Below are 87,046 nucleotides of genomic sequence, written 5' to 3' on the forward strand. Positions count from 1 at the left end.
CCGCCCCTGCACCGCCTCATTGCAGGATGGTAGAGCCCCACCGAAGCTATTACTTTGCCTCCAATACGGCGCTGAGGAACTGACGGGTTCGCTCGTTCTGCGGATCCCCGAAGAGCTGGTCGGGCGAGCCCTGCTCGGCGATCTTGCCGCCATAGAAGAAGCAGACACGATCGGAGAATTCCTTAGCAAAGCCCATCTGGTGCGTGACCATCAGCATGGTGAGGTCATACTCGGCGCCGAGCTTGCGGATGACGTTTAGCACCTCCCCGACCAGCTCTGGGTCGAGAGCCGAGGTCACCTCGTCGAACAGCATCACCTTGGGCCGCATGGCTAGCGCGCGGGCGATCGCCACGCGCTGCTTCTGACCGCCGGATAGCTGAATCGGAAAGTGATTTTTCTTCTCGCCGAGCCCCACCATGTCGAGCAGTTCCGCCGCTCGGGCCTCAGCCTCTGGCTTGGAAAGCCCAAGTACCGATACCGGCGCCTCCATGCAGTTCTGCAATGCCGTCATGTGAGGAAAGAGATTGAAGTGCTGGAACACCATGCCGATCTGGCCACGCACGCGCCTGAGGTGCCGATTGTTCGCCGGCACCATCCGACCGCTCCTTTGCATGTGCGTCAGTGGCTCGCCGTTTACCCAAATTACTCCATCGTTGATGCGTTCCAGCGTCATTAGCATGCGCAACACTGTGGTCTTCCCCGAGCCGGAGGGCCCTATAATCGACACCTTCTCGTTGCGCGAGATATCCAGATTGAGCTTGTCTAGCACGGTCAGCGCACCGTAGCGTTTGGTAACGTTCTCGAAGCGAACCATAGGTTGATTCATGATTTTCTCGTTTTGCGCCGTGGGGAAATTGGGCTGCCCCAGCACCGTCAGCGCATCGTAGTGCATTGCGGCATTTTGCAGACGAACCCTGGGCTCGTTCATCGAGATCTCCTACTGCAGATGGTAGCGGCGGTTGAGCCACAAGCTAACTGCTTGGACAATCGCTGAGGCGACCAGACTGAACACGAGGTAGAAAAAGCCAACCATGGTGATCGCCTCTATATAGCGATAGTTTTCCCCGCCGAAATTCTTTGCCCGCTGTAGCATCTCCGGGATGGCGATCGCTGCGAGTATCGGTGCATCCTTGAACATTCCGACGAAATAGTTGCCTAGAGCCGGTGTGATGGGGGGAATTGCTTGGGGCAAGATGATAGCTCGCCAGCTGCGCTGCGGCGAAAGGTTAAGCGCAGTGCAGGCCTCCCACTGACCGCCATCTACAGTTTCAATCCCCGCGCGGTAACATTCCGAACAGTAAGCGGCGTAGTGGACGCCGAGCATACCGACGCCGGCGATCCAAGCGGGGATATACATCCCGAATTCCGGTCCGACAAAATAGATGAAAAAAACCTGAAGCAGCAGCGGGGTCGAGCGTATGAATTCCACGACTTCCGCCATGGCTGTGGAGACATATCGATTCCGAGATTGGCGGATCAGCGCGAAAACCAGACCCAGGATCAATGCGATCGCGAAGCCGAATAGAGTAGCCTCAACGGTGACGATCGCGCCAAGATAAAGATGCGGCAATGCCTCCCAAACGTAAGACCAATCCCAAATAGTCATGCCATCGCCTCCCGCACGAACCCTGGCGAGAGGCGGCGCTCCAGCCAACGCACAAACGGCGTGATAAGTGCGCGCGCGATGATGTAGTATCCAAAAAGCGCCACAGCAAAGAAAAGCAGATAGTTGCCCGTCGTGTCAGCTGCCAGTTTGGCGGCTGAGGTGAACTCGGCGATGGTGATGAAGAAAGTGAGCGACGTTGCTTTAAGCAGTTCTATAAGCATGTTACCCCAGGAGGGCAGCAAGGCACGGATCGCCTGCGGCATTACGATGCGGCGCATCATAGTGAGCCGTGAAAAGTTGAGCGCAATGCTCGCTTCATACTGCCCACGGTCGACCGCCTGGATGGCGGCGCGCACCACCTCGGCCCCATAGCCGGACGCGCAGAGGCCGATTCCGAAGATGGCCACCGTCCATGGAGAAAGGGCGAGTCCGAAGATAGGCAACACGAAAAACCACCAATAGACCTGCACTAGCAACGATGTCCCACGGAAGAATTCGATATAGCCAATGGCGAGCCAACGAACCGGTTTGATAGGCGAGACTCTCATCAGGCCCACGATCAGCGCCAGTACGCTCGTTACCAGCGACGCCCCAAGAGTGACGATCAGAGTGACCAACATTCCCTTGACGAGCGCCGCCACGCCGAAGCTCAGCATGTATTCGCTTCCCTTCCTTGTGAGAATTCTCCTAATCCCCTTTTCGGGCAACCCGGAAAGGGGATTAGACGCCAAGTGTCGCTTTGTGGTCTTGCTTCAATCCTTGCAGAGATCGGCGGTTTTTTCGCCACCCGGCAATATCGACTTATCGTATCCGTAAGTGCTGACAGACGCCAGCATCTCATCGGAGCCGATATAAGCCTTCATCGCCGAGTTGAAGGCGTCGACCGCGGCCTGCTCATCGAGCGGGAAGGCGAAAGCGGGGGAGATGTGCCAGGCGGGGGTGTACGGATTTGCTAGCTCAAGCCTGTCATCATTGGCGATGGCTTTCTTCAAGGTCAAATATTCGGAGCCACCGGCATCGGCGCGGCCGACTTTCACTGCCTGGACGATCTCCGTATAGTCAGTGACCTGCAAGATCTTGTCTTCGGGAATTCCGACTTTCTTCGCGGTCGCCAAATCAACAAACCCAACGCCTGTGACGAACGTCGCACCCTTATCCCGAATATCGGCGTAGGAATGCAGCCCTTTCGGGTTGCCCTTTGGCACGACGAGTGCATCCCTGAGAGTGGCGATCAGATCGGTGAAGAGCACGTTTCGGCAACGTGCAGGGAGGACGCCCATGGCGTCGGCAATAATGTCGAAGCGGCCGGCCTGCAGGCCGGGAATGAGCGCCCCCCATTCAGCACTGACCGGCTCGACCTTGCCGGCCCCCATTTTCTTTAAGACGGCCAGCATAATCGTATTGCTTATGCCGAGCGGTTCATTGTTGGACCCGGAGTAAGCCCATGGAGCATCATTGGAATAGCCGATCCGGATCGGCTCTCCTTTTTTGATCTTATCGAGTAGCGAACCCGCCGAGGCTGAACCGGCCACCAAGCCGATTGCCAACGCCGCCGCACCCAAAGCAGCCATTCCGTTCAGAACCACGCACCTGAAGACGCGTGTTCTGCGCTCGAAAAAATGCCATTTGTTCATATGGTAACTCCTTCCATTTCGTTGGCCGCTTTTCACAGTGTAAAACGCCGTGAGATGACGCTGCATGCGTTTTTATTGACCGCCGCGGCAGTTCCCCATTTGGAGCGAGGCTATCGCACTCCCCATTGGACCTGTCGTCCAACCGGCAACGGATCACCACGCTCGCCTAGTGAATCTAGCAGCCGTAAGGCGCCGCTTTTGTGCGACTTTTGAATATTGACGCAGGAAGTCGGCTTTTCTGAAGGCCAAAGTGCTGCGCGGCGATCAAGTCGGGATGGCGCTGACAGGAAGCTGCAGCGACAACGAATGATGTGATGCAGTCCACCCATCGCCGTAGGGCTCCGCTAATGAGCCGGCCCTACCAGTTGTATCCAAAATCCAATCGGCGCGGAGAGGCGCAATAACTGCAGACATGCGTACATTGCTTGCCTTGCGCTTCGGGGTCTGACGATGGAAATGCCGCAGCAAGATGTTGGACGCGTCATTGACATCCAACACGACACGCTCCGAGCTGTGACGCCTTGCCTTGAACAAAGACCGGCCTTGAAATCTGCTCGAGCCGGACATCGCTTGGCGCAGCACCGCGCGCAAATCAAGCGGCCGAAGATGATGCGCCTTTTTGGGACCTCGTAACGAAAACTGCGGTGAGTATCAGTCCATTGGCAATGACGAACCGGCCGCGAAGCTCCCGCGCATGAACGTCGACCGGCGTGTGAAGAACGCGAGCACGAAATGTGCCATCATTCGGCACGATGGTGACCACGGCGTCCTCGAAGCCCAGCCATTCACGTGTGAGCGGGAACCATGCCTTAAAGATGCTTTCCTTAGCACTGAAGAGCAACCGGTCCCAATTGAGGTCCCCAGGTGCGTTGGCAAGCCAATATCGCTCCTCATCGACCGAAACGAGCTCCAACACACCAGACGGCAACTTCTCGTCGGCTTCTGCATCGATTCCAAGCGCAGCATAGTCCTCATGCTGAGCGACGGCGGCGGCATAGAATTCAGCAGTATGCGTTATGCTGCCGACGACACCAGATGGCCAAACTGGTTCCCGGTGGGGTCCACTTGGGATCGCGCACGGAGGGAAGCCGAGCTTGGACAATGCTGCCCTAGCACAGGCTCGCCCGATCGAGAATTCACGTCTTCTGCTCTCGACTGCAGTGGCGATTGCACTCTCTTCTTCGGCCATCACCAGGACCCGGCTGAGATCACTTGCCCGACAGGTTTGCACGGCAACATTAGGGGGGAGCAGCGTATCCAGATTTCCTCGCTCTCTCGGCCACGACGTGCTGCTGGGCGGTTCATGCACGCCGCGGCAACATCCGTCCTTTGCCCAGCGAGCACTACAAACAGAGCAACCAGCCCGGCCACAACTCCCAGCAAGAGTGCATAGCTGGCCAACAGTCCTTTAAAACCCCAAGGACCAGGAAATAGCAATATGCGGTATGAAAAGTATCCCTGCCTAGCGAGGGAAACGACTGCACTCAGACCTACTCCGCTCTGGCGAGAGCTGCGGCCCGGTCGGGTTCCTCCTCCGATACGCCAATCCGCTCGCCCCACGCTGCCTCCAAAAGACAGCTTTGCTGACCCGAATGAGCCCCCACCCTCCCAGTTGTCTCGCACTGGCGGTCTCTTTGGGCGTTTTCAGGTTTGTGACCCGGCTTTTCCTGGCTCTGGCTCCGCTGACCGTCCCTCCTATTTTGGCCGGCGGGCCAGATTTTGTAGCAAGCGATATTGCGAGGGTGTGCCGAGCGTCTCGGACCGTCGGGCGGCGCAGATTTCCGTTTCCGACCATCGAGGACGCGGGGTCGCAGCCATATGGAGGTGCTCGCGCGATCTGAAGGCGCTCGAAACCATTCGAAGAGGGCGGCGGGGGCATGATTTCGGGCAACGGCCGAAGGTTGTCGAGGCCGTCGTCGGTAAAGACGACGATAGGTACGCTTAACTCGGACGCGGGATAGTCGTCGTAGCGCTCAGTAAACCGTCTTCAGAGAACATCTCGATCGAGCAATCGCGCAAAAAGTCATCGTCCTCTTCGAGAATCCCGGCCACATATTTGAGGGTGTAAAGCACCGGGTTGCGATATCCTATCTGAAGGCCTCTTTTTTTGGCCCAGATCAGGCAGCTTTATCTGCTGCGACGTCAAGGGGCTCCAATTCCGGGGAAGCAAGTCCTCGAGCCGTGTGACCGGGCGTGTCGGCGATGCTGGAGAGAACATCGGCAAGCCAGGCTTGCGGATCAACGTCGTGGAGCTTTGCGGTGGTGATCCGCGTTGCCATGAAGGCGGCCCGATCCGCACCGCGGATCGGAGCCTGCAAACAACCAAGCTTTCCGGCCGAGAGCAAAACCACCCAGCGTTGGTGAGACAAATCCGACCATCGCCGAGGAAGGACGTGAACCCGTCCCAGCGCTTCAGCATATAGTCGATAGGCTCGGCGACCGGGGAGCTGCGGGATAACGCCTTGTTGAGCGAACGTGGAATCGCGAACCACGACCGATCTTTGTAGGCGTCCGCAACGAGCGCCTAACGCGTTTCGGAGCGACCCATATCGTGCGGCGAGCGGCCGCCAAGGCGGCGGCCATTAGGCCGGTCCTGAGCGACAAGCCCATATCACCACCCATTTTCCGGCACTCCCTCGCCATGAAGCTCCTTCAGTCCGGTCTGGATCTCTTGACGATTCAAGCCTGGCTCGGGCACGCGCAAGTCGCCCCACCCATCGCTATGCCGCCGCGGATGTCAAGATGATGCGCAATGGGCTCGAGAAGGGAGGCGTCGACGGCAATCGCGGCGTGCGCTTCCGACCGAACGATGTCGTTCTGCAACTGCTGAACAGCATCTAAATGTTATGTGGCGGAAGATTCCGGATTGGGCAGGCTAAGGCTGGCGCCAGGACAGCTCCGCAACTAATCTCGGCCGACACATAAGTGCGGATCGCGCTTCAATCCCTCCTGCACCATCAGCGAAAGACCCGGAAAGCCTTTGCGCATGTCCGTATAGCCAGTGGCGAGCCACACCTTCACACCGTTCGGGACCGGGGGGGATCATCGCCGCTCCAGAACATCGAGAATCCGGCCGAGCGCCTCGCTGTCGACGTCACTCTCGACCCGCAGGCGCCGGCCACCGCCAAGCTCGATCGTCACCATGCCGGGCTTGCGGCGCCGACGAAGAGTGGACATCGGCTTCGACTGTCGGGTCGGTGGCGGCTCCGCCGGCGTCGGCGGCGGTCGTAGCGCCGCGGCGACCTCCACGGGGACGAGCTGCGCGACGGAGGGCGCGAGATGCCGGCAGAGCTCGTTGCGCCACCGGAAAAGCTGGCTCACATGGATTCCGGCCGACTGCGCGATTCTCGGAAACGCTGGCCCCATACTCAAACGTCGCCGCGACCAGCCGCTCCTTCTCCTCGCGAGACCAGCGCCGACGCCGCTCATGAGCGGGGCGACGTCGCGGGCTGATGGGCGGCAGACCGAATGCCCGCGCCTTTGTCGAACTCGTCTTCGCGCAGCAGAAATCCAGGATGAACTGTTCGTGCGCACGATCGACATCGCGCGGGCCAGGATCAAGATCGGCATGGCCAACCTCGCCTACAACCTCAGCACAGCTCCATCCGGCCCTTCGCTCATTACCGCTTAGCCCGATCACCATTTGGATCGAAAAAAGCCCGCAGCGATGCGTCGGCCTCGTAGAGTTTCCCCGCGATCTCAATTTGCCATCGACTGTTCGCAATTAGCTCCTTGGTGACACCCGCCAAGTGATGAACATATCCCATTCCGATTGAGGTGCCGATCGTGAAACTTTTTACTCCCGACGAAATATAGCCCACAATCCGGCCGTCGCAGCGAATGAGCTCTTCATGAAAGAGCACCGGATTTGGGTCGTGCAGCTTAAACGATACCAGTCGTTTCTTTAACGGCAAATTGTTTTTCTGGACTGTCAAAGCCTCCTTTCCGATAAAGCCACCCTTGTTCCAGTCGATTGTAAATGCCAGTCCTGCCTCAAGCAGCGTATCAACAGGCGTAAGATCGAGTTGATATTCCCGGTAGGCGCGTTCGGAGCGTAAATGCTCCAGCGCATGGTATCCTGCAGCTCTGAGGCCAAGTGGCCGGCCGGCCTCCCAGACAATATCAAAGACATGCTGTGCCATTTCGGTCGGAATATGGAGCTCCCAACCAAGCTCTCCAACGTAAGTAAGTCTATTCGCGATTACCCGCGCATATCCTATGTCGATTTCCTGGCTTGTGGCGAATGGGAATGCCTCATTTCCTAGATTGGCGTCCGTAACCTGGGACAAGATCTCACGCGATCTCGGTCCTTGTAGTGATAAGACGGCATAAGCTGAAGTAACATCTGTCAGCGTAACACTCATCTCATCAGTGATATGACGCTCAATCCATGCCTTATCGCGCGGATGGACTGTCGCTGACGAGATGATTAGAAACTCCGTTTTCGAAAGACGATTGACCGTGATATCTGTTTCAATACCACCCTTTTGATTAAGCATGTGGGTATAGACAAGATTACCTACCGGTACATCTACGTTACCCGCACACAACCATTGGAGGAAACGGCATGCATCTCGACCTTGAATTAGATGTTTACCAAACGAACTTTGGTCTAATAGAATGGCATTGTTTCGAGCGGCATTGCATTCTTGGCTCGTATATTTGAACCAGTTTGGCTCATCGTAAGAATAGACGTTTTCCGTCGACTCTCCTAGCCCAGCAAACCACATAGGACGTTCCCAGCCCATGCCTTCGCCGAAGCTAGCGCCGAGTTTAGCCCACCGGTCGTGAAGTACGCTCTTTCGGACCCCGCGGGAAGTTTGAAGCTGGTGACTTGGCCAGTGCATCTTGTAATGAAGCCCCAAAACTTCCGGAGTTCTATCATGCAAATATTTTTTGTTGATTTGAAAAGGATGGAACCGGGCTACATCGACAAAACTAATGTCCATCTGTGGCGCCCCTCCGACGATCCATTCCGCCAAAGCTCGCCCAGCCCCTGCCCCGTATTCAATGCCTTCGGAGTTATAGCCAGCTGACACAAAAAGATTTTTCATCCCCGGCACCTCACCGATCATGAATAGTAGATCCGGCGTGAAGCTTTCTGGTCCATTGAAGAACTTAGTTATTCCGGCATTTGCCAGTGCCGGAACAATTTCTATCGCTTTGGTCATAGGTAACTCAAAATGATCCCAATCCTCTGCCAGCTCGATGAAAGCCGTTTCCTTTGGGAGCTTCTCCATGGGTAGTGCTTTACCCCAAGGCTCGAAAGCGCCTACCAATATTTTTCCGGCGTCTTCCTTCAAATACACGTGGCCATCCGTATCTCGTAGCACAGGTAGCGTGGGCTTCACAAAGTCGACGGTGTCAGTTACCACATAGAAGTGCTCTGCCGCATAAAGTGGTATCCTCGCACCTAGTCTGGCGGCTAAATCTCGGGTCCAGAGACCGCAAGCGAGTACGAGAACTTCGGCTTCGATGACGCCTTCGCCAGTGCGAACCTGATAGCAGCCATCTAACGTTCGCCAGAGGTCTGTGACCTCAGAATTCTCGAAGATTTTTACACCATTTTTCCTAGCGCCAGCTGCCAATGCCATACACGTGTCGACCGGGTTTGTTTGCCCATCTCCAGGGATATAGACCGCCCCTTCTATTATTGACGCGTTGAGGGCTGGGTATAGCTCCTTTGCGTCACTTGGCGAAATGATGTGCGCCTCGAGCCCGAAGCTTTTGGCAATTGATGCGTTCCGTGCAGTTTCGTAGAGTCGCTGTTTGGTTCGAGCGACACCGAGCGTACCATTTCGCTTGAATCCTGTCGCTTGCCCGGTCTCGGCTTCCAATGCGGCGTAAAGTTCCGCGTTATACTTGGCTATCTCGGTTAACGCGTGGGTCCCACGCGTTTGCATAATCAAACCGGCGGCATGCCATGTAGTACCCGAAGTAAGCGTATTTCGCTCCAAGACAGCGACATCATTTTTGCCATTTTTTGCCAAGTGAAAGGCTACGCTCGCTCCTGCGATTCCTCCACCGATGACGAGAACCTCGTGGGCGCGAACAGACAGTTCACGAGGACGGATGGGCGAGTTGGTAATCATGCGTCTCCTTATTCGGTTGCTCGCGTTGGCTTGTTAGGGCGGCGCGGGAACTGCTCTGAGTAAGAGTGTCGTTTTGGTGCTTCAGCCAGTTGAGGCCTCTGGCTTACCGCTGGCGCCGAACGTACGGGCGGCCGGTGGTTAACTCGACCAGCATCGCCCCGGTCCCCATGTGGCTGTACGATCGAGGGGACGGTTATCGTTGGTTGGCGCGGTTGAAGCCGCCGCCGTACACCCCTTTCAAGCGCAGTACTGCCGAGGGTATCTGGCGATATCTAATCCCCTCTATTCTCCACAGAGCTCGTCATCTTTGCTTCTTCAACCTCTCCGCCACACGCTCTGGCCAGCCGGGCATCAGGGCGCTCGCTCGGCGCTTCTCAGCGAGTCCTTCATGAATTGTTCCGCTGCGGGTCGGATCGGCCTGTCCTAGTCCACGACAATTAGGCGGCGATCGACATCGGTCAGCCGTTCACCGCCAGCCTCGGTGACGACGAATGACTCGGATATCGCCGCCCCAAAATCTTCGAGCCTGATCCCTGTTTGGAAATGAAAGCACATGCCGGCTTGAAGCACAGTGCGATCGCCCGATCGAATGCTAACGGTACGTTCGTTCCAATCCGGCGGATAGTTCAGACCAATGGAATAGCCGGACCGTCCTTTTTTTACATACCCGTTGCGTTTGAGTATATTCTGCCAGGCTGCATCAACCTCTTCGACAACTTCACCTGGCTTCGCGATTTCGAGTACAGCATCGACCCCCTCCACTATAACGTTCGCGAGACGCTTGACCTCTTCAGGCGGCTTGCCAATGTAGACAGTGCGCGCCAACGGCGCATGGTAGTGTCGTCGCGCTGCGGCAAGCTCCAAGAGAACCAAACCAGACTTTGGCAACGGTTTATCCGTCCAAGTGAGGTGCGGTGCGTTCGTGTTGTCGCCGAACTGAATCAACGGGCACGCACTGGTGTAGTCGCCATATTTTCCGTCAATGCCACGTATCTGTGAGCTATATACCTCGGCAGCGATCTGATATTGGGGCACCCCCGGTTTCAGGGTTGAAATGACCTCTAACATTGTGTTACTGACAATGCGGCCCGCTTCTCTCATGTAAACTATTTCTGCTTTGGATTTAACGAGTCTTGCCCAATTCACTAGACCACAACTGTCGAAGAATCTTGCATTCGGGAGTCCGTTGACAAGGTGCTGATGGCCGCGTGCAGTATAGTAATGCGCGTCCATCTCAACACCTATCCGAGCCGAGTGCCATCCTCGCGACTTGATCAGCTGACAGAGGTCATCGAAGGGGTGCAGCTCAGGATGATTAACTAGGTGATCAGAAAACGAGAATATGTTCTCTGGCGGCAAGTCCGTAGTAACAAAGGCGGAATTTACATCAACAAGTCTTCCCATCCAAATTGGAACATCTAACTCAAGATGCACCAAGACCGCCTGCGGGTACTGGAACGACCAAGCGTCATATCCAGTCAGCCAGCCCATATTTGCAGGGTCCTGGCAGACTAGGAGGTCCAGTCCCGCTCGCTCCATCCGCTGCTTGACGTCTTGAACACGGCGTCGAAACTCATCGGGAAGGAAGGGTTTGTCATACGTCATCTCTAGATCGTCCTCTTCGCCGGGGTTGCCTGGCCGGACCAAGCACGCCCACCTGCTGGCATCTTTGGAACAGCCTACCATGCCTAGGAACGTTACCCTGCGCTAAGTTGGCCCACCGCCGCAGAAAAGCTGCATGTTTTGGCTGTTTGCGCAGAGCTTGTCCCCGTTATCAGCCAAGGTCGTTTTGCTCGGAGTGTCACAGCAGCGTAGATCTTTTCCCAGCAGCGAAGCTGCTTGGCAGGAAGAGCTTCCCGACAAGCGCCTGGTCCGGCGGCTCCAGCGGTTGCTGGATCAGCTTTCAGCAGCGGCGGGCAAGCCGATCCCGGCCTGTGGGGACTGTGTAGCGGCGAAGGCGGGCTACCGCTTCTTTGACAACCCGCGTGTGACACAGCGTTCTCGCCGGCCATTTCGCTGCGATTGCGGCGTTGTAGCGAAAGAAGGTCCGCTCCTTATCTTGTAGGATGACTGAATTAATCTACAGCCGCGCGCCGCTGGCAAATTGGATTCACCAAGACCATCAACGCCGGGCGGCTACAGGGCTGGGCGGCCCAATGGCCTGCTGCCGGTTTTTCGGACACGAGGTTAAACTAGCACAGCCTGTTCCTCGAACTCGACTGGGCGAAGACAGCCGAGCGTCGGGCGCCTTCGCCGAGGGCTATAGAAGCGCTCGATGTAGTCCGCCCTCGCATCGTCCCTCGTCCTATAGACCTTGCGGACTGTCCGCTCGGTCTTGAGTGACGAGATCTCTCCATCGCAGCATTGTCCCGAACGTTGCCCGACCTGCTTGTTGAGCAGGTGATGCCGTGGTCGGCTATCAGTCGCTGGAACTCCTCGCTCGTATATTGCAATCCCTGGTTGGAGTGGCGCAGCAGGCTGTCGGGCCTACTCGGCGCAAGATCGCCATGATGACAGCGTGGAACTTCGCCAGCCTCTGGCGGTCCCGAGCCTCGGCTCCTCGGCACCGGCAGTCCAGCTCCGTCGGCACGCCAGCCAGACGCCGCGCCCCCTATCGTTATCGCCTTCGCCGAGACCACTGCGGCTGGTGCAGATCGACGCGTGTCCCGAAGCGACCGCGCCTCCGGCCTACACAGGCAATGTCAAACTGCGCCGCTTTGCCCGAAGGAGTCCCGTGGTGCCGAGATCGTGATCCCAACGTTTCTGGTCTGAACATAACCATCCAGCGCTTCTTGGCCCTTCTCCCTGCCATACCCAGACTGCTTTACTCCACCGAATGGCGTTTCTACGCCGCCGACATACCACCCATTCACGTAAACTTGCCCAGCCCACAGGCGATCGGCGGTCCAAAGTGCCCTGTCAATATTGCGAGTGAAAACGCCAGCAGCCAACCCCTGATCGGTGTCGTTTGCGAGGTCGACTGCCATCGCCGGATCATCGAACGTAGTGACGGCGAGAACAGGACCGAAGACTTCCTTTTTGAAAAGATTACTCTGTCGCTCGACATCAGCAAACACTGTCGCCGGCATGAAATAGCCACTCCGCTCAGCAAGAGCTGTTCCGCCGGTCACAACTTTAGCGCCCTGAGAGATGGCGGTCTGGCAGGCTCGCTCGACTCCCTGTCGCTGCTTTTGGGAGATCATGGGAGTAATGTGGCAATTATCGCGTCCTGGGCCAACAGAAAATCCGTCGACGCAAGCCTTAATTCTCTGTAGCAGCTCGCCTGCAATAGAGCGTTCCACAAGCAGGCGTGATAGGTTGTTACAGTTCTGGCCGGCATTTAGAAAGGACCCTATCCGAACCGCCTCAACAACGCTGTCGAGATCGGCATCCGAGTAAACAACCGCGGCCGACTTGCCGCCCAATTCCATGATGCAGGGCACGATACGCTCCGACGCGGCCTTGAGGACTGTTCGCCCGGTAGCTGCGGAGCCCGTAAAGACGATATGGCGAACGTCGGGATGCTCGATCAGCGCCTGGCCTACCGTTTGGCCATAACCAGTGAGAACGTTGACGGCCCCGGCAGGCACCCCAGCCGTCTCGCAGGCGCGTGCCATCTCAATTCCGGACAACGGGGCCAACTCTGGCGATTTTACCACCACTGAATTTCCTGTCGCGATCGCGCAGGCAAGCGACCGAGCCGTTAGTTCCAATGGACCATTCCACGGAACGATCTGGGCGGACACGCCGAACGGACTCCGGAGCGTGTAGTCGACCAGGTTGGCCCCGCGTGGGATGGAACGACCTTCGAGCTTATCGGCCAAGCCTCCGTAGTACCGCAGGTATCTAATGGCTGTTTGAACTTCGCCATAGGCCAGGTCCATTGCTTTGCCCGTCTCGACACAGTTGATAGTCGCAATCTCCTCGACTCGCGCGTCGAGGGCGTCAGCAATCCGAAACAGCATGCGTCCACGATCGTATGGATGCATGTCGATCAGAACGCGGTCTCGAAAGACTCGGTGAGCGGCGGCAACGGCGAGTTGGACCTCTTCGGGTCCAGCCTCTGCTACAACGGCTATAACTTCCCCATTTGACGGATCGTCTACCTCGATCCGTCCGCCGGACGAAGAATCCTGCCAACTTCCATCGATGTAATTTTTAATCACTTCAGTGCTGGCCATGTCGTTATTCTTTCAACAGTTTTCGTTATCTTCTCAGCTGCGGAATAGATCCGGCGACTACCTTAGGCGGACTGTTCGGCGTGCTCATACAAGAACACCTTGGCACTCCCTCGGGCGTCCATCTCAGCCTAAGCGGTCCAGCTGATCCACGTTGTCAACCGCGACTTTGCGAGGATCCTGCGGATGAATAACCTGTGCCTTAGCAATCGTGGGTAGGCATTCAGGAGCAAGCAACTGAGGAGGGGGCGCATCTCCGCAGAGAACGAGACCAAATCGCTCACATGCGCGAACCGCCTCATTCATAGTGGGCGAACTCCTTCGAAATGAACCCTTTCAATCACGTCAACATCTTCATGGCCGACAGTCGGAAGCCTTAGTGCACGGCTTACATTATTTCATTCGACGAGCCGCTTTAAGCGAACATTAGCTGCAAACGCAGAATCTCAACGCAATTCGACCGATGACGCAAAAAATCGGCGCTTTGCGGTCCAAACTGGGTGATGTTCACCCCATTTGGTGTATGGCGCGTAGCGCCAGACCCAACGGCCGATGTACGATCGCGTCGACTGGGGCTCTCCGATAGTTGGGGCAAACGACGCTGGCGGGAATGGGCCGGACGCAGAGACGGACAAGGATTTCAGAGCAGTTGCCGACTAGCTTGCATAATTCGCTTCTTCGTAGGGTAGAAGTCCATTTCAAGAGCCGGACTAAATGGGACGTGAATATCGGGCGCGCTTAGGCGCACGATAGGCCGCTTCAATAGATAGAACGCCTCTTCCGCCATCACAGCGGCGATTTCGCTTCCAACGTTGCAAACGCGGTGGGCATTATCGACAATTAAAAGTCGGCCTGTTTTTGCGACCGAGGTTTTAAATGCCTCATGATCAAGCGGCTTCAAGGTACGTGGGTCAATCACCTCGACCGAAATGCCTTCCTCACTGAGCGCATCGACAGCTTCCATCGTCGCCCGAATGGCGCCGGCTACGGCGATAAGGGTTATGTCTGTTCCCTCGCGCTTCACATCCGCTTTGCCAATCGGGATTATATGATCCGGATCTGTGGGAACATTGCCCCTGACGGTCCACAGCTGATTATCTTCGAAGATAAGTACGGGATCATCGTCGCGAATGGCCGACTTCATAAGACCCTTGATGTCGGCTGCACCGGTCGGGCTGACGATCTTGAGGCCCGGCACATTCATGAAAAACGGATATGGCCGGTCGGCATGCTGCGCTGCGTTGGACCCGACTGAATACATACAGCAACGAACCACGATCGGAATGTCGATTTGACCTCCAGTCATAAACCGCAGCTTCGAGGCCTGGTTGATTATCTGATCCGAAGCGAGATAGAGGAAACTGCCCACTGTTAGGTCCACGATCGGACGCAATCCATTGATGGCGGCCCCGATGCCCATTCCCGTAAAACTGCCTTCTGAGATCGGGGTGTTCCAGATCCGATTCTTGCCGAATTGCTCAAGGAGCTTCACGCCGCCGTAGACTGCGACGTCTTCTCCCACCAGAACAACTCGCTCATCACGCGCCATTTCCTCTACCTGCGCTTGCATGAGAGCATCAAAATAGGTCATCTCAATATGGGTGCCCGGCTTTGCGGCAAATTTCTTTACGTCAGTTTGCATTCGATTAAGACCTCTCCAGCTCAGCCGCGAAGCTCTGGCCAGGAAGGGAAGATTTGAACATGTAATCGGGCAAGGTTTCAGGCCGGGGCATCGGGCTGGCCAAAGCGAATTGTAAAGCCTGTTTGACGGCGTCGGTGACTTCGTCCTCTATTGCTATCAGGTTCTCTTCGTTTTCACCTTCTTCTAGTAGCACGTTTCGATATAGCAATATCGGGTCACGGTCGCGTTTGTGCCTCTCGACTTCTTCGGTCGATCGATATCCAAGTACCCGACTACTCGAGCGGAAACTGTGGTCATCGAATCTATAGGTCTCGGCTACTATAAGTGTGGGCCCCTCACCTACGCGCGCTCGGTTAACGGCCCGCGCCACGGCTTCATAGACGGCGCTCACGTCCTGCCCGTCAACCGTTAGGCCTGGCATTCCGTAGCCCGGCGCTCGCAGCGCGATGTCCGTCTGCCCGTGGCTTTGCGCCAACGAGGTGGTGAATGCATAGAGGTTGTTCTCACAAAGATAAATGACCGCAAGTTTCCATAGGGACGCCATGTTGAGACTCTCATGGAAGGCGCCCTGGTTCACCGCTCCATCGCCGAAAAAGCATAACGTGACCTGATCAACGCCCCGCACCTTGGCGCTGAAAGCACACCCCGTGGCAAGGGGAATGCCTCCTCCGACGATCGCCGATTCGGTGATAATCCCGACCGATTTGTCCGCAAAGTGCATCGACCCACCGCGTCCCTTGCAGATGCCGTCCTCCTTTCCCATCAGTTCGGCCATTAGCGCGTTTAGATGAGCGCCCTTCCCAATCGGATGGCCATGCGAACGATGCGTTCCGGTCATGGCGTCATTATCCCCAATAGCGAGACATGCCCCTACGATCGCTGCTTCTTGACCCACACTCGTGTGGAGGAATCCGGGGATTCTGCCACCTTTGAACTGGCGCATACTCTCTTCCTCGAATCGGCGGATACGAAGCATGCGCCGATAAGCCTCTAGTCTCCTGTCACCCTGCAATAGCATGATCTACGTTGCTCCATTCTTTAAGTAAAAGAGGCGGCCTTTGATAGAATGCAGGCCATGTAAATACATCGAGAAGAATTAACCATTTTCCTGTTTCTCTATTGGAATTGGCGACCTGAATGCCCATGTCGAGCGTGAATTCGTCTGAACCTCCGGGATGCGCCCGGCCTTGTGCAGCCCAGGATCCTCCCCCATGCATTCACGAAGGCATCGTGGACGGAGTGTCTCGGGCGCGCCTGGTAGGCTGCATCGTTCTGATGGCACAGGACCAGGGCGTCGATGATCACTACCTCGGGAAAGGTCATCGTGATCGGAAGTGACCGAGTGGAGAACAGGTCCAACCGAACAACCCTGATAGTAAGCCAAAGCCTTGCTTCGTTGGTGCATTGCGAGCGAGACGCCGACCTTGGATTGGTGACGCCTTGTTTGAACTCTTGGCACTAGTAGGTGCATGAAGGCCCTCAACTGCTAACTGGCGAGCGCTGCGCTTTGGCGCGTCGCCCTCAAACCATTCACGCGCGGAATAGGAGGCAAGCACGAGCCCCTTGAGTGGTCCATTTCTGAGTGGTCCATTTCCGCGGGGACGGCCTCTCGGGCGCGTATATCGAGCTTTGCTGCAGCAATGGCGTTATCCCTGCTCCAGGTGCTTTCTCGGCATCTTTGAGACTTGTAGCCAATCTCGTGCCAGTTGAATTAAAGCTGTGCAATCACACTCCTTTTCCACGACCGAGCGTGGCCCGAAGAAGTCCGTAGCCTTCCATTGTCCGAACCTGGACAACAATGTCGGAAGCGGGTCAAAAGCTGGGGGCCGGGTGACGCCACGGCGTGACCTGCCTCTGAATATCCTGGCTTTGAGGTCGGCCTGGGCTTCAGAACATGTTGCGCAAATTTCCTCATCCGGCGTATCGTCGGTGCTTCCCCGCTAACCGGCCGATGCGACGGCGAGGCTGGGTTAGCAGCGGTCACGATTCGCAGCCTTCGGCCTCGGCGTCCTGCAGGACATTTGAGAAACGATTTTTCCCGGGTGACGCCCAGCCGGGTTCGCAAATGGACACCGTACTCACCAGATCGTGTACCCTCCATCCACTGGAAGAACTGTGCCGGTCACGTAGCTGGATGCGTCGCTAGCGAGAAATTGAACTGCATTTGCAATCTCCTCCGTCCGGCCCAAGCGCCCTATCGGCGTAAGCTCGGCCCAGGTCGAAATGTTGTCGTTGGAGTCGTTGGTCATCTTCGTGGCCACATAGCCTGGAGCGACCGCGTTGACGCGAACGCCTGATTTTGCCCATTTGCAGGCATAGCTCTTTGTGAGCATGTGCACGCCAGCTTTGCTGGCGTTATAGGCTGGGTCGCTCTGCAGCTTTGCAACGATCGAGCCACAGATCGATCCAATATTGACAATGTTGCCCGACCCGCGCTCGGCCATCGCAGTGCCGATCGTGCTACAGCAATTGAACACTCCGTCCAGATTAACGGAGATGACGAAGCGCCAGTCATCGTCACTTGTATCTCTCGTCTTGCCCGGGACCCCGGCATTGTTAACGAGGATATCCGGGCAAGGCCCGATCGACGCGGCTAGGTCGCGCACAGACTGCGGATCGGCGACATCGCAGTGGAAGGCATCAACGTCAGGGCCCACTCCGGCTGCAGCCTTCCTAGCGGTGTCGAGGTCGAGATCGGCCAAGGTGAGCGAGGCGCCGGCCATCCTTAGCGTTCGCGCAATTTCCAGCCCGATGCCTTGTGCGCCGCCGGTTACTAGCGCCGAACGACCTGTAAGGTCAAAACGCTTCATGAGATCGGGATGCATCATGCTTGCTCCTTTGGGTTGGCATCTTGAATTCGTGAGGGTCCTTCGCTGGCGGCACTTCGATCAGAGAGATGCCAACCGAGACGATCGGGTACGAACAATGCCAATGATCGCCCCAAACGCTGCCCGTATGACCGTCTCAAAGCAGCGGGATGTAGTGACGGCTCTGGTCGGCGCCAATCTCGGCGACCTTTGCACCAAACTTACCGACCGGGTTGACCAGCAGGATGTTCCGATCTCGAGTCGCCTCGCAGGCCGGCTTCCCAAGTCGTCAGAGTTTACAGCGCACCCATGCCGGGCAAAGGCACGGATACGTACTCCGTCTTCCCCTCCTCTCGCTCTTGAGCGTGCCGCTGCAGATAGCCAGACGCAGCCGTGACAGACAGCATTGAATTAACAATTTGGCTCTTGCACTATTAACTCGGTTGCGCGGCGCATTACGGATAATACCGCGCAATATCTGTGCCAGATAAAAACTCGCCAGATTCAGGTGACTGGCTACACTGCCTAGGTCACATGTCTAACATCGTCATCGGAGGTACGCAATTTGCCTGGGATTGAAGATGAATTGTTACCGACCACAACCATCCGACGTGCGACACCGTGTTGGTAATGATCGGGGGCGAAGATGCCTTCGGCCACCTAGCCTGAAAAATTCCCGAGGGTTGGTGGATTGTCATGCAACCGAGCGTGCTGTTTCAGGCGAGCGAACTGAAGGGATCTGGGTTCCCGACGTGGCATGAGGCGGTGCGCGATCTGGTCGCGTTCGGAGCTCGGCGAGCGAGGATCTGCGCAAGAAGCGCCAGCGGCTTCTGTGGTTCATACTGCGCGATGGCCGGATCTTTAGTGAACGCAAGAATTGCGGCCAAGTGCATGCGCGCTGGCTGGCGGCACAAAAGTTCGACCATGCGCGGGAAGTCCATCTTTGGTAGTGCGTCAGAAACGACGTCGGACGCGTGGGCGCGTGGGCCGCAGCAGGGGAACAGCCCGCCCCCCACTGCGACAGCCAATGCCAGAGGCATTCTTGCAGGCAAAAAACATGCAGGCAGACCGGCCTCGGCGGTTTCCGTGGGCGGCCTAAGTTCCTCGCGGGCGTCAGCCCGCCGAATTCCGCGATTCAGCCTTCCCGTTCGCGACTTCCCGCGAGATCGGCTAAGGCTTGGCTTTGGCCTTCGCATGACGTTCGTCGGCGGCGCGCCGGAGGTTCCAGATTTAAACTTACCGAGCTCAAGCATGCACCTTATTCAACGAACTTGACGCTTGATGGATAATCACAAGTATTATTGTAACGATGCGTAATTTCCTCGTCGACGCCTATATCCTTTATAGCAATCATGCTTGCCCAGGCGCCCGCTTCTCCATCCCCCCAAACTGTCTTCGCATTTGGGCTCGCCGAGTGGTTTACTATAGATATGAAGCCGAATACAACGTACCCAGCTATACCGCTATCGCGTGGTCTTTTATCCGGTCTTACGAAATAATACTCGAGTAACCCTGTTTTTTTGAACAGTGCTGCTGAAGGCTCGTCAAATTCCCATGTCGGAGCTATATCAATTATATCACCAGATTTGAAGGGAATGTTGGCAAATAGACCACGGCCTTTGTATGGCACAGATTTGATATACACTGAGTTGCTTCGATCAAATATCTTATCGACCATTCTGGACCCCTCTCGTGCTAAGCATGAAACGCTTCCTGCATTGTGTCCGCTACGGACGGACCGCCATTTTGCTTCAGTGCCGTGCATCTCCGGTCGCGCTGCCCTCTAGGAAACGTAGGGAACGATCCGATCGGCAGACGGCCTAGATCGACCCTACTCGCTTACGAGGTTTTCGCCGTAAACCTCGCCCTTGGCGGGCTGCAGTCAAGGGCCGCCGAATCCAAGGAGGCAGCGCTCATTTTCTACCTGGGAGAAGTCAAGGACTCCATCTTTGACGAAAATAGCGTCCCTGGAGCGAACATAGGTTGCACTCGCCCTTGCGGCACCTGCCAAACGTGTAGCTGTTTTGCCGAGCGAGACGTATTGTGCTGCTGCGCTGGTTACGTGACACCTACTGCGGGCACCTCGACGGGGCGAGCCGGCTCCTGATGCGACTTGTCCGCGCGCACGACGATCGAGCAGCCTTCGGCCGGCAGGCAGCAGGGTTTGATCATCCCGTGCTCTACGCACGCGTGCCACGCGCCTCGATGGCCGCCGATGCTCCACTAGCAGCATGGCGGCTTCGGTCCGATCCAGGCGGCCGAGCGGATCAGACTGGTTCGTCAGCATTCTTTTCTTCCTGTCCTTCACTGGCGATATGTGCTGCAAGGTGCGGGCGCGCCGGGGTAGGCGTTTCTGCAGAGACTGCTTGCAGCGCCAAGTAAAGCCAAAAGCGACCATCAGCATCAGGAAGGCATCGCCCAACAGCTTCCTTTCGACGCGATCCCGACAGCGGCTGCAAGTCAGACCGTGGGCTTTGAACGCAAGCGAGTCAGGGAAGGCCCTGCACTGGCGTCTTGGCGGCTTTGATGCGTTGGGACAATTCGCTCCGCGTCAGCCAAAGAAGCCAATCATCCTCTTTGACGCCGCGGTCAGGCAAAGTCAAAATGGCCCCCTGCGCTTCTCTGTTAAGGTAGCCATACTGATCGGCGATTCCCTTCTCGATTATCCAACTAGGGACCAGAGCATAAATGAAATCAGGTGACCATTTCGCCCACGCCAGCCCAAACGCCATACTAGCAAGCGTACTAGGCAATCCGCGTCCCCTAAAATCCTCTCGGAGCCATACGTCGCCGTGATAAGCTACCATCCCGGACATGGTCTGGGCAGTCGGCGCAAGGCAAGCACAGGAGGAGCCGGCGCCGGCGCGACTCTTTGGATCCGCGTAGAAGGCTTTCAACGACTCGAGATGTCCAGCCAAATTGGTCGTCCGCAGATCGTCCAATCGAAGCGCCTGAACATGCGCCACGCTGCCTTTTTGGTCTTCTCCAACAATCCAAAACGCGCAGTCAGCTTCAAGCCGCGAGCAATCTGGCCGGAAGCTCGGATCCGTCGGCGATTTTCCAATCGTGCTTGATGTGACTTCAATGTATCGGTCGAAGTTTTCGCCCGTTCTGAGCCGCAGTCCGACGCTTAGTGCAGCATCGTTTACACACCGTATATATTTGAACACGTCGAACGAATTTCGGTTCACTTTGCCCACCTACTGTTATGCCGCGCACCTCCAGTGTACCGACCAGTGCCCATTGTCGATACCACCAGATTTTGTGGATTTCTGCGATTCAACTTCATGAACATTTCTTCCTGCTAAGTGGGGTGGCGCTAGGCACGACAGGACCTACATTCGCTGCCGGGATCTCGCCGCCTCGGCCGGGAATCAATCGCTCTGGGTAACGCTACGAAGTGCGGGCTGGACCGCGACGGCACAACACCGATCGGCGATGACGTAGACCGCCCTCCAAATAACAACCTTGAACTTGCGATTCATAGCCGTGTGACGGTTGCGTGCTTCCTCTCTGTCTCTCGGCCGGGACCGCCCCGGTCGTCGAACAACACCTTAGTTGCGGCGCTGAAAAAGCGACTCCACGGCGAATGCCTGGCCGACCTTAGTCCGTCCATCCTCGCGGCCGGGGCCGAAAAGGGGACCATTGGCGCGGAGACGACCGACGAGCGTCCTGGGCGAGCGCGGTTAGAGCGCAAGGTCCTGATAACGCCCGTGCAATCCCGGGACATCGCCAGGCGATTGCCTGAGCCGGAAAACTGAGAAGTCCGGCGGTCCATAGAATGGTATCGGAACAGTGCCGCGACGTTTCCAACTGCCGACCATCCCACAGACCTTCGGAACTCGCCAAACTCACTCAAGAGGTCTATCTCAGACTGGCCAAAGGTCGTTCAGCACTCTTGGAGTGGCGGCCTTCGCCTCTTGGATCTCTGCTACAGACATACGGTCCGCCAACTGGCCTAGTACCGAGCGGGCAACCTCTTCGGGATCTACGCCCGGGTCGCGGTGGACGCCTTCGTGGATCCGGTCGAGGAGCGATTTTCGGTTTCTCGCTTTGAAGCGACGGGCGGGGTGCCAACCCTCGTAGTAAAAGCCACGCAGCAACGCTGGCAGCTGCGCGCCGATGTACACGGCCTCATCGCGATCCAGGCAATCGCGCAGGGCGTGCAGCGTCGCAATCAGAGCCCGGTATACCCGCTCGCGTTCATGCCAGCGAAGTCTCCACACAAGATCGCTGATCCAATTCTGAGTTGCTTGCAGCGCATAGTCCGGATCGAGACTCACGTACATGAGCATTCTCCAGTCTGTAAGGTTGTCAGCATCAGATTACTCGTCGAGATGCATTTCGCCGGCGTTGAGGGTGGACCCACTTGGACAGTCGGGACTAGCGCTGCCAAGAGGATGAATAAAATCGGCCCGTTCGCGGCCTGCAGGATGAGACCGATGTCGATGCCAGATTCTGCAGTCGGCCTTCCGCTCGCGGCGTAGAGCCGAGAGGCAAGCCTGACCCTGGCAATTCGCGCGGCTCCGGGCGCGGACCGCAGTCCCAGAAAGACGGATCATCCCGACCGCTCCACTTCCCTTTTCCGAAATCATCACCTCAGCGCAGCGACACAGTGAAAAGCCGTGGCGCTGCAGCTTGCTTGAAAAAGTACCGCGTGGTTCTCGTGCAGCCACAATTCAAAAGTAGCATCAGCGCGCTTCTCCCGAGGCGCGTTGCAGGCCGCCCGTGGAGACGCGCGACGGCGGCTGGAATCTTCCAAGCGAACCAAACTGCGCCGCGTCATGCCATAGTCTGCGCACGTTAGAGAAACCGGACACTTACTGCAGTTCGCGCGCGCGCCCGGCACCATTCCCGGTTTCGATCGACGCCATGTTGCCTAGCATCATCTCCGCGACGCTGAAGGTGTGCCGCCTTTGCCGCGAAGTCAGGCTAGCGTCGATGTCGGGATAGATGAAGAAGGGTAGCGAAATTCGATCACTCAGACCATTGTGCGCGACCTGATGCGGCGTACTCTTGAAGCGGTCGTCGCTCAGGGCCTGGAACATATCGCCCAAGTTGACTACGAGACTGTCGGGCAGGCTCGGCACCGGTATCCAGCGCCCGCGCAACCACACCTGCAACGACCGGGTGGGCAGTTCCTCTTGCAGCAGCAGCGTGAAGAAGCCACCATCTGTGTGCTTGGCGCACGTGCCGCCGCGAGCTGGGTATCGAATCACACGTTGTCCCAGCGTCGGCGGGGTGAAATGGCGCCGGAACCAGCCTTGTTCCAAACCGATCAAGTCGGCAAGCTCGGTTCCGAGCTGCGGGATAACTCCGTGGAGCACGGTAGCCTGCAATGCAAGTAGGCTTCGAGCGAAACCAGGAGCCAAGGCCTCATCCGGAAACAGCGTGCTTCCTCCAAACGGACGGCGGTCGCCTTCGTTGTCGATTCCGAGATCGAACACTTCCTTCGGATCGCCGCCGGCGTCGGGATGCAGGATTTCCCCATGCAATGGACTGTATCCGCGGGCGATAGTGGGATAGATTCCTTGCGCGACGTGACCAAAGCGTTCCTTTATCGACTGCGGCAACGCGAAGAACCGCCGCGCGGCATCGATGGCTCGCGCGATCTGTTCCATTGGGATGCCATGCTGGACAAGGTAGAAGAACCCGTAATCCTTGCATGCCATGCGTAAGCGCTTGCGCTCTTCGGCTCGCGTTTTATCAGTTGCCAGATTTTCCAGTGATATTTGGGGTAGTGTGGTCATAATTGTTCATCCTTGGTCCATTGGCCTGTGAACTTCGTCGCAAGCACAGTATCTACCGGTATATCACGACGTATCTGCGGTCGATTCGACAGTGTCCGGCACAACGTGGTCACATCTTGGAGAGCGACACCGTCACGAACCGGCTCGCAATCCGGCCGGACGTCGCTGCGCGAAAGACACGTTCACCCGTCGTATTCCAGGCCGGTCTATCAGGCTCAGCTGACTTGGACATGGCGGTTTTGGCGGGTTTCCTTTCAGGCCCACTACGACAAAGCGTACTTCCATTGTTTTAAGTACATGATGACTTCCTCCATTCGTCGGAATGCACATGGGTGCGTTCGCATCCTTACCTATATAACCACCGAAAATCTGGCTATATCAATACAATATATGATAAGAATTTGTTGCAAAGCCATTAAATCCAGATCACCATTGCTTAACATTTCTCGTTTTGCAGTCCGATTTCAGAAGACAGCGGTAAGGGATCTTCCTGGTAATGATCAACGGTAGCCTGGCCGGTACCGACAATTAACCAGAACTCGCTAGTCTAGATGTCGTACCTTCCCAGGATCTGAGCATGGCAACCTCCGCGCCCACTTCATGCGAAGCGTGCTGGACGCTCCCGGCAACGATTTGGCGTAAGTAACCCTGCCACCACTTCTCGCGAAGCCTCACCGCCATGACCGACGATACCTTGCTGCCGCTCTCATTCCAGACGTTACGCGCGAGAAGATCACAGCTGCGTTTGATGGCGTACGCATCAACTCGGATGGCGGCGTTTCATGCTTTTGGCCGCGGCCGAGCCAGGGCTTGCAACTGGCCGACTGGCTGGCCGCTGCGATCCAGGATTCGCGCAATCCACAGCGGGTGACGCACGCCATGGCCGACGTTCTGCGCGCCCGCATCTTTGCGACCGCCTGCGGCTACGAGGATGCCAACGATCTCGATTAGCTGCGCACCGACCCGGCCTTCAAGCTCGCTTGCGGACGGCTGCCCGACAGCGGGATTGATCTGTGCTCGCAGCCGACCTTTCGCGCCTAGAGGACCTGCCAGACCTGCGCACCGTCATCCGGCTCGGGTGGGTGCTGGTCGATCTGTGGCTGTCGAGCTATGCCGCGCCGCCCAAAGCGTGACGTTCGACATTGCCGACAGTGCTTGATGTCGTTCAACGGCCATCAGCAGCTCTCGCCCTTCAACGCCCATATTACGACGAGCGCTGCTTCCTGCCGACCCACATCTGTGACGCCGCGACCGCCGTGATCCTGCCTCCTGGCAAGACCCCGCCCGGCAAGGAGATTCGCGGCCATCTGCGCCGCTTGTCAGCGCATCCGCGCGCGCTGGCCGGCCACCCAAACTCTGGTTCGCGGCGACGGCCACCTATTGCCGGGCGCAGGTCATGGCCGGTGCGATAACAACGCGCTCGACTACCTCATCGGATTGCCCGGCGACAAGGTTCTCCCGCGTCTCGCTGCGAAGCCGCCAACGATATCCCCAAGTGTAAGACTGCCGTTTCCCTTCCGTGATCTCGGTATAAAGATATTTTGCGTTTTCATATTGAACTATAATTCTACTATCCCGCGCTTTAGCACTTCTATGGCAGCGGTTATTCTGCTATTCGCGTCCATTTTTCCCATCACGTTTTTTATGTGGAAATTAACGGTATTTACAGATATCCCTAGAATCTTTCCTATTTCCCACGACGATTTCCCTTTCGCCGTCCATAGGATGCACTCTTTTTCTCTTGAAGAAAGGGTAGAGGTGCTCTCGACGCCTTTCGGATCAGCGAATTCCGCGACTCTCAGGTGAAAATGTAACGCCGCAAGTTGCAAGTACGCGATTGTTCTATTTCGGAATTCACCGTCCCCGGCCTGAGCAAAGTTCATGATCGCAAAGCTGCCGTCGGGGCCGTGCAATGGGACGCTAATGCCTGACCTTAAGCCAAAGGTGGCAGCCTCGTCCAAAACGCGACGCTCGTCTTCAGTCGTGCTTTCGTCGTTGTACACCTCGCTCCAACGAAAGGCTCCTATTCGCCTCCGACTTCTCTTGATAGTAGGGTCTACCTTGTCATAGCCCATTTCGAAATAGCGCTCCCGCCATCCATCAGGGTAATTCAGCATGACCGCCGGATCGCCTCGCACCGGCTTTAAGCCTTTTTGGTCTCGTGCAAGAGAGCCATAGGCAACCCACGGGCAATCAAAATTCAGGGCAAAAGCAGATAGCAGGTCGAACAACTGCTTAGGTTTTTCAATACCATAGGTGCGGTCGAGAAAACGGGCAACTTCGACCGCAAACGCCTCCCCGGCAGCCCCAGGGAAATTCATCCTGGGTAACAAAAAGAGCTGGTCGGACACTTTAGGCGAGAGCTCTCGAAATTCAGTGACAGCAGTTGTGCATCGGGGTTGCATAGGCTCAGCTCCGTAGCCATTCGTCTGGATGCTGCCCCTTTGGCGTCCACAGGTTCCGGCTGTGAGGCTAAGGCCACGTCCTCATCAGCAGGCCAACATCATCGGAACTCTAGCATCTCACTGCAATTGGTGGAGTTAATTTATTTTACAATAGTGCTTCGCTTTCGCGAACCGCGCGCAGCCAACAACACAAAACGTCGAGTCTCAATATGCATTTGCCACCTTCACATAATATAAATCGATAGGCGCCGCCTTTCGGATTACTCCCTGGAAGGCGCACAACCTTTCTTCCGAGAATAAAGGTCTCAAAACGGCGACCTCACATTGTCAATTCGTAGGTGGAAGGCCTTTGAGGGTCTTGAGGCGCTTCGAGAAATTCTGGCGCTGACAGAGTCAGCGAGATGGCGACGGAGTTCGAAGCGCTTGAGGATGGTGCGGTTTATGCGTTCGACTTTGGTCCAGGGATGCCTAACCTTTGTAAGGGGTGATCGATATCGTTGCGGCAATGGCTATCTCCGAGGCATGAGCGCGGAAGAGTTGCTTACGTTGTTGATTTCGGCATCGTTCCAACTCTCACCTTTTTCTGCACACTGTTGGGGAGGCGTTGTAACGGATTGCCACGGACCGTCGATGGTCTGATGGCCTTGGCGCGCACGGGTGTTGACGACGAGAGGGGCGGTGAGCGCAGCGCGGCGATGAGATCGGTCGGTGCCTTTAAACCGTTGCCTTTTAGGGGCCGCGCAAGGCGCGTGGTTTCCATTTCGTTGCTGAACACCAGCCGATGCGGCTCGAGCCGCATCCACGGCTGGCACCTCATAGGCCACTGCTGCCGCGCGTGCTGATGTCGAGATGAATGCTGGCCAGCAGCGTTTTTTCGAAGCGGTAGCCGCTCTAATGAGCCAATCGTGATCGAGGCGAGAGCGACCTGGACCTTTTGCAGCAGCAGTCAGTTCGGCAAGTTCCCGGCCGGTCTTTGGATCAGCCGAGGGCTGCGACTGACGGCCCCTCCGTTGGCGGCCGATGTGAGATATCGGTCAGTGGCTGCGACATTCATGTCAGGTCCACCAGAGGACGAGATCCGGCCGCGCAAATCCGAAAAAGCTGTTCAGCACCAGACGACGCTTTTTGCCTGCTTGACCAGTAACCCCGTGAACGAAACCGCCATCGATCAGGGCGATATCCCCGGCCTTGAGCTGGAACTCGCGACAAGGGACGGGCTCGAGATAAGCTGCCGAATAGGGATATCCTGTGGTCTCGACACCTTGCGACTTTCGATCCGCGACTGTCGGCTTGTGACTCCAGAGCCGCAGATTGCCACCTTCGTCGGACACGCTGGGGTAGAAGTTGAGCGCCGCGACAGTGTTGTGCGCCACCGCAGAAAGCTCGTAATCCTTCCCGGCACGTAACACTTGAGCGACATCGTCGTGAGGGTCCAAGGAAAACGTGCCGCTGCCAGACCAGCTGAGACCGCGGCAAACATTGGCCTTGCCATGTTCTGAACGGGCCAGCCGCAATTCAACGCCCTGTTTGTGAAGCTCGCGCTTCAACGCGTCGAATAGGGCTCGGACCGGGTCAACTAAATTGCCAAAAAGGGCGTCAACGTGCGGCCTCGCATTTTCCGCCTCCTTGAAATAGCTGGCTGCATCCTTCCTGTAGTGGGATGCGCCGACATATTGTCCGGGGACGCCATCTTTGCGCTCGTTGAGAGCGGGACTGCCAAAAAACTTCGTGGTGATCTCCTCGGCTACTTCGGTGCTGAAAGCTTGGCTGATATGCAGAGCCGTGATCTCACCTTTCAGAACTGAGATGATCTCCGCAGTGCTGATCGAGCCGGTTCGTTCTTTGATTGCAAGAGGCGAGATGGCCGGCGTTTGAGCTACTTGGTTAGTCGCCATTGGTTTTCTCCTGTAGTGCGTGATCGAGGATCGCAATGCCGTGATTGAGTTCGTCATCTGAGATGGTTATCGGCGGAAGGACTTTGATGACGTCGCGGTTTGGCCCCGAGGATTCGATCAGCAGGCCGTTTTCGAACGCGACATCGTGCACACGGCTAACAAAGGCCTGTGACCGGCACTTGAGGCCGGCCATCAGACCACGGCCTCGCTTTTGCTCGATGCACTTGGGGAATTTCGCAACGAGGCGATCAAGGTGTTCTTGAAGTTTGACGGCCGCCCGCTCGACGGCTGTAGTAAAGCGCCTATCGGACCACACTTTGCACATGGCCGCGGAAGTCACGAAGGCGAGATTATTGCCTCTGAAGGTCCCGCTATGTTCTCCCGGATTCCATATGTCCATGTCCGGGCGAATCAGAACTATGGACAGCGGATTACCTGAACCGCTTAGGGATTTGGAAAGGGTCACAATGTCGGGTTCAATTTTCGCGAACTCGAACGAGAAGAAATCGCCCGTTCGTCCCGAACCTGCCTGAATGTCATCCACGATGAAAACAACGTCGTGCTTACGGCAAATGCGCTGAATTTCTGAGAGCCAAGGTGCGGATGCGGTGTTCATGCCGCCTTCTGCCTGGATGGGCTCCAGGATGATTGCGGCCGGCTTTTCTATCCCGCTGCCTGGGTCGCCCAACACGTGATCAATGTAACTCGCGGAATCGAAAGTTTGGTTCGGATAGTTCTCGTAAGGGACACGGATCACATCGTGGCGAGCAACGCCGCCAAGCTGTCTGGTTGACGCTGAACCCGACACCGCTAAGGAGCCGAGCGACATGCCATGGTACGAATTTGTGAAGGCCATGACACTCGAGCGGCCGGTATATTTTCGCGCCAGCGCCAACGCCGCTTCGTTAGCGTTTGTCCCGGTCGGCCCAGGAAACTGTATCTTGTAAGAAAGGCCCCGGGGTTTCAGGATCGACTCGACAAACACTTCGATGAAATCACGCTTTGCGGCTGTATACATATCAAGCGACAAAACTATATTTTTATTGACGAGGTATTTAATTGCCGGCGCCACAATATCTGGATTGTTATGGCCGTAGTTGAGCGCACCGGACCCAACAATGAAATCAATAAAAGATTTGCCTGCCTCGTCCCAGATTGTCGCTCCCAGAGACTTAGTAAAGACTGTTGGAAAAGATCGTCCATAGCGACGAACATTAGACTCGTAAGCTTCGAAAATGTCAATATCCATCAAAGAGCCTCCCTATATGCGGCGCGTGATCAAAGCTTCGGGTTCTATATTTACGTATCCCAACTCATTGAGTCGGACAACTAGTCGCGGAAAATCTCGGCTCAAAGCGAACGTATCATTGTCAGCGGCTTGCATTCGCAAAGACTCTGTAAATTTGTTTGACGAATCTGTTGCAGCGCTTTGGTATCGATAGCGTGACAGTCAGTACCCGTCTTTGCGGCAACGCTATCGGCGGCGTTGTTGGCGGGGCAACCGGCACAATCGCACCGATTTTCCCAGTGAAACCTGGCGCAAAAAGGCGGTATCGGACAAATCGCCAGTGTCGCGCTTGCAGTCGCAGCAAACTTGCGCGGCGTGGGACGCAGATTCATGAAAGCCTGCCCGATACCCGCCACCTTTTCCGCCGACGACCAGAGGTCCAGTTGACAACTAAGCTTTCCTCAAACGAAAACCCGTTTGGCCCTTCGCCCAAGGCAGTTGCCGCACAATCGGCAGTCCGCTCGGCGAACCGTTATCCTAAACGCACCGACTGCCGAAGGTCTGGAATGTTGCGGCGGTGATCGTCTGCGTCTTCCAATCGAAACCCATCGTCAGTTTAAGCCCATCGCCGCAGGCGACGGCGACGACCTCGCCGGCCGCATTTGGGGTGTCCAAAACGCCGACATCGTTCGGGTTGATGAAATAGACCTTGTCGCTGAAGTGGCGACGTTGTCGGTGTCATACCGCATGGCGCCAGCATCATCAAAGCTGAATGAGCGGCTGAGTATCCACATGCGGTGGAAATCTTTCATCCCACTGTTCGCACGTCTCGGAGCAACCATCGCTCGAGCGATCGGTTGTTGATCGACCGCAATGCCGCGCTCGGCCATCTCCTCGAGATCGCGCCGGCTGAGCTTGGCGGCCAGGTTCCAGCGCATGCCGCGGATTAGTTGAACGGATCCCGCCAAGCTGACCGCAAAGCGCCGATCGCGGCGGGAAAGCTGTTGAACGACCGCGTCGTGCCGTTCTTCTGATGAGCATAGCATCACCACCGAGCCGAATGCAGACCGGCGGACGGGGTCGGTAGAAGACTCGTCAGCTTCTCGAAAGTTGAGCTCCCTAGCATTCGAACTTGGTCTCCAGATGCGGATGCCTCAGCTGGTGACGGACCCAGATACTCGCCAGACGGTCGATACGAGATCGTTGTTCCCGTAAAACAGAAGGAGAGCTTCATGGATTCCCCTCGGATAAACGGCACCGGATCGCTGCCCTCCCCGCCGAGGTACGTCGACAGACACGATGATGATCTATTTAGGCAAGCTTTAAACCAAGCCAGGTCATCGACTGTCGCACTTGTCTCGGCAAAAGCTCCGATTTGGAGGTCGAGCGCTCCATACGAAGACTTTTCACATGGAGGCTATTCCTGGAACAATGATATCTGGGGGGGAAAGGGCGCTGGGCCTCAGACAATTTCGGTGTATGCAGACAACCACTGGAGCGTGTGGTCGAACCAGCCTAATACTGGAGGTATCAAGAGCTATCCCCACCAGGCTTTCAATGTCGGGAAACCGCTCAGTTCAATTAAAACCCTGACTGGGAGCTTCAATCAGGATGTTCCTTCTGGCGGCGCCTGGGACACCGCCTACGACATCTGGGACAGCTCACATCAAAATGAGATAATGCTCTGGACAAACCACACCGGAAATCCAGACGGTAGCGGCAATGTTAAGCCTATCTCAAGTCATTATGACCCTTCCGGTGCGGCGATCCCGGTCTACCGCAATGTCAATGTAGGCGGGGCGAATTGGAACGTGTTTGAAGGCTCCAATGGCCAAAGGGTAATCTCGCTGGTGTGCACTTCGAAGACCGACAGCGGGACGGTGGACATCAAGGGTGTCCTGGATTGGCTCAAGTCTAAGGGTTACTTTGGCGACATAAATGTCGGCAGCGTTCAATACGGTGTCGAGATTACCGGGTCTCCCGGGGGAGCGAACTTCAACTTCAAGAACTGCTCCGTGACTTCGACGTGATATTTATACGGGCCGCGGATCGCCTGAAAGGGATGTCGGCCAAGTAGGTCGGCCGTCCCATCGCCTGTACGACCGAAAATGGACGTCCTGTCGAAGGCTATGACTGCCTGGCATCATGGATCGCTGTGACCGACGTCGATCGCCGCCGTCAGCGCCTTCAACTCGCTCGTTTGGGCAATTGCTGGCCACGTTCGACTACCATGCGCCAGGCTTCATCAGCGCCTTTTTGGGGACGGGTGCGTTCAGATCCAGGCATCGCACGAGCCGTCGCCGAGGCGATCAACATGCATGCGTTGACCGTAAGCCGGGTGACGTCGAACGAGTATATGCTCACGCCACGTGGTGTATTCGAACTGAAGAATTTCTTTACCGCCGCGATCGCTTCCTCCCAAGGCAGCACGGCGCACTCCGCTGAAGCCGTTCGCCACCAGATCAGGGCAATGCTATCGACGGAATCGCCGCCTGAGGTACTCACCGACGACGACATCGCCTTTAGGCTCAAGGAAATAGGCATCGATATTGCGCGTCGCACTGTCACGAAATGTCGCGAAGCGATGAACATTCCCTCCTCGGTACAGCGCCTCCGGCAAATGCGCGCGTCAGCGATCGGGGCCAACGGGCGCGGCCGGTGTGGTCGCCATGGAGTTGCTCTTGGATCAGATTCTTCGTGAGCTCCAGCGTCTGCCTTTCGAACAAGCGGCGATATACGCCGCCATCGAGACGCATGAGTGCGTCGTGGTCTCCTTCCTCGACGATCACGACCACGATCGAACACGAGCAGCCTGTCGAGCGTGCGCACGGTCGACAGCCGGTGAGCGATGACGAGCGTGGTGCGTCCGAGTGTCAGCCGATTCATCGCGTCCTGGATCAAGATCTCCGACTCTGAATCGAGGCTGGATGTCGCCTCGTCGAGGATCAAAATTGGCGCATTGGCCAGGAAGGCGCGAGCAATTGCCACGCGCTGTCGCTCGCCGCCGGAAAGTGTTGGAAGACGTGAAGCTGGTTCCCGGTGGCTGCGATCACCAAGTTAACCCAGAACGACGATGCTGGAATGGCCCAGCAAAAAGAAGAAGCCGACCGAAAACGGATGTTTGCCTTCGTGTGTGAGCTTGCGCACGGCATTGTCTGTTGCCGCAATATGGTCTGCGTCAAATGCATGTCGAAGGCCGAGCATGTGGGCCAGACGTAGCACCTACGAATGAGGTGCTCGCCCATATTGCACGGCGTAGGACAGGGTCCGGTCTGCCCTCAAGTCTTTCATTGGGCGTTTTCGGCGCTTCTAAATGCCGAAGGTTCCATCGCCGACCTGTTAGAAGCGGTAAGTGACGCCTGCACCTATCAACCAGGGGTCTAGCTTGGCCTTGCCCTTTAGATCGGCGCCGGCCACTTTGACGGTAAAATCTGGTTCCAGGAAAAGCTTCTTGACGTCGACATTGACCCCCCAGTGCCGATCCAGCATGTAGTCGAAGCCGACCTGCAGCGCGGCACCAAACGTGTTCTTCACATGGAGAGCATCGGCGCTGCCGACACTCTGATTGTAGAAGACGGTGTAGTTCAGGCCGGCGCCGACATAGGGTCGGAAGGCCCCGAAGTGGGTGATATGATACTGCAGCGTGAGCGTGGGTGGCAGTGTCCATACCTTGCCGACATTCCCCAGCGCGCCGATTGCTCCGGTGCCATCAACGTTGGCGTAGGTAGTGGCGAGTATGAGTTCGGCAGCGATGTTTTCGGTGAAGAAATAGGAGATGTCGAATTCCGGCGTCACGGTGTCTGAATAGGAGAGATTGGAACCGGCGATCCCGCCGACGTAACCTGAATCGTTGGTTTTCACTCCCAACGCGCGCACGCGGATCTGCCACGGGCTCGACGCCTCCAGTGTCCCCTGGTCCTGTGCGATGTAGCGTTGCGCAGGGTCTGCCGCCATAGCCTGCTGACCCACCCCCATAAGGACGATGAGCGCTATCGCACCTTGCGCCGCAACCATCCGCACTTTTGTCATCATGTTCTCTCCTGGTACTGATAACCGTAGACTCTGTCGTTTGTACGCGTGGGATGATTTCTCATCACTCGCCGGTACAGACGCTCTGCCAAGAGCACTGCATTTGTCGTGCCAACGAGAAGAACATTGGGAAACCGCAAGATTCGCTTCCGAGAGCTCGTGTCTCAGCGCTGATACTGTCGTGTTTCGAGCTGATATTGTCGTGTTTTGCACAAACGGACTAACGACCGAAAGCACGCGAGAGCTATATCTGACACATCGGCAGAGAATGAAGGAGACAATACCTCACGAGGTGATCGCGACGCTGGTCATGCGAGGCGGGCTCTTCCATCCACAACTTCGATGTCTCATGCGAGAGTGTTTGGCCTGCCAATCGGGCTTACGGTGATCGCAATCTCTCGCGTTAGCGCGCTATCGTGCGCGGCGAGCATGGTTATATCGAGCATGTCATCTTTCTCCAGCCGGTCACGGCGGCTGAAAACTCTCCTCGAACGCGATCGAGAAGATAAGGCCGCACGTCGAATTCAATGCAGTGGCTCTCTCCGGAGATCGCCCATGCAGCGAACTCTCCAGCACCGGCTGGCGCTGGATTTCTCACATGGCATTGAGCCGTGCGATCATCCACCTCGCACTCGGGCGATGGAAACTCGGAAATAAAATCGCATTCAGGGATGCCCTAGCCAGCGCTCTTCTTGCCTTCATGATCTCATCGGCAAACCCGCCGCGGCCGACGCGGGCGGAGCGGGACGGCAATAGGCCCGCTCGGGCCGAGTGACCGACGTCGAGCAACCGCCCAGATGCCGGGCCCAAAGCGGTCCTGGAATTTTGGGCACTGCCCGCCAGCGTCGCCAAGTGTTTGCGGTTCGTGGCGATATCAATAGGCGGCTGCGCCGACCGCTCCAGATGCACTAACTCCGGGCTCGGCAGCCGTCGCGGCGACTCCCAGCCGGGTCGCTGCTGACGCGGCCCGTACGGGTCGCTGCTGACGCGGCCCGTACGGGTCAGCCGTTTCGAAAGGTGTAACCGTAGCCGTTGATCGCCGGCGCACCGCCGAGATGCGTGAAAAGAACCCTCGATCCCTCGGCAAAAAAGCCTTTCTGGACCAGGTCGATCATTCCTTGCATCGATTTGCCTACGTAAACGGGATCGATGATCATACCTTCGAGCCGCGCGCACAGACGGATGGCATCCTTAGTTTCCCGGGACGGTATGCCATAACATGGGTAAGCGTACTCCTCGAGCAACACCACATCATCCTCGACCAGTTCTATTCCGAGATCGACGAGCTCCGCTGTATGTTGGGCAATATCCAGCACTTGCGCCTTGGTCTGCGAGGGAGTGGCGGAGGCATCGATACCGATGACGTTGCGATGTCGACCGTCATTGGCAAATCCGACGAGCATGCCGGCATGCGTCGAGCCCGTGACCGTGCAAACGAAGATGAAGTCAAATGCAAACCCAAGCTGTTTCTCCTGAGCGCGCAACTCCTCTGCGAACCCCACGTAGCCGAGACCACCATACGGGTGAACGGACGCGCCAGCTGGTATCGCATAGGGTCTCCCGCCCCTTGCCTTGACCTCGTAGAGCGCCTTTTCCCAACTGCGGCGGATGCCGATGTCAAAGCCCTCGTCGACCAGATGCACTTCTGCGCCCATGATGCGGCTTAAGAGAATGTTGCCCACCCGATCGTAGACGGCATCCTCATGTGGAACCCAACTCTCCTGAACTAGGAGGCATTTCATGCCGATTCTGGCCGCGACCGCGGCGACCATTCGCGTGTGATTGGACTGCACGCCGCCGATGGAGACAAGCGTATCGGCATCTGAGGCGATGGCGTCGGGGATGATGTATTCGAGCTTGCGCAGCTTGTTTCCGCCAAACGCGAGTCCGGAGTTGCAGTCCTCGCGTTTGGCGTAGATTTCCACCTTTCCACCTAGATGCTTGCTGAGCCGGTCGAGCTTCTCGATGTGCGTCGGTCCAAAGGTAAGCGGATAGCGTTCGAACTTTTCCAGCATGTTACTCTCCGGCGATGCGTGAATGAGCCGAGACTAGCTATGCACATCAGCTTAAGGGGCGTGTTTGGTCTGAGGGCAGCTGCGCTGTCCGACGTCTTAGAAGAGCTTCGTCACATTCCAGCGCCTCATTCGCCGTCCCGACACGCAACGGCCACGTCGGCGTCCCCACCAATGCCTGTCGCACCGAAAACTGCGTCGCCGGGATTGGAACGACGGAATGCGGTCGCCGTCGACGGTACCAAGCATAGCATTCCTTGAAAGATCCACCCGATGTTCACGGTTGAGCCGAAGTGGCGTGAATCTGACTTTGATCTCGTCATCGCGCCTCAGTGGAGCAGCGATATGCCGCCCATCGGAAAGACCGGAGGCACATTGGAAGATTTATTCCTCACCACCTCATCATCATCTGGCGGCTGACATTCCAACTGCGTCGCAACTCCGAAATGTTCAGCCCTTTGGCCAGGTCTGCTAGCCCAGCCAGACCGCCAGATCAGAAAGAGCACACTTGCGAAATAGGCTATTTGGAGGAGCAGCGAACAAGCCAGCGTTGTGACGACTACTGTGCGGATGGAATGAGAAGCAAAGTAGACAGCCAAAGCGTTGCTGCACAGGACCACCCAAAAAACGCGATAAAAGATTCTGAAGGGCAACGCCGTTCTCCTGGTTTTCTCGCCACATCATGCAGCGACCTTGTCGGCCGCAACATGGGTCTGGCAGTTCTTCGGGCAGACGCGGGCGCAGGCTCCGCAGCCGACGCAGCGGCCTGCATGGTCGACGACCATGATCATACGATTGAGCTCGCCATCGAAGTCGTCGTCTTCGTCGTTGCAGGGGCCGAGGATTTCGCCTGCGTCATCGACGCCGTAAAGGTGCATGACCTCGCGCGAGCAAACCTTAAAGCAGCGTCCGCAGCCTATGCAGGTCGTGCCGTCGATAGCGGTGAGATATTGCGGCATCCATTTGGAGCCGTCGCGGGTGACGAACGCGCTCGTCATCGCGCATTCTCCGATGCAGCGAGATCTCTCTTGGCAGCGTCCCACTCGGCAAAAACGGCGAACGTTCTCTCGGCAATCACCTTGATCTCGGTCCAGTTGACCGGGAGGTCTTCGGCAAGGTCGTGCAATTCCATCTTCGCGGTTCCAGCACGCGACTGCAGCTTGCGGACCTTCTTCTGCAGCTCTTCACGGTTTGACATTAATCCTTCCTCGAATACGGCTTCCATCACGCCAGCGCGACGTCGGGACTGACTTTGGTGTCTGCGGTTGCATCGTCCACCAGTTTCGTACCGGCCTCCGCCAGTTGTCGGAACGTCTCGAAGCCGAAGCGGTGGATGTCCGGACAGAACGACCCAACGCCTGGCACCGAAAAGCCCGCGCCCAGAGGCCTCACGGGTTTGGCCTCCACAATTGGCGATGTCGCCGGGTGGAAACGCTCAGCGATCGCAAGCCCGACGGCGCTGTAGAACATGTCGAGCCTCCACAGCGCGTGGGGATCGGGATAGCCCATGCCAGGGATCGCGCGGCCCTTCTTTCTGGTGACGATGAAGCCGGCCAGCAGCGCTGCGTCCGATTTGCCTTCCCATAAGCAGTAGGACTCCTCAGCACGGATCAGCCGCACGAGGCAATTGACGAACGGGGTGGCAAGGGCCGCCTCGTCCTCGTTAATAGCAGCGCAGATCGCGGCTTCGGCCAATTTCATATTCTCCCCAGTTCAGGCCTCTTCGTCGAATTTCCTTTTTCGGCAGCGCCTAGCTCGGGCGCACGTGCGCGGCCGATGCCCGGCTCGGAGCGGGCAATTCCAAGCAATTGACGTCCCGGTGAGCGTTCTTGGACGCGTCTTCGACCGCGAGGCCTTCCACCATGGCGAGAATTCGCGTCCAACATCACTTGCGCTGCTGCGCGGCCGCGGGTCATCGCAAAATTCGCGCTTTGAAACTGCCGCAAACGATCCACCCGGTGCTGCATAGGGCCTACTTGCTGCGGCCACGCCAGGCAAATGGACGAATTGGCCAGTAAACATTCAGATTGACGCCTCTTTTTATGTATTTTTTCGGCCGCTCGCGCTTTGGTGTCGGGGGGAAAATGTTTTGCGAACCCGCGAAGAGAGCGCTGCAACGGCCCTCCCAGCCTTGTAGCTGGCTAGGGTCTGCAGCAAATCCGGTAGAAGGTGCTGTTTCTGTGCGTCCGGAATAAGCTCCGGACCTTCAAGCGACTTCAGTGCCAACCTGAGCAACTCGATCGCGCGATCCTTGTTGCCGCTGTCGTAATAGTATCTAGCGACCGCCGGATAAGACCGGAACTTAGGGCCGTCGGCTTGCGGGGGATTGAGTGCCAAGATGTGTTCGGACAGCTTTTTGCCCATCGCGAAACGCTCAGCAGATGGAAAGTGCGAATGATCGTGCGCCGGACTGAAGAGCTGGCCTAGCGCTGCAAGCATCCAGTTCTGAGAGTTTCTGTCGATTGCGTCGCGAACCAATTGGCGCATGACGGGCATGCCTTTTTGCATGTCGTGCATTCTGTGAAGTAACAGATGCACATGAGCCAGGCGAAAACTGATATTGTCCGGCATCAAGGCGATGCCCTCTTCGATCGCCGAGAGCGCCGTCGTCCAATCCTCTATTTTTATCGCCGCCCAGAATCTGTCATTGATTGGCTTCTTCAAGCCCTGTTCGCGCGCTAGTGCGCCGCTTCTGGCGATCCGCGCCGTATCGGCGGTTTTCGCTTCATCGCTGGCGCGCCAGCTGCCGTTCAGCACCTTCGGCAAAACCTCGTCGAGTTGCCTCGGATGACCGATAAAGGCGATGTGGCCGTCCCGGTCGACCACGAACGAGGTCGGAATTCCGACCGAAAAGCTGGGCTCCCTCCAAAGCTTGTTCATTTCGCCTGTAGGGTCGAACGCGATCCGATAGTTCAGATCCGGGCACTTTTCGGCCAACCACGCGCCCAACTTGGCTCGGACCTCAACGGGCGAGGAAGCGTCTTCATCGGCCGCGACTCCGACGACCTCAAGTCCGACGTCCTTGTATTTCTCCTGCAGTTGCACCAGTTGGAGTGCCGCGGCCGCACATGGTCCGCACCAAGTCGCCCAAAACTCGACGACGTACACTTTGCCGGGCTGGAAACTCGCAAACGGCTCGCCACGCAGCCAGGTCTCGACCTTGATCGGAGGAGCCTGTGACTCCATCTGCAATGCCATGTTGCTCTCCAAGGCTATTGCCAAAGGTTGCGCGAGTTTACGCGCGAGCTTGTTTCCCACTAAGCGAGGGGCACACGGGTTCAAGGAAAGCGAGCATCACCCGTCTCGCGCGTCTGCGCGCAGTGAGCGTTTACTCAGTCTTGCCGGCATCCAGTGTTGCCGAATCTCCACTTGCAAAGGCTGTGCCAGTGCGCTCGGCGTGCAGTAAGGGGTGGTTTCGCTTGAAAACCCACCATGCGACGAAGATGGCCGGTTGTATTGAACCCGACATGTTTGCCGCCGTTGGCAGGTTTCGGACATGCATCACGCGCTGCGCCCCAAATCCTGGCACGGACCACTCAACATGTATGCCGACCATGGGATGAGCAGACGGACATCGTGACTGCGTCAGCTATCGCCAGGCTCGTCATCATCGTCCGCTTTGCGCCCATCGGGTTGAGCTGTGTGCCGTTGCGGTCCCTCAGGCGGTAGCGGAACTCGGCATTTGCGATTGCGAGGGGCCGCTCCATGCGCGTGTCGCTGTGCCCCCCGCCCGCCTTGCGATTGAATTTCCCGGCTGGGGAAATGGCGTCCTCCACGTCGACGCCGGTCCAGCTGCGGCCCGCCACTACCCCCATCGCCAATGCCGCCATTGTCATTACTATGACGATCGTGGCGGACTGGCCAGGAGTGCTGGTGCCGGCCGGTGAACTCTGCGGGATTCCTGCTTTGTGTCACCTTGTGTGTTTCCGGCGCCCGGGCGCTACAGCGCCCGCGCGGGTGCGAATGCGAGCATTGTCGGATTTGATCAGCCCAGGACCATTCGGCCGCCACGCGGATCCGGCCGGACCGACTGAATACACTGAAGATGCGGCGGTCCTCGCCGCTCTACCATCTCAGCCAATGACATTATGATTGATGCCATCGCTTGCCGCCCAATCAGGCAAGGGCCCGACTGTCCAGACTCGAAGTCGAGGGTCTTGGCCGCGGCACTATGATTGCGTTGTTCAGCCCCAAGCCAGTAGTGAGGGCGATCCGTGATTTCGCCCATACGGATGCCGATACGGGTCCGAACGGCGTGCCGCATCGAAAGGATTCTCTTTTTCCACCTGACGCCGACCTGCGAACCCTTGAGTTGACTGCATTGAGAAGCCCAGTACGTCGGCGTAAGTTACGCTCACGGATCTTCTCGGGCGAGCAGAAGCCATCCTAAGGGCACACTGGAGACGTGCGGGATGCCTCGGGCCGAGGCGCTTGTAAATTGTCTCGAGGCGCTCCGCGAAAACCTGCGCGTTTGCCGCGACCTTGGCCGACTTGGCATGAGGATAGGCGACCAGGGAAGCAGAGCTTCGAACAGCATATGGGCGTCTTCGGAACCGTCACCGCGCCAAAAACAGCGGCAATGGCGGCTTTGCTTCTATCCATCTCCTCACGCCACCGAAGAGCCGCTCGCGCAGCCGCCGGCTTCCATAAGCGCCCATGACAATCATGTTGGCAGACGTGTCGATTGCGTGCTGCGCGAGCACCGTTGCCGCCGGCTTGCCGGCGCTCGGCAGACGGTCGACCGATACCCGAGCACCATGCCGGGTGAGATAGGCAGCGACGTCGGCTCCCGGCTCGGTGCCGTTTCCGGTGCAGGTCACCTCCGGATCGACCAAGGTGAGCCGAACTTCCTCGGCTCCGGACAGCAAATCCAGCGCTTCCCGAACCGCACGGGACGCCTCGACGCGCGAATCCCAGCCGACCAGCACGCGCCGTGGCGACAGAGTCGCCTCGGCACCCTTCGGTACGACGAGCACCGGCTTTCCGGTATCGAACAAGCTGCCGTTGATAACAAGAGGTCCGAGATCGATGTCGTTGAGAAGTGCGGGGCCGACGATGGTCAGGTCACTGCAGAGCGCCCGCTGTCGCACCGCGTCGCCGACGCTGGCCTGGTCGCAGTATTCGGTATCGACGTCATAGCAAATCCACAGGGCTCCCAGCAGTTTTTGAATATCCCTGGACGTCTTTTCCAGAATGGCCATGTCGTGTGAAAATTTCTCGATTTGCCTATACCGCTTTTCCAGTCTGGCAATGGCCGCCGCACGTCGTTTTGGCCACTCGGGGATGGAACCGCATAGCGGCGGAGACGCCATAATAAGTACCGAAAGGTTCGCACCGCCCTCAGCACACAAGCCGGCAGCTATTGTGACGTCCTTATCGGAGTGATGAGCTCCCGTCACACTGAGTACGCTTTTGAAGGCCATGGACTGCTTCTTTTCGAGTATGTTGTACCTGCAGGCGTTTCGAAGCCGCTAGACTTGCCCTCGCGAGGGAGATGGGAAATGGCAAACCGGCTTGCCATTCAGCCATCCGGCTTCTCCAGCGAGTAACCGGCCGATCTGACGGTACGAATGACGCTGTCGGGCGAGGCCGCCTTCAGCGCCTTTCTGATCCGACTGATATGGACGTCGACGGTGCGTGCACCGATATGGATATTGTCGGGCCAGGCCGCGTCGATCAGCTCGTCTCGGCTAAAGACCTTGCCGGGAGCTTCAAGCAAATGGCGCAGCAGGTTGAACTCGAGCGGTCCGAGATGGATGTCATGGCCATTACCGCGAACTCGGTAGGCATCGAGCTTCATCTCGAGGCCGCCGCAGCAGAGCCAGCTGCCGTTTTCGGCCCCGTTTGAACCCGGCTTCGGCAGCGCCAGCTTCGTGCGCAGACAGTCAAGCAGCGTGGCCGGCGCAATCGGCCGCACAAAACTCTCGTCGATGCCTGCCTTCAACAGATCGAGGTGCTGGTTCTCGGCGCCGGGGGCAATCAGAGCAATAACGGGAAGGCCACCCGTCCGGGGCTCGCTCTTGAATGTTGCGCAGATTGTGGAGCCCGTTGCGCTTGCTGGCCCACAATCCAGTACCACCGCCTGGAGCTCTCGTTCATCGGCCGCTGCAATTGCTTCCTTCACGCCGCCGGCCGGCTCACTCGTGAAGCCGTCCACCCCGAGAATGTGACTGAGGAACAGATAGAACTCCGCATCTTGCGAACAGATCAGGACCAATGGCTTCATCGGCGCTACCCCAAGAAGCAAATCGGCCTCGACCGCCCCGGTTGGGTGGGCGGGCCATGGCATGTCTTCAACGCCTGGCATGATCCCCTTGCTCGAAAATCGCGTTCATCACGCCCGCGCCACATCGGGATAGGCTTCAATGGCCGCGATCGCGTCACCGGCCAGTTTCGTACCCGCCGCCGCAAGTTTCCAGAACGTCTCGAAGCCGAACCGGTGGACGTCGCGCAGGGTCTTCGACAGAACGACCAGCCGCCCGGCCGTGAAGAGCACGCGCCCGAAGCCCTCATGGCTCATCTCCATCATCGGCGATGCCATCAGGCCGGAACGCTCTTCGATCGCGAGCCCGACGGCGGTGTAAAACATGTCGAGCCTCCACAGGACGTCAGGATCGGGATCGCCGATAATCGGGATCGCACGGCGCTGTTCCTTTGTGATGATGAAGTCGCCCAGGAGCTCGACGTCCGATTTGCCTTCCCATGTTCCGTAGGAATCTTGAGCACGGATCAGCCGCACGAGGCATTTGACGAACGGGGTGGCAAGGGCCGCCTCGTCCTCGGCGACATCAGGGCTGACCACGGCGTCAAACATTTCGCCTATTCCTCATTTGAAGTCCTCGTCTTCGAAGCACGGCTTCTTTTCGGCAACGCCTGCCTCCGCCAGCACCTTGCGCAGCCAGGGTGGAGGAGCCTTCCTGAGCATCGTTTGCGTGCGCAACAGCACCTCTTGGAGGGTTTGGGGCTGCGGCACTTTGATCGGATGGATTTTCGCCGAAATAACCTTGGCTGCCGAAGGTCCGCCGATAGCCAGACAAAACAGGAGATGACAGCCCTTCAGCGCCTCCACCTTCGGAGTGATGCGATCATCGCCCTCGCTGCGATGCTTCCCGCTCTCGTCGGAAACGTCGTCGAAGGCCACGGCTTCCACAAGCTGCCACTCCTCGCGCGTCACGTCGTAGACAGCAAAGCGCTTGGCCGATCCGAAATGGGCATTGAGGTTCTTCATGTCTTGCGTAGCGATCGCCACGCGCAAAGCGCCGGCTTGCCGTAGCGGCATCGATGCGTGAACCTCGTCAGAGACGAGCGAGAGGCGACGAACTGAGCTCATCTGGCATTTCTCGGTGGCGGAATGGATCAAGTGCCTCAGGCGTCGGCGTATGTCGATTGGCCTGGAAGATGTTGGCAACCTCGAAGATCAGGTCGCGGGTCCCCTGATAGAGGACTGTGAGCTTGTGTTGGCTGCCGAGCCGGTCAAAGATTGGGAAGCCGACGCGCATGAGCGGGATGCCAAGCTGCTGCGCCGCCTGGCGGCCGTGGGAATGGGTGACGAGGAGATCAGCGCCAGCGCCAAGAGCCTCCAAATCGCCAAGATCGCCGATCTGAACCGAGTCCGCCGGTACTTTCTCCAGAATTTTCGACATATTGGTCGTGGTGACCGCCGCCGCGATTTCGGAGCCCATGCCGACGAAGAAAGTCGCGAGTTGGTAGAGTTGGTCTGGTTCGGCAGCGATCGCAATTTTCTTGCCTCCGAAATGGAAATGTCCGTCGAGCAACGCGTCCTGCAACTGCGCCCGACGCCGGCGCACCCCGGCCGGCACTGGCGCGCCCGAAATCGCTGACAGCAGCGAGACGAACCGGTCTGCGGCCTTCAATCCAGCCAGTGACTGGAACATCGTGTAAGGCACGCCGGTCAACCTGTGCAGCAGCTCGGCCGGGCGGCGCATATGCTCACCGATGACAATGCATTGCACGGCCGTGCCAAGCTCGCTGATGTCCTCGACGCTGGTACCGCCATAGGTGGTCGTGACCCAGCGGTCTGGCACTGTACCGTCGAGCGAGCCGGAGACGTCCGGCACAATCACCGGCTCGAGCCCAAAGCTTTCGACCATGTCACGCAAATGCTCGATATCGGCCACAGTGAGATTCCAGCCGGGCAGGATCGCGATCTTCTTCGATTGCCGCGCCTGCTCGCCGGGCCGCGTGATCCTTCCGATCATCGCCGTGACCGCCTTGGCCCAACCCTCTTCGATCGCCCCCTCGAAATCCGGCGTGTTGGCCAGCACGACCTCCGTACCTGCGAGTTCGTCCGCGCGCTTCTGCCTGATATTGGCGAGATCCCCTAAAAAATCCTCGCCTCGGGTTTCCGTTAGCGCGGTCGTGCAGACCCCGATCAACTTTGGCTTTGTGCGAGTCTTGAGATTGAGGATCGCCTCTTCCAGATGATCCGCCCCGCCAAGGATCGTCGCCACTTCGTCCATCGCGGTAGTCTGCAGGGGGATGGCTTCCTTGAAATGCCGCACGAAAAGCACGAGCGCGAAGCTGGTGCACCCCTGGCTACCGTGGAACAACGGCATCGCACCACCGATCCCAAGAAAGGCCAAGGCTGCACCCAGCGGCTGCGACGACTTCAGTGGATTGACGGCCGTGGCTTTTGTCTGGGGAAGGATGCGGACCATCGGCTTTCCTCAACACTCGCCGAAATCGTCGGCCGTCGTGCCGGCGAATTTCTTGAAACCCTGGACGGTCGCGGTCTCACCCTTCGTGCTCGGAGGTTCGTCCCCTGCGGGGAGCTGGCACTCCCACGGTGGTGGCTCCCGCACCTGGCGCCAGATCGGGTTGTGGATGGCGAGGTCGATTTGGCGCACGAGTTCCACCATGCCGTCATAGCCGGCATAGGGCTGGTGACGCTCCTGGTTGATATCGAGCCAGGGTACCTTGGCCTTCAGTGCGATAAACTGCGTGCGCCCCCCCGACAGCATGATGTCGGCCTCGTGTTTTGAGAGCATTGCGTAAAGCTCGCGCGGTGCCATGGTCTCAAACATGTGGTTCTCGTCCTTGAGTATCTTCTTGATGCGCTCCTTGTCTTCGACCGTTGATTTCTTGACCGAGGTGCCGACGATCTCGATGCCGATCTCCATGAGTGCGTGGACGACCGACCAGGACTTCACACCGCCAGTGTTGAGAAGCACGCGCTTGCCTTCGAGCCTCGGCCGGTAGGCCGCGAGCTTCTTCCAGGCAATCGCCTCCTCTTCAGCAATCAATGCCTCGGTGCGGCCGAGGATCTCCGGATCCGCACCCTTCTTCACGAGCAGTCTGGAGATCTGCCGGAGCGCTTCAGAGGTGTCGGTGATGCCGTAGAAGGAGCCTTCGAAAAACGGGATGTCCCAGCGCTGCTCCATCTTGCGGGCGAGATTGATGAGTGCGGTCGAGCACACGATCATGGTTGCCCGGGCGCGGTGCGATGATGCAACGTCGAGGTAGCGCGCGTCGCCCGGAATTGAGGCGCGCACCCGGATGCCGAGCCGATCAAAAAGCGGCTTCACTAGCCAAAATTCGCCCGAGAGGTTGAATTCGCCAAGGATATTGATGTCGTAAGGGCCGGCATCGTCGGGCTCCGCCGTGCCGATGACATGGTCGAGCAACGCCTCGCCGGCAAGCTTGTTGCCGAGATTCTTGGACCCGACGAAGCCCGGCGCATTGACCGGCACCACCGGCAGGTCGAACTTTTCGGCCGCGCGTTTGCACACGGCCTCGATGTCGTCGCCGATCAGCGCCGTCACACAGGTCGAATACACGAAGATCGCGGGCGGCGCGTAAGCTTCCTTGATCTCGCGGATCGCTTTGAAAAGCTTCCGCTCGCCCTGCCCCATCATCACGTCGAGTTCGGTGAGATCGGTCGTGAAGCTTGTGCGCCACAGCGTTGGCCCGGACGAAGCCGCGCCCCGGTTGTCCCAGGAATTGCCCTCGCAGGCGAGCGGTGCATGGACCAGATGCGCGACATCGGTGATCGGCTGCAGCACGATTTTTGCGCCGTCGAAGGCACAGCCGCCGGCTGCCGCCCCGGGGGTGAGCGGCTTGGAGCAGCCCTTTTTGCGCGCCTTGGCGTCCTTGCCGCGGTTGTTTTCGCAGGCAGGCTCGTTGAAGACATCTTGGATTTTGGCATTGAGCGAGGACATTGCGCCGGTCTCCAAAGTCAATCGAGAAGACGGACCGGCCCTAAAAGCCGGCCACCGCTCTTAGCGGGTGAGGTCATAAGAATAGTCCGTCACCCCCGTCTCGCTTGTCTCGCGATCGAGTTTGTCGAAGATCTTGTCGAGGATTGTCGTCAGTACGCGCAACCCACCTTGGTAGCCCATGAGCGCAAAGCGATGGTGGTGGTGCCGGTCGAAGATCGGAAACATCAGCCGGATCAGCGGCGTGCCGGTGTCGCGCTCCAGATACTTGCCATAGGAATTGCCGATCAACAGGTCCACGGGCTCGGTGAAGAGCAGCGATCGCATCGCCCACAGGTCCTTGCCCGCCCAGACTTGAGCCTCCTTGCCGAAGGGCGAGGATGCAAGCAGCTCCTTCATCTGGTCTTCCCACGCCTTCGTGCCGTTGGTGGCGAGGCAGTGAGTCGGCTCGCCGCCTGTCTCCATGATGAAGCGGGCCATGGCGTGGACAAAGTCCGGGTCGCCGTAGAGTGCGTATTTCTTGCCGTGCAACCAGGATTGGCTGTCCGCCATGGCGTCAACAAGTCGGCCACGCTCCAGTCGGATTGCCTCGGGGATTTCCTTGCCGGAGATCGCAGAGACCTCCACCAGGAATTCGTCGGTCGCCTGCACGCCAAGCGGGTAATGGAACGAGGCTGTGGCCTGGCCGACCTCCTCGCAATATTCCAGCGTCTTTCGGGTGTTGTAATGCTGTAGCGAGAGTGTCGCCTCGGCGTTGAGTGCGTTCCTCACGTCTTGGATTTTCGTGCCGCCGTCATACATGCGGTATTCGCCGTCCGATGGTGTGTCGAACTGGTCAGAGGCATCTTGGATGAACGTGTAGGACACGCCCATCAGATCGAGCAGGCGTTTGAGTTCCCGGTTGTTGCCAACGCAAAAGCCGTCGAAGCCCGGAATGATGTTGATCGTTCCTGGGGCTTCCGTTCGCTCCTGGCCTTTCCAGAAGTGCTCCAAAATGCCCTTGACCGTACCATCATAGCCGTCGATGTGGCTGCCGACGAAGGCCGGCGTGTGCGCGAAGGGCACGTCGAAGTCGCGCGGGACCGAGCCTTCTTCCTTGGCGTTCTCGATGAAGCTGTGCAGGTCGTCGCCAATGACCTCGGCCATACAAGTCGTCGATACGGCGATCATCTTCGGGTCATAAAGTTGATACGTGTTGGCGAGCCCGTCGACCATGTTCTTCAGGCCGCCGAACACTGCCGCGTCCTCGGTCATCGAGGAAGAAACCGCCGACGCAGGCTCCTTGAAGTGGCGCGACAGGTGCGAGCGGTAATAGGCCACGCAACCCTGACTACCGTGCACGAAGGGCATGGTTCGCTCGAAGCCCGTGGCCGCGAACACCGCGCCGAGCGGCTGGCAGGCCTTGGCGGGGTTGATGACAAGCGCTTCGCGAGCGAAGTTTCTTTCCCGGTATTCCCAGGTCTCGGTGAACTCGCGTTGATCGGTAACGACCTGATCCTGGTGCGGACATTCGAAATTCAGCTTCTTCTCGGCCAGCATCTGCCTGTATTCCGGCTCGCGGAAGAGGGGCGCATGGTCGAGAATTTTTTCGGCCGACTGCGGCATGGTGGTCACCTCTTTTTGTATCTGACCGCGCCATACGGCGCGACAGCAACATCAAACGTTTCTGGTCCGCGATCATGGGGTCGCGGGGGTTTATCGTCTCCTTGGGGAGACAAGCTAGGGGTCCGGCATTTATTCGGCAGCCATCGCCCGCCCACGGCTCGGACGTCTTTTCCAAGGCGCCTCGAATAGGCCCCAGACCGGGTTGTTGATGGCAAGATCCACATCACGGGCGAAAACGGCAAAGCCGTCATAGCCATGATAGGGCCCCGAATAATCCCAGGAGTGCATCTGACGGAACGGTATGCCCATCTTTTGCACGGGGTATTTTTCCTTGATCCCCGAGCCTACGAGATTAGGGCGAACCCCCTCGATGAACTTCTCCAACTCATAACCGGTCACGTCGTCATAGATCAGCGTGCCGTTCTTCACGTAGTGAGCAGTGCGTTGATAATCGTCGTTGTGGCCGAACTCGTAACCTGTGCCGACGATCACCATGCCGAGGTCCTCGTAGGCTGTGATGACGTGGCGGGGGCGCAGGCCGCCGACATAGAGCATCACCGTATTGCCTTCGAGGCGCGGTCGGTATTTGGCGATTACCTTTTCGACCAAGGGGCGGTACTTGGCGATCACCTTTTCGGTCTTCTCCTCGATTTTCGGCCCAAAATGCTTGGCAATCTTGCGCAGGGAGGCTTCGATCTGGGAGGGACCGAAGAAATTGTACTCCATCCAAGCGATGCCGTACTTTTCCTCCATGTGTCGACAGATGTAGTTCATCGACCTGTAGCAATGGATGAGATTGAGCTTGGCCTTCGGCGCGCGCTCTATCTCGGCGAGCGTGGCGTCGCCCGACCAGTTGCCGATCACGCGCAGGCCGATCTCCTCGAGCAGGATTCGCGAAGCCCAGGCGTCGCCGCCGATATTGTAGTCGCCGACCACGTTGACGTCGTACGGGCCACCCTCGAACTCGACGTCCCTCTTCTCGAACACCCAGTCGCGGATCGCATCATTGGCGATGTGGTGGCCGAGCGATTGCGAGACGCCGCGGAAGCCCTCGCAGCGCACCGGCACGATCGTCTTTTCGATCTCCTTGGCCTTCTTGCGCGAAACCGCTTCGGTGTCGTCGCCTATGAGGCCGATCGGGCACTCGGACTGCACGGTGATGCCCTTGTTCAACGGAAAAAGTTCTTCAATCTCGTCGATGATCTGTTCCAGCTTTTTGTCGCCGCCGAAAACAATGTCTTTCTCCTGGAAATCGGAGGTGAACTGCATTGTCCCGAACGTGTCGATGCCGGTGGTGCCGACATAGTAGTTGCGGCGCTGCGACCAGGAGTATTGCCCGCAGCCGACGGGGCCGTGCGAGATATGGACCATGTCCTTGACCGGACCCCACACCACGCCTTTTGAGCCGGCATAGGCGCAGCCGCGAATGGTCATCACGCCGGGAATGGACTTGATATTCGATTTGACGTCACATTCGGAAAGGACCTCCCCTTCCTCGCCGGCCTCGTCCCCGCTCTTTGCGACGTTGAGGTGCTTTTTGCGGCGCTTCGCCGTCTTGTCGGGATATTGCGACAACACCTCCTCGATAAGCTTCGTATGGAGAGCACCGTCATTTTCGTATTCCAGGCTCATGGGACCCCTTTCAAGGTTCGTGTGACGCCTCACCGGCGAGGCGCCGTTACAAAGGCGCGCTTGGTCAAGGCCGCACCTCAAGTCGACAACGCTCGTTACAGTGCGGCCGCCTTCGCCGTTTCCTTGGCTTGGAGTTCGGCAAGCATCTGCTCGTCTGTCTTCATGATGCCGAAGTCGAGCAGCATGTCCTCGAGCTCCTCCATGGTGATTGGGGTCGGGATGGTGCCCTGGCGCGAATTGGCATGGATCTTCTCGGCCAGCGCACGGTATTCCCCGGCCTGCTTTGAGTCCGGCGCATACTGGATCACCGACATCTTCCTGAGCTCGGCGTGCTGGACGATATTGTCGCGTGGCACGAAATGGATGAGCTTGGAATTGAGCTTGGAAGCCAGTGCTTCGGCGAGGTCGAGCTCGCGGTCGGTTTGGCGCTCGTTGCAGATCAGGCCGCCGAGCCGCACGCCGCCCGAATGGGCGTATTTCAAAATGCCCTTGGCGATGTTGTTGGCGGCATAGAGCGCCATCATCTCGCCGGACATGACGATGTAGATTTCCTGGGCCTTGTTCTCGCGGATCGGCATTGCAAAACCGCCGCACACCACGTCCCCGAGCACGTCGTAGGAAACATAGTCGACATCATCGTAGGCGCCGTTCTCCTCGAGGAAGTTGATCGAGGTGATGACGCCGCGGCCGGCGCAGCCTACACCCGGCTCGGGGCCGCCCGACTCCACGCACTTGATGCCTCTGTAGCCGATCTTGAGCACGTCTTCGAGTTCGAGGTCTTCCACCGAACCTTCCTTTGCAGCAAGGTGCAGCACGGTATCCTGCGCCTTCGAGTTCAGGATCAGGCGGGTGGAGTCGGCCTTGGGATCGCAGCCGACGATGAGTATCCTCTGCCCGAGATCGACAAGGGCGGCGAGCGTATTTTGGGAGGTGGTGGACTTGCCGATGCCGCCCTTGCCGTAAAAGGCGATCTGACGCAGACCTGACATGTAGCTTTCCTTCCTTCGTTCCATTCATCGCGGCTGCCCGCGACATGAATGCCGGTCGGCAGCTTTTTCGCCGCCTCGTAATGCAAGGTTCAAAACTCGTGCCAATTTTATTGACCGATCGAAGAAAGTTTTTTGTTCTTCCTTTTCAGTTATTTGACCTGAGCAAAATAAGGGAATGGCTAACCGAGCCCGTGTCGCGAACCTGACAAGACCAACGAAACCTGTCGGAGAGCGTAAATATGACAGCCATACCTCACGCCGGGACCGAAAGGCACAAACGCTGTCGTCCACTCCTCGTGAGTGGCACGCCTCCCCGGCCAATTTGCGCCGCCACAACTTCAATCCTGGATGACGCACCTGTCTTCTGGCAATAGTCGAGAACGCCACGGTTGCTGTCGTCGATCTGGCGGAAGTGAACCTTTAGTCAAGGTGCGCCCAGATATCTCCGTTGAACGCACCCTGATGGCGCAAGTCGAGTGATTTTGGGTCATTCGCGGATTATCGCTAACTATCGCTAACCCGCTCCACGTCACTGATTTCAAGAGAAGATATGTGTAACCCTCGCCCGCGCGAGAGAGTGGTGTCTCGATGCGCGTCGCATGGTCGGGGAGGGAATCTCGCCTGCGCAGGAGAAGCAGCGACAGAAGCGCCGCTTGAAGGAAGCCAAGAGTTTCGGTGAGTTCGGGGAGCGTTGGTTCAGGAAGCGCGTATGGCTGACAGTACACGCGCCATGCGCCGGGCGATCTTCGACCGCGACATTGTGCCGACCTGGAGAAACCGGCTCCTCAAGGAGATCTCGCCGGACGATCTCCGGGGGCTCTGCAAGAAAGTGAAGGATCGAGGAGCACCGGCAACGGCTATCCACGTCCGCGACATCGTCAAGCAGTTCTTCGCGTTCGTGATCCTGCATGGCGCGACGATCCGCTTGGGCCTGCGACTCATACTGCTGACCATGGTTCGAAAAAGCGAATTGCAGGATGCGGTCTGGGATGAAGTCGATTTGCCGTGTGGAGCATTCCCAAAGAGCGCATGAAGCGCTCCAAGCCTCATAATGTTTATCTGTCGCGCCAATCCGTCGATATCAGATCGCACTCAGGACATGCGCCGGGAAGTCACGCTATGTTCTTCCACGGCGCTACGATGCTGACGCGCCGATGTCTCGCGCCACGTTTACAGAGCGGTGAAAGGGCTGCTTGCCGACTTCCCCTCTCCGGTGTAATAGAATGTCGGAACTTACCTGTAATTGCCGACAGTTTGATACATGACCGGATCCCTTGAAACCTCTCAGCGCGACCTTGCCGTCAGTCTGATTGAGCACCACGGGATTATGCGCCTGTCGGATCTGAAACGCCGAGGCATCAATCCGGCTACACTTGCGCGTCTGGTAGACGAGGGCATCCTCCATCGCCCCTCACGTGGGCTCTACGAACGCGCGGATGCCGACGTCGACATTTCTCATTCCCTGGCCGAGATCGCAACCCGAGTTCCGAAAGGCGTGATCTGCCTCGTGTCGGCGCTCCAGTTTCATGAGATCACGCTGCAGCTTCCGCGCAGCGTCTGGATCGCAATCGGCTCCAAGGACCGCAAGCCGACGATCGACTATCCGCCGATCCGGGTTGCTCGCTTCGGCGAAAAGGCGCTCACCATTGGCGTCAAGACCTACACCATCGATTCGGTGCCTGTCCGGATCTTTGATCCGGCCAAGTCGATCGTGGACTGCTTCCGCTTCCGCAATGCCGTCGGCCTCGACGTTGCAATGGAAGCGCTCCGCATGGGCTGGCGGTCCAAAAAGGCCAGGCCCGACGACATTGCCCGATATGCGCAGGCGCTGCGCATCTGGAGTGTCGTTCGTCCTTATCTTGAAAGCACAGTTGCTGATGAAGGATAGGCCGGCGAATCTTCCAGCATCGATTCTTGCTCGGCTCCGCAACATCGCGCGGGACAAGCAGACGGACAATCAGCTCATCCTGAGAAGATACGCCATCGAGAGGCTGCTTTATCGGCTGAGCATCTCCCCGCATCGAGATCAGTTCATCCTGAAGGCGCGATGCTCTTCACAGCGTGGCTCAACGATCCGTTTCGCCCTACGCAGGACCTCGATCTTCTTGGATTCGGCAATCCAGCCGTAACGGCGATCCGATTCGTTTTCGAAACAATTTGCCGGATCGAGGCCGAAAGAGACGGACTGGTGTACGATGCGATCCGTGAAGGCCAGCAATATGGCGGCGTCAGGGTGCAGACGACAGCGTTTCTCGGGAGGACCCGGATCCCGGTACAAGTCGACATCGGCTTTGGTGACACTGTTACGCCGACGGCGCAGGAACTGGAGTTTCCTTCGCTTCTGTCGGCCGAGGGTCCTCGACTGAGAGCCTATCCCAGGGAAACCGTGGTTGCCGAAAAACTCCAGGCAATCGTCGTGCTTGGCCAGGCGAACAGTCGCACGAAGGATTTTTACGACCTGCTGGCGCTGTCGCGGCGGTTCGCGTTCGAAGGTGGGATCGCTGGTCCAGGCAATCCGAGCGACATTTGAACGCCGTGACACGCTACTGCCAACGGAGACTCCGCTTGGACTCAGTACCGCTTTTGCCGAGGACAGCGAGAAGGCAAGGCAATGGACGGCGTTCGTCGGAAGGGAACCGCTTCTCTTGCAGCCACCGAATCTCCCGGCCGCGATTGGCGAGTTCGTTTTTCCGCCGCTCCAGGCTGCAGCCTTAGGCGACGGTTTCGAGCGTCATTGGCCGGCCGGCGGCCCTTGGACATAAAGCTCGGACTTGCTTTGCTCCACGGGCGGATCACGGCTCTCGAAATCGTTACGGATCGATCGGCTGCCACGGCAGCGGATCAGCTTGGGGCGCGGAGGTGTCGACCTGTCGACATAGCACTTCGAAGTGCTTTTTTCGCTAGGCCGATGCTTTTATTTGCATTGCGGGATGACATTTGTGCGTTGCAATATCTGACGCGGAAGCTACTATGAGGGTGTCGGCCATCAACTCTCTCGATGCGATGCCGACCTGAATGCGGCACACCCCCTCTAGTGCCGTTTTCGAATCGGGCCCGTTGCCACCTCCTCCCGGCAGCGGGCCTTTTCTCTCCAAGGCTGCCTTACTAAACTCACTCAAGTCAACGATTTTGCGCCGTTGGCACATTAGTAATGTAAGACGCGACGATGAAATCGATCTCGCCTTCTGGGTAGATGAGTTTGAGGTAGTTTGCCGCCTCATCATATGCCTGATGATCCCAGATGCCTTCGCCACCCAATCGGGGCGAAAGGATCGACAAATACTGGGGGTCATCGATGAAAGCGTCGATGTCCTTGCTCAGGCGATGACCAGTGTGGACCATCAGAGCGGTACCGCCCCCGAGCAGGAGGAAGCCTACACGACCTTCTGCCAGTTCCGCTGCCAAAGACGAATGGCGAGCCCGTCTGCCCGCATTGCGGCCTTCTCGGCTGCTACGCGCTCCGCAGGCGCGCTTTCAAGTGCTCTGGCTGCCGCCGCGAGTTCTTACCGACGTGCCGAAAAGAGCGCAGAGTTCATTGACATGAACGAACTTATTTCGGCCCTTTCCCATTCGGCTACGCGCGGACGAAGCTGCGCTTCGGGTTCAGCATAAGTATCGTCTCCGTTCCACTACTTCTCCCTTCTCGCGGCCCAGCCCTGCCCTTGGTAGAGCTTCCGACATTTTCGTCCACCTTCCGACACAAGAAGGTCAGTCGAGTCGTCACGTGGAAACGCCTTGTATGTTTCCCGAGCATTAGCTGCCTGAGATGTTACAAGTTTAGCCCGATGAGATCGCCGTCTTAGACGGAAGCCTTTCCTCCATGGCGACCCCGAAAGCAGGTCCCTCTACTCAAGGTAAAAGTCGCTTCCATCCCTGCTGCAAGTCAGATGGCACGGCATTTGCGACAGCTCATTAGAACCATCGAACCACAAACAAAGCGACGAGTGAATCATTGGTGACTCCGTACAAGCGCTTGAGGCGACGGTGACTATCGCGGACAAACATCGGGAGGTCGTCCCCTCCAGGCGTCAGTGCTCGCTAGCTTTTCTGCGCAGGTGTGGTCGGAGGCCGACATCCAACAGCGCGGCATGCGCCCAATTGCTGCTTGCCGGTCCTCATCAGCATGTGAATGCCGAAGCACTGCATCGAGGGGTCACTCCAACCGACGTCGGCGCGCCACTGGCAACCATCTACAATACGCAGAACCACTTTCGTGAAGCGAGACTCTTGCGCGACCTCAACGTTGCGGCGCCACACGGCTATTTCGAGATTGACACTGTCGATCACCACCACTTTCTCCTCGACGGCAAGCAGCCAGTCATCCACATCCCTTCCGGCGCCACTTGCCGCAAAAGGGTTGCTCTATCCCGCCCAAATCACTCATATTGGCCAGGCCATTCGGATGACGAAGAGGGTGGGCCCAGGGCCTTCCCGTACCACCGGATGGAAGAGCGATTTGGAAGCCGCGAAGGCCTTCATCTCATGTCCGGCATGCCTGCCGAGTCGACGTTGCGTCGGCCCAAACCGAGAAGCCATGCCAGGTTTCTTCTAAAAGGAGCAACTTGATGACCATCACGAAGAAGGTCCCCTTCGTTACTTTCCGCACGCGTGTTCGCGATGAGTCCGTCGAGGGGCCAAATCCATACCGGTGGCAAGACAAGACATCCGACGACTATTTCGATGGCAAGCGCGTCATCCTGTTCTCGCTGCCTGGCGCCTTCACCCCGACCTGCTCGACCTACCAACTGCCCAATTTCGAAAAGCTCTATGACGAGTTCAGGAAGGAAGGAATTGACGCAATCTACTGCATCTCCGTCAACGATGCCTTCGTCATGAATGCGTGGGGCAAGTCCTTGGGGCTGCAGAAGGTCGAGCTTATCCCGGACGGCTCAGGCGAGTTCACGCGCAAAATGGGTATGCTGGTTGCGAAGGACAATCTCGGCTTCGGAATGCGCTCCTGGCGCTACGCCGCCCTGATCAACGACGGTGCGGTGGAGCAATGGTTCGAGGAAGAAGGATTCTCCGACAACTGCGAGACCGATCCCTATGCCGTCTCGTCCCCGCAGAACGTTCTTGAAACACTGCAGGCCGCCGCATGATTAAGTGAGCGTCTGGCAATCCCATTAACGCACGGCCAAGAGCCTCCTCGATCGGAGTTTCGCGTTCAACATGCTGTCCTCGGCAAGGCTGCTTCAACGCCAGAAGCAATCTATGGTGGCATCGCCTCAGCTCATTGAGTCGATTCGCCTGTTGCAACTGGCTCGCGCCGAACTGCATCAATTCGTGGAGCAGGAACTTGAGAAAAATCCGCTTTTGGAGCCAGCTTCAAACGACGGTGAGGCTCTTGGCGACGTGCCGATTTCGGCAGACCAGTCCACCGGCGCACGCGAAAAAGACACGGATAGGCCGACGAACGCGGCGGCGGCCGAGCGACCGGGGGAATGGAAATCGCTGCGCAATACGACGAATACCCCTGCGGATAGTCGCCCTGCCCTGGACGAGTTTGCCGCCTGCACCGAAACCTTGCACGACCGCGTCGCTGGTCAGATCGCGCTCACTGCATTCACACCACAGGAGCGGCTGATTGCCGGCGAGCTCGCAGCCCATCTGGAAGATACGGGCTATCTTCGGGTGGACCTTGTGGAACTGGCCGGCAAACTGAACGCCCGCGAGGCGGATGTGGAACGGGTTCTCGCAACCTTGCAGCAGTTTGATCCACCTGGAATTTTTGCTCGTACTCTCAGCGAATGTCTCGAGATCCAGTTGCGTCAGCGAGACCGGTTCGACCCGGCGATGGCCGCGTTGGTTTCGAACCTTGAGATGGTTGCCAGACGCGATTTTCAGGCGTTGAAGCAGCACTGCTGCGTCGATGAAGAAGACCTTCTCGAGATGTTGCATGAAATCCGTGCGCTCGATCCCAAGCCTGGCAACCGATTCCAATCCGGAGCGCCCGAATCCATCATACCCGACGTCTGGGTCACGCCCTCGCCCGGAGGTGGATGGCAGATCGAGCTTGATCCGGACGCATTGCCCAAGGTTTTGATCAACCAAACCTATTTCGCCGAAATCTCGCGACACGCCGTCCAGAATCCGAAAGATCAAGCGTTTCTGAACGAATGCCTGCAGAACGCGAATTGGTTAATCCGCAGCCTGGATCAGCGTGCCAAGACGATTCTTAAGGTTGCGACTGAAATCGTGCGCCAACAGGATGCCTTTTTCCAACATGGCGTGGCCCATCTGCGGCCTCTCAATCTCAGGACTGTCGCTGAGGCGATCAACGTGCATGAATCGACGGTGAGCCGGGTGACCTCGAACAAGTATATGCTTACCCCGCGCGGGGTGTTCGAACTGAAGTATTTTTTCACCGTCGCGATTGCCTCCTGCCAAGGCGGCGACGCGCACTCCGCCGAAGCTGTCCGCCATCGGATAAAAGCGATAATTGCTCAAGAATCGCCCGGTGACGTGCTTTCCGACGACGAGATCGCCGTCCGGCTGAAGGAAACCGGTATCAATGTTGCGCGCCGCACCGTCACAAAATATCGCGAGGCGATGAACATCCCCTCCTCCGTGGGACGGCGCCGGGAAAAGCGGCTATGGCTCATTGGCGATCAAAGTTGAAGCAGGCGTCTGGCCCCTTCTCGGCGTCTATTAGCCGCCCTCGCAGGATTATGCGGTCACGGCGCCGGCCGAGGTGTCGTCGCGACGCTCGGCGGCAAGGTTGGATAGGTTACCTTCGGCTGGTCCCCGGTGAGCGCCTGTAGGAAAGCGGTGATCTTGTCGACTTCCTCAGGGCTCAGCTGCGTACCAAGCTGGGTCGTGCCCATCACCGCCACGGCTTGCTCTAGATCCCATGCATGGCCGCTGTGAAAATAGGGGGCGGTGAGTGCGACGTTCCTCAAGGTAGGGATCTTGAAGACATAGTCGTCATCCACCTTCCGTGTCACCTCGACGCGTCCCTTGTCGTCAGGCGGCAGGAAGTCCCAGCCGGGCTTTTCGACCACCCCAAAAGGAGCGTACATGCTCCCACCGAGGTTGATGCCGTTGTGGCAAGACGAGCATCCTTTGTCGGTGAAAAGCCTGAGCCCCTCCTTCTGTTCAGTGGTGAGTGCGTTTTCGTTACCTTCGAGATACCTGTCGAAGGGTGCGTTAGGCGTGATCAGCGTCGCCTCGAACACAGCGATGGCTCTCGCGATGTTGTCATATCTGAGGGGATCGACTTCATCAGGGAAGGCTTTGCCGAACGCCTCAACGTACCCAGGAATGCCCTTGAGCTCTTCGACGGCGTGCCCGGGAGTGGTCCCCATCTCCGTCGGGTTGGAGATCGGGCCGCCGGCCTGCTCCGTCAGATCCGCTGCCCGTCCGTCCCAAAACTGAGCGATGTTGAACACAGCGTTGAATACAGTTGGCGCATTCCGGCCGCCGCGCTGCCAGTTATGGCCAATAGAGGTGGAACGGCCATCGCCGCCAGCACGGCCGATTTGATGGCAGGTGTTGCAGCTGATGTTGTGAGCTTGCGAGAGCCGCGGTTCGAAATAGAGCATCTTGCCCAACTCGAGCTTCTCTAAGGTCGCCGGATTGCCGTCCAGGTCTGCAGCACGCTTGGGAATGGGGCGAAACAGCGATCTCGCAACATCCAGCAGGTTGTCCTGCCCCATGGCTGTGGAGGCAAGCAGGCAGCCTGTGAGTGCAGCACATAGAAACGCCAATCCCGCCGCCAAGCGGAAGAAGGAGACAATAAATGTCTTCACGAAGCCCATCGACGTAAGTACCCACTATTGCCTTGATGAAGCTTTCTAGGGATTCAAGCGAACTACCGCAGCGCCCGGACCGCGTCTTCGCAACTAGAGTTGGAAGTCATTCCTGAATTGCATGAATGCCCAAGACGGGGACTCTCCGGGCGAAGCCCTCGCGCCCCTTAAGGCGAATCTGAGGCTGACCAAAGATTGAGTCTCTTCCGGTCGTATCATCCTTTTCTCCATTTGGGTTTTGCGAGCGGACCCGTCGCGTTTCTTGCCCGCGGCGATCACATCGAATGGAAAACAACAAGGATCATGCCATTTCAGGCCAACCGAGATTTTTCTCAAACTTGCAGCGGTTACGCTCGAAGAGCCTGTCTCGGTCGAGCTACAGTTGTCGCCAATCCGACAAAATCGACAGCGGAAAAGTCGGGAGTTTGTGCGGCGACCGGCGCTCCTAATCACGGCGGGCGCGGGTGTCTATTCATCAGCCGCGTCGAACTCTAAGTCTGCCGCCTGGGGCTGCGGAGTTATCTGTACACTCGGTTACGACGTCGATGGCGGCGAGGACCGGAGCCGCTGCCGCAATACCGCCTCGGCTTCGTCTTGAAAGCCCTCCCCGGCAATTTTATCTGGACTTCGCCTGCGAAATCGAAGCGGTCTTCAAGGCCGCGCAGACCTTCCAAGGAACCCCTGCGAGAGAGTTCGCGTCTCAGTCGAGCCTAGCGATCTGGCCGCGCAGCTCAAGCAGCCAGGCAGCCGCTGTGACGCGATCGGCCGCGATTGCACAGGACCAGCCGGCGATCACTTAGCCGTAGCAGGACTTGCTACGAAAGGATTGCCGGCGTCCTTGTCGCCTCCGAGTTTGCTTCGGCTGTGCGCAGGGCTATGTCGGATTTGAAGGCCATACAGGTTTGGCCGGTCAATTCCACCGTATGGCGCATCGACCTGGGGGAGGCATTGCGCCCACTACCTAGATTTGCGTGCCGCCGACTTCCTTTCGGGATTGCTGACAGCCTTGTGGCCGAGACCGCTCGACTTCGCCAGCGCCGACCGTTGGGCCGCATAGTTCGGCGCCACCATGGGGTAGTCGGACTTCAATCCCCATTTCTCGCGATATTCGTTGGGCGTCAGGCCGTAGTGGACGTTGAGATGACGCTTAAGCGATTTGAATTTCTTGCCGTCCTCTAGGCAGATGATGTGGTCGGGAAACACCGACCGCTTCGGATTAACCGCAGGCGCTTGGGCTGGCTTCTCTGGCTCGACCGCCTGCCCAAGATTCGACAATGACGAATTCACGCTTGCGATAAGCTCTGGCAGTGACGCGGGGGGAACGGCGTTTTTGCTGACATAGGCAGATACAATATCTGCCGTAAGTTCAATCAACAGGCCTCGGCTATTTGCGGTGTCCTCGTGCATTCAATTACTCCTATTGGGTGACAACACGGGGAACTCTTTTACCGGCTTTGTCGGGGAAGGCCAGCATGATCTGCTTATGTCGGCGTTAGTCCACCACTTCTGGCTATCGCAGCAGAAGATTCATTGAAGGCTTGAATGATCCGATAAAACTGCATTTGCAGCAGCCGACCAGTTTGGCAATTCCTGCTGGGCCGAGGCCGTCGGCAAGCAGTACCATGATAATCCCTGTCAAGCCGCTGTTGCCACCTTATAGGTGCTGTTATGTTGTTCGATTTCCGTCGCGCCCGCGTTCCGTGATAAACCGCAACCTCAATTTGAACGACCATGGCAACGACGGTGAGCACGAAGTGAACCATATCGGCCCTCGTTAAAAGATGAGGATCGAGCACCGCGACAAACGCGCCATTCTGATGTGCTTATGCGCAGTGAATGGCTCACCATCGCGCGTTCAACAAAAAGGGCTGGGCCGTCGTCAAGCAACTACACGAATGCTTTGCACCTCCAGACCTTTCTTGCCCTGCGCGCACTCGATAAAGACCTTTTGTCCCTCCACGAGCTCGCTCACTCCACAGCGGGCCAACGTTGAGGCGTGGACGAATACGTCCTTTCCGCCGGCTTCAGGAGCAATGAAGCCAAAGCCTTTCTCGGCGTTATACCATTTGACGGTGCCGGCGCTTTCCGGCGCGGATGTCGAAGTGTTGGCCATCTCCCGTGCAATCTCCAGAACTTGCGCGACCTGATGGCCTTTTCGCGTCTCCTCCAAGGTGACCTTGAGCCGCGCTCCCTCTGGGACACTGCTCCTTCCAACCGCTTCCAATGCCCGAATATGCAGGTAGGCGTCCCTTCCGTCCGAGACTCTGACGAAGCCAAAACCTTTGCTTGCGTTGAACCACTTGACCTCTGCGTCTACCGGCTTTGCCGTCGCAGGTGACGTTTGATGAAAGAAGCTTGGGACGAGGTCCTCTTCTGGAAAAGGAAACGGGCCGTCGTCATCTCGACGCCGACGGGGCTTGCGGTAATCCTTGTATCTGCTCATGTCATCTCAGGGGAAGGAAATGGTGCTGGCCACCAAAAAGGTTGGCACGGATGGGCGGTCGCTTGGGGCTTCGGTCGCAAGTGTCAGCTCTTCAAAAGCGCCATCCATCTTTGATCAGCGACAAGCTAGAATTGTCAGCCGGACAGCAGGGCGCGGTTCAATCAACCAGACTCCGCAGAGGGCTCTCACTTGCTTTGGGCCTCGCTTTCTAACCACTGGATATCCTTCTTTGCAATATCGTCGCGAATGCGTCGCCACGGCGCTTCTATTCCGGGACCGATCCGCCATGGTTGAGACGCGTTCCGCTCGACTATTGGGAGTTGCCGCTCTTCGCCCGACCGCATCATTGCTACAGTCCTCCGTCACCCGGTCAACCCCCGTTGCCGGCCGGGCGCGTCATTGACCGCTCACCAGATCAGGGTGGTGCACATTCCCCTCCTCCCGTGTGACGCCGGGAAAATCGCCTACGGCTCGATGGCGATCAAGATTGGCCGCCTCATACTGGTGACGAAGACGGATCTTAGTCCAACGCGATCCCATTCTTGATCCTTGCGAGGCTGCATTTGCCTTCCTCCGAGCCGGTTGCGGCCAAAACGACGAGTCCATCACCGAATGACTATGGGCGTTTCTTCGCGTCTCCAAAGGACTTGTTGAAACTCGGTCAGTCACGGCGTTTTTCTCCGTGTGACGGCAACGAGACCCGCGGCGTGATCCCTATGCGACGAGCCGAGACCTCAGGCGAACCCTTCAAGAGCCTGGGCCGCAAAGCCGGCATTCCGAAGGAGACTCCCGACCGCTGGCAAAACAACTCGAAGCCGTCAGCACGAAACACGACGACCGCTGGAACGAATGGCAGAGAATCGTGGTGACAGCGGTGGGAAATTCCTCGTCCTCGACTCGTCGGGAATTCTTTGCCGTTGCGCGCGCCAAACGGCGCGCGACCCGCGAAATCACCTTAAACACCTGCCAGCGGGGACTTCCAGGCAGCGATTGAATGCCCCCTTCAATTCGCTAACGAGCTGCTCGACAAAAGCTCCCCAAGCAAAGTTATCGATCTCGCCCTGATCGAGCGTAGGCATTTTTCGGGATGCCCGCGCCCCCTAGCTCGTCTATGGACTTCGGTATCGAGAAACATACGTCTCGTGAGGAGGGCCAACCGGCCGCGGAGCATGTGTTCTCGACATCAACGCATGCCTAAGAAACGATGGTAATGCCTGCGCGCATGCCGAAAGCTCGGATCTCGAGCAACAGGTCCGCGTCGGCGCCGACCTCGATGCTGTCGTGAACCTCGAAATCTCCCTCGCTGACACGATCCTCGAATAATATTACGCATCGGTCCGGGTCGCACTGTCGAGATGTCCAAAGCAGGCCGTCAACGTCCGCTCTGGCGCTGTGAATCGCTTGAGCCCAAAGAACAGTCTGACGGTAGGTCGATTTCGGCGTCTCGACGAGATCGCCGCGGCTTATGCCCCACACCTTGAGATCCGGCGCGAACAGGCCGGCCAGGAGCAGATCGCGCTTCGGTGCAATGCGGCTTACGCTGCGCGATTCGATGACGTCGAGGCGGACTGTCTTGAAGACGGCAGTAGGCTCGATGTCGTGAAAGATCGACTCGAAAGCCGCTGCCTCCCGCGATGTCGCCGCGTAGAGCGTCGGTACGCATGCGCCTGCGGCGTCTGGAAAAGGAGCGAATCGCGTCGGCTGACCCATGCATGGGTTGAACTGCGCCGGCCGGAAGCTGGAGCCGTGCGTGCGATGGAGGACAATGCCTTTCGTGACCTTTTGGGTGTTAATGCTCGGAAAGGAAGAAGGCGGCGGGCGTACGCTTGAAACGCTCACCCAACCACCTCTTGGCCCTCTCGTTCAGCGGCTGCGATGATTGACTGCGGACTGTCGAGCATATCGGCGGGTGCCTTGTCGGCCAGCCAGCCATTCGTCGACATGAACCAGAAGGCACGTTGCCACGCAGACAGCCGGGGAGGGAGTGCCCCGAGCGCCTTCTTGATCGTCGGGTGCGGCCGTCCCTCGCGGAACTGGAAAGCCGGGAAATACTCTTTGCCTCGGTGCTGGACCGAGAAGATGTTGCCAGCCTTTTTCCAGCGCGCTGCGGTCGCATAGGGGTTCTTGGTCTTCAGCCCCGCCTGCGCTCCGATCTCGGCGCTCGTGAGCTGAGGAACCTCCGAGACGAATCGATCACGGAGCTCGAGGTTGTCCGAGGCCAATGCTCCGCGCGCATCGGCGAGCTCATCGGGCAGGAGGACCTCCGCGAGCTTGCTGATCGCCGACTCGAGGCGTGTTTCGTCAAGCGTGGCACTCACGCGGACGACTATTTCAAGGAAGGAGCGCACCGCGCTTCGGCGTCCTTGGTCTAGGTCGGGCTTGAGTTGAAGGACGACGGAGTGCCCCAGGGCGATGTCGGCGGCCGCGGCAGCGAGATCCACGAATCCTGTCGAGGTCGCAGTTGCTGGCGCCGCCAACGCGGGCGCTGTTTCTTGAAGCGCGCGACGGATCGCCCCGACAAGAAGCTCGCGATCGTCGGAGACGGTGCGGCTAGGGCGCTCCTGCGCCCTAGCGCCGCCCGACGTGCGCCGTCCGCCGATCGGCGCATGCGGTCGATCGACCATGAGGAAAGATGAGAAGAGAGCGTCGGACAAGACATCACGTGAGATTGCGTATGAGCACACTCATATCACGTATGTCACGCGACGTCCAATGCAAGAGTGTGCCGCGACGGCTTCTTGTCAAACGCATGGGAGAGATTACCGAGGGGATTTCGGGGCCTACCCTGGTGGCACTCGCTATCCTACGGCCCCGTCGCATCCCGACATACAGATCGCAATCTGGACGACGTGCGGAGTGATCGGAACACGGCTTGCTGCGCGCCTCCGTTGTGCGGTATCCAGCTCTTTATCCTTGCAATCTTAAAACGCGACTTTTAATTTGCATGGATGATAGGCCGTCGTGTGCTACCTCAAGTTCGTCAGGCGCTTGCCCGTCAAGCTGCTGTGGCCCTCATCGGCCCACGCCAGGTCGGCAAGACAACGCTCGCCTTGCAGATTGGTGAAGACCTGGATGCACTCTATCTCGATCTGGAGTCCCGCGAGGACAGGAACAAGTTGTCGGATCCAGCACTGTTCCTGCGCGCCTACGAGGACCGTCTGGTCATCCTGGACGAGATCCATCGAATGCCAGAGTTGTTCCAGGAGCTTCGAGGGTTGATCGACGCCGGACGCCGGCGCGGACGCCGCACCGGTCGTTTCCTGCTTCTGGGATCAGCCTCGATGGATCTGCTGCGTCAAACGGGCGAAAGCCTGGCCGGCCGCATCGAATATGTCGAGATGACACCGCTGGACGCGCTCGAGATCGCTTCTGAAAAGCTGTCGGTTGAAAGTCTCTGGCTGCGTGGCGGGTTCCCGGACAGTTTTCTTGCACATTCGGAAGCCAACAGCTTCGCGTATCGACGCAATTTCATCCGCACTTATCTCGAGCGCGACGTGCCGCAATTCGGCCCGCGGATTCCGGCGCAAACCCTCGAACGGCTGTGGACCATGCTTGCCCACAATCAGGCGGGCCTGCTGAATGCGTCACGCCTGGCGGCCAACCTTTCGGTCAGCGCGCCGACCATTTCGTCCTATGTTGATCTGCTTGTGGACCTGCTGTTGATCCGTCGGCTGCCGCCGTTGCACGCCAATACGGGCAAACGCCTCGTCAAAACACCGAAAGTGTACGTCCGCGACAGCGGGCTCGTACATGCCCTGCTTGGCATAGAGACGGCCGACAGCCTCGCCGGCCACCCGGTCGTCGGCGCGAGTTGGGAAGGCTTCGTTCTGGAGAATCTTGTATCGGTGGCGCCCGAAGGGACCCTCGCAAGCTTCTTCCGCACCGCGGCCGGAGCCGAGATCGATCTTGTCCTCCAGCTTCCAGCCAATCGCGGCGTCTGGGCAATCGAAATAAAACGCAGCCTGTCTCCTTCGCTGGGAAAGGGTCTGCATATGGCCTTGGAAGATGTTCAGCCCGACCGCACTTTCGTCGTGTACGCCGGAACCGAGTCCTATCCGATGGCCCCGAAAATAGAAGCTGTCGGGCTCACACAACTGGCATCGCTGCTAGGCGAACAGTCATAGTCGTATATCAGCAAGGCCTCAGACGAACCGGCTGAAAGGTCGAACAGGCCGGCCGAGCGGCCATTCTGGGTCAAGGACCTGATCGACCGCACGCTCTCCGTTCCGAGCTCATTGCCAATGGCGGCATCGGCGATCCAGCCCGGGACATCATCACCAGCCCTTTTTCTTCATGCTGTCGCGCAGCGCGTCGCTGATATCCAGCGAGCTGCCCCACGGCACCCGCCGCGCTCCTGCGCTGCTGAGGATTCCTCCGCACCTTTTCCGGCAGCAGCCTTCTCCAGCGCCCCGACTCTGGCGTTGAGCAACGCGGTGACCATGGGCCACACAGAGAATTTCTGCGCCCGCGCTTTTTCCGTGAGATCCCGCAGATAGCCGCGACAACTGCGGATGCGTTCGGCCCGTTGCAGGATCGCAGCCAGGGTAATCGACGCATTCTGTGAACCCATGACCTCCGCCGCCTCCGGCCAGGCGCCTGGGCTGACCCCAATAGTCGGCCGCGCCCTGTCCGCAACGGCTGCAAGTCCCGCCAAGTCCGGATTTGCGCCCCCTTCGTGTAATTTGCGATGGGCAGGCGCCCAGCACCAACGGCACGTCCCGTTGTGGCAGGCTGCGCACGTTGTCGTCATGCTCGGCGTCGCGGCCGGCTCCTTGTGGAGACAGGCCGTCCTTAGGTCTGTGATTCTATGGGGTGCTAATGTCTCTAAGAGACTAGATGTGACCCGATAGTGCTAGGAACAGGTCATGCGCCCGTTCGTTTGGTTAGTCAAATATGATCGCCCCTGCTTCCGAAACAAGAAGATCTCGACCCGAGTCGAATCGACCATCGCTCACCGCGATCATGCGATGAAGGTCCCCTCCTCCCGTGTAACGTCGCCGGGAAAAGTGCCTACGGCTCGATGGCGATCAAGGTTGGCTGCCTCATAACACTGACGAAAGCGGCTCTTAATCCAATGCAAATCCATTTTTGATTCGTGCAAGGCGATTTTCCCCTTCCTCCGGACCGAAGCAGCCTGCGAAATCATTGCATTCCCGGCAACTGGGCGCGGTGCATAGCGAAAACCCTTCGGCCTCACAGAGCTTGCGGTAAAAGTACTTCTTCCATTTCATGTTTTGGGTGTTGCCGGCCGCCAGCGTCGGAAAATGCATGGCAAGCAGGCGGCTAAGCTCGGTGCGATTGAAAAGGCCAAGGTCCTGCCAGAGATGGTCATTGCGCATGGCGCGCCGGGCGATGATCTTGGCAAACCGGGCGCTTGCCGGGTCGCCCGGCAGGGCATGGGCCAGGAGCAGCTCGCGCAAAAGTTCTTCCTCCGGGTCCGGCTCGGGCTCGCCCATCTCTTCCAGGGCGAAGGCCTTGAAGGGGAAAGTGGGGAAGCTGCTGGCCAGGACATCGCGCAGCTCGGCGCGCGAAAGACCGGTTGCCTCCGTCGCCGTCGCCTCGCCGGCCTCGACTTCCTCGAGTGCACACGAAAGCACGCAGGTAAGCACATGCCGATCAAACTCCAGCTTGAACCGCGGCGATTGGCCGGCGCAGAGGCAGCCACATTGGTGGGCGAGCATGGGTGCCATTCTCTTGGTTTTGTCCCATCAACCGCCCTGATGAGCGAGCGACTTGTTCACCGCCGGGATGATCTTGTCTCCCCAGAGCTCGATCTGGCGCAGCATCGTCTTTTGGTCGAAATCCCCCAACTGGGTCTGAATTGCGATCTGGTTGGGTTTTAAGATATCGATCTCTTCCAACAGGCGATCGACCACTCGATTCACGCTGCCGATCGGCAGGTTCCGGCGCATCGTCGCGAATGACAAATCTTGCTGCGTTGGCGTTTCTTTCAGCAGATAGCCGTCCAGGCTCTGCTGGCGACGCTGATGCAGTGCTTCAGACAGCCGGCGCTGGAAGCGGGCGTTGTCGAGATAACTATTGATCTCTGCCTCGTCGTCGCTGGCATAGCAGCAACGTAGCAAAGATATCTTGGCGTCCGTGACATTCTTGCCTTCGGCAGCCGCGGCCTTCTCGATGGCTTCGCGCAGGACGCGCAAAGTTTCTAATCCGTTATGGAATGCCGTCACAAAAAGATTGTGTCCCTCACGATAGGCCCGGCCCAGGCGGGCCGTCCCGGCGGCGATCCAGATCGGCGGGGTCGGCTTCTGGACGGTGCGCACCGAAATCGCCGTGGGGGGTATGTTCCCATACTGACCGTCGTGCTCGAAGATGTTCTGGTTGAGGCCCTTTTGAAGGATGTCCAAGTATTCCGAAAAGACCGCCGGCGCCTCATCGATATTGACGCCGAAGCGCTCGAACTCGAATTGCTGGTATCCCGAGCCGACGCCAAGCTCGAGGCGGCCATTCGCAACAGTGTCGGCGAAGCCGATCTCGGAAAGCAGGCGCTGCGGTTGATAGAGCGGCAGCACGCACACGGCAGTGCCAAGGCGAATGGTACTCGTCACGCCGGCGCAGTGCGCCACCATCATCAAGGGCGAGGGAATGAGGCTATAATTGTTGAAGTGGTGCTCCGCGAACCACGCGGTATCGAAGCCGGCCTGCTCCGAAACGACGGCCTGTTCGATGGAGTTGCGGATAACGCTCTCGCACGATTGGTGATATCCGCGCTGGGCGGCCAGGATAAAGGTTGCGAATTCCATGGTGTTTCCCTGTTTACAGAACGGAGCTAGCCGACAGGGAGATGCGCAGGGTGCGCACAAGGCGCCTTGGCCGCGGTCTCGATCTCGCCCTTGGCGGCGGCGTGGTCAGGCCGCAAGCCGTTCGGCGGTTGAAGGCGCATCGAGCGGTTGCAACGGCTTCGACAGCGATGAGGACGGACGTTTCGTCTCGCCGAGGATAACATCTTCGGTCACGGTAGTGCGGGCGCGGCGCCCGACCGGACCATGAACCCTTGGACGAACTCGGCTTCGCTGAGCAGCGGCCTGTGGCGAATAGTCGACGATCAACACGCGGCCTCCGCAAAATACTCGTTATCGAGTTCACTGGCGTTTCCCGCATCACCGAAAGAGGTCCAGCCGCCGTCCACGTACAGGATGGAGCCGTTGACGTACGAGGCGGCGGATGAAGCCAGGAAGAACGCTGCGTCAGCCACGTCTTTCGGCTGTCCCAGCCTGCCCATAGGGATGCGTCGTGCGATCGTTTTCATATCGATGCGGCCGACCTTCGCCAACTGAGCAACGCCAGGCGTGCAAATGAAGCCAGGAGCGACGGTGGCCGTCCGTATGCCGACCGGCCCGAGTTCGGCCGCCAGGCATCGGGTCAGAATGTCCAGCCCCGCCTGGGAGGCACCGTAGGCATGGCGCGGCGCGAACGGCAGAAAGCTGTTGATCGATCCGATGTTGAGGATCACGCCGCCAGCGCGCATCGCCTTGATCGCTTCGCGAGCGCAGGTGAAGGCCCCGGTAAGATTGACATCCAGGACGTGTTGGATGTGTTCCGGTATTTGTTCGATTCCCAACGACAAAGTGTCGGCACCAGCAGCACCGTTGACGAGCACATCGATGCGCCCGAAGCTCGCCCGCATCTCTTCGAATAGCGCAACCACCTCGCTCTCGACGGCCACATCCACGCATCTGGCCGGGTTCTTGCCGCGGAGCCACGCAGCGAGTTCTGCCGCTGCAGCGCCATCTCTATCAGCAATCACAACGGTATCGCCGTTTGCTGCAAAGCGGCGAACCACGGCCGCGCCGATGCCGTTCGCGCCGCCGGTGACGAGCACGATACGCGCGTCGGTGCGTTCGGCCGGACAGCACAGTTCGGCTTGGGGTATCCCATCCACCTGCGGGTGTGCATCCCCCGGCTGGTTGAATGACATCCAGCCTCCGTCGACCGCCAGCACTGAACCGGTGATGTAGCGCGCCTGCGAGCTGGTCAGAAAACGCACGGCGAGAGCGATCTCGTCCGGATGCGCCAAACGCCCCAGCGGCACGCGGCGGCGCACGGCCGCTAGGTCCACTTTGCCCGCGCGTTCCAGTTCTGCCACCATCGGCGTGCGCACGTAGCCGGGCGCTACCGCCGTCACGCGAATGCCGCGAGAAGCCCACTCACATGCAAGCGACTTCGTCAACGAGATCAGGCCCGCCTTCGAGGCCGCGTAGGCGTTGCGTTTGGGATTGCCTACGACGCCCGCCATCGAAGCGACGTTGACGATCGCACCGCCCCGCCTCATGCGCCTCGCCGCTTCGCGGGCCATGACGAACGGTCCAATCAAGTTTACTGCCAGGGCGAGGCGGAAGGCGTCGACACCAGTGTCGACGCTCGCAGCCATGGTGGGTCCCATCGCGGCGTTGTTGATGAGGACGCTGATCTGGGCGAACTGTGCTTCGACCCGACCGTAAAGCGCGAGCACATCCTCCTCCCGCGAGACGTCGCACTCAAGGCCAAGATGCGGGTGGCCGAGACCACGGGCCAGTTCAACGACGCCACTGCCAGGAAGGTCTACCGCAACGACAGTGTCTCCATCCCTGGCAAGAACTTCGACCAGGGCACGGCCGATCCCACCCGCGGCGCCCGTAATGATGACGATGCGTCCTGTCTGCATGTTGAGGACTTCCTTCGGCGATTTCATCCAATCAATTTTGAGCGGCAAAAGATGCGTCGCGCTAAAGCAGCGCGTCCTGGCGATGGCCAGTTGCGGACCCGGAAAGACGACGCAGCGATCCGGCAGCGATCCAACTTCCGATTTGGTAGCCGAGGCTGCTGAGGGACCGGCCAAGGACAGGAGCTTGCCGTGATGATCGGCGCTGCCAAGGACCCGTACATTTGGGCACAACCAGTGTCGTCGGCGGGCTCGTGGGACAGAGCCGATCGCTCACGCCGTCGCGGGCAGAAAGGCATTCCAATTTGGCGCACCTTCACCGGGCTGTCTTTCGCCGGGATCGCTGTAGCATCGCAAAGTTGTCATGACCTTGATTCTCCTCGGCCGATGCGGCTGTGTCTTTCGAAGCCTCCGAAGAGTCATGGCGAGAAGGAATGCGACGCTTTCCGAGCTTGTAGACCGGATCGTCCGGATGCGGTGCTCCGATCGGCCGGCGCGGGCCGAACCGTTCTGCCTCAACGATCGCTGGTGGGATCTGCTCCTCTATCCAATCGTAGACAACTGTCCGTTCGGCAATCCGCCACTCCCCTTCCCTCTTGTGAAACAGATCGCAGTAACGGCCGCACAGGAGCGTCTGGCGTACGTCTCCGTCTTTGTCCGGTGCGCGTTGCAGCGCGGTGAAATAGCTCTCGACCGCAGCCTCTGCCGAGCTGATGAACTCGATCAGGATGTTGGTGATCTGGTGGATGTTACGGGGTCCGGTCTTGAAGACACCGAGTGCAAACTCGATGAACCCCTCTGCAGGGCCGCAATAGGCGCCGTGATTGTCATGCGCATCGGGCCAGTATGCGCTGCGTAGCGCCGCTTCATCGGCGCGGTCGATCCCGCGGCTGTACCGATAGAGGCAGTCCCGGATCGCCTCACGGTCGATTAGTTGGGCAATTTTCGTCTGTTCCATCGGCTCTGCCACAAATTCTGTGATCGGAAGAGGTGTTTCGCGAACCGCACCTTGGCGTTTGCGCATCCTGGGGGGCTTCTCGATGCCGCAGGTGCCCCTGCGCAGTTGGACGAGGACGGTGGTGGAACAGAAGGCGCGTGCCTCAGTTCCCGTATGGGCCACTTGGTCGATCCCTTTCATGCCCGCCGGACTCTCGGTGGAATGACGTCCGGTTCACTCGTGCTGCAGGGTTGACGGTCGAGTTTAAGTGCACGTTCGGGACAGGATCGCGCACCTCGCGATGCAGTCAGTTCCTCCCCTTCCGCAACTTCGATGTTACCGGCCAGGATGTAACCGGCGTCATCGAGCTTGAAGATGTGTGGCGCGTGCGCCGCGCATCGCGCGTGACCCTGGCATTTGGCATTTTGGACGATGATGCGCATGGCGCTGCCTCCATTGTCTTTGCACCTCGGCACGGGGGCGGGGCTTGGTCAGGACCAGTCTAGGATCAGATTTTCGATCCCGAACACATGGCCGCCAGAGGTGATGGGTGCCGTACCCTTCTTGATCCGGAAGGCGGGGATGCGCGCCAACCACTCCTCCAGGCCAATGACGATCTCGCGCCGGGCAAGATGTGAGCCAAGGCAACGGTGGGGACCATAGCCAAAGGTGGCATGGCGGTTGTCCTCTCGCGCCAGATCGACCGTGTTGGGGCATTCGAATTCCGCCGGGTCGCGGTTGGCGATCATCGTGGCGCAGGAAACATAATCTCCCTTGCGGATCGGCGCGCCTTCGAAGTCGATATCTTTCGTTGCCACGCGGATCAACTGAACGGTCGGATAGGCGCGCAACAATTCTTCGGCCGCGGCCACGATCCGGCCTGGTTCGCCGCGCAGCAATTCCTGATCCTTGAGGTTGCGTGCGAGATAGGCCAGGTCAAAGCCTATGGCTGCTGCAACAGTGTCGAGCCCGGCAACGAAGACAAGCACGCCGACGCCGCGTACTTCCTGTTTCGTCAGGCGGCGGCCCTCGACCTGTGCCTGCACGATGAACGTCATGAAATCATCAACCAGGTCCTTGCGGCGGACGGCTGCAAGTTCATCAATGAACGATACGATCGTCCGGGCCGCGGCCGGCCGTTTCACATCGTCGCCGTGGAGCAGATCTCTCCCCCATCCGACAAATGTGTCGATTCGGTCATCCGGTAGCCCTAGGAGATGAAGGAAGATGTTTACCGTGAACGGAAATGCGAAATCCTTCATGACGTCGCAGCTTGTACCCGATGCGGCGATCCCGTCGATGAGCCTGATTGCCCGCTCGCGGACAGCCGGCTCCAATGCCGCCACCCGCTTTGGCGAAAACAGGGGATTGAGCAATGAGCGAAAGGCGCCATGGGCAGGGGGATCAAGTTCAAGTGGGATCATCGGCCAGCTTTCGCCCAACGCGGAGGCAAAGATGCTGCGATGGCTGGAAAAAGTTTCGCTGTCCTGCAGCACCCGGCGCTGGTCGCTGGCGCGGGTGATCACCCAGGTGCCCCTGCCGTCGCGTGTGTTGAGGGGTGAATAAAAGATAGGCGGGCCGGAATGGACGCAAGCGACTGCCGCGTGGGGATCCCCGTTGGGAGTCGGTGACATGCCGGGCGAAGTGAACAGGCTGAACTCCCTCACCATTTCGGGCGGGACATGATCTGGAACCGGATTTGTCGCCATTTGGCCTCTTCTCCTGAACGCCAGGCGTTCATGCGCTCGATTGAGATTGCCGGCCGATCTCAAGGTCGATTGGCCAGCACCCGGTAAGTCCCAGCTCTAGCGTGTCGTGATTGTGTTGCGCGATGCAGCCAAACTGCGCACCAGCGCAAGAGATCGGTCGCGCATTCAAGCAGCAGAGGCATCTGCTTCGTGCTGCGGTTCTAAAGCGTAACCCACTGGTTATCCCCATTGAAGTTTGTGAGACTGGTCAATCATCGCTGAGCTCCGTGACGCACAGCTGCTGGCGCCCCGAAATCTTCTAAGCAAGTTGCGTGCCGGATCGACCGTATCGATGGTGCTGAACCGATCTATGCTCAGCCACCACCGGGACCGCCGCTCATTGGATGACCACATGTCCTCCCGGCAAAACGTCCGACAACCGACACCTGCGGTCAGCTTTGTCGCGTCCGCGACACGGGGACTGTTCGGCTTGGCTCCTGCCAAACCTTGGTTCAGACCAATTGAACAGTATGCAGGACTCTCTTTCTGAGGCTTTTCTGCCAACTTGGCATAATGTTGAGAGTCTTTGGTGGCCGATGCGCCAAGCATTGCGGTCGTCGCCGAGTACCGCAGCCATTCGGCTTTCTCCCTCGCAGACCGACGGGATGCTCGAGGCCTTGATTGAATGGCCGATCGAGGACGATTGGCTATAGGTGTGGATGTGCGCGAACTATCTGAAGGTGCGCCGCAGCGGCCGCGTCGTCTCGGTCGCGGTGATTGTCGCCGTCGGCGTCGACCATTGCCGCGAGGTGCTTGGCATGAGGTCGGCATCTCCGTGGCCAAGCCGACCTGGACGGAGCTCCTGCGCAAACTGACGCGCCGCGGCTTCGGAGACGTCAAGCTTGTCGTCTCCGACGCGTCTCGGTCGCGGTGAGTATCGCCCTCGGCGAAAGCGGCGGTGTATCTACGCGGTAGCGCATCTCGTCCTATCCGATCCAAAGTTCCCGCGGATCAGACGAAGGTAAAGTCCCACGCGCTCAACCCAAGCCCGGCCAGATCCGCGACGCTGTGGACATTACCGAGATGAGCAAAATCGTCGGCATGGTTATCGGAGGTGACATAGGCCAGATTCCCTGACTGGGTTAACGGATTATAGTAAGCGATAATGTCGCCGATATGCTCATTGGAGATCGCATCCGCAGCCTGGGAGCCGTTGCTGAACGAGTTGGTGAGCACGACGACATGCTCGCCGTTCGCGCCCGCGGCGTCGCCGCTGTAGAAGGTGTCAACTGGATGGCCAGACCGTGAGCTGGCGTGGTTGACGAAGTTGGCGCCAAAGCCGTCGCCACCGAGGCCAACCGCATCGAAGGCCAAAGTGTCATCCGCCGGGTTGAAATCCAAGATCGAGGTATTATCCGGGTCCGGCCCGAAACGCGGGTCATATCCAGGGATCGGGTTGTGGAATTGGAACACGAACGTGTCGTTGCCTGTCCCCCCGGTCAGATAATCCCTGCCGTCACCAACAAAGAGGGTGTCGTTACCCGGACCCCCATAGAGCTTGTCATTATCCTCAGCAGTGATGCGCGGTCCGTCTCGCCCGCTGTCGCCGTAGAGGTAGTCATTGCCCTCCTCGCCAAAGACATGATCATTACCTGTGCCACCGAAGACTCGGTCATTGCCGGGCCCCGCCGAAATGGAATCGTTACCGGCAAGAGCGTCAATCCAGTCATTACCGTCGGGATCTGTGATCACATTCTCATCGTTGGTGCCGAAGAGGGCGTTGTCGCGCGGACTACCATGGATAGCCATCAGAGACACTCCTTATCCTGCGTCCCCACGCCACCTGAACCTTTTCATATCTCTCTTCAGATTATTGGCAAAATTGATTGTTCCGATTCAACATATTTACGCGATGGATGTGTGTCATCCTCGGGTGCGCCATGAGCGCCTCCGGGTCGTGCGCGCAATGACGGGAGGCGCGGATGCCGGAAGAACACGCGCGGCCTGCGGGCGTCCTGCTCTCCCGGTCGCGAGTGGATGTCTAACGCTTTGATATCGGAGAAACGTGATTGGAAAATTGCTTTCCAGGAATACGGTCATTGAGTAGGACCATATTGAAGCCGGAGCCTCCCGCGGTGGAAGCAGGGGCAGAATGATCGTTGGTCCTTGCTTGCCGTTTGTTTGACGCAAGGTGGTTGAATGCCTGAGCAAAGCAATCCGGCGCGGCACTCCTGAGCGCGCGGCAAGCGGCCGGGGCATTTCGATTCGCGGCAGAGGTCACCTCCATCTGCCCACGGGTGCTGTCGCCAGATTAAGAGTTGTTCCGCCTGCGGATCAGATCACAAGCAAGCAATGCCCAACGAAGGATCTTAGTACTTTGAGGACGGCTACTTGAAGGAAGCATGGGCCTCGTTTTGGAGCACGGCCGCAAAGTTGGACTGACTGACCGACAAAACAACCTTCGCCGACAGCTGACGCATGTGGCCGACATCGGTCAACCTTCAGCGGAATTCGGGTAGTAGCTCGTCGAATTTCGAGCGGTGAGATGTCTTTCCTCGCCAAGCGCGCAGGCGATTGCGACGATCGAGCGATCCGTGACAGCACGGGAAGCAATAGCTAGGCGCTCACTCGCTCCGCAGGCAAAGCGATGGCCAGCAGAATGCTGAGCCCCGGCGACGGGTGCCGAGCGAAACCGGAAAACAACATGCAATTGGTCTCGCCTCATGCAGCGGTCGGACCGGGAATGCGTGGCAGGGTCTCGGCCAGAAACCGCCAGTCCTCGCGCTCGCCCTCGCCTTCGCGGCGCTTGCCAAAGAACTGGATGATCATCTTGCCATCGGCGCCGTAGGCTTCGAGCGAGGTGACGTGACCCTCCTTGGTCGGCTTGCGCACGGCCCAGACCTCGCGGATGTGGTGGGTCCCGAGATGCAGGTGGAAGGTCTCGTCGAGCACATTGATCCACGGCCCGATTGTTTTGACCCACTTGATCGGACCGGAATGGATTTGGATGCAGCCACGATTTCCTACAAAGCACATGATCGGCATTTCGTCTTCGGCCGCCTGTTGAAACATGGCGCCGATGGCGTCCTTTTCGAGCGCCCAAGCGTAAACCTCGCCGACCATACGCACCGCCTCGCGGCGGCTGAGCTTCAGTCTCTTCAACATGTCGAAGAACTGATGCACGTCCGTCAGTTGGCTCCAGCACTCGCGTAGATCCTCCACCGTGGCGGCTTGTTCAGGAACCTCTGCGTCATCGTTGGCTCCGCTCGCCTTGAATACTAGGATCGGCTCCTGGTTCGAGGATTCCAGCTCAGCCACCAGCTTCTGATAAGCATCGAGATTTGAGGCGGGCCCGAGTTGCACCTTGTGCATCGCCTTGCCGGCGGCATCAAAGAATTGCAGGCTATGGCTAATGTCCTTGCCATCGCGCTTCTCGACAGCAAATCCATGCGCCCAAACCTTCGGGAAGATGCGCAAGTCGATGTCGTCGCCAAGTACCAGAGCATGCCTGTTGCCGGTGACCACCTTGTCGTAGACGCCGATCTTTTCGTGCACAGCACTTTCATTGCGGGTATGCGCCACCACCTCGCCGACCGCTTCGAGGCCGGTCAGCAGATCATTGACGCGCGGCTCGACGCGAATCGCGCCCAGACCGCAATGCGCGGCGACCAGTTCCGCTTCCGAAATGCCCAGTCGGGCGGCGAGATCGTGCTCACGGATCTTTGGATTGTCTTGCTGCGCCCGACGGATTTCTTGCGGCGATGGTCTCTCGCGCTGGTCCATGTATTAACGACCTTCATCTGCTTGTTGAGGATCAGCTGCCCTGCCGGGTGGTCGGTCGACTGAGCGCAGCGTGGTGCTCGATGCCGACCTCCTGCTCGTCCAGGAACAGGGTGCTGCTGGCGAGAGTGCGTGATCGCCATCGAAACCGGCGTGTCGTCTGAGCGGCGAGGAGCCGATTCCACCCGCGCAGAGCGGTTCTGACCCAACCCTGACATGTTGCCCAGCCCTGACATGTGGCTTGCTCCATTCCATCGATCGCGAGGGCACTCGCAGCATGATTTTTGTCTCGGCGGTTCTTGCCGCATCGCCAATGGGCGTTTCAAAAGTCGTGCCAATTCGCCTGAACAAGCGCAAAAAAATGTTCCGCACACTCATCAATGATTTATGTGAGAGTTCAGTGGGAACCGAGGCCGGACACTTTGTGTCACGTACTCGACAAACCCGACAGTGCGTGTCGGGTGCCCGACGTCTTTTCAGCAATGGCCAACAAGATTGATAGCGCCTCTAGGGGGATCGCGCCGTGTTGAAACGGTTTTTTCCTCTTTTGGCACGGTCCCTGCATCGTGATCCGCAAAGACGTCACGGATTGAGGAGAAATCTTGCCATGATCACGCTCACCGACAATGCTGTTGCCGCCGTCAAGACCGCTCTTTCCAGCGCCAGCGAGCAAGCGGAGGGCTTTCGCATTATGGTCCAGACCGGCGGCTGCGCCGGGTTCAAATACATAATGGGCCTGGAGAGCGTTTCGCGCCAGGGCGATGTGATTACGGAGACAGATGGGATCAAGCTGTTTGTGGACGCAGACTCCCAACCCCATGTCGCCGGCATGACCGTCGACTTCGTCACCGGGCTCGACTCTTCCGGCTTTGTCTTCGACAACCCCAACGCGCGGGACAAGTGCGGCTGCGGCAAGTCCTTCAGTTAACTGAGGACTGTTCGTATGAGGCCTGTCTACCTCGACAACAACGCAACGACACGGGTCGATCCTGACGTTGTGCGAGCGATGTTGCCGTACTTCACGGATCAATTCGGCAACCCTTCGTCGACGCACGCTTTTGGCGCCTCAGTCGGTGCGGCGATAAAGAAGGCGCGGCGGCAGTTGCAGGCGCTGATCGGCGCGCAGTTCGACGATGAGATCACCTTCACCTCGGGTGGAACAGAAGGCGACAATGCAGCGATCCTTTCGGCGCTCGAGCTCACGCCCGACCGAACCGAGATCGTGACGTCCGCGGTCGAGCATCCCGCCGTATTGACGCTGTGCGCGCATCTTGAGCAGGTTCGTCGCGTCAAGGTCCACACGATCCCCGTGGATCGTCGTGGCCGGCTTGACCTCGACGCCTACAAGGCAGCCCTCTCGCCCCGTGTGGCAGTCGTCTCGGTAATGTGGGCGAACAACGAGACCGGTACGATCTTTCCCGTGGCCAAGCTCGCCGAGTTGGCCAAGGAAATTGGCGCCCTTTTTCATACCGATGCAGTGCAGGCGGTTGGCAAGCTTCCGATGGACCTGAAATCGACCGCTATCGACATGCTGTCGCTCTCCGGCCACAAGCTTCATGGCCCCAAAGGGATCGGTGCACTTTGGATAAAGCGTGGCGTGCACTTCCGCTCGATGATCAAGGGAGGGCACCAACAGCACGGCCGGCGTGCCGGTACCGAGAACACGCCCGGCATAGTCGGGCTCGGCACGGCGGCCGAACTCGCCTTGAAATTCATGGACGACGCGACCACACGGGTAAAGTCGCTGCGCGACCGCCTGGAGGATGGGATCCTCCAGCGCATCCCAAACACCAGTGTCACTGGCGATCCGATGGAGCGGTTGCCAAACACCGCAAACATCTCCTTTGAACATACCGAAAGCGATGGAATCCCACATCTGCTGAGCCGCGTAGGCATCGCCTGTTCCTCCGGCTCCGCCTGCACCTCCGGCTCAATGGAACCCAGCCATGTCCTGAGCGCGATGAAGATGCCACACGGGGCAGTCCGCTTCTCGTTTGCGCGCGACAACAACGAAGAAGACGTCGAGCGGGTGCTTGAGGTCATGCCGGCAATCGTTGAGAAGCTGCGTGACTCTCCCGGTTCTGGGCCGCGTGGGCGAAGTCCCGAAGACGTTCGATCCGGTCCATACCTGGGCGGAAGCAGAACAGGCTGCCGTTCATGAGCCGTGATGTCTTCCTCAACGACACGACCTTGCGCGACGGCGAGCAGGCGCCCGGTGTCGCCTTTACGACGGCGGAAAAGCTGGAGCTCGCCGAGTCTCTTGTGGCCGCCGGCGTCCCAGAGATCGAGATCGGCACGCCGATCATGGGCGCCGACGAGATCGAAACAATTCGCGCCGCGGTCGCGCGGCGTCTCCCGGTTCGGCTCATGGCCTGGTGCCGGATGAAGGCGAGGGATCTCGACGCAGCGATCGAGAGCGGCGTCGGCGCCGTCAATCTGTCGCTGCCTGCATCCGACATCCAACTTGCCGCCAAGCTCGGCCTCGATCAGGCGGGAGCGCTGCAGGTCATCGAGGATATGGTCAGGCGCGCAGCCGCTGCCGGCTTCTTCGTCGCTGTGGGCTGCGAGGATGCCTCGCGGGCTGATGGGGATCATCTTGCCCGCGTCATCGAAACGGCTGCGCGCGCCGGCGCAAGCCGCGTCAGGCTGGCCGACACGGTCGGCATTCTCGACCCCTTTTCGACTTTCGAACTTGTCGCCCAGCTCATGGCGAAGTCTGAAATCGACCTCGAATTTCACGCGCACAACGATCTCGGCCTTGCGGCCGCCAACACGCTGGCCGCGATCCGTGCAGGCGCGCGCCATGCGTCCGTCACCGTCCTCGGGCTCGGCGAGCGTGCGGGTAATGCCGCGCTGGAAGAAGTGGCGGCCGCGATGGCCGTCATCGACGGCGCGGATACCGGCATCGAGCTGACCGCATTGCCCGACCTCGCCGCCCAGGTGGCTTGCGCCGCCCGCCGGCAGACGGCGACTATTAAGCCGGTCGTCGGCGCCGATGTTTTCACCCACGAATCCGGCACTCACGTCGCAGGGCTGCTGAAGGACACGCGCGCCTACCAGGGGCTCGACCCGGCACTCGTGGGCCGCTGCCGGCGTATCGTCATCGGTAAGCATTCCGGCGCCACCTCGATTGCCCGCGTGCTGAGCGAAAGCGGTCGCGATCTCGACCCGGATTTGGCAGCCGCGATGGTGGCCCGCGTCCGCCGCAAGGCGGCCGAGACAAAGTCGACCATTACTGCGGCTCAACTGGTCGAGATCTACGATGGAATGTGCAGCGAGGCACGCTTCGCGGATGTCGCCGGTCCAGGCCAGCTGGGCGACGAACACAGCGACACCACAGTTGCCCGACCAGGGAGAATGCGATGAATTGTTCCGCTGACGGCCGCCCCATCGATGTTACCGACATCCTCGCGCGACTGAAGGGCCTGTCGGCCGCGGAGGAGTTCTTCGCGGTCCTTGGGGTCTCTTATGACCCAAAGGTGCTGAATGTCTCACGGCTTCATATCATGAAGCGCGTGGGCCAATACCTTGCCGAAGAAGATCTATCCGATTTGCCCGACCAGGTGGTCGCCGCGCGGGTGCGCGCAACGCTGCTACGCGCTTACGAGGACTTCACGACTTCCTCGCCGCTTAAGTACCGGATCTTCAAGGTGCTCAAAGACTACGATCCCAACAAGCCTGCCACGCCGGGCCGCACCTTCGTCCCGCTCGAGTCCGTCCTGAAGCGGTTCGCAAAAGAATGAGCGCGACATGGTTGCGACGCGACAATGTCGGGAAGCCGACAAATCGTGTCATCACGAACGCGCCCCTGGAAGGAACCAACGGAGTCTCGAGGAATATGAGCTCGCAAAACAGTTGGCACGAATGATGCTGCCAAAGATCTACTGCCAAGCCCGCATCCGTATAGAAGCCCAAAGAGACCGCCAATGCACATCGTAGTCTGCATCAAGCAGGTGCCGGACTCGGCACAGATACGGGTCCATCCCGTTACGAACACGATCATGCGTCAGGGTGTGCCTACCATCATCAATCCTTACGACATATTCGCCCTCGAAGAGGCTCTTAGACTGCGCGACACTTACGGCGGCGAGGTCACCGTGCTCACTATGGGTCCGCCCATGGCGGAGGACGCGTTGCGCAAGACGCTCGGTTACGGCGCCGACCGCGCGGTGCTGTTGACGGATCGCTATTTTGCGGGCTCTGACACGCTGGCGACCTCCTTCGCTCTTTCCCAGGCAATCGCGAAGGTTGGCGAGACGTTCGGCACGCCAGACATCGTCTTCACTGGCAAGCAGACGATCGATGGCGACACCGCCCAGGTCGGGCCCGGCATCGCCAAGCGCCTCGATCTCATGCAACTCACCTATGTTGCGAAGATCCCCTCCGTTGACCTCGCTGCGCGCGAGATCAAGGTCGAGCGCCGCTGTGAAGGCGGCACGCAGATGCTGAAGAGCAGGCTCCCTTGTCTCATCACCATGCTGGAAGGCACAAATGAGATCCGTCGGGGCTCGCTCGAGGACGCCCTGTACGCCGCGCGTAGCCAGGTCCTGAAGTGGAGTGCGGCCGACGCCGGCATTGATGACCTCACCAGATGCGGGCTGCGCGGCTCGCCGACGGTCGTCAAGCGCGTTTTCGCCCCTACAGCGCGGGCGGAAAAGGCGGCACTTATCGACACCCCCGAGAGGAATTTGCGTGATCTCGCTGACGAACTTATCGCCGCAATCTTAACCCGCGGGCCAGCGCTGGAACAGGAACTCGCCTTCAACGGCGGCGAATGACGGCAAGGAGAGACGATGTCGAGCGCGAATCGAGAAGCCCCTCGCCCTGCCTCCGGCCGTGCCGGCACAAAGAAGGAGCTGCCCGACCATTTCAAGGACTATCGCCACGTCTGGGTGTTTATCGAGCTCGAGCGCGGCCAGGTCCACCCGGTATCGTTCGAACTACTCGGTGAAGGCCGCAAGCTCGCCGACAAGCTTGGCGTCGAGCTCGCGGGAATCGTGCTCGGACCGCCAGGAGAGACCACCCAGTCTGCGGTAACCGAGGCCTTCGCTTATGGCGCCGATCTTGTCTACAACGTCGAGGCGCCGCTGCTTGCCGACTATCGCAATGAGCCTTTCACCAAGGCGATGACGGATCTGGTCGATGCCCATAAACCCGAGATCCTGCTTCTCGGGGCGACCACACTCGGCAGGGATCTTGCTGGTTCGGTCGCAACCACCTTGAAGACAGGGCTCACGGCCGACTGCACCGAACTCGACGTCGATACCGACGGTTCGCTCGCTGCGACCCGTCCAACTTTCGGCGGTTCCTTGTTGTGCACGATCTACACGCTCAATTACCGGCCGCAGATGGCGACAGTGCGACCAAGGGTCATGCCCATGCCGCGGCGGATGGATAAGCCGGTCGGGCGTGTCATCCGGCACCAGCTATCGGTAGCCGAGGATGACATCGTCACCAAAGTCCTCGGCTTCCTGCCGGATAGCCAGTCTGGAAAGGCCAATCTTGCCTATGCCGACGTTGTGGTTGCGGGAGGCCTCGGTCTAGGCGCGGCGGAGAACCTGCAGCTTGTGAAGGATCTCGCACGAGCAATCGGCGCCGAGCATGGCTGTTCGCGCCCGTTGGTCCAAAAGGGCTGGCTGTCGGCTGATCGGCAGATTGGCCAAACAGGCAAGACCATCCGGCCGAAGCTTTACATAGCGGCAGGAATTTCCGGCGCCATCCAGCACCGGGTTGGCGTCGAAGGAGCGGATCTCATCGTGGCTATCAACACCGACCCGAAGGCGCCGATTTTCGATTTCGCCCACCTCGGGATCGTTACCGATGCGATCCGCTTCCTGCCCGCACTGACGGAGGCCTTCACCCGGCGGCTGTCGCCCCACAGTCGCGATAAGCTTGCGAGCTAGGGAGATGGACATGATCGAGGAAAAATTCGACGCCATTGTTGTTGGGGCCGGCATGTCCGGAAACGCTGCTGCGTACACCATGGCAAGCCACGGCCTGAAGGTGCTGCAGTTGGAGCGAGGTGAATATCCGGGCTCCAAGAATGTTCAGGGTGCAATCATGTACGCGAACATGCTGGAGAAGATCATCCCGGATTTCCGGGATGATGCGCCTCTCGAGCGCCATTTGGTTGAACAGCGGCTTTGGGCCATGGACGACACTTCCCACACCGGGATTCACTATCGGTCGGACGACTTCAACGAGGCGAAGCCCAACCGCTATACGATCATCCGCGCCCAGTTCGACAAATGGTTTTCGCGTAAGGTGCGCGAGGCCGGGGCGACGGTTCTGTGCGAGACGACCGTGACGGAACTCGTCCGCGATGCCAAGGACAAGGTGGTCGGCGTCCGCACCGACCGGGTCGGCGGAGAGATTTTCGCGGACGTTGTCGTTCTCGCAGAAGGTGTCTCCGGACTACTTGGCACGCGCGCCGGGCTTCGCGAGATGCCGAGGCCAAAATCCGTGGCGCTCGCCGTCAAGGAAATGCATTTCCTGCCTGAAGAAGTCATAGAGCAGCGGTTCGGCCTCAAGGCCGGTGAAGGCTGCGTGATCGAGGCAGTGGGTACAATCTCCCGCAGCATGGCCGGGCTCGGCTTCCTTTACACCAACAAGGAATCGATCTCACTGGGCATCGGCTGCCTCGTTTCGGATTTCGCTTCGATGATGGAGAGCCCATACGTCATACTCGATGCGTTAAAAAACCATCCTTCGATCCGGCCGCTGATCGCCGGCTCGGAGGTGAAAGAATATGCCGCGCATCTCATTCCCGAGGGTGGCTACAATGCGATTCCGCAGCTGTTTGGCGACGGCTGGGTGGTGGTCGGCGATGCTGCGCAGCTGAATAACGCCGTCCACCGGGAGGGTTCGAACCTCGCCATGACCTCCGGTCGCATCGCGGCTGAGGCAGTCATGCAGGTCAAGAGCCGCAAGCGGCCGATGACCAAACAGAACCTTGCGCTCTACAAGACCATGTTAAACAAGTCTTTCGTAATCAAAGACCTGAAGAAATACAAGGACATGCCGGCCCTGCTCCACACCAATTCCCAAAATTTCTTCACGACCTACCCGCAGTTGATGTCTCAGGCGGCTCAGAACTTTATGCGGGTCGACGGCACCCCGAAAATCGACAAGGAAAAGGCGACCACAGCTGCCTTCATCAAGGCGCGTTCGCGCTGGGGGCTGGTGAGCGACGTGGTCCGCCTGGCATTCGCCTGGCGGTAGGAGGACGAGATGACAATCGCAGTGCCACGCATTGAAGAGAAGCTTTACCAGAACCGGTATCTGGTCGATTCGGGGCGCCCACATATAAAAGTGCGACCGCACCAAAAGCCAAGCGCCAACCTGCTCGCGTTGACCCGCGTCTGCCCGGCCCAATGTTATGAATTGAACGACAAGGGCCAGGTGGAGATCACCGCCGACGGCTGCATGGAGTGCGGCACCTGTCGGGTACTGTGCGAGGCCAGTGGTGAGATCGAGTGGAATTATCCGCGCGGCGGCTTCGGTGTCCTCTTCAAGTTCGGATGACCCGCGCACGCGCGCGCCTTTGCCAGAGCCGATACCTGGAATTGTCGCGATTGCAACATGACAATTTGCAATTGAACAGGGGCTCGTGAATACTAGGATGTAGCGAGTCGAAGAAAGGCGCTTTGGGAGGGGCACCTTACAACCCCTGAGGCGTTTCCATGGGTCAAGTAATGCGGGATCGAGTGCACGAGGTAGGGGTTGGCGACGCACGGCCACCTATCAAAGCGATGCACGGGGCAAACATCCCGCTCAGGGGCCTCTACGAGATATCCGAGATCCTGACTGCCCCCACGCGGCTGCAGATCACGCTTGGCAATGTCGTGAACATTCTCTCCTCGTTTGTGCAAATGCGTCATGGAGAAATGGTCATCAAGGAGGCGGCCGGGGAGCTGGAGATTGCCGCAACTGCCGGCAACAAACACGCTCCTCAATCAGATTGGCGCCGCTTCACACCGCAGGCCGTGGTAGACCGTATCTGCGCTACGGGGAGGCCACTCGTCATACACGATGTCAGCAAGTCCGAACTATTTCAGGCTGATCTCCAAACGGCTTTGGGCGGCGCAACCACGCCAGTTACCTTTATCGGAGTGCCAATAGAGGCTGAGGATGAAATGCTCGGTACACTGTCGATCGACCGTATCCGGGACGGCGCCGCCAGCGTGCATTGCGACGAAGACGTGAGCTTGCTGACAATGGTCGCCAATCTTGTCGGCCGGACTATCCGCCTCCATCGCATCCTGAGCACAGATCGTCAGCGGCTCTTTGAGGAGGAAGGGAGAGCGGAGAACTCGCGCGACGAGAAGGAGGCCCGCCCTGCGCGCCATTCGCCTGTCAAAATCGACGGGATCATCGGGGAAAGTCTAGCACTCAAGCAGGTGCTTGAAACCGCCGCGGTCGTGGCAAGGACCAACTCCACCGTGCTTTTGCGGGGTGAAAGCGGCACCGGCAAGGAATTTTTTGCGCAGGCCATCCATAAGCTTTCGCCTCGCAGCAAGAAGGCTTTCGTCAAACTGAACTGCGCCGCACTGCCTGAAAGCGTTCTGGAATCGGAGTTGTTCGGGCATGAAAAGGGCGCCTTCACCGGGGCTGTCGCGCAGCGCGCCGGCCGTTTCGAATTAGCCAATGGCGGAACCCTGTTGCTTGACGAAATCGGCGAGATTTCGCCTGCCTTCCAGGCAAAGCTCTTGCGCGTCTTGCAGGAAGGCGAGTTGGAGCGCGTCGGCGGCACCAGGACGCTAACGGTCGACGTCCGGCTCATATGCGCCACCAACAAGGATCTCGAGACGGCTGTCGTGAATGGAGAGTTCAGGGCCGATCTTTACTACCGTATCAATGTGGTGCCAATCATGCTGCCACCGCTCAGAGAGCGACCCGGCGACATTCCACGCCTTGCGAAGGCCTTCCTCGATCGATTCAATAGCGAGAACCATCGCGAGCTCGCCTTCGCGCCGTCGGCGCTTGACCTGATCTCGCAATGCTACTTCCCTGGCAACGTCCGTGAGCTGGAAAACTGCGTGCGAAGGACGGCCACTCTTGCGCGTTCAAGCACTATCGCCACTTCAGATTTTGCCTGCCAGAATAGCCAGTGCCTGTCTTCCCTCCTCTGGAAAGGAGCCGACCGTGCAAATGACGGCAATGCCAGCGATGAGTTCGGCCGCAACAGGATGCCGGTTGAATCGCCGCTGGGAGCCAGGCGCACCGGCGCCTCCGACGGCGCGGCGGTGCCCGTCAACGCCCGCGGTCCGAGCCATCCTGCCTCGGGTGCAACAGGCATGCGTGTGACCGATGGCGACCGGCTGATCGACGCGATGCAGAAGGCCGGCTGGGTTCAGGCCAAGGCTGGTCGTATCCTCGGCCTGACGCCGCGGCAAGTCGGCTATGCCCTGCGTCGGCATGGTATCGAGGTAAAGAAGTTCTAAACGCCCTGCGAGGTCAAACGTCCTCGCGCTATGTGCGAGTGGTGCCTTTGAGACGCCACTCGACGCAGCGCATGTAGAATCGAGGCACTACGTCATCGGCTTCTCCTTCCCGGTGGTGCCGAAGGGCCAGGCGCATGTCGGCGGATCCAAGGAACAAAAGAATGTCCAACATGATGAAGGCGCTGGTGAAAGCCAAGGCCGAGCCGGGCATCTGGATGGAAGAGGTGCCGGTGCCCGGGATCGGCCCCAACGACGTGCTGATCAAGGTCAGGAAGACCGCGATCTGCGGCACCGACGTCCACATCTACAACTGGGACCAGTGGGCGCAAGAGACGGTGCCGGTGCCGATGGTGACCGGCCATGAATTCGTCGGCACGGTCGCCGATTTCGGCGCCGCGGTCACCGAGTACAAGGTCGGCCAGCGCGTCTCGGGCGAAGGCCATATCGTCTGCGGCCATTGCCGCAACTGCCGCGCCGGGCGAGGCCATCTCTGCCGCAACACGCTCGGCGTCGGCGTCAACCGCCCCGGCGCCTTCGGCGAATACATGGTGATCCCGCAACACAATGTCGTGCCGATCCCCGACGACGTGCCGGACGAGATCGCCGCCATCTTCGATCCGCTGGGCAATGCCGTTCACACCGCATTGTCCTTTGATCTCGTCGGCGAGGATGTGCTGGTCACCGGCGCCGGGCCGATCGGCATCATGGGCGCGCTGGTCGCGCAATGCGTCGGCGCGCGCAAAGTCGTCATCACCGACATCAACCCGGTTCGTCTCGATCTGGCGCGCAAGCTCGGCGTTCATCATGTGGTCGACGCCTCGAAGGAGAAGCTGCGCGACGTGATGCCGTCGATCGGCATGACAGAAGGTTTCGACGTCGGCCTGGAGATGTCAGGCGCGGCGCCTGCCTTCCGCGACATGATCGACACCATGAACAATGGCGGCAAGATCGCCATCCTCGGCATCGCGCCCACCGGCTTCGAGATCGACTGGAACAAGGTCATCTTCAAGATGCTGCACCTGAAAGGCATCTATGGCCGCGAGATGTTCGAGACCTGGTACAAGATGATCGCCTTGGTGCAGGGACCGCTGGATGTTTCCGGGCTGATCACGCATCGCATTGGGATCGATGATTATCAGGTCGGGTTCGATGCGATGCGGAGTGGGAGTTCGGGTAAGGTGGTGATGGATTGGTAGAGGTTATGCCTTCGTCAAGCCTTGGCGCTGCCAGCGCCACACACGTCAGACGTTCGTTTGGGATTGAATACTGGCGGATAGTGACGCTCGTCGAGCATTCGAGGAAGGGTGGTAGGTTCAACCCCGCCGTTCTGATGAACTCGTACTCCGCACAGGAGATCAAATGGACGCAGAGGATCCCAACGTCATTGTCAATGGTCAGCGCCTCGGCAATACGGTTGTCCGGCGCTATGATAGGGGTAAGAAACGGGAAAACTCGGAAATCCGATCCTGAGACCGGCGAACCAAAGCATTTCGATGCGGTAACCAAAACCCAACCATTTATTGTCGACAAAGGATACTCCGGCAGCCGTTTGAGATTGTTGATGATGTTCTGGTCACGAACACACCAGATTAGTTCCGCTCGCCGCTCGACGTCTCTCCTGCTGTTGACGGAGTGGCCATGCGCCGATCGCTCATTCCGTTGGTTAGAAGCACGAAGCACTGGCCTGCGGGATCGATGGTAAGCGCGAATTTCCCCGCGCGTCGCCGCCGCCCTTTCAACGACGGTCGCTTTCAAACGGACGCGTCCGGGCGGATCGAGCTGCAGCGGCTTTGGCGAAGTTGAAGGGGATCGCCGATATCGGTATCGACAGCGCGTTGAGGCAGTTCGGTGAGAACGTGGCGCAACCATGCGAGCGGCTCGACGAGTGAGGCGCGGCAGGTCAGCACCAAGCTGTAGACGATGGCGCTGGCCTTGGCTCCGTCGACGGTAGACCGATTTTCGATAGAAGTTGCTGGAGCTGCCGGATGACGGGTGGCCCTCCTGCGCGAAATCCCTTTGGAAGCCAAGCCATCCGTATGTCCAGTCCTGACTTCAACCCTTTAGCCCAAAATGATTAGCACCAACTGTGTCTTGTCCCAAACAGGCTTCGAGCGCCGCTACGCCCTTTACAATCGCCGCTCGCTCTTCCGCACTCAGCCTCTCCAGCAACTCCCTTTCAAACGTCTTCGCCAGCGGCACCATCTCGCGATAGGCGGTGAGCCCTGCTCTGGTCAGCGCCAGGTTCCCGACGCGGCGATCGTTCTCGTCGGGCGTTCGCCTCAGCTGGTGCAACACCCAAAGTTTTGTACCTACAAGCCAATGTTTGTACTTGGAGCGGCCAGACACCCCGGAAGTTCCGGCCCGGGCGATCCAAAGATGGGGAGCACCTCAAAAGGTGAACAGGGCTAACTTATAGGCGCGGACAAAACGGGGAGCAGGTCAGCGGGCCCCTGAATCAAATCTGGAACTGAAACTCATTACATTGGAAGCTTGACCTCTTCGTGGGAAGTTTAGCGATGGCGCGCAGCGGGCTCCGGGATCAGGCTGGGATTCCAGAACACCTCGGTCGGTATATCGCTTTTTGACCAGCAGAGGCCGACATCAGCCCCGCAGTCGGTTTTGCAGTGCCTGCCGATCAACGGCAAGATAGTCGAGGTGCAGCCTGGCTG

At 58.6% G+C, this 87,046-nt stretch carries 76 protein-coding genes and 11 pseudogenes; 25 read left to right on the forward strand and 62 right to left on the reverse strand.

All coding sequences use genetic code 11. The annotated features are described in order from the left end of the window. Window positions 1-49 precede the first annotated feature (49 nt). The 6 genes and pseudogenes from ehuA to RFM52_RS24765 all read right to left on the reverse strand — a co-directional run. Entirely contained in the window at window positions 50-826 is a 777-nt protein-coding gene (ehuA, locus tag RFM52_RS24740; RefSeq protein ID WP_320298665.1) for an ectoine/hydroxyectoine ABC transporter ATP-binding protein EhuA, read from the reverse strand. 111 nt (window positions 827-937) lie between these two features. After that, window positions 938-1,606, reverse strand: coding sequence for an ectoine/hydroxyectoine ABC transporter permease subunit EhuD (gene ehuD / locus RFM52_RS24745; RefSeq protein ID WP_320298622.1), 669 nt, complete (start codon window positions 1,604-1,606; stop codon window positions 938-940). Then, window positions 1,603-2,262 carry an ectoine/hydroxyectoine ABC transporter permease subunit EhuC gene (ehuC, locus tag RFM52_RS24750; RefSeq protein ID WP_320298621.1) on the reverse strand — a complete coding sequence of 220 codons (660 nt, stop codon included), beginning with the start codon at window positions 2,260-2,262 and terminating at the stop codon, window positions 1,603-1,605. The genes ehuD and ehuC overlap by 4 nt, the downstream gene beginning before the upstream one ends. Before the next feature lie 96 nt (window positions 2,263-2,358). Next, the gene (gene ehuB / locus RFM52_RS24755) at window positions 2,359-3,240 is read right to left on the reverse strand and encodes an ectoine/hydroxyectoine ABC transporter substrate-binding protein EhuB (RefSeq protein WP_320298620.1); all 882 of its coding nucleotides are present in this window, start codon (window positions 3,238-3,240) and stop codon (window positions 2,359-2,361) included. Between the two features lie 592 nt (window positions 3,241-3,832). Further along, window positions 3,833-4,429 (reverse strand): 4'-phosphopantetheinyl transferase family protein, encoded by a 597-nt coding sequence (locus tag RFM52_RS24760; protein WP_320298619.1) that lies wholly within the window; start codon window positions 4,427-4,429, stop codon window positions 3,833-3,835. A 954-nt stretch (window positions 4,430-5,383) separates the two neighbouring features. Next, window positions 5,384-5,701, reverse strand: a pseudogene (locus RFM52_RS24765) (transposase domain-containing protein); the annotation flags it as partial. An 87-nt stretch (window positions 5,702-5,788) separates the two neighbouring features. Between RFM52_RS24765 and RFM52_RS24770 the strand changes: the two are divergent. Continuing rightward, window positions 5,789-5,986 (forward strand): tyrosine-type recombinase/integrase, encoded by a 198-nt coding sequence (locus RFM52_RS24770; RefSeq protein ID WP_347349928.1) that lies wholly within the window; start codon window positions 5,789-5,791, stop codon window positions 5,984-5,986. 158 nt (window positions 5,987-6,144) lie between these two features. Here the strand turns inward: RFM52_RS24770 and tnpB are convergent, their stop codons facing one another. Together tnpB and RFM52_RS24780 are read right to left on the reverse strand one after the other, a co-directional pair. Continuing rightward, window positions 6,145-6,261: an IS66 family insertion sequence element accessory protein TnpB gene (tnpB, locus tag RFM52_RS24775; protein WP_320327878.1), complete on the reverse strand. Its 117-nt coding sequence runs from the start codon at window positions 6,259-6,261 to the stop codon at window positions 6,145-6,147. Between the two features lie 21 nt (window positions 6,262-6,282). Next, window positions 6,283-6,561 (reverse strand): hypothetical protein, encoded by a 279-nt coding sequence (locus RFM52_RS24780; RefSeq protein ID WP_320298616.1) that lies wholly within the window; start codon window positions 6,559-6,561, stop codon window positions 6,283-6,285. 106 nt (window positions 6,562-6,667) lie between these two features. Between RFM52_RS24780 and RFM52_RS24785 the strand changes: the two genes are divergently transcribed. Then, complete coding sequence (locus RFM52_RS24785; protein WP_320298615.1) at window positions 6,668-6,871, forward strand: hypothetical protein; 204 nt, start codon at window positions 6,668-6,670, stop codon at window positions 6,869-6,871. Here RFM52_RS24785 and RFM52_RS24790 read toward each other — a convergent pair. Beyond that, on the reverse strand, window positions 6,861-9,332 hold the full coding sequence (locus RFM52_RS24790; protein WP_320298614.1) for a GcvT family protein: 2,472 nt from the start codon (window positions 9,330-9,332) through the stop codon (window positions 6,861-6,863). The two genes, RFM52_RS24785 and RFM52_RS24790, sit on opposite strands and share 11 nt — an antisense overlap. Before the next feature lie 423 nt (window positions 9,333-9,755). Next, complete coding sequence (locus RFM52_RS24795; protein ID WP_320298613.1) at window positions 9,756-10,937, reverse strand: M24 family metallopeptidase; 1,182 nt, start codon at window positions 10,935-10,937, stop codon at window positions 9,756-9,758. A 133-nt stretch (window positions 10,938-11,070) separates the two neighbouring features. Between RFM52_RS24795 and RFM52_RS32870 the strand changes: the two genes are divergently transcribed. Beyond that, entirely contained in the window at window positions 11,071-11,397 is a 327-nt protein-coding gene (locus RFM52_RS32870; protein WP_430699308.1) for an IS4/Tn5 family transposase DNA-binding protein, read from the forward strand. A 122-nt stretch (window positions 11,398-11,519) separates the two neighbouring features. Here the strand turns inward: RFM52_RS32870 and RFM52_RS24800 are convergent. The 9 genes and pseudogenes from RFM52_RS24800 to RFM52_RS24840 form a co-directional block, all read right to left on the reverse strand. Next, window positions 11,520-11,850 (reverse strand): annotated as a pseudogene (locus RFM52_RS24800) (IS3 family transposase); the annotation flags it as partial. Window positions 11,851-12,034: 184 nt separating this feature from the next. Then, window positions 12,035-13,513, reverse strand: coding sequence for an aldehyde dehydrogenase family protein (locus RFM52_RS24805; protein ID WP_320298612.1), 1,479 nt, complete (start codon window positions 13,511-13,513; stop codon window positions 12,035-12,037). A gap of 637 nt (window positions 13,514-14,150) precedes the next feature. Further along, the gene (locus RFM52_RS24810) at window positions 14,151-15,152 is read right to left on the reverse strand and encodes an alpha-ketoacid dehydrogenase subunit beta (protein ID WP_320298611.1); all 1,002 of its coding nucleotides are present in this window, start codon (window positions 15,150-15,152) and stop codon (window positions 14,151-14,153) included. 4 nt (window positions 15,153-15,156) lie between these two features. Next, window positions 15,157-16,170: a thiamine pyrophosphate-dependent dehydrogenase E1 component subunit alpha gene (locus RFM52_RS24815; RefSeq protein WP_320327879.1), complete on the reverse strand. Its 1,014-nt coding sequence runs from the start codon at window positions 16,168-16,170 to the stop codon at window positions 15,157-15,159. Between the two features lie 1,060 nt (window positions 16,171-17,230). Further along, entirely contained in the window at window positions 17,231-17,980 is a 750-nt protein-coding gene (locus RFM52_RS24820; RefSeq protein ID WP_320298609.1) for an SDR family NAD(P)-dependent oxidoreductase, read from the reverse strand. Window positions 17,981-19,217: 1,237 nt separating this feature from the next. Next, window positions 19,218-19,637: an SET domain-containing protein-lysine N-methyltransferase gene (locus RFM52_RS24825; RefSeq protein WP_320298608.1), complete on the reverse strand. Its 420-nt coding sequence runs from the start codon at window positions 19,635-19,637 to the stop codon at window positions 19,218-19,220. An 811-nt stretch (window positions 19,638-20,448) separates the two neighbouring features. Further along, on the reverse strand, window positions 20,449-21,150 hold the full coding sequence (locus RFM52_RS24830) for a hypothetical protein (protein WP_320298607.1): 702 nt from the start codon (window positions 21,148-21,150) through the stop codon (window positions 20,449-20,451). 678 nt (window positions 21,151-21,828) lie between these two features. Beyond that, window positions 21,829-22,248, reverse strand: coding sequence for a DUF2267 domain-containing protein (locus tag RFM52_RS24835; protein ID WP_320298606.1), 420 nt, complete (start codon window positions 22,246-22,248; stop codon window positions 21,829-21,831). A gap of 531 nt (window positions 22,249-22,779) precedes the next feature. Further along, window positions 22,780-23,709, reverse strand: a complete 930-nt coding sequence (locus RFM52_RS24840) for a 2-oxoglutarate and iron-dependent oxygenase domain-containing protein (protein WP_320298605.1) — start codon at window positions 23,707-23,709, stop codon at window positions 22,780-22,782. Window positions 23,710-24,468: 759 nt separating this feature from the next. Here RFM52_RS24840 and RFM52_RS32875 point away from each other — a divergent pair. Continuing rightward, window positions 24,469-24,660, forward strand: a complete 192-nt coding sequence (locus RFM52_RS32875; RefSeq protein WP_430700524.1) for a transposase — start codon at window positions 24,469-24,471, stop codon at window positions 24,658-24,660. A 608-nt stretch (window positions 24,661-25,268) separates the two neighbouring features. On the opposite strand, the gene RFM52_RS24850 is transcribed toward RFM52_RS32875, so the two are convergent. The 7 genes and pseudogenes from RFM52_RS24850 to RFM52_RS24880 form a co-directional block, all read right to left on the reverse strand. After that, entirely contained in the window at window positions 25,269-26,060 is a 792-nt protein-coding gene (locus tag RFM52_RS24850; RefSeq protein ID WP_320298604.1) for a LuxR family transcriptional regulator, read from the reverse strand. Window positions 26,061-26,450: 390 nt separating this feature from the next. Next, a pseudogene (locus RFM52_RS24855) lies at window positions 26,451-26,596 on the reverse strand (IS481 family transposase); the annotation flags it as partial. A 59-nt stretch (window positions 26,597-26,655) separates the two neighbouring features. Next, entirely contained in the window at window positions 26,656-26,913 is a 258-nt protein-coding gene (locus tag RFM52_RS24860) for a hypothetical protein (protein ID WP_320298603.1), read from the reverse strand. A gap of 256 nt (window positions 26,914-27,169) precedes the next feature. Continuing rightward, window positions 27,170-28,009: a 2OG-Fe(II)-dependent halogenase WelO5 family protein gene (locus tag RFM52_RS24865; protein ID WP_320298602.1), complete on the reverse strand. Its 840-nt coding sequence runs from the start codon at window positions 28,007-28,009 to the stop codon at window positions 27,170-27,172. Continuing rightward, window positions 27,999-29,258: a diaminobutyrate--2-oxoglutarate transaminase gene (ectB, locus tag RFM52_RS24870; RefSeq protein ID WP_320298601.1), complete on the reverse strand. Its 1,260-nt coding sequence runs from the start codon at window positions 29,256-29,258 to the stop codon at window positions 27,999-28,001. The genes RFM52_RS24865 and ectB overlap by 11 nt, the downstream gene beginning before the upstream one ends. A 516-nt stretch (window positions 29,259-29,774) precedes the next feature. Further along, a complete protein-coding gene (locus tag RFM52_RS24875) occupies window positions 29,775-29,912 on the reverse strand; it encodes an iron-sulfur cluster assembly scaffold protein (RefSeq protein ID WP_320298600.1) in 138 nt (45 codons plus the stop codon). Next, window positions 29,849-30,175 carry a hypothetical protein gene (locus RFM52_RS24880; protein ID WP_320298670.1) on the reverse strand — a complete coding sequence of 109 codons (327 nt, stop codon included), beginning with the start codon at window positions 30,173-30,175 and terminating at the stop codon, window positions 29,849-29,851. The genes RFM52_RS24875 and RFM52_RS24880 overlap by 64 nt, the downstream gene beginning before the upstream one ends. Window positions 30,176-30,469: 294 nt before the next feature. On the opposite strand from RFM52_RS24880, the gene RFM52_RS24885 reads away from it, so the two are divergent. Beyond that, window positions 30,470-31,267, forward strand: coding sequence for a glycoside hydrolase family 12 protein (locus RFM52_RS24885; protein WP_320298599.1), 798 nt, complete (start codon window positions 30,470-30,472; stop codon window positions 31,265-31,267). Window positions 31,268-31,527: 260 nt separating this feature from the next. Further along, window positions 31,528-31,938, forward strand: a pseudogene (locus RFM52_RS24890) (RNA polymerase factor sigma-54); the annotation flags it as partial. Here RFM52_RS24890 and RFM52_RS24895 read toward each other — a convergent pair. The 4 genes and pseudogenes from RFM52_RS24895 to RFM52_RS24910 all read right to left on the reverse strand — a co-directional run. Continuing rightward, window positions 31,922-32,249: pseudogene (locus RFM52_RS24895) on the reverse strand (ATP-binding cassette domain-containing protein); the annotation flags it as partial. The pseudogenes RFM52_RS24890 and RFM52_RS24895 overlap by 17 nt on opposite strands. A gap of 51 nt (window positions 32,250-32,300) precedes the next feature. Further along, window positions 32,301-32,450 (reverse strand): annotated as a pseudogene (locus RFM52_RS24900) (HoxN/HupN/NixA family nickel/cobalt transporter); the annotation flags it as partial. A 126-nt stretch (window positions 32,451-32,576) separates the two neighbouring features. Next, on the reverse strand, window positions 32,577-33,266 hold the full coding sequence (locus tag RFM52_RS24905; RefSeq protein ID WP_320298664.1) for an OmpW/AlkL family protein: 690 nt from the start codon (window positions 33,264-33,266) through the stop codon (window positions 32,577-32,579). Window positions 33,267-34,267: 1,001 nt separating this feature from the next. Continuing rightward, window positions 34,268-35,281, reverse strand: a complete 1,014-nt coding sequence (locus RFM52_RS24910; protein ID WP_320298598.1) for a 1-aminocyclopropane-1-carboxylate deaminase — start codon at window positions 35,279-35,281, stop codon at window positions 34,268-34,270. 270 nt (window positions 35,282-35,551) lie between these two features. On the opposite strand from RFM52_RS24910, the gene RFM52_RS24915 reads away from it, so the two are divergent. Continuing rightward, entirely contained in the window at window positions 35,552-35,698 is a 147-nt protein-coding gene (locus tag RFM52_RS24915) for a hypothetical protein (protein ID WP_320298669.1), read from the forward strand. An 80-nt stretch (window positions 35,699-35,778) separates the two neighbouring features. Here the strand turns inward: RFM52_RS24915 and RFM52_RS24920 are convergent. From RFM52_RS24920 to nifH, 14 genes and pseudogenes are all read right to left on the reverse strand, one after another. Beyond that, a pseudogene (locus RFM52_RS24920) lies at window positions 35,779-35,898 on the reverse strand (exopolysaccharide production repressor protein); the annotation flags it as partial. Window positions 35,899-35,958: 60 nt separating this feature from the next. Beyond that, window positions 35,959-36,276 (reverse strand): ferredoxin III, nif-specific, encoded by a 318-nt coding sequence (gene fdxB / locus RFM52_RS24925; RefSeq protein ID WP_320215349.1) that lies wholly within the window; start codon window positions 36,274-36,276, stop codon window positions 35,959-35,961. Continuing rightward, a complete protein-coding gene (locus RFM52_RS24930) occupies window positions 36,273-36,476 on the reverse strand; it encodes a CCE_0567 family metalloprotein (RefSeq protein WP_320236493.1) in 204 nt (67 codons plus the stop codon). Before RFM52_RS24930 ends, fdxB begins: the two co-directional genes overlap by 4 nt. 26 nt (window positions 36,477-36,502) lie before the next feature. Next, window positions 36,503-36,973: a DUF269 domain-containing protein gene (locus RFM52_RS24935; RefSeq protein WP_430700523.1), complete on the reverse strand. Its 471-nt coding sequence runs from the start codon at window positions 36,971-36,973 to the stop codon at window positions 36,503-36,505. 345 nt (window positions 36,974-37,318) lie between these two features. After that, window positions 37,319-38,476 (reverse strand): TlpA disulfide reductase family protein, encoded by a 1,158-nt coding sequence (locus tag RFM52_RS24940; protein ID WP_320298596.1) that lies wholly within the window; start codon window positions 38,474-38,476, stop codon window positions 37,319-37,321. Window positions 38,477-39,834: 1,358 nt separating this feature from the next. Beyond that, the gene (locus tag RFM52_RS24945) at window positions 39,835-40,701 is read right to left on the reverse strand and encodes a universal stress protein (RefSeq protein ID WP_320288377.1); all 867 of its coding nucleotides are present in this window, start codon (window positions 40,699-40,701) and stop codon (window positions 39,835-39,837) included. A gap of 98 nt (window positions 40,702-40,799) precedes the next feature. Continuing rightward, the gene (locus RFM52_RS24950) at window positions 40,800-41,585 is read right to left on the reverse strand and encodes a winged helix-turn-helix transcriptional regulator (RefSeq protein ID WP_320229538.1); all 786 of its coding nucleotides are present in this window, start codon (window positions 41,583-41,585) and stop codon (window positions 40,800-40,802) included. A gap of 27 nt (window positions 41,586-41,612) precedes the next feature. Then, window positions 41,613-42,092 (reverse strand): NifX-associated nitrogen fixation protein, encoded by a 480-nt coding sequence (locus RFM52_RS24955; protein ID WP_320229537.1) that lies wholly within the window; start codon window positions 42,090-42,092, stop codon window positions 41,613-41,615. A 12-nt stretch (window positions 42,093-42,104) separates the two neighbouring features. After that, window positions 42,105-42,608: a nitrogen fixation protein NifX gene (gene nifX, locus RFM52_RS24960; RefSeq protein WP_320288376.1), complete on the reverse strand. Its 504-nt coding sequence runs from the start codon at window positions 42,606-42,608 to the stop codon at window positions 42,105-42,107. Continuing rightward, window positions 42,574-43,956, reverse strand: coding sequence for a nitrogenase iron-molybdenum cofactor biosynthesis protein NifN (nifN, locus tag RFM52_RS24965; RefSeq protein ID WP_320298595.1), 1,383 nt, complete (start codon window positions 43,954-43,956; stop codon window positions 42,574-42,576). The genes nifX and nifN overlap by 35 nt, the downstream gene beginning before the upstream one ends. Before the next feature lie 9 nt (window positions 43,957-43,965). Further along, on the reverse strand, window positions 43,966-45,456 hold the full coding sequence (gene nifE / locus RFM52_RS24970) for a nitrogenase iron-molybdenum cofactor biosynthesis protein NifE (protein WP_320288374.1): 1,491 nt from the start codon (window positions 45,454-45,456) through the stop codon (window positions 43,966-43,968). A gap of 60 nt (window positions 45,457-45,516) precedes the next feature. Further along, the gene (nifK, locus tag RFM52_RS24975; RefSeq protein WP_320288373.1) at window positions 45,517-47,058 is read right to left on the reverse strand and encodes a nitrogenase molybdenum-iron protein subunit beta; all 1,542 of its coding nucleotides are present in this window, start codon (window positions 47,056-47,058) and stop codon (window positions 45,517-45,519) included. 129 nt (window positions 47,059-47,187) lie between these two features. Next, window positions 47,188-48,690 (reverse strand): nitrogenase molybdenum-iron protein alpha chain, encoded by a 1,503-nt coding sequence (gene nifD, locus RFM52_RS24980; protein ID WP_320298594.1) that lies wholly within the window; start codon window positions 48,688-48,690, stop codon window positions 47,188-47,190. Between the two features lie 95 nt (window positions 48,691-48,785). Beyond that, entirely contained in the window at window positions 48,786-49,679 is an 894-nt protein-coding gene (nifH, locus tag RFM52_RS24985) for a nitrogenase iron protein (RefSeq protein WP_320215360.1), read from the reverse strand. Window positions 49,680-50,233: 554 nt separating this feature from the next. Between nifH and RFM52_RS24990 the strand changes: the two are divergent. From RFM52_RS24990 to RFM52_RS25000, 3 genes and pseudogenes are all read left to right on the forward strand, one after another. Continuing rightward, window positions 50,234-50,851: pseudogene (locus RFM52_RS24990) on the forward strand (tyrosine-type recombinase/integrase); the annotation flags it as partial. 89 nt (window positions 50,852-50,940) lie between these two features. After that, window positions 50,941-51,567, forward strand: a complete 627-nt coding sequence (locus RFM52_RS24995) for a type IV toxin-antitoxin system AbiEi family antitoxin domain-containing protein (protein ID WP_320298593.1) — start codon at window positions 50,941-50,943, stop codon at window positions 51,565-51,567. Between the two features lie 159 nt (window positions 51,568-51,726). After that, window positions 51,727-52,209: a nucleotidyl transferase AbiEii/AbiGii toxin family protein gene (locus RFM52_RS25000; protein WP_320298592.1), complete on the forward strand. Its 483-nt coding sequence runs from the start codon at window positions 51,727-51,729 to the stop codon at window positions 52,207-52,209. 590 nt (window positions 52,210-52,799) lie between these two features. Here the strand turns inward: RFM52_RS25000 and RFM52_RS25005 are convergent. After that, window positions 52,800-53,084 carry a nucleotidyl transferase AbiEii/AbiGii toxin family protein gene (locus tag RFM52_RS25005; RefSeq protein WP_320298591.1) on the reverse strand — a complete coding sequence of 95 codons (285 nt, stop codon included), beginning with the start codon at window positions 53,082-53,084 and terminating at the stop codon, window positions 52,800-52,802. 720 nt (window positions 53,085-53,804) lie between these two features. Here RFM52_RS25005 and RFM52_RS32880 point away from each other — a divergent pair. From RFM52_RS32880 to rpoN, 3 genes are all read left to right on the forward strand, one after another. Continuing rightward, the gene (locus RFM52_RS32880; protein WP_430700525.1) at window positions 53,805-54,245 is read left to right on the forward strand and encodes a transcriptional repressor; all 441 of its coding nucleotides are present in this window, start codon (window positions 53,805-53,807) and stop codon (window positions 54,243-54,245) included. Further along, window positions 54,245-54,778, forward strand: a complete 534-nt coding sequence (locus tag RFM52_RS25015; RefSeq protein ID WP_320215367.1) for a peroxiredoxin — start codon at window positions 54,245-54,247, stop codon at window positions 54,776-54,778. Before RFM52_RS32880 ends, RFM52_RS25015 begins: the two co-directional genes overlap by 1 nt. 70 nt (window positions 54,779-54,848) lie before the next feature. Then, window positions 54,849-56,297, forward strand: a complete 1,449-nt coding sequence (gene rpoN, locus RFM52_RS25020) for an RNA polymerase factor sigma-54 (RefSeq protein WP_320288368.1) — start codon at window positions 54,849-54,851, stop codon at window positions 56,295-56,297. A 56-nt stretch (window positions 56,298-56,353) separates the two neighbouring features. Here rpoN and RFM52_RS25025 read toward each other — a convergent pair whose 3' ends face one another. The 5 genes from RFM52_RS25025 to RFM52_RS25045 form a co-directional block, all read right to left on the reverse strand. Further along, a complete protein-coding gene (locus tag RFM52_RS25025; RefSeq protein WP_320298589.1) occupies window positions 56,354-57,436 on the reverse strand; it encodes a cytochrome-c peroxidase in 1,083 nt (360 codons plus the stop codon). 948 nt (window positions 57,437-58,384) lie between these two features. Next, a complete protein-coding gene (locus RFM52_RS25030) occupies window positions 58,385-58,834 on the reverse strand; it encodes a Ros/MucR family transcriptional regulator (RefSeq protein WP_320215370.1) in 450 nt (149 codons plus the stop codon). 472 nt (window positions 58,835-59,306) lie between these two features. Beyond that, window positions 59,307-59,870, reverse strand: a complete 564-nt coding sequence (locus RFM52_RS25035) for a cold-shock protein (protein WP_320298588.1) — start codon at window positions 59,868-59,870, stop codon at window positions 59,307-59,309. Between the two features lie 1,194 nt (window positions 59,871-61,064). After that, complete coding sequence (locus tag RFM52_RS25040) at window positions 61,065-61,709, reverse strand: RES family NAD+ phosphorylase (RefSeq protein ID WP_320298587.1); 645 nt, start codon at window positions 61,707-61,709, stop codon at window positions 61,065-61,067. Beyond that, window positions 61,706-62,524, reverse strand: a complete 819-nt coding sequence (locus tag RFM52_RS25045) for a hypothetical protein (protein WP_320253330.1) — start codon at window positions 62,522-62,524, stop codon at window positions 61,706-61,708. The genes RFM52_RS25040 and RFM52_RS25045 overlap by 4 nt, the downstream gene beginning before the upstream one ends. Window positions 62,525-62,818: 294 nt before the next feature. On the opposite strand from RFM52_RS25045, the gene RFM52_RS25050 reads away from it, so the two are divergent. Then, the gene (locus RFM52_RS25050; protein WP_320327880.1) at window positions 62,819-63,994 is read left to right on the forward strand and encodes an ATP-binding protein; all 1,176 of its coding nucleotides are present in this window, start codon (window positions 62,819-62,821) and stop codon (window positions 63,992-63,994) included. Window positions 63,995-64,161: 167 nt separating this feature from the next. Here RFM52_RS25050 and repC read toward each other — a convergent pair whose 3' ends face one another. The 8 genes from repC to RFM52_RS25090 form a co-directional block, all read right to left on the reverse strand. Further along, window positions 64,162-64,620 (reverse strand): replication initiation protein RepC, encoded by a 459-nt coding sequence (gene repC / locus RFM52_RS25055; RefSeq protein WP_320298585.1) that lies wholly within the window; start codon window positions 64,618-64,620, stop codon window positions 64,162-64,164. Between the two features lie 316 nt (window positions 64,621-64,936). Beyond that, window positions 64,937-65,551 carry a nitrogen fixation protein NifQ gene (locus tag RFM52_RS25060; protein ID WP_320298584.1) on the reverse strand — a complete coding sequence of 205 codons (615 nt, stop codon included), beginning with the start codon at window positions 65,549-65,551 and terminating at the stop codon, window positions 64,937-64,939. Between the two features lie 27 nt (window positions 65,552-65,578). Beyond that, window positions 65,579-66,631 carry an LLM class flavin-dependent oxidoreductase gene (locus tag RFM52_RS25065; protein WP_320298583.1) on the reverse strand — a complete coding sequence of 351 codons (1,053 nt, stop codon included), beginning with the start codon at window positions 66,629-66,631 and terminating at the stop codon, window positions 65,579-65,581. A 105-nt stretch (window positions 66,632-66,736) separates the two neighbouring features. After that, window positions 66,737-66,937: a hypothetical protein gene (locus RFM52_RS25070; RefSeq protein WP_320298582.1), complete on the reverse strand. Its 201-nt coding sequence runs from the start codon at window positions 66,935-66,937 to the stop codon at window positions 66,737-66,739. Then, window positions 66,934-68,559 carry an SDR family oxidoreductase gene (locus RFM52_RS25075; protein WP_320327881.1) on the reverse strand — a complete coding sequence of 542 codons (1,626 nt, stop codon included), beginning with the start codon at window positions 68,557-68,559 and terminating at the stop codon, window positions 66,934-66,936. Before RFM52_RS25075 ends, RFM52_RS25070 begins: the two co-directional genes overlap by 4 nt. A 286-nt stretch (window positions 68,560-68,845) precedes the next feature. After that, entirely contained in the window at window positions 68,846-69,487 is a 642-nt protein-coding gene (locus tag RFM52_RS25080; protein WP_320298663.1) for a nuclear transport factor 2 family protein, read from the reverse strand. 176 nt (window positions 69,488-69,663) lie between these two features. Further along, the gene (locus tag RFM52_RS25085; protein ID WP_320223331.1) at window positions 69,664-69,909 is read right to left on the reverse strand and encodes a ferredoxin; all 246 of its coding nucleotides are present in this window, start codon (window positions 69,907-69,909) and stop codon (window positions 69,664-69,666) included. A 48-nt stretch (window positions 69,910-69,957) separates the two neighbouring features. Beyond that, window positions 69,958-71,175, reverse strand: a complete 1,218-nt coding sequence (locus tag RFM52_RS25090) for a cytochrome P450 (RefSeq protein WP_320223332.1) — start codon at window positions 71,173-71,175, stop codon at window positions 69,958-69,960. Between the two features lie 662 nt (window positions 71,176-71,837). On the opposite strand from RFM52_RS25090, the pseudogene RFM52_RS25095 reads away from it, so the two are divergent. Beyond that, window positions 71,838-72,073 (forward strand): annotated as a pseudogene (locus RFM52_RS25095) (transposase); the annotation flags it as partial. Between the two features lie 92 nt (window positions 72,074-72,165). Here the strand turns inward: RFM52_RS25095 and RFM52_RS25100 are convergent. Together RFM52_RS25100 and RFM52_RS25105 are read right to left on the reverse strand one after the other, a co-directional pair. After that, window positions 72,166-72,963 (reverse strand): calcium-binding protein, encoded by a 798-nt coding sequence (locus tag RFM52_RS25100; protein WP_320298581.1) that lies wholly within the window; start codon window positions 72,961-72,963, stop codon window positions 72,166-72,168. Window positions 72,964-73,875: 912 nt separating this feature from the next. Next, entirely contained in the window at window positions 73,876-74,937 is a 1,062-nt protein-coding gene (locus tag RFM52_RS25105) for a hemin-degrading factor (protein WP_320298580.1), read from the reverse strand. A 604-nt stretch (window positions 74,938-75,541) separates the two neighbouring features. Here RFM52_RS25105 and RFM52_RS25110 point away from each other — a divergent pair. From RFM52_RS25110 to tdh, 10 genes are all read left to right on the forward strand, one after another. Continuing rightward, window positions 75,542-75,862 carry a HesB/IscA family protein gene (locus tag RFM52_RS25110; RefSeq protein WP_320223334.1) on the forward strand — a complete coding sequence of 107 codons (321 nt, stop codon included), beginning with the start codon at window positions 75,542-75,544 and terminating at the stop codon, window positions 75,860-75,862. Window positions 75,863-75,877: 15 nt separating this feature from the next. Then, window positions 75,878-77,095 (forward strand): cysteine desulfurase NifS, encoded by a 1,218-nt coding sequence (nifS, locus tag RFM52_RS25115; protein ID WP_320223335.1) that lies wholly within the window; start codon window positions 75,878-75,880, stop codon window positions 77,093-77,095. Further along, entirely contained in the window at window positions 77,092-78,300 is a 1,209-nt protein-coding gene (nifV, locus tag RFM52_RS25120) for a homocitrate synthase (RefSeq protein ID WP_320298579.1), read from the forward strand. Before nifS ends, nifV begins: the two co-directional genes overlap by 4 nt. After that, window positions 78,297-78,677, forward strand: a complete 381-nt coding sequence (gene nifW, locus RFM52_RS25125; RefSeq protein ID WP_320298578.1) for a nitrogenase stabilizing/protective protein NifW — start codon at window positions 78,297-78,299, stop codon at window positions 78,675-78,677. The genes nifV and nifW overlap by 4 nt, the downstream gene beginning before the upstream one ends. A 183-nt stretch (window positions 78,678-78,860) precedes the next feature. Beyond that, entirely contained in the window at window positions 78,861-79,712 is an 852-nt protein-coding gene (locus RFM52_RS25130) for an electron transfer flavoprotein subunit beta/FixA family protein (RefSeq protein WP_320223338.1), read from the forward strand. 15 nt (window positions 79,713-79,727) lie between these two features. Continuing rightward, a complete protein-coding gene (locus RFM52_RS25135; RefSeq protein WP_320223339.1) occupies window positions 79,728-80,837 on the forward strand; it encodes an electron transfer flavoprotein subunit alpha/FixB family protein in 1,110 nt (369 codons plus the stop codon). Window positions 80,838-80,847: 10 nt separating this feature from the next. Then, window positions 80,848-82,155: an FAD-dependent oxidoreductase gene (locus RFM52_RS25140; RefSeq protein WP_320298577.1), complete on the forward strand. Its 1,308-nt coding sequence runs from the start codon at window positions 80,848-80,850 to the stop codon at window positions 82,153-82,155. 9 nt (window positions 82,156-82,164) lie between these two features. After that, a complete protein-coding gene (locus RFM52_RS25145) occupies window positions 82,165-82,458 on the forward strand; it encodes a ferredoxin family protein (protein ID WP_320223341.1) in 294 nt (97 codons plus the stop codon). A gap of 158 nt (window positions 82,459-82,616) precedes the next feature. Next, window positions 82,617-84,377 (forward strand): nif-specific transcriptional activator NifA, encoded by a 1,761-nt coding sequence (nifA, locus tag RFM52_RS25150; RefSeq protein ID WP_320223342.1) that lies wholly within the window; start codon window positions 82,617-82,619, stop codon window positions 84,375-84,377. Between the two features lie 161 nt (window positions 84,378-84,538). Beyond that, window positions 84,539-85,573, forward strand: coding sequence for an L-threonine 3-dehydrogenase (gene tdh / locus RFM52_RS25155; protein WP_320223343.1), 1,035 nt, complete (start codon window positions 84,539-84,541; stop codon window positions 85,571-85,573). Between the two features lie 539 nt (window positions 85,574-86,112). Here the strand turns inward: tdh and RFM52_RS25160 are convergent. Both RFM52_RS25160 and RFM52_RS25165 read right to left on the reverse strand, forming a co-directional pair. Continuing rightward, a pseudogene (locus RFM52_RS25160) lies at window positions 86,113-86,326 on the reverse strand (transposase domain-containing protein); the annotation flags it as partial. 103 nt (window positions 86,327-86,429) lie between these two features. Continuing rightward, window positions 86,430-86,660, reverse strand: a pseudogene (locus RFM52_RS25165) (MarR family transcriptional regulator); the annotation flags it as partial. Window positions 86,661-87,046 lie beyond the last annotated feature (386 nt).

The organism is Mesorhizobium humile (assembly GCF_033977215.1).
GTDB lineage: Bacteria > Pseudomonadota > Alphaproteobacteria > Rhizobiales > Rhizobiaceae > Mesorhizobium > Mesorhizobium humile.

Excerpts from the sequence above, each read along its gene's own strand:
- RFM52_RS25090 (WP_320223332.1), bottom strand. The coding sequence starts at position 71,175 with ATGGCGACAAATCCGGTTCCAGATCATGTCCCGCCCGAAATGGTGAGG.
- RFM52_RS25030 (WP_320215370.1), bottom strand. The coding sequence starts at position 58,834 with ATGCACGAGGACACCGCAAATAGCCGAGGCCTGTTGATTGAACTTACG.
- ehuC (WP_320298621.1), bottom strand. The coding sequence starts at position 2,262 with ATGCTGAGCTTCGGCGTGGCGGCGCTCGTCAAGGGAATGTTGGTCACT.
- tdh (WP_320223343.1), top strand. The coding sequence starts at position 84,539 with ATGTCCAACATGATGAAGGCGCTGGTGAAAGCCAAGGCCGAGCCGGGC.
- RFM52_RS24880 (WP_320298670.1), bottom strand. The coding sequence starts at position 30,175 with ATGCGCTGGAACCTGGCCGCCAAGCTCAGCCGGCGCGATCTCGAGGAG.
- RFM52_RS24995 (WP_320298593.1), top strand. The coding sequence starts at position 50,941 with ATGACCGGATCCCTTGAAACCTCTCAGCGCGACCTTGCCGTCAGTCTG.
- RFM52_RS24795 (WP_320298613.1), bottom strand. The coding sequence starts at position 10,937 with ATGACGTATGACAAACCCTTCCTTCCCGATGAGTTTCGACGCCGTGTT.
- RFM52_RS25100 (WP_320298581.1), bottom strand. The coding sequence starts at position 72,963 with ATGGCTATCCATGGTAGTCCGCGCGACAACGCCCTCTTCGGCACCAAC.
- RFM52_RS24940 (WP_320298596.1), bottom strand. The coding sequence starts at position 38,476 with ATGGCATTGCAGATGGAGTCACAGGCTCCTCCGATCAAGGTCGAGACC.
- RFM52_RS25050 (WP_320327880.1), top strand. The coding sequence starts at position 62,819 with ATGATAGGCCGTCGTGTGCTACCTCAAGTTCGTCAGGCGCTTGCCCGT.
- RFM52_RS24760 (WP_320298619.1), bottom strand. The coding sequence starts at position 4,429 with ATGGCCGAAGAAGAGAGTGCAATCGCCACTGCAGTCGAGAGCAGAAGA.
- RFM52_RS24810 (WP_320298611.1), bottom strand. The coding sequence starts at position 15,152 with ATGCAAACTGACGTAAAGAAATTTGCCGCAAAGCCGGGCACCCATATT.
- RFM52_RS24915 (WP_320298669.1), top strand. The coding sequence starts at position 35,552 with ATGTTCACGGTTGAGCCGAAGTGGCGTGAATCTGACTTTGATCTCGTC.
- nifS (WP_320223335.1), top strand. The coding sequence starts at position 75,878 with ATGAGGCCTGTCTACCTCGACAACAACGCAACGACACGGGTCGATCCT.
- RFM52_RS24825 (WP_320298608.1), bottom strand. The coding sequence starts at position 19,637 with ATGGTCGATAAGATATTTGATCGAAGCAACTCAGTGTATATCAAATCT.
- nifV (WP_320298579.1), top strand. The coding sequence starts at position 77,092 with ATGAGCCGTGATGTCTTCCTCAACGACACGACCTTGCGCGACGGCGAG.
- nifN (WP_320298595.1), bottom strand. The coding sequence starts at position 43,956 with ATGGTCCGCATCCTTCCCCAGACAAAAGCCACGGCCGTCAATCCACTG.
- RFM52_RS24840 (WP_320298605.1), bottom strand. The coding sequence starts at position 23,709 with ATGACCACACTACCCCAAATATCACTGGAAAATCTGGCAACTGATAAA.
- RFM52_RS25025 (WP_320298589.1), bottom strand. The coding sequence starts at position 57,436 with ATGGGCTTCGTGAAGACATTTATTGTCTCCTTCTTCCGCTTGGCGGCG.
- RFM52_RS25000 (WP_320298592.1), top strand. The coding sequence starts at position 51,727 with ATGCTCTTCACAGCGTGGCTCAACGATCCGTTTCGCCCTACGCAGGAC.
- RFM52_RS25080 (WP_320298663.1), bottom strand. The coding sequence starts at position 69,487 with ATGGAACAGACGAAAATTGCCCAACTAATCGACCGTGAGGCGATCCGG.
- RFM52_RS25110 (WP_320223334.1), top strand. The coding sequence starts at position 75,542 with ATGATCACGCTCACCGACAATGCTGTTGCCGCCGTCAAGACCGCTCTT.
- RFM52_RS24885 (WP_320298599.1), top strand. The coding sequence starts at position 30,470 with ATGGATTCCCCTCGGATAAACGGCACCGGATCGCTGCCCTCCCCGCCG.
- ehuD (WP_320298622.1), bottom strand. The coding sequence starts at position 1,606 with ATGACTATTTGGGATTGGTCTTACGTTTGGGAGGCATTGCCGCATCTT.
- RFM52_RS25065 (WP_320298583.1), bottom strand. The coding sequence starts at position 66,631 with ATGGAATTCGCAACCTTTATCCTGGCCGCCCAGCGCGGATATCACCAA.
- RFM52_RS25135 (WP_320223339.1), top strand. The coding sequence starts at position 79,728 with ATGTCGAGCGCGAATCGAGAAGCCCCTCGCCCTGCCTCCGGCCGTGCC.
- RFM52_RS25085 (WP_320223331.1), bottom strand. The coding sequence starts at position 69,909 with ATGCGCATCATCGTCCAAAATGCCAAATGCCAGGGTCACGCGCGATGC.
- nifH (WP_320215360.1), bottom strand. The coding sequence starts at position 49,679 with ATGTCAGGTCTGCGTCAGATCGCCTTTTACGGCAAGGGCGGCATCGGC.
- nifW (WP_320298578.1), top strand. The coding sequence starts at position 78,297 with ATGAATTGTTCCGCTGACGGCCGCCCCATCGATGTTACCGACATCCTC.
- RFM52_RS24945 (WP_320288377.1), bottom strand. The coding sequence starts at position 40,701 with ATGGCCTTCAAAAGCGTACTCAGTGTGACGGGAGCTCATCACTCCGAT.
- RFM52_RS24835 (WP_320298606.1), bottom strand. The coding sequence starts at position 22,248 with ATGTACGTGAGTCTCGATCCGGACTATGCGCTGCAAGCAACTCAGAAT.
- RFM52_RS25075 (WP_320327881.1), bottom strand. The coding sequence starts at position 68,559 with ATGAAATCGCCGAAGGAAGTCCTCAACATGCAGACAGGACGCATCGTC.
- fdxB (WP_320215349.1), bottom strand. The coding sequence starts at position 36,276 with ATGACGAGCGCGTTCGTCACCCGCGACGGCTCCAAATGGATGCCGCAA.
- RFM52_RS24905 (WP_320298664.1), bottom strand. The coding sequence starts at position 33,266 with ATGACAAAAGTGCGGATGGTTGCGGCGCAAGGTGCGATAGCGCTCATC.
- RFM52_RS25035 (WP_320298588.1), bottom strand. The coding sequence starts at position 59,870 with ATGAGCAGATACAAGGATTACCGCAAGCCCCGTCGGCGTCGAGATGAC.
- RFM52_RS25105 (WP_320298580.1), bottom strand. The coding sequence starts at position 74,937 with ATGGACCAGCGCGAGAGACCATCGCCGCAAGAAATCCGTCGGGCGCAG.
- ehuA (WP_320298665.1), bottom strand. The coding sequence starts at position 826 with ATGAATCAACCTATGGTTCGCTTCGAGAACGTTACCAAACGCTACGGT.
- RFM52_RS24860 (WP_320298603.1), bottom strand. The coding sequence starts at position 26,913 with ATGCGGCTCGAGCCGCATCGGCTGGTGTTCAGCAACGAAATGGAAACC.
- ectB (WP_320298601.1), bottom strand. The coding sequence starts at position 29,258 with ATGGATATTGACATTTTCGAAGCTTACGAGTCTAATGTTCGTCGCTAT.
- nifE (WP_320288374.1), bottom strand. The coding sequence starts at position 45,456 with ATGTCCTCGCTCAATGCCAAAATCCAAGATGTCTTCAACGAGCCTGCC.
- ehuB (WP_320298620.1), bottom strand. The coding sequence starts at position 3,240 with ATGAACAAATGGCATTTTTTCGAGCGCAGAACACGCGTCTTCAGGTGC.
- RFM52_RS24865 (WP_320298602.1), bottom strand. The coding sequence starts at position 28,009 with ATGGCGACTAACCAAGTAGCTCAAACGCCGGCCATCTCGCCTCTTGCA.
- RFM52_RS32870 (WP_430699308.1), top strand. The coding sequence starts at position 11,071 with ATGTTTTGGCTGTTTGCGCAGAGCTTGTCCCCGTTATCAGCCAAGGTC.
- RFM52_RS24785 (WP_320298615.1), top strand. The coding sequence starts at position 6,668 with ATGAGCGGGGCGACGTCGCGGGCTGATGGGCGGCAGACCGAATGCCCG.
- RFM52_RS25130 (WP_320223338.1), top strand. The coding sequence starts at position 78,861 with ATGCACATCGTAGTCTGCATCAAGCAGGTGCCGGACTCGGCACAGATA.
- nifD (WP_320298594.1), bottom strand. The coding sequence starts at position 48,690 with ATGAGCCTGGAATACGAAAATGACGGTGCTCTCCATACGAAGCTTATC.
- RFM52_RS24930 (WP_320236493.1), bottom strand. The coding sequence starts at position 36,476 with ATGTCAAACCGTGAAGAGCTGCAGAAGAAGGTCCGCAAGCTGCAGTCG.
- RFM52_RS24815 (WP_320327879.1), bottom strand. The coding sequence starts at position 16,170 with ATGCTATTGCAGGGTGACAGGAGACTAGAGGCTTATCGGCGCATGCTT.
- RFM52_RS24910 (WP_320298598.1), bottom strand. The coding sequence starts at position 35,281 with ATGCTGGAAAAGTTCGAACGCTATCCGCTTACCTTTGGACCGACGCAC.
- nifA (WP_320223342.1), top strand. The coding sequence starts at position 82,617 with ATGGGTCAAGTAATGCGGGATCGAGTGCACGAGGTAGGGGTTGGCGAC.
- RFM52_RS24805 (WP_320298612.1), bottom strand. The coding sequence starts at position 13,513 with ATGGCCAGCACTGAAGTGATTAAAAATTACATCGATGGAAGTTGGCAG.
- RFM52_RS25140 (WP_320298577.1), top strand. The coding sequence starts at position 80,848 with ATGATCGAGGAAAAATTCGACGCCATTGTTGTTGGGGCCGGCATGTCC.
- RFM52_RS24790 (WP_320298614.1), bottom strand. The coding sequence starts at position 9,332 with ATGATTACCAACTCGCCCATCCGTCCTCGTGAACTGTCTGTTCGCGCC.
- RFM52_RS25015 (WP_320215367.1), top strand. The coding sequence starts at position 54,245 with ATGACCATCACGAAGAAGGTCCCCTTCGTTACTTTCCGCACGCGTGTT.
- RFM52_RS24955 (WP_320229537.1), bottom strand. The coding sequence starts at position 42,092 with ATGTTTGACGCCGTGGTCAGCCCTGATGTCGCCGAGGACGAGGCGGCC.
- RFM52_RS25145 (WP_320223341.1), top strand. The coding sequence starts at position 82,165 with ATGACAATCGCAGTGCCACGCATTGAAGAGAAGCTTTACCAGAACCGG.
- nifK (WP_320288373.1), bottom strand. The coding sequence starts at position 47,058 with ATGCCGCAGTCGGCCGAAAAAATTCTCGACCATGCGCCCCTCTTCCGC.
- RFM52_RS24820 (WP_320298609.1), bottom strand. The coding sequence starts at position 17,980 with ATGATGCATCCCGATCTCATGAAGCGTTTTGACCTTACAGGTCGTTCG.
- repC (WP_320298585.1), bottom strand. The coding sequence starts at position 64,620 with ATGACGACAACGTGCGCAGCCTGCCACAACGGGACGTGCCGTTGGTGC.
- rpoN (WP_320288368.1), top strand. The coding sequence starts at position 54,849 with ATGCTGTCCTCGGCAAGGCTGCTTCAACGCCAGAAGCAATCTATGGTG.
- RFM52_RS24950 (WP_320229538.1), bottom strand. The coding sequence starts at position 41,585 with ATGCCAGGCGTTGAAGACATGCCATGGCCCGCCCACCCAACCGGGGCG.
- RFM52_RS25060 (WP_320298584.1), bottom strand. The coding sequence starts at position 65,551 with ATGCTCGCCCACCAATGTGGCTGCCTCTGCGCCGGCCAATCGCCGCGG.
- nifX (WP_320288376.1), bottom strand. The coding sequence starts at position 42,608 with ATGAGCTCAGTTCGTCGCCTCTCGCTCGTCTCTGACGAGGTTCACGCA.